The following is a 99009-nucleotide window of genomic DNA, read 5'->3' as shown; positions in this document are numbered from 1 at the left end:
ACCACGTCAGCCGAAACACCAACCCAGCCAAATCCGCCCCAATCAAAAGGCAAATCTAACCAAACCAATACTTCCAGAAAAACCCGATGCAATTGTCAATCAGCATTAAGAGCTTCACTAAGGCCATGCCTAAGTTTATGCTCTGATCCTTCTCGATGCTGCCGTTCAGGCCGGCTGGCATCTCGTCGGGAGGCGGCTTTTACGGCCGCCTCCACAGCTTGTCAAACGGATTTCATGATTTTTCTAGGCTGACGCGCAACCCTTCCTTGTCCGTCGACACCCGAACTTGGTCGCCGTCGGAAACGGTGCCCGCCAGAAGCATCTCGGCCAGCTTATCCTGAAGATTGCGCTGGATGACCCGCCGGAGGGGGCGCGCACCATATACCGGGTCGTAACCGGCCTCAGCCAGCCAACTCAGAGCGCCGTCGTCAAAGGTCAAGCTGACCTTCCGTTCCTCCAACAAGCGTTCAAGCCTGGAAATCTGTATCTTTACGATGCTGTCCATGTCCTTGCGCGCAAGGCGGCGGAACAGAACAATCTCGTCAAGGCGGTTCAGGAACTCTGGCCGGAAGCGCCCTCGTACCACGTTCATCACCTGGCCGCGCACCAGATCCACGTCATCGCCCTCGCTTTGAGCTGCGAGGATTTCCGAGCCGAGATTGCTGGTCAGGATAATCAGAGTATTCCGAAAATCCACTGTGCGGCCTTGGCCGTCGGTAAGTCGGCCATCGTCGAGGACCTGCAGAAGAATGTTGAAAACATCCTCGTGCGCCTTCTCCACTTCGTCGAACAGGATCACCTGATATGGACGACGGCGGACCGCCTCGGTAAGGGCCCCGCCCTCTTCATATCCAACGTAGCCGGGAGGCGCGCCAATCAACCGTGCAACAGCGTGCTTCTCCATGTACTCGGACATGTCGATACGAAGCAGTGCTTTCTCATCATCGAAAAGAAACGCCGCCAGCGCCTTGGTCAACTCCGTCTTTCCGACGCCCGTCGGCCCCAGGAACATGAAGGAGCCTATCGGACGCTGGGGGTCCTGCAACCCCGCGCGGGCACGTCGAACTGCCTTCGATACCACCTCGAGCGCCTCTTCTTGTCCGACCACTCGGCCTCGCAGCGTCTGCTCCATATGCAGCAGCTTCACGCGCTCGCCTTCGAGCATCTTGTCGACCGGAATGCCTGTCCAGCGGCTTACAACGGCGGCAATCCCTTCTTCGGTAACGGCCTCGTTCACAAGGCGCCCGCCTTCTCCGTTGCTGACCAAGGCGCGCTCAAGATTCGGGATGACGCCATAAAGCAGCTCCGACGCCCGGCCTAGATCGCCCTTCCGCTGAGCGACCTCCACCTCTGTCCGAGCCCGATCAAGCTCCTCCTTGGCCTTCTGCGCCGCTGAAAGCTTCCCCTTCTCTTCCTGCCAAGCTGTTGCCAACGCATCGGACCGCTCCTCAAGATCTGAGATTTCGCGCTCGAGCCGAACCAGTCGATCGCGGCTCCCCGCGTCTTCCTCCTTCTTCAAGGCTTCGCGTTCGATCTTCAGCATCAGCAGCCGGCGATCAATCTCATCAAGCTCCTCAGGTTTGCTGTCCACCTGCATCCGCAAACGGCTAGCCGCTTCGTCCACCAGGTCGATCGCCTTGTCGGGCAGGAAGCGGTCGGTGATGTAGCGGTTCGAAAGCGTGGCCGCCGCTACCAGCGCCCCATCCGAAATCCTGACACCATGATGAAGCTCGTACTTCTCCTTGATCCCTCGCAGGATCGAGATGGTATCTCCGACACTAGGTTCGCCCACGAAGACAGGCTGGAACCGACGCGCCAGCGCTGCGTCCTTCTCCACATGCTTGCGGTATTCGTCGAGCGTTGTCGCTCCAACGCAATGCAGCTCGCCACGGGCCAAAGCCGGCTTCAGCAGGTTGGAGGCGTCCATTGCGCCATCCGCCTTGCCCGCCCCTACCAGAGTATGCATCTCGTCAATGAACAGGATGATTTCGCCGGCGGCTTGCTCGACCTCGGTCAGAACACCTTTCAGGCGTTCCTCGAACTCACCGCGGTATTTTGCGCCAGCCACCATTGAGCCCAGGTCCAGAGCCAGTACCCTCTTGTTCCGAAGAGCTTCAGGCACGTCTCCATTCACGATGCGCAGGCTGAGGCCCTCCGCGATGGCAGTCTTGCCGACACCCGGTTCGCCGATCAGCACTGGATTGTTCTTTGTGCGCCGGGCCAGCACCTGAATAGCCCGCCGAATCTCCTCGTCCCGCCCAATGACCGGGTCGAGCTTACCATCCCGGGCCGCGGCTGTTAGATCGCGCGCATACTTCTTGAGCGCGTCGAAGCTCTGCTCCGCAGTGGCATTATCCACCTTCCTGCCTTTGCGGATGGCGGCCACACTGGCCTCCAGCTTCTGCGCCGTTGCACCCGCCGCGACGAGTGCCTTGCCGGCTGGCGTGTCGCTGCTGGCCAATGCAATCAGGAGCCGATCCTGAGCCACATAGGCGTCGCCGGCCTTGGCAGCTTGCTGTTGCGCGGCATCCAGCACCCGAACGATGTCGGGGACAAACTGCGGCTGTCCGGCACCCCCGCCCTGAACGTGCGGAAGACGCGCCAGTTCAGCCTCCACTGCGGCCGCCGCAGTTACAGGATCACCACCAGCCGTACGTATCAGCCCCGCTGCCGCACCTTGCTCATCGTCAAGCAAGGCCTTCAGCAGGTGCTCAGCCGTGATCCTTTGATGATACTCGCGTATTGCGATGGTCTGCGCCGCCTGAAGAAAGCCGCGCGCCCGGTCGGTAAACTTCTCAATATCCATTTGGTCCCTCCAATGAGGCAACCGGTGCTGGCACCCCATTTGGCAATGCCCGCCTCCGTTACTGGCGAGAATGTGGTAGGATCAGTAACGTGGCTTCAAGAGGGATTGGCAAAAAAGCAGGAGCGCAACCAATGCAGGTGGAACATCTCTATCGCTACCCGGTCAAAGGCTTGTCCGCTGAGGCTCTTGATCAGGCCCGGCTACTACCCGGCCGCTGCATTGAGCATGATCGCAGGTTCGCCCTTGTTCAGGGAGATGCACCTTTCGACGTTGAAGCTCCCCGTTTCCTCCCTAAGCAGAATTTTGCCTGCCTGATGGCCAATGAGGGGCTTGCCCTGATCACCTCCGCCTTCGATGCGCATGACGAGGTGTTGCTGTTGCGCTTTCCAGATCAAACCATCGTCCGGGAGAAAATTTCTTTGCCTGACGGTCGGGAAAGGATCGCTCATGCGCTGACAAAATACCTGGGATCCCAAGCCAGAGGTACGCCCTTCTTTACCGAAGCGCCCGGTCACGCCTTCACGGACCAGAAACGACCAGGTATTTCGCTGATCAACCTTGCAAGCCTGGAGGCCTTGGAGAAAGCATCGGGCCATCGGCTCGATCCCCTGCGCTTCCGGGCCAATGTCTATTTCACCGGCGCACCTGCCTGGGCCGAATTTGATTGGGTAGGCCAGGAGATCATGCTGGGGTCAGCACGCCTGTCCGTCTTCAAGCGAACAGTTCGGTGTCCCGCCACGCAGGTTAACCTACAGACCGGCGAGCGGGATGCCGACGTGCCTCAATTGCTGCGCCAGCACTTTGGACATGCGGATCTCGGGGTACATGCGGAGATCATTGAGGAAGGTGCCGTAGAATCAGGAGATGCCCTCGAGACGCTGACCCGGCAATAACCGGATCAGGCGTCCATTGGAGGGCGCAGCTTACTGCACCGTCTCGCGCTGCTCAGCACCTTCCGCCGAATCCGAATCGGCGGCAGTGTGCGCTTGTCCGTTCATTTCGGATGCCTCACCGCCCTCGCCATCCGCATCCATACCGCCCTGAGCCCTACGTGGCTGCTGCGCCTGCGCTGCCTGGGCCATGGCATTCAAGATGCGGAAGTAGTGCTCGGCGTGCTGAAAATAGCTTTCCGCCATGACGCGGTCGCCGCCACTTGTCGCATCCCGGCCAAGCTGCAGGTACTTCTCGAAGAGTTGCTGCGCCGTGCCGCGAAGCCGCATGTCCGGACCGTTGGAGTCGAACACATGGTTGCGGTTCATAGGCTGGTGGCCGCTCTGGCGGAACTGTCCGCCGCCGCCGCCACCGCCGCCGCCATGGCGATGATTGCCGCGGCCGCGCATGCGTTTCATGTTCATTGGTATTGCGTTCGCCGTCTCATGCTGACGCCGCTCAGCGTACAGGAGGCTGAAGCTTCCGGAACGGCTGATTGGCTGACTGATCATGTTGCATCGTCACGGAGCCGGTGGCACGGCTTCAGCCGTCTGCCCATCCGACCGGTCCAAACGGAATGACTCATTCCGTGGCCGCAGTCACACCCTAGCCTTGAGGGCTTCCGGCGCCAAACGGTTTTTTCAGGATCAGTGCGCGTTCATGGCCCCCTAAGTCTGCATGGCAGCCTTGAACATGCAGCCCCGCCCCTGTGGCGAGCGCTTCAACAGCGGAACGCTGTCCCTGCCCAAGCTCCAGAATGGCAAAGCCACCGCTTCGCAGGAGCCGCAGCAAGTGTTCCATGATCCGTCTGTAGGCATTCAGGCCATCTCTACCGCCGTCCAAGGCTGACCACGGCTCATGCTGCACAACTTCCGGCATCAATGCCGGAATCGAGGCCGTTTCAATGTAAGGAGGGTTGGAGATCACAAGGTCGAACAAGCCGGCCAGTGCATCGCCCCAGTTCCCGGAAAAGAAAGCTGACCGTGCCTCCAGGTCATGAGCCTTAGCGTTTCGCCTCGCACAGGCCGCTGCCCCCCTTGCCAGGTCAACGCCGACGCCGAAAGCGCCGGGATACTCGGACAGTACAGCCAGCAGAAGGCAACCCGTTCCGGTCCCGAGGTCCAGCACCCTTGGATGAGGACCGAGCTCAAGGACACATGCGGCTTCTATCAAGGCTTCCGAATCGGCTCGGGGAATCAGGGTTTCGCGACTGACCTCCAGATCCAGCGTCCAGAAACCCTGTCGCCCCTGGATAAAGGCCAAGGGCTCTCGGTGTTCACGCCGAGATACCAGGGTTTCAAGGTGTTGCTCCGCGTCCGGAGGCATTATCTCCTTGGAAGATCCGATCAGTTCGCCAGGTTCACGCCCCAGCACATGCGCCAGCAACCGTCGCGCCTCCAGCCGAGGTTGTTCGATGCCGGACGCCCCCAATCGCCTACTGACGTCAGAGAGAACCGCTGCGATATCGCTGGCGGAGCCAGCAGGGCGCCGTTCAGACACCCTCGGCAGCCAGCCGGGCGGCCTCATCATCTGCAATCAGGGCATTGATGATGTCATCAAGATCCCCCTGCATGATCCGGTCGATCTTGTGCAAAGTCAGGCCGATCCGATGATCGGTCACACGGCCCTGTGGGAAGTTGTAGGTCCTGATGCGTTCGGATCGGTCACCCGTACCCACCTGGGCACGCCGATCTGCGGAGCGGCTGGCGTCCACCTGGGACCGCTGCTGCTCATAGAGGCGGGCACGCAAAACCTTCATGGCCTTGGCACGGTTCTTATGCTGGCTACGCTCCTCCTGCATTGCCACCACGGTGCCAGTAGGAAGATGGGTGATCCGCACGGCACTATCCGTCTTGTTGACGTGCTGGCCTCCGGCACCACTGGCCCGATAGGTGTCAATACGAAGGTCGGATTCGCTAATCTGGATGTCGACCTCCTCAGCCTCCGGCAAAACCGCCACCGTAACCGTTGAGGTGTGGATACGCCCCTGTGTCTCGGTCGCAGGCACGCGCTGGACCCGATGCACGCCGACCTCGAACTTCAGCCGCGCGAAGACGCCCTGCCCTTCAACCTCGGCAACAGCGCCCTTGATCCCCCCGAGCTCAGACTGATCATAATTCAGCACACCGAACCGCCAGCCCTGTGCCGCAGCGTAACGCTGATAGGCCGTAAACAACTCGCCGGCGAAAAGTCCAGCCTCGTCGCCGCCGGCAGCAGGCCGCACCTCCAGGATGGCACTGCCGGCATCCGCGGCATCCTTGGGGAGCAAGGCCAGCTGTAGGTCGCGCTCGAGCCGTGGGATCGCCTCGCGAAGCGCATGATATTCCTCCTGCGCCAGGTCACGCATTTCCGGATCCGCCAGCATTGTCTCGGCGTCGTTACGGGCCTGCTCGGCGGCACGCAGCGCCTTCACCTTGCCTACCAGCGGGTCAAGTTCGGCTAGTTCCCGTGCAAGAGCGCCAATCTGTGGACCATTTGCGGATTCCAGCAGCGCCCGGACCTCGTCGGCGCGGTAAAGCAGACGATCAAGTTTCTCGGCCAGACTCATTCTTCGCCGGACCCGTCCTCTTCCGCAGCGATCTCCATCTCCTCGATCATTTGCTCCAACATGGCGTCTACAACACCGGCGGAAGCAAGCGCGGGCAGAAGTCCCGCTAGCGGGACGCGTTGCTGACTGCCGTCTGAGAGATTGCGCACCACCACAACCTCATCCGCGATTTCGCTTTCACCGAGGATAATGGCTGCTGGACTGCCAACGCGGTTCGCACGTTCCATCCGCTTCTTCAGGTTGCCTCGGTAGGCAATTTCGGCCGGAACACCGGACACACGAAGCATCTGCAAAACGTCCAGTGCCGCGCCTTCTTCGGCCGGACTGACAGGCACAATGGCAACCGGCTGTGTGGCGTCGGGCACTTCCTCCAGCAACTCGGCAAGTCGCTCCACGCCTGCTGCCCACCCGACTGAGGGCGTCGGCGGTCCACCCATCTCGCCGACCAGGCCTTCATAGCGCCCACCGCCAAGCACCGTGCCCTGGGCACCCAGCCGATCGGTGATGAACTCAAAGGCTGTATGGCTGTAATAATCCAGGCCCCGGACGATGCGGGGATTCTCTCGGTAGGGAACCCCAAAGCGCTCAAGATAAGTCTTTACCGAGCCGTAGAACTCAGCAGCCGCTGGGGTAAGATGCTGATGAATGGTCGGAGCGTCGGCGACGATCTTGCGATCGCCCTCATCCTTGCTGTCCAGGATCCGTAGCGGGTTGGCCCGAAGCCGCTTCTGACTTTCCTCAGAGAGCGCCGCCTCATGGCCAGAGAGATATTCAACCAAGGCATCGCGATAGGAGCGTCGGGATTCCTGGTCTCCCAGCGTGTTGATCTCCAGCACCACGCCGTCATCGACGCCCAGTTGCTGGATGATCTGCCAGCCCATCGCGATGACTTCAGCGTCCGCCAGCGGCTCCGCGGCGCCAAGGATTTCAGCCCCGATCTGATGGAACTGACGGAAGCGACCCTTCTGAGGCCTTTCATAGCGGAACATGGGGCCAGCGTAGAACACCTTACGCGGTAACCCGCCCTGGGTCAGACCGTTGGAAACCAGAGCGCGACAGACGCCTGCTGTGCCCTCCGGCCGCAAGGTCAGGCTGTCTCCGCCCCGGTCTTCGAAACTGTACATCTCCTTGGATACGACGTCGGACGTTTCGCCAAGGGACCGAGCGAAGACACGGGTATCCTCGAAGATTGGCGTGGCCCATTCCTCCAGACCGTAGAGGCTGGCCACATGCCTGGCCGTCTCAACGACATGGTGGTGACGACGGAACGTGTCGCCAATCAGGTCCTTGGTGCCCCGCGCAGGCTGCATTGCACTCAAAGACGTCACTCCGCCGCTTGCACGGCAGAGTTGGCAGGCGGCGTTGCCTTGGCAATCTCCTCCGCCTTCTTCTCTACCAGATCAATGATGTGCTCAACCATGTCCTCGCCCGAAACCGTGTGATCGGTGCGGCCGGCATGGTAGACCATGTGGCGTCCGGCGCCGCCGCCGGTGACGCCAAGATCCGTCATCAACGCCTCCCCGGGTCCATTCACCACACACCCAATGATGGACAGCGTGAGCGGCGTCTCAATATGCGCCAGTCGCTCCTCCAGCGTCGCCACCGTCTCGATGACGTTGAACCCTTGGCGTGCACAGGACGGGCAGGAAATGATCTTCACGCCGCGGTGCCGCAAGCCGAGTGACTTCAGCATGTCCCACCCGACATGCACCTCTTCCTCGGGCTCTGCCGACAAAGATACCCGGAGCGTGTCACCAACCCCTGACCAAAGCAGCATGCCCAAGCCGATGGAGGACTTCACCGTGCCGGTCCGCTTACCGCCGGCCTCCGTAATGCCGATATGAAGGGGATGGTCACAGGCCTCCGCCAGTTGCTGATAGGCTGCCACGGCCAGAAACACGTCGGACGCCTTCACGCTGATCTTGAACTCGTGAAAATCAAGTTCCTGCAGATGTGCGGCATGCCACAACGCGCTTTCCACCAGCGCTTCAGGGTTCGGCTCTCCATATTTTTCAAGGAGATGCCTCTCCAGCGAACCTGCGTTTACACCGATCCGGATGGAGCAACCGTAATCCCGCGCTGCCTTAACGACCTCCTTGACCCGCTCCTTGCTGCCGATGTTACCGGGGTTGATTCGGAGACAGGCCGCGCCCGCCGCGGCGGCCTCCAGAGCACGCCGATAATGGAAGTGGATATCGGCAACGACTGGCACATTTACCTCGTGGACGATTTCCTTGAGGGCGGCCGTTGAAGCTTCGTCTGGGCATGAGACACGCACAATATCAACCCCGGCCATCTCAGCGCGCCGGATCTGGGCAATCGTCGCTGCCGCGTCCTCGGTGGGCGTATTGGTCATCGTTTGGACGGAGATCGGTGCATCTCCACCCACAAGAACGTGGCCGACACGAATCTGTCGCGACTTCCGGCGCTCAATCTGTTGGTAAGGGCGATAAGACATTGGCGGTCAGGCCTCCCGCTTCGGCATGTGGCCGATATGGCAGCAGAGCCGACAGTGGCCAAGCACCTATCGCGCGGCTCCTGCCGCCGGCGCGGCGGCCGCGAAGCGCTCGGGATCCAGAACAATGTCGCGCCGCACCCCGGTTTGTTCAGCAAAGGCACGACTCGGCGTACCCCCAACCTCCACAACGAGTGCTTCGATTCTCCCGGTAGTCAGCAGCAATCCCGGGATCGCGGGGACGTCGTAACTTTCTCCTGCTCTCAGCAGGCGGCTCAGAACGATCTGATTATTCCTCGGATCACGGATCTGCACCCAGCATTCCTGGATGGCACGGAGGATCAAGGGGGATGGCACTCCGGGCCCACCACTCACCTCGGACACATTCCTGTTGATCGGTGGAGGCGGCGGGGCCACAGGAGCCAGTGGCTGAGGCTCTACGTTGGCCAGACGTTCCGTAGGCGGTGATGCTGCTGGAGCGCCCGCTGCCGGCAGTCCTGGCTCACGTTGCACAACCGATGCTTCTGGCCTGCCGCGATCCAAGGAGGAGGGTACTGAGGCTGGCACCTCCTGCCGCTGAAAAGTAGGTGGCGCCGGCAAGGGCGGCTGGCCGGCATTGCGGGCAGCCTCCTCCAGAACGGGTGGCAGGGACTCGATCGCGTCGACCCTGCGCTCCTCCGTGCCGCCCCACTGATGCCAGGCAGCATAGCCAGCGGCGGCAACAAGCAGGCCAATCAGAAGAAGCGTTCCCGTCGGAACGCCGCGGTCAGGTACAGGCTCGGGGAAGACCAGATCCCGGCCACGGCTGGGCGAGCCTGCAACGTCACGGTACCGCCCGACCATCTGCACTGGATCGATGCCGACGGCCTGCGCGTAGGACCGGATAAACCCTGCACCGTAGGCTGTTCCGGGCAATTCCCGCCACCGGCCGTCTTCAAGAGCCTCCAGATAGCGCCGATTGATGCGAAGCTGCTGGGCCAGAGCTTCCAAGTCAACGCCGAGCCCTAGTCTGGCTTGACGCAGATCATCTCCAATGCGGGCGGCCTCACTGGACAGAACTTCACCCGGAGAAGCGCGCTTTGCATCATACGCCACGGCATCAAACCCATCGATGCGCCGGGCCAAGGTTGATGCAGAGCTGTCCCTGCAAGCCCGACAAACCGAGAATGGACGCCTTCCGGCCCGGAATCAAACCCTGGCTTGCATTTCCATCAAAGCGACTCGCGCCTGCTGCAAAAGTTCCTCGATAATTTCCGCTGCCGGTTGTTCTCGCGTAACGAGGCCGACACTTTGGCCCGCCATGACACTGCCATTCTCGACATCGCCATCGATCACGGCCCGACGAAGTGCCCCTGCCCAAAAATGCTCAATGTCCAGCTGAGCCGATTCCTTGGTTAGTTCACCCGCTCGGAAGCGGCGGATCACGTCCGCCTGGTGCTCGATGAACCTTCGACCACCAGCATTCTGCAACGCCCTGACAGGGATCACGGGAAACTCCGGATCCAGCTGAGTGGTCGGAAGTGCATCGCGGGCAGCGCCGCGGATGAAGGCCTTTTTGAAGTTGGGATGTGCGATGCTTTCAACAGCGCAAACAAAGCGGGTGCCAAGCTGAGCCCCGGCCGCTCCCATCCGCAGATAGGAAAGAAGCATCTCGCCCCGTCCTATGCCGCCGGCAACAAAGACCGGCACATCGCGCATGTATGGCAGGATCTCTTGGGCCAAGACCGTCAGGCTGACGGGGCCAATATGGCCCCCGGCCTCCGAGCCCTCGATCACCAGCGCATCGGCCCCCGATCGCACCAGCTTCTTAGCGAGTGCAAGCGCTGGCGCGAAGCAGATGACTTTGGCACCTCCCTCCTTGGCAGCCTTGATCGCAGCGCCTGGGGGGATGCCGCCGGCAAAAACAATGTGACCTACCCCAGCGTCCAGCGAGACCCGCACCAGCTCGAGCAGGCGCGGGTGCATGGTGATCAGGTTGACGCCGAAAGGTTGTGAGGTCAGGCGCTTTGTGGCCTCGATCTCTTCAGCCAGTCGCTCCGGCATCATGGCGCCGCAGGCGATCACCCCGAACGCGCCGGCATTAGATAGAGCTGCCACGAGGTTGCGTTCGCTAACCCAGCTCATGGCTCCGCCGAGAATGGCATAGCGGGAGCCCAGAAAGGCAGCGCCGCGTGCCATCAAGGCCTCGACCGTTTCCGCTCCTGCTCCGGAAGAGGCCATATGATCCATGCCGGTCAGCCCTCGGAATCCAGCCCGTAGGCAGAGTGCAGAGCCCGTACCGCCAGCTCAGTGTATTCCGCGCCGACCAGAACGCTGGTCTTGATCTCGGACGTGGAAATAACCTGGATGTTGATGCCCTTTTCAGCCAGCGACTTGAACATGGTTGCAGCCACACCGGCGTGGCTGCGCATGCCAATGCCAACAATGGAGATTTTGGCCACATCTGGGTCCGCCAGCAGCGCTTCAAATCCGATCTCGCTGTGGGATTTTTCCAGCACGTCCTTGGCCCGCGGAAGATCCGTCCTGCTGACGGTGAAGGTCATGTCCGTGGTTCCATCGGCGCCGAGATTTTGAACGATCATGTCGACGTTCACATTGGCGGCGGACAGTGGGCCGAAGACCAGTGCCGCGATGCCCGGCTTGTCGGGCACACGGCGCAGCGTGACCTTGGCCTCGTCCCTCGAATAGGCAACGCCAGTAACCAGAGGCTGTTCCACGATCTCATCCTCATCGACAACCAGCGATCCCGGCTTATCCTCAAAGGAGGACAGAACCTGGACCCTCACCCGCTGCTTCATGGCCAGCTCGACCGAGCGGGTTTGCAGCACCTTCGCACCAACCGATGCGAGTTCCAGCATCTCTTCATACGCCACGGCCTGCAATTTACGGGCCCGGGGTACGATCCGTGGATCGGTCGTGTAGATCCCGTCCACATCTGTATAGATGTCGCAACGATCCGCCTTCACGGCGGCCGCCAGAGCAACCGCGGAAAGGTCCGAACCTCCACGACCCAGCGTAGTGACCCGATTGTCCGGTCCGACACCCTGGAAGCCCGCCACAACAGGAACCTGTCCGGCAGTCATCCGGGCGATCAGGGTATCACCCTCGATCTCCTCGACCCTCGCCTTGCCGTGGGCGTTGTCTGTGCGGATCGGGATCTGCCAGCCCTGCCAGGAGCGTGCATCAACACCAATGGTCTGCAGGGCGATGGCCAGAAGCCCGATCGTGACCTGCTCCCCTGTCGCGACGACCGTGTCGTATTCCCGTGCATCGTGCAGCGGCGACAGGTCTTGGCACCATTTCACCAGCTGGTTAGTCACGCCCGACATGGCGGAGACGACCACGGCCACCTGGTTGCCGGCCTCAACCTCCCGTTTGACCCGGTTGGCGACGTTGCGGATTCGATCCAGGTCGGCGACGGAGGTGCCACCGAACTTCATCACGATGCGGGCCATTGGTTCGAAGCTAAGTCCAGATGGTTACACGGGCACCATTGCAAGGCGCAAAGGGCTGCGACAGATAACGAAGGCGACGACAGGCCGCAACCTGCATCACGCCAGCGCCAGGATCCGCCCATGAACTCCTCCACAGCCAGTCCCCAGGAAATCGCGAAATTCAATGCGTTGGCCGCGGAATGGTGGGACCCAGCGGGGCCGATGGCCCCCCTTCACCAGATGAACCCATTGAGATGCGCCTGGATCGCGACCCGGCTGGCCGAACGCCATGGGCGATCATCCCTGGACCTCCAAGGGCTTCGTCTTCTCGACGTTGGCTGCGGGGCCGGATTGGCCAGCGAAGGTTTGGCCAGGTTTGGCGCCGACGTCACTGGCTTGGATGCAGCGGAGGAAGCCATCACGGCAGCTCGTCTTCATGCCCAAGACCAAGGCTTAGCCATTGATTACCGACAAGGTGCCCCGGAAGAATTGGCGAACGAAGGAGCCATGTTCGACGCTGTCGTTGCACTAGAAGTTATCGAGCATGTCCAGGATCGCGCCCAATTTATGACGGCCTTGGCTACTCTTGTTCGGCCCGGCGGCTTCCTGTTCATGTCCACCATCAACCGCACTGCCAGATCCTACCTCACCGCGAAGATCGGCGCTGAGTACGTGCTTCGCTGGCTTCCAAAGGGAACGCATGACTGGAACCAGTTCGTTTCTCCTGGTGAACTAGGGACAGTCGCACGAGCACATGGCTTCTTTATGAGCGACTTGACGGGCATGACCTTTGATGGTCGCGCCTGGACGGCTTCTGGCGACGTTTCCGTCAATTACATTGCTGCGCTTCAGCGCTGCTGACCTGAAACCTCAGCCGTCAGCGCGCGGAACCCATGGTAGCCTGGCTACGTCGATCCCCTCATCCTTGAGCGCTTCGGCATCGGAATCACTGGCCTCGCCATAGATTCCACGAGGCTCCCTCTCGCCCCGATGCATCCTCCGGGCCTCATCCGCAAAGCTGTTCCCGACGTAGTCGCAGCTCTTCTCTACCTCAGCCCGCATCTTCTGAAGCAGCGCTACCATCTGTGCCGGCATCGGACCGGCAGCCAAGGGCTGAGCCGTGTCGGACCCTGCCCTGTTAGGCGGCGGTTCCGGTGACGCATTGTCACGGCCCTTTCCAATGGCGGGCGACATCAGGGCGCGGCGAACCTTGCTGCTGGAGCAGACCGGGCAATCCACCAGCCCTGCCTTCACCAATTTATCGAAGGCAGCACTATCCTTGTACCAGCCATCAAACTGGTGATCCTGCTCACAAAGAAGATGGTAATGGATCATATCATAACGAGCCTCATGGGCCTGTTCCTCGTCCGGCGCCCAGCTCAGCCGGATGCCAGCATTTCATCGAGCTTGCCTGCCCGGTCGAGTGCAAACAGATCATCACACCCTCCGATGGCCTCGCCATCGATGAAGATCTGCGGCACAGTGGTGCGACCACCCGACCGGCTGATGGCATCCTTCCGCTCTTCGGATCCATGCGGCGAGTCGTACTCGATGAAGTCGGCTCCCTTGCGCCCAAGTAGAAGCTTGGCCCGAGAGCAATAAGGACAAAACGCGGTGGTGTAGATTTCAACCTTGGCCATAGCGAAGAGATTGTGGAGGCAGGCAGGCCGGTCAAGCCCTCAATCGTCAAAGCCGCCTTCCACCAGGCTCCTATTGGCCACACGTGCAGCCGCCAGCACGTCAACCCCCGCAGCGCCATGCGACAGCAGCACCGTCGCGCATGCTCCCACGGTGGCGCCTGAGGTTAAAACGTCATCCACCAGGACAACGCGCCGCCCTTGAACAACAGAACGCTGCTGGCCCAGGTGGAACGCATCGGCCAGTGCTTCCCGTCGTTCGAAAGCACCCAGTGGCCCTAGTGGCGGCGTTCGTTTGTGCCGCCGCAGCAGGTTCGGCGCCCAAGGCACGGCAGACTGGCGCGACAGTTCGGCGGCGAGCAATGAGGCCTGATTGTAGCGTCGCTTCAGGAGCCGGCGATGGTGGAGCGGGACCGGAATGAGCAGATCGGCGTCCTGGAGGATCCGTCGCCCCGCGATCGCCATGCGCCGTGCCAGCGGCCGGCTGAGGTCCGTACGGTCGCCATGCTTGAGCGGAAGCAGCAGGCGCTTGGAGCCATCATTGTAAAGGTAGGCCGCGCGAGCCCGCCCGTAGACCGGCGGCTTCTCGGAGCAAGAGTTGCATAGAAAACCCTCCCCCAAAGAACCTTCTCCCGTGGACGCCTGCCCTTCATGCACAAAGGGCGAACCACATCGGAAGCACTGCGGATCGCCAATCGCCTCCAGCCCGGCGAAGCAGCCGGAGCAAAGTGTTCCATGGCTCACGACAGGCTCACCGCAGGCGAGACATCGGGGTGGAAGAACAGCGTCCAGCACGCCTTCGCCGAGCCTCCGCAGGGCAGCACGACCCGCTGCGATGTCCATCACCAGCGACATCCATTCTCACTAAAGCGTGATCTTTACGCTTAATCGCAAGCGCATGGCAAGGAGCTTGCCACTACGCCTGATCCGGCGCATCAGCACCGCATGAGCCACTCCATCTCTGTCTTCGACCGAAAGCTGGTTCGGCACCGGCGCGACCGGGCAGCCAAGACAGCCCACCGTGTCGTCGACGTTCTGGACGCTGCGGCAGCCACACTGCTTGACCGGTTGGACGATACGACACGCACGTTCACGCGGGCCCTGGATCTGGGTGGCCGAGGCAGCATCGCACCTGCGCTGCGGGCCCGGGGCATTGGACAAGTGGTGTCCATGGACCTTTCGGCGCAGATGGCCCGTCGGGCTGGCGGAATTCCGGTCCAGGCGGACGAGGAATGGCTCCCATTCGCGACCGGCAGCTTCGACTTGGTTGTCGCGAGCCTGTCGCTTCACTGGGTGAACGACCTTCCGGGAGCCTTGCTGCAGATCCGTCGTGTGCTTGCACCGGATGGCCTTTTCCTGGCCAGCCTGCCAACTCTGGGCACGTTGCAGCCTTTGCGCCGCGCACTGGACCATGCGGAGAATGCGGTTCGAGGAGGTATCAGCCCCCGGGTTTCGCCGTTTCCCGAGCTGAGCGATGCCGCCTCGCTGCTCCAGAGAGCCGGTTTTGCCATGCCGGTCGCCGACCACGCTGTCCTTGATCTGCGTTACCGTACGGCATTAGCCCTGATCCGCGACCTGCAAAATGCCGGCGAAAGCAACGCTGTTCTGGCCCGAGACAGCCGTACTCCTCCCCGCGCGTTGTTCGCTCTCGCGTTAAGCAAATTACAGGATGCGGGTGAGATGATCCCGATGCCCTTGCACATGGCCGTGTTGACCGGCTGGGGTCCTGCTCCAGGCCAGCCCAAGCCGGCGCCGCGCGGCAGCGGCCAAGTCAGCCTGGCACAAGCGCTGGATGCTCCGGAGAACCAGCAGCCAAACTGAAAGCCTGAAGCCATGAACCGTGCGAATAGGGGAAGCGCGGCGCTTGCAACAGGATCGGCAGACGCGCATCTTCCGCGGCATGGAACATACGGGTGCTGAGGCGCGGCGGATCACTCTGTACGCGCCGGAGGATTTTGGCGGGCTCCGCCGGGCCGGGCAATTGGCAGCGGCAACGCTGGATATGATTGCAGCCTATGTGCAGCCCGGCGTGAGCACGGATGAGCTGGACCGCCGCTGCGCAGAGTACATCCGGGATAATGGTGCGGTCTCTGCGTGCCTGGGCTATCGCGGCTTTCCGAAATCCGTATGCATCTCGATCAACCATGTTGTCTGCCATGGCATACCTGGGCCGAAGGCACTACAGCATGGCGACATCCTCAATATCGACATCACCGTGATCCTGGATGGCTGGTACGGCGACACCAGCCGGATGTTCGTGGCCGGGCAGCCGAGCACCAAAGCCAAGCTCCTGCTGGATGTTACCCACGAGAGCATGATGCTTGGCATCGCCGCGGCAAAGCCAGGCGCCAAGCTCGGCGACATCGGCCATGCCATCCAAGCCTATGTGGAAAAGCACCGCTTCAGCGTTGTGCGTGATTTCTGCGGTCATGGCATCGGGCGCACCTTCCACGCTCCCCCCAACATCCTCCATTTCGGACGTCCTGGTGAAGGCCCCGAGATCAAGCCAGGAATGGTCTTCACGATCGAGCCGATGGTGAATATCGGCCGCTACGACGTGAAGATCCTGGAAGATGGATGGACAGCCGTAACCCGCGATCGCAGCCTATCTGCGCAGTTCGAGCATATGGTGGGCGTGACCGAGACTGGCTGCGAGGTTTTCACCTTCTCGCCTGCCGGGATGCACAAGCCGCCCTACGGCTCCTGAGGCAGGAAGCGGCCGGCTTGGATGCCGGCCTTCTTTCCAAGAAGCTACGGGTCAGACCCTGACCGGCGGAACCTTTGCTTCCACCAAAGCTTGTTGCTGGCGTGCCGCCAGGGCGTCCTCATCGAAATCAGCGATCAACTCGTTGAACATCCGGTGCCAGTTCAACCTCGCCCCGAGGCGCAGGAAAGCGCTCCCCAATCCAACCGCCCCCCGATCCACCAACACGAACTCCCGTGGCGGGCGCACACCACCTGTGCGCTTCAGGCCGGCATGGACTTCTCCCGCGACCTTGCGGCCAAAGTCGGGATCGTCCACTTCCTGGATCGGCCGCACCCGGTCATCGAGAAGCGGGTCGTGCAGGAACTTAGCCCATAGCCCGAGGACCTCCATCTTCTCCTTTGTGAGGTCAGTGAAGCCCCAGCTCCGGTAAGCTGCCTCAGCTTTCTCGTCGTCCTGATCCCTGATGGCCTCGTAGAGCATGATGACACCACGGAGAAACGACGCCGGGAAAATCCGGATGGCCCCGAAGTCCATGAGATTGATGCCCGCCGGGCTGTCGGCGGTAGGCTGTCGGATCTGGTAATTGCCAAGATGCGGATCGCCATGAATGACGCCGTAGCGATAGAACGGCAGATACCAAGCCCGAAACAGAGCGGTGGCATAGGCGTTTCGCTCTTCCAGCGACGGCTCCTCCGCTAGTCTGTCGAGGATGGGCCGCCCCTCGAGCCAGTTCATCGTCAGGAGTCGGTGGGTACAATAGCCGTCGATCGGCTGGGGCGTTTTGATGCTGGCCTCCCCCGCCAGCATGCTGCCGTACAGCTTCATCTGCGCGGCCTCGCGCGAATAGTCCAGCTCCTCCCGCAGACGGTCGCACAGCTCCAGGTAGACATCATCATGCTGGATGGCATCGTCCATCCTGGCAAAGATCCCCATGGCGATCTTAAGCTGTCTCAGATCCGCCTCAACGACACTGGGCATGTCGGGGTACTGCAGCTTACAGGCCACATCCGTTCCATCAGGGAGCATGGCGCGATGCACCTGTCCCAGGCTCGCGGCCGCGGCGGCAGATCTCCCGAACTGGGCAAAACGGGCTTCCCAGTCTGCACCGAGTTCTGTGGACATACGCCGACGCACAAAGGCCCACCCCATTGGTGGTGCGTTGGCCTGCAAGGCAGCGAGTTCCTTGGCGTATTCTGGTGGAAGCGCATTCGGAACAGTGGTGAGGAACTGGGCAACCTTCATCAGCGGCCCCTTCAATCCGCCAAGCAAGGCTTTCAGTTCGTTGGCGTGGTTGGCCTTGTTCGTCTTGATCCCGAGATACCGCTCACCAGCCAGCCTGGCCGCGATGCCGCCGACGGCGCCTGAGGTGCGCGCCATGCGGCGGATTTCGCCGAACAGCGTGCTGCTCTCCCTGTTATCAGCCATCCTCACCTTCCAATTCGTCAATGAAGCCGGAAATGACCGCCAGCCCCTTATGCCAGAAGGCAGGATCGGAGGCGTCGAGGCCAAAGGGGGCCAGCAGCTCGCGGTGCCGAAGCGTGCCCCCAGCCTTCAAAAGGTCGAGGTACTTCTCTTCGAAGCCCTCAACCGATCTCTCCTGGTACACCTTGTACAATGCATTCACAAGGCAATCACCAAAAGCGTAGGCATAGACATAAAAAGGCGAGTGGATGAAATGTGGAATATACGCCCAGTAGATCGCATAATCCTCCGTAAAATCGAAGGCATTCCCCAGGCTTTCGGCTTGCACTTGCATCCACAATGCACCGATTTCTTCCTGTGAAAGCTCGCTTTTTCTTCGAGCGTCATGAAGCAAGGTTTCGAAGCGGTAAAAAGCAACTTGCCGCACGACTGTGTTGAGCATGTCCTCAACCTTGGCCGCAAGCATTGCGCGTCGTCGACGGGGATCCACCTCGGCGTCGAGAAGTGCGCGGAATGTCAACATCTCGCCAAAGACGCTGGCTGTTTCCGCCAGGGTTAGAGGCGTGTTGGACATCAGGTACCCCCGTTCCGCGGCAAGGACCTGATGGACTCCATGACCCAGTTCGTGGGCCAGCGTCATCACGTCACGCGACTTGCCGTGGTAGTTCAGGAGAAGATACGGGTGGGCGGAGGGCACCGTCGGATGGGCAAAGGCGCCTGAAGCCTTGCCAGGCCGCAGCGTGGCATCGATCCAGGGATGCTCGAAGAACTGCTGGCCAATTCGGCCAAGCTCCGGGCTGAAGCCGGCATAAGCCTTGAGCACCTGATCACGGGCCTGATCCCATGGGATCTGTGCATCATTCTCGTCAGGAAGAGGCGCGTTGCGGTCCCAATGCTGCAGCTTCGGCAGTCCCAACCACTTCGCCTTCAAAGCATAGTAGCGATGGGACAGGCTCGGGAAGCTGGCTACAACCGCCGTCACCAGCGCGTCGACCACCTCATCCTCGACCATGTTCGCACGGTTGCGGCTGCTGCCTGGCCGCGGATAGCGGCGCCAGCCGTCGACGATTTCCTTGTCCTTGGCCAGCGTATTCGTCACCAAAGTGAAAAGCCGGCCATTCCCTGCGAAGGCGGCTGAGATTCCTTTGGCCGCCACTTCGCGGACCCGGCGATCCCGGTCGGATAGCTTGTTGAGAGCGGCGGAAACGTTCAGCGTCTCGTCCGCGACTTGCACCGTCATGTTCGCAACTGTTTCATCGAACAGGCGGTTCCAAGCGGCACGGCCGGTGACTTCCTTTTCGTGCAGCAGCTTCTCGAGTTCGTCCGACAGCTGATGCTCCCGGAAAACGCGCAGGTCACGAAGAAACGGCCGGTATGCCGACAACGCTGCCGATGCCATGAGCTTTTCCAGCGCGGCATCATCGATCTTGTTAAGTTCCAGGGTGAAGAACAGGAGCCGGGACGATATGGAGGTCACCCGCTCCTGCATTGTCTGATAAAAGCGACCGCTCGCTGGATCCTGCGCATCCCCCGAGAATACAAGGGAGGCATAGGACATGATCTTGCCCAATACCTCCTCGATGCTTTCATAGCTCTTGATGGCGCTGGCGAGGGCGTCTCCTGTCAGGGAAGACAGCCGCCCCGAATGGGCCTCCTCGAACCGTTCGGCTTCAGCGCCAGCCCGCGTCAGGTCTGCTTCCAGCGCGGGATCACCCTCACCCGTGTAAAGATCCGAAAGATCCCAACTGGGTAAGGCGTCCCCGGGTTCGCCATCTGTGGATCGAGCCGCCGGGTCGAGGGAGGCTGAGCGGTGCATCAATGGCTTCACGACTGACCTTACGGTTGTTGGCTGTCGCTACCCGATATAAGCCGTTGAAGGCGCGGGCCAAGCGCATCTCCGGTGTTGCATGGATCTGACGCCATACTGCCGCTCTTGCCGAAAGGGGACCGAGACGCTGAATACGCATGGCATCGAGGATTGCACCAGCCTGCCGGCCGTAATGCTGAGGCTGGCCGTCGCTTCTCCAAACCGCACAATGCTTCGCTTCTGGCGGGGCGGAAGCTGGCAAACCCTGTCCTGCCGGCAGTTCGCATTGCAAGTGGCGAGCCTTGCGGCCTCCTTGCGGACCCGCGGCGTTGCTCCCGGGGACCGCGTGTTGATCGTTATGGAGAACCGGCCCGAGTTCCTCGTCGCAGATATGGCCATCATGTCCATCGGCGCAATTACGGTTCCAGCCTATGTCACCAACACCGTCGAAGATCATCGCTTCCTTCTGCAGGATTCAGGCGCTCGCGCTGCACTCGTTTCAAACGCGAAGCTGGCAGGAATCCTGAACGAAGCGGCGCAGCCTTCGGCGCTGGAGCTACTGGTCAGCATTGAAGACGTTCCGGAGGGCCCAGCACTATCCTGGCAGAGCCTGGTGCAGGGTGAAGGCGATCTTCCCATGTTGGTGGCAGAGGTGGAGCAGATTCCTGCAGGGCGCCTTGCCTGCATCATCTACACCTCAGGAACCGGCGGTCCGCCGAAAGGCGTCATGCTCCCGCATCGGGCCATGCTCGCTAACCGGCATGGGATCACCGAGCTCGTGCGCCGCCTTCATCTTCCGGCGGACGCGCGCTACCTTTCCTTCTTGCCCCTCTCGCACGCTTACGAGCACACGGTGGCGTACCTCCTGAGCTCGTTCGGCCTGGAGATCGTTTTTAGCCGCGGCGCCGAGCGTCTGGCGGCCGAGTTGATCGAGCTTCGTCCACATGTTCTGACGGCAGTGCCCCGGCTTTTCGAGGTGCTGCGAGGAAAGATCCTGGCGGGTCTTGAGACTGCGTCTGGGCTCCAGAAGAAGCTGTTCTGGCGTACGATCGAACTGGGATTGAAGCGCCTTGACGGGCACCGATTGACCTTGACCGAGCGGCTGCAGGATCGCTTGCTGGACCGAATAGTGCGTCAGCGGATCCGGGCACGGTTCGGAGGTCAAATTGCCGCTCTTGTTTCGGGCGGGGCGCGGCTGGATCCGGGATTGTCAGGCTTCTTCCTGGCACTGGGATTGCCTGTCCTGCAAGGTTACGGCCAAACCGAGGCGGGGCCCGTGGTCAGCGTCAACCTGCCATGGAACAATGATCGGCGGAGCGTAGGCCCGCCTCTGCCTGGAGTGAGCATCAGGATTGCCGAGGACGGCGAGGTGCTTGTCCGGGGCGATCTGACCATGGTTGGATACTGGAACAACCCGGAAGCCACTTCCCAGACACTCAGGGAGGATCCGGCCGGTGGCGCGCCGTGGCTCCACACGGGTGACGTCGGGATGATGAAGGATGGCCGCCTGCACATCACTGATCGCAAGCGTGACTTCATCAAGACGTTGGGCGGAGAAATGGTCAGCCCCGCACGGATCGAGGCTCTCCTGATGGCGGAAACCGAGATCGTGCACGCAGTTGTGGCAGGGGAAGGCCAGCCTCATCTGGTGGCCCTGATTGTTCCGGCATCGGATGCGCAGGACCGCGACGGGATTGCGGCCGCGGTAGCGCGGGTCAACAAAACCTTGCCTACTACGCACCGGGTTCGCCAGTTCGCACTGGTTCCCGCTTTCACGCAGGAGACAGGGGAACTGACGCCCACCCAGAAGGTCAAGCGCCGCATTGTGCTGCAACGGCACCAGGAGGCCGTTCTGCACATGTACCGATGAGCTATAAGGCGGCAGTGCCTTCGCGGCTCTCGGCGTTGCGCTCCCGGACAGCCTCTTCCGTGACAGCCACCAATTCCACACCGACGGGCTGTACCGGCATGACCAGGAAGTCTTCCTTGGCCTCCGGTGCGGCGCGCTGGCTCATGCGGTAGAAGCCCCACGCAGCAATCCCGAGCTGTGCGGTGAGGATCAACCAGCCGAGGCCGCGATTACCAATGCTGGACATCGCCGCGCCACCGATCAGAGGACCCAAGGCAGCCCCTGCCCCCCATAGGATCAACATCCCGCCCGAGGCCGCTGCGAACTCGCCGGGAGGCACATGATCGTTCACGTGAGCCAGAACGAGGCTATAGGCCGGAATCACCAACGCGCCGAACAGGGCCACCATGGCGTAGATGATGCCGGGCGATGGATGCTCCGGAATGAAAGTCAGCATCCATGTCAATGAGATTGCCGCCAGCGAAGCAAGGCCAGACACCAGCAACCGCCGGTCCATGCGATCCGACAGCCAACCCATCGGCCAAGTCGCCAGGAAGCCCCCCAGGGACCCGGTGGCCATGAAGGCCGCTACGGCGCTGGCATCCAAGCCCAGTCGCTGAGCGAAAAGCGGGCCGAGCGCATAATACGATCCAGTACTCATGCCCACGAGGGCTGCCGCCACCACGCCAAAGGGCGACTGCCGGTATAGGCGGCGCAAATCCAGACTGGCCCCGCCTGCCATCTCATCCGGAGCCTGAACCGGAGCCTGCGCCCGCGAGAGGACCACGGGCACCAGAGCGCAGGAAATGATGATGGACACCAGGCAGAAGAGCACGAAGCTTGTCGGCGCCGCCAGCGTCAGCAGCATTTGCCCGCCGACACCTGCCAGCATCCCCGTCATGCCATAGATGCTGAGGATCTGACCCCGAACAGCGCTGGTGGAAGCGCCGTTCAGCCAGCTCTCTACCACGATGAACAGGCCGGCGAAGCAAAATCCCGTCATGATCCGACCCACCGGCCAGAGCCACGGATCCACGACCATCAAGTGAAGCAGCGGCACGGTCGAGGCTATGGCGGCGAGGGCCGCGAAAGCGCGTGTATGGCCAACCGCGCGGATCAGATGGCCTCCTCGAAGGGAGCCCGCCATCAACCCGATATAGAAGCCGGAACCTGTAAGGCCGATCGCGAGGGCCGGAAAGCCTTCCCGGCCTCCCCGCAACGTCAGCAACGACCCTTGAAGGGTGTTGCCCATCTGCAGCAATGCATAGCCCAGCAACAAGGCGAAGACGGTTGCCAGCGTTGGCAACAGAGGGGATCGCACCATGGCTCCTCAGAATCGCGAAGACAGACCAACGCATCCCCTGTCCCGCCAGCACGAGCCAAGGCATGCAAAGGGCACGATCACATTCCAAGGGCGCGGCGGTAGAGATCGAGAAGGGTTTCCTGCTCTTCGACTTCGGCCGGCTCTTGCTTGCGGATGCGGATGATCTGCCGGATCACCTTGACCTCGAACCCGGCCGACTTCGCTTCCGCAAAGATGTCCTTGATGTCGTCCGCCAGCCCCTTGCGCTCTTCCTCCAGCCGCTCGACGCGCTCAATGATGGAGCGAAGCCGATCCGCGGCAATGCCGCCGACATCCGCGTCCTGCTCCTGAGTATCCACCGCGTCGGACATGATGCCCCTCCAGTTCCAGAGGCCGGTCGGACATGCCGCGCCGGCTGAGGCGGGCGGGTATAGCCCGGTCCGCAGGTGGATCAAAGGCTCGGCATCATCCCTGATGACGCGACAATGAGGCCTTGAAGCTTGCCTTCTGCTCCTCTGTGGCTTCTGTCTGGTGAAGAGCCTGCCACTCCTTGTAGGGCATCCCGTAAATGGTCTCGCGCGCCTCGGGGTCGGACATTGGCATCCCCTCGGCGTTCGCAGCCTCCCTGTACCAACGGCTCAGGCAGTTCCGGCAGAAACCAGCGAGGTTCATCAAGTCGATGTTCTGCACATCCGGCCGTTGACGCAAATGCTCGACCAGTCTGCGGAAGGCGGCAGCCTCCAGCCTGACGCGTGTATCCTCATCCATGACACCATCTCCCTTCCATATGGTAGCGCGTCGCCGATCATCCGGCGACGCCTTGTCACCCTGTGTTCGGTCCTATCCATTCCCATATTGCCGCCAAGGATTGGAAAGTTGACTCGATGCGACATTTTTCTGTTCTGGACCTGGCTCCGATCCCAGAAGGGTCCGATGCCACGGTGGCGTTCCGGAACTCTCTGGATCTGGCTCAACACGCGGAGCGCTGGCGTTATCACCGCTTCTGGCTGGCGGAGCACCACAACATGCCTGGCATCGCGAGCGCCGCGACGGCTGTGGTCATTGGGCATGTGGCAGCGGGTACCACCAGCATACGGGTTGGATCCGGCGGCGTCATGCTGCCAAACCATGCCCCACTGGTGATTGCCGAACAATTCGGCACGTTGAACGCCCTGTTCCCTGGACGTATCGACCTCGGCCTCGGCCGTGCTCCCGGAACCGATATGCGTACGGCTCAGGCACTCCGGCGAAACTTGCAAAGCGACGGCGACACTTTTCCGCAGGATGTTCTAGAACTCCAGGGCTGGTTCAACCCCGTCAAGCCTGGGCAGCCGGTGCAGGCCGTTCCAGGCGGTGGGATGCAGATCCCAATCTGGCTGCTGGGTTCCAGCCTCTTCAGTGCCCAGCTCGCCGCAGCGCTTGGATTGCCTTTCGCCTTCGCTTCCCATTTCGCGCCCGACATGCTGATGGATGCTCTTTCCATCTACCGCCGGGATTTCCGGCCAAGCGCGACGCTGGAGCGCCCCTACGCCATGGCAGGCTGCAACGTTGTCGCCGCGGAAACCGATCAGGAAGCCGAACGTCTCTTCACATCGCTGCAGCAGCAATTCCTGAACCTGCGCCGCGGCGCTCCAGGAAAGTTCCCCCCGCCCGCAGCTGACCCCGAAAGCATCAAGCAGGCGGTGAGGCTGAGTGGGGTCCATCGTGCCCTTGCCTGCTCGGCTGTTGGTTCCCCGGATACCGTACGCGCAAGGATCCAGGACTTCATCAAGCGCACGGAAATTGACGAGCTCATGATCAGTGGGCCGGTTTTTGACCATGCGGCCCGGCTTCGTTCCTTTGAAGTGGCCGGTCAGATTTGTGCCGATCTCATCCATCAGAATTCAAACTCTGGAAACTGAACGATGACGCCAGCCGACATCATTTCCTTCTGGTTCGCCGATGGCTTAGACCAATGGCGCAGCGCATGGTTCGTGCGCTCCGAAAGCTTCGATCAGGAGATCGCCGATCGCTTCTCCGCCGGGTTGGACCCAGCTGGCCGCGGTGAATTCGATGACTGGGCAAACGAGCCGGACGGTGCCCTTGCCCTCTGCATCCTGCTTGATCAGTTTCCGCGCAATCTCTTCCGCGGAACTGCCAAGGCCTTCACCTTTGATCAAAAGGCACGAGAAATCGCTTCTCTGGCCATATCTGCCAAGCTGGATCAGTCTTTGCCCCCAACAGCGCGAGTCTTCCTTTATCTCCCGTTCGAACATTCCGAGAGCTTGGCGGATCAGGACCGGTCGGTTGCCTTGTTCGAAACGCTTCGCGAGCACCCTCCACACGGCGAGCCGGGAGGCAGCGTCGACTACGCTTGGCGCCATCACGACGTTATCCGCAGATTCGGCCGCTTCCCTCACAGGAACATTGTCCTGGGACGGCACAATACCGCAGAGGAAGAAGCCTACCTGGCGGGGCCAGGCGCCGGGTTTTAGCCGCTTATCATGGTCTGATGCATCCGCATGGGCGGTGTCCCCGGCGGATCGCCGATCGGCGGTATGTCGGGGGCGTCCGGACTAGGCATATCGGGTCCCGGCGGATCCTCAATAGGAGCGTCCGGTACGTCCGGCGTTGGATCATGATCCGGCTGCGGTGGCATCGGTGCTGGCGGATTATCGGGAGGCAAAGGAAGTTGAGCATGCCAGATCCCAACAGCTGCATCGTTAGAATAATTCACTGAAATCATTGTCATACAAGAAGATCCTCCTCCATGCCGTGATAACGTGGCGGCCATCCAAGCGTTGCGTCTGCCAAGCCGCTCAACCAACCGCAAGTTATGTTGCGGCGCACAAAGCGACGACGTTATAACTCGGTCGGGAAACTGGCTGGGCACGGCCCAACTTTCATAGAGGGTCGTATGCGACGTCGTGAATTTGGTCGGCTCCTTTCCGGAGGATTGCTGGCAACTCCTGCTGTCCTTTCATCCATCCGGTCTGCGCGCGCCAATGAACCGGTGGATGTTGAACTCGTTCTGGCAGTCGATGTCAGCCGGTCGGTGGATCCCGAGGAGCAAGAGCTGCAGTTCAGTGGCTACGCCACTGCTTTTCGGGACCCCCGCCTCGTGGATGGCATTCGCAACGGAGCACTGGGCGCTATCGCCGTCACCTTCTTCACGTGGTCGGATTGGAACATCCAGGAACTCCTTGTTCCCTGGACCCGGATCGACGGTCCTGCCAGCGCGGAAGCCTTTTCCTCAGCGATCGACGCAGCACCGCGCCGCACCCACCTCTACACGTCCATCTCGGGCGCCATCGATTTTGCCTCCAGCCTCTTTGGACATGGCTTTCAAGGAACCCGGCAAGTTATTGATATTTCCGGAGATGGCGTGAACAACTCCGGTCGACTTTTGGCCGAGGCCCGGCGCCAGGCCATTGATCGGGGCATCATTCTGAACGGCCTTGCAGTGCTGGACCGCTCTCCGCCACCGGCTCAGCTTGCGGCGCTTTATCAGCCTCTTGATGAGTATTACCGCGATGAGGTGATTGGGGGCGCAGGAGCCTTTCTGATGGTGGCTGAAGGCTTCGAGGCTTTCGAAGGGGCCGTGCGTCGAAAGATCATCCGCGAGATCGCTGTGAATGGCGGCGATGGACCCAGGGTGGAGCGAGCCTATAGCTGAACCCGTAGAAGCGGCTGAGGAGGATGAAGCTGCACCCCTCCTACTCTTGAAGCCAAGCGGGACGAGGCGCATTGCTGGCTGGCTCCGGCCACCATGCCGGAGTCCAGCTCGAGAGAAATGACACGGCATGGAGCTTCAAGCAGCAGATGGACTGCCCGATAGGAAGCGGCGTGGCGCTGTTCTGGCCATTGCAGCTTCCATCGCATTGGCTGTTCTCGACAGCTCTATTGCCAATGTGGCGCTACCATCCATTGGGGCTGACCTGAAGATCGCTCCATCCACGTCCATTTTGATCGTCAACGCGTACCAAATCGCCATCATCATGTCGCTCCTGCCTCTGGCATCTCTGGGCGAGAAACTCGGCTATGAGCGCGTCTACTGTGGCGGTTTGTTGCTTTTCATCATCAGCTCCTTCTTTTGCGCCACGGCACAGTCGCTGGAGGGTTTAACACTGGCCCGCGTAGCACAGGGCCTGGGCGCCGCGGGGTTGATGAGCGTCAACACGGCTCTTGTCAGGATCATCTACCCTCAGGCGCTTCTGGGCCGAGGAATGGGCATCAATGCCCTGGTCGTCGCCAGTTCCACCGTTCTTGGGCCTGGCATCGCGTCCGGCATCCTGAGTGTCGCGCATTGGCCATGGATCTTTGCCATCAACATCCCGATCGGCATCGCGGCCTTGCTGCTGGCCCTGCGATACCTGCCACGCACACCGCGACGATCCGGCAGCTTCGATGCCATCAGCGCAGTTCTGAGCGCCGCCACTTTCGGCATGCTGATGACAGGCGTGCAGCAATTGACCAGCGGCGCTGCGAGCGCGCTTCCTGTACTGCTGCTGTTGGGAGGGCTGAGTAGCGGCTTTGCGCTGTGGAGGAGGCAGGCAGGACGCGCTGCGCCTCTGCTGCCCGTCGATCTGCTGCGGATTCCGATCTTCGCTTTGTCTATCGCGACATCAGTCGGGTCGTTCGCGGCGCAGATGATGACCTTCGTGACCTTGCCCTTCTTCCTGCAGCACGATCTCGGGCGTAGCCAAGTGGAGACCGGGCTGCTCATGATGCCCTGGCCTCTGGCCCTGATCCTTGTGTCGCCTCTGGCCGGGCGGCTCTCGGACCGCGTGCCGGCCGGTCTGCTGGGTGGTCTTGGCCTCCTCCTCATGGCCATCGGCCTTGCTTTACTGGCTTTCCTTCCGGTCGATCCGAGCGCGTTCGAGATCGGGTGGAGAATGGCGATGTGTGGCGTTGGCTTCGGGCTATTTCAGACACCGAACAACCGCACGCTTCTGAGTGCTGCCCCGCGGGAGCGAAGCGGGGGCGCCAGCGGCATGCTTTCCACCGCTCGGCTCACCGGTCAGACGCTGGGGGCAGCCCTTTCCGCCTTGGCGCTACGAGCCGGAGACGGTAGTCAAAGCCACCTTGGAATTCTGACAGCCGCTGTTATTGCTGCTGCCGCTGCTCTGATCAGCATAACCCGCTTGCGGGCATCGCCAGCATGATCCGCGCAGCACGTCCAGAAGGCCTCATTCCATGAGTGTGCCGACAAGCGCTCCGACACGGCAGCAGATCCTTGACGAAATTGTCAGCCAGACAAGGGCAGCGGGCCATGAGAAATCCGTCTGTCCCAGCGAGGTGGCACGCGCCCTGGTTCAGGACGGCGAGTGGCGTCTGCTGCTTGGGGAAGTTCGCCGAGCGGCCCTGGTTCTGCAAGCAGCTGGTGACCTTGAAATTCTACGTAAGGGCAAACCGGTTCCTGCCGCTGAAGTTCGTGGTGTGATTCGCCTGCGCAGACCCCGTCCTTCGTAGAGCACATCGAGCCAGCCTCTCGCCTTCATGGCACACAGTCCTTGTGGCTTGTCTGACAAGATGACGTGCTGTAGGCGTTGCTCAACAAGAGCCTTGAGAGGGTGGGAATGATGAAGGCAGTTCTTCTGCACAAACATACCCCTACCCGCCACGTGGCGCAGGAGACGCAGATGGGAACCACCAAGCCCCGGGTTTTAGTGACACGGCGCCTGACGGCCAACGCCGCGGCAGTGGCGAAGAAAAGCTTCGACGCCCATATGGCCACCGAGGACCTGGATGTTGCAGGCGTCCTGGACATCATGGGTCGGTGGGAAGCAGAGGCGATCCTGATTGGGCCGAAAGTTAAGCTCGACGCAGATGCTGTCGCGGCCCTTCCCCGTTCGGTTCGGATCATCGCGAATTCCAGTGTCGGCTATGACCACATGGACGCGGCAGCTGCGAAAGCGCGCGGCATCATTGTCACCAACACGCCGGATGTTCTAACAGACTGCACCGCGGATCTGGCCTTTCTACTGCTGCTTGCCGCCAGTCGCCGTGCCTACGAATACGAGGCATTGATGCGGCAGGGCTGGCGGCAAAGCCTGGGCCTTCCGGACATGCTCGGTCTCCGGCCCAGCGGAAAGACACTCGGAATTGTCGGCATGGGCCGGATCGGACGGGCCATGGCGTCACGGGCACGCGGCTTCGGCATGCGGATCCTCTACCACAATCGGCATCGCCTGCCGCCCGAACTGGAGCAGGGCGCGGAGTACTTCCCTGACCTGACAGCCATGCTGCCCCACAGCCAGATCCTCTCGCTGCATCTTCCAGGGGGAGAGGCCGGCACCCTGATGGATGCAGAGGCCTTCGCCGCCCTCCCCAGAGGCGCCGTCTTTGTGAATACCGCTCGTGGCTCGCTGGTTGATGAGGATGCCCTGTTGGCTGCGCTGAGGTCTGGGCACCTGTTCGCCGCCGGACTGGATGTTTTCCGGAGCGAACCTGCCTACGACCGGCGCTTCGCGGAACTGCCCAACGTTTTCCTGACGCCTCATGTGGCCAGTGCCACGGTTGAGACACGCGATGCCATGGCCATGCGGGCGCTCAGCAACATCGACGCGGTGATGGCGGGCGGAGCGGCCCTCGACCCGGTTTGACAAGCCGCCTCACCAGAGAAGGGCCGCGAAAGCAGGGCAGTGCGGCAGTTCATGCTCGTCCCCTAGTGCCAGGAGTCACAACAATCATGCACCGTCGTATTCTCCTGAAGACCGCTGCCCTGGCCGCCCCATCCCTTCTCTTGAGCCGTGAGGCCGCCGCGCAGAGTTGGCCGGAGCGTCCGGTGACCATGATTGTTCCCTTTGCTGCCGGTGGTTCCGCCGACATCGTGGGTCGTGCGGTGGCGCAGCGCATGAGTGCTGAACTCCCCCGTCCGGTAGTGGTCGAGAACCGCGCTGGAGCGGCAGGCGAGATCGGGGCACGCGTTTTGGCCCGCGCACTGCCGGATGGGCATACGCTGATGACGGCGCCCATCAGCACCTTCGCAATCAACAAGGCTTTAAGGCCAAAGCTCGGCTACGATCCCGAAGCAGACTTCACCAACCTGACCCTGGCCGTCACATCGCCCAACGTGCTCGTTGTGCATCCTGGGCAGGTCTCGGCGAACACGCTTGACGAGTTTGTGGCCTGGATGAAGCGGTCTGGTGCGAGGGATGCCTACTCGACCAGTGGTGTCGGCGCCTCGGACCACTTGACGATGGAATTGCTGAAGCAGCGAACGGGAAGCACCATTGCCCACATTCCTTATGGTGGTGGAGCACCGGCGACAACCGACCTCATCGCCGGCAACGTTCAGGCATCCTTTCAGAACCTGGGCTTCATCACCCCTTTCATCCGGGAGAAGCAGGTGAAGCCGATCTTGGTGACGTCTGAGCAGCGTCACCCTCTCTTGCCGGATGTGCCGACTGCCGCTGAAGCGGGGCTGAACGATTTCGTTGTTTACTCGTGGCAGGCGATCGCAGCGCCCCCGAAGATGGACCCTGCACTCCTCAGCACGGTGCATGCATCCATTACCAAGGCTCTGCGCCATCCGGAAACCATCAAACAGATGGAGATGATCGGCTTCACCGTCGTTGCGAACTCGCCCGAAGAGTTCCAGGCGTTTCAGAAAGCGGAGATCGCGCGCTGGAGCCAGGTGGTGCGAGCCGGGAACATCCAGGCCGATTGACCGGAGATAGATGACCGGGGCATCGCACCCCGGCCTCTCTCGCTCTAGTCGAAGCTCAAGAAATTCGGCATTTGGTTGATCGCGGAGGCCGATCGAAGCTTTCCGAGATCGGGCACTGGCCGGGCCAAAGAAGCATCGCCCGCCGTTGCAGCTTCAATTGCACTGGCCACCGCGAGCACCAAAGCATCCCCACCGCGTGGGCCCACGATCTGAAGCCCGAACGGCATTCCGGCACGATCAACCCCTAGAGGCAGGCTGATGGCAGGGTGGCCCGCCAGCGTCACGGCATAGGCCAGGGCCAGCCAATGATAGTAGCTTCGGGTGGGCCTTCCATCGATCTCGGCAGGGTAGAGTTCACTCCACGGCCTGGGTGAAATGGTGATGGCGGGCGTCAGGATGACGTCGACACCTGACTCGAAGAAGGCCTGCCAGCGCCGATACAATTGTGTTTGGATCACGGAAGCACGCGCCACATCCGCAGCCGTGTAGCCGAGACCCTCCTCCACATTGGCGCGAACATTGGGACCAACGGAGTCTGCTTGCTTGCGGACCTTCTCCTCGTGCGCCGCCAGGAAGTTGACAGCACGCAGCACTGCGAAGGCCTCATCGGCTCCGGCGCAATCCGGATGCGCCTCGTCCAGTCCAGCAAAGAGCGACTGAAGGACCCTGATCCGGTCCTGGAAGACGTCACGGATGTGCGCCTCTGTCGGCGCAAATCCAAAGTCCGGCGTCGCCGCCACCCGCAGGGTAGAGAGATCGATACTCTCGTTGAAGGCCAAGCCCCGCCGGACATCAACATCGGGCATGGTGTAGGCAAGAGGATCGAGCGCATGGTCAGCGGCCATGGCTGACATCATCAGCGAAAGATCCGCCATGTCGCGGGCCATGGGGCCAAGGACTGGCAGACTGGACCAGCCAAGCAGACGCCGTTCGGCAGGTACCAGGCCAGGGCTCGGGCGAAACCCGACAATGCCGTTGAAGGCTGCCGGGTTCCGCAGGGAGCCGCCGGTGTCCGAGCCGCTTGCCAATGGAACCATGCCCGTGGCCAAAACGACAGCCGATCCTCCGGAGGATCCCGCCGCCGATCGGGTCGGGTCGAAGGGGTTCCCGGTGGCACCATAGACCGCATTGCGGGTATTCGCTCCGGCGCCGAACTCCGGCGTATTGGTCTTGCCGAGGATCACGCCGCCGGCGGCGCGCAGGTCGGCCACCATCTGACTATCCTGCTCAGGCACATGGTCCCTGAACAACGGACTACCGTAGGTGGTGACCAGGCCGGCCGTGTTGTCGAGGTCTTTGATGCCGAGAGGAAGCCCGTGCAGAAGCCCCAGCGTTTCGCCAGCCATCACCTCGGACTCGGCCTGACGAGCCACCTGAAGGGCGGCCTCCTCATCCATGGCGACCATGGCATTGACGGCGTGGTTCACCTCGCCGATCCGCTTCAGGCAGGATTGCAGCAATTCCACCGGGGAAAGCTTCTTGGTGCCGATGAGGCGACGCGCCTCGACGGCGGAAAGGTCACATGCTTCGGTCATGGTCGGCCTCCTCAATAGCCCAGCGCGCAGCCATCCTTGCGTGGATCGGAGCCGCCGATGAGCACCCCGCGCTCATGATCGATAAAGATGGCTTGGCCGCCGCCATGTGGCTTGTCGATCAGGGTGCATTCATGACCAAGTCGGCTGAGGCGATCCAGCACATCGGTTGGAATGCCACGCTCCACCTGTACCTTGCCGGCGTATGGGAACAGCCGTGGGAAATCGAGCGCCGCCTGGACGTCCATGCCGAACTCGAAATGGTTGGAAAGGAACAAGGTCTGCCCCATCGGCTGGAAGTGCCCGCCCATAACCCCGTAGGGCATGATGGCACGGCCGTTCTTCATGACCATGCCGGGGATGATGGTGTGCATCGGACGCTTATTGGGCGCGATGCAGTTTGGATGACCTTCCTGAAGGCGGAACCCGAAGCCGCGATTCTGCAGCATCACACCGGATTGCTCGGCCAGGATTCCGGAGCCGAAGCTCTCGAAAAGGGAGTTGATGAAGGAGCAGGCGTTGCCGTCCGCATCGACGACGCAGAGATATACGGTGTCGCGGTGCTTCGGCAGCCATTCGGCACTTCCCGCCTCCGGCAATTCACGCATAGCTGCGCCGTCATCGATAAGGGCCCGAAGTGCGGCAGTGTAGTCCGGGCTGGTAAGGTGGGCCACAGGCACTTCCGCCATGGCAGGATCGGCCAGGAAGGCGTCCCGATCACGATAAGCAAGGCGCCCTGCCTCCACATGGCGGTGAAGGCGCTCCACTGACAGAGGTCCCGCTTCAGGCGTCTCAAAGCCGCCGAGAATGCCGAGCATGGACAGGACCAGGAGCCCCGAACCGTTCGGCGGGCATTGGAAAACATCCATGCCCCGCCAGCTCGATTGGATAGGCTTTACGAATTCGGCGGCACTGAGACCTTTGGCGAAATCTTCCTCCGTGTGGCTGCCGCCGGCGGCCCGAAGGGTCGCCACCATGTCGGCGGCCACCTCTCCCTCATAAAAGGCCTTCGCGCCCTTCTCGCCAATCGCGCGAAGGGTCCGGGCCAGCGCGGGTTGCGCGAAAACGTCTCCGACGCCGTAGGCCTTGCCATCTTTCAAGAAATGCCGCGCGGTCGCGGTCTGCCGCGAGAGTTTGCCAACGCTCGCGCTCCAATCGCTCGCAACTCGTGCATGAACCGGATGCCCATTCTCCGCCAGCCGGATGGCGGGCAGCAGGATCTGGCTCAAAGGAAGCTTGCCATGGGCTGCATTCAGCTTCTCCCAGGCGGAGATGGCGCCGGGCACCGTCACGGAATGTGCCGACGTGCTGACCATGGCGGTGAGACCATCGGAGCGAAGCCGCTCCGGCGTCGCTCCTGCAGGCGCCCTGCCCGATCCGTTCAGGGCAACGACTTCTCCGCTACCGGCCGGCGCATAAAGGCAGAAGCAGTCGCCACCGATGCCGGTGGATTGCGGTTCAACTACAGCCAGCACCGCGCAAGCTGCAATGGCCGCATCCATGGCATTGCCGCCCTGCCGCAGGATGTCCAACGCCGTCAGCGTAGCCACAGGCATAGAGGTCGCTGCCATGGCCTGGGTGGAAAGAACGGCGCTTCGGCCTGGAACGTGGAAATCGCGCATGTTGCTGTCCGAGTATCTTCTTGGGGCGCAGACGCTGACACGTAAGGAGCCTGGCATCAATCCGCCTACTTCCTCAGCAGGACAGCCTGCGCTATCGGGACGGAATGGAAGCCACAGCATCGATGGAAGATTTCGGGCGGCTCGATATCCGTGTGGGCACGGTGCTCGATGCCGAATTGCTGGCCGGCGCACAGAAGCCCGCCGTGAAGCTCACGGTGGACCTGGGATCTGAGATCGGGCTGAAGCAGTCATCGGCGCAGATTACGGTCCACTATGTGCCAGACCGACTGATCGGACGGCAGGTTCTTTGCGTCGTCAATTTTCCGCCCCGCCGCATCGCCGGGTTTCAGAGCGAAGTCCTGGTGCTCGGGCTGCCCGATGCTGATGGTGCGGTGGTTCTTCTCAGGCCCGATTTCCCCGTCCCTAATGGCGGCAGGATGTTCTGACCCATGGCTCATCGCTACTATACCGTCAGCTGGGACCAGCTCCATCGTGACAGCAAGGCGCTTGCCTGGCGGCTGATCGAGAAAGGTCCGTGGACCGGCATCGTGGCCATCACCCGCGGTGGCCTCATCCCGGCCGCGATCGTGGCCCGTGAATTGGACTGCCGCCTGATCGAGAGCGTCTCCGTGATCACCTATGAAGAGGAGACGCGTCGTGAGCCGAGGGTCGCCAAACTGCCGGCCGCAGCAGGCGACGGCTCAGGATGGCTGGTGGTGGATGACCTCGTCGACACAGGTACGACTTTGAAGGTCGTACGATCTCTGCTGCCCAAGGCGCATTTCGCGACCGTCTATGCCAAGCCGGCCGGCAATCCGCTGGTTGATACCTTCATCACGGAAGTCAGCCAGGACACCTGGATCCTCTTCCCGTGGGATACGGAGCCACAATTCGTGGCTCCGATCGCGAGGTCTGCCCAGCCGAAGTGAAGCTGGACGGTCGCACTCAGTAGCCGAGATCCGGCCTGATGCGGTTGGGCAGGGGGCGGCCGGCACGCTGCGCCCTGATGTTCTCCATGAGAATATCCAGGCTGCTATCATTGTAGGTGATGGGATCATCGGCCGACATGTGCGGTGTGATGAACAGTCCCGGCGTGCGCCACATGCGATGGTTGGCCGGCAGGGGTTCGGGAACGGCCACATCCGTTATTGCACCGCCGAGCTGACCACTGTCCAACAAATCGCACAGGGCGTCCTGATCCCAGAGGGGGCCTCTGCCAATGTTGAAGAGCTTTGCACCCTTTGGCAGCAGCGTCAGGCGCCGCCGATCCATGAGCCCATGAGTTTCCGGGGTCAATGGACATGCCAGAACGAGGAATTCCGATTCCGGCAGCACAGCATCCAGCATGTCCTGCGGAACGATGCGATCGCAGGCAGCATGTGGATCGGTGCCTCGCCTGACACCAGTGACCCGCATACCGAAGCGGCGGGCATGCTCGGCGATCGCGCCGCCCAAGGAACCTAGGCCGATCACGGTGACATTCCGTCCGGCAAGGGTACGGGCGAAGCGGGGTTTCCAAATCCCTTCCCGCTGCTGATCGGCAAAGTGCGGCATATGGTTGGCCAGCATCAGCAGAGCCATGATGCCAAACTCTCCGGCCTTGGCCGCGTGAGTGCCGCGGTTGTTCAGCAACGATGTCTGCGGTGGCAGCCATGTCAGTGGCAGCAGACGATCAATGCCGGCGGAGGTACAGAAAACCATGCGCAACTTGGGAGCAAGATTTGTCAGGTCTTGCGAGACAAGGTGCTCGTGAAGGATCTTGGTCCAGGTGACCAGGATCTCGGCATCCGCGAGCGCCGGAAGCAGAGCCTCCGGATCGTTCGAGAACCGAGCCTCGAGATCCTGAACGTCAGGATGCCTTTGGCAGGCGGCTTGCCACTGTTCGGGCGTGATGGGGAAGAGGGTTTCGCCGGGCGGGTTCTGGATATGGATCAGCATGAGCGAACCCTCTCACGACGCCGGCCAACGTCAAGACTGGTCGTCGCGAGTGGACGTCAAAGCTGCTGCCGTTCCCCGTTCCGCTGCAGTAGGAACTCCCGGCCCAGCTTGACCCTGGCGATGCCATCATAGGAAACAATGTCTGCAGTGGCGTAAGTCTCGCTCCAGGTGTTCGGAATAAAGCTGCCCGTCCCGACCACATCGATCGGCGCCCTTGCTTCAGACATGACGCGGCATTTGCTGACGCCAAAGCCTGAGGATGCCACGATGCGCACTTTGGAGAAGCCTGCCGCGTCCAGTGCTTCCCGCATGCGCCAGATCGCCGCCGCGGACACACCAGTGCCCACCAAGTGGCGAAGCTCCGTATCAGAACGATACCGCCGGATCGCTCCCGGTACATGCCGCTCAAGGACGGCATAGGATTCCGCTGGATCCAATCCCTGCAGGAAGCGGCCTCCATGGGTGTCCAGGCGAATCGCCATCCTCCCCGATGCGGCCAGGGAGTCGAACCGTTCGCATACGGCGAGACTGTCCGTGACTTCGCGTCCGAAATAGTCAACAAGGACGGTCAGGGCTTCATCCGGGTAGGTCTCGTGGAACATCTCCGCAGCCCGGACAGTGCTCCCTGCGTAACCGATCAACGCATGAGGCATGGTGCCATAGCCGCGGGACTTGCCGAACCAATGCGCCGTGGCGTCATTGGCGCCGCCGATGAACCCTTTGGCGCCTTCCGCACGTGCCGCCGCCCCTCCTACAGAAGCCGCGTACGCCATCATCTCCTGCATCTCGGAGCCTGCACAATGCCGCGCATCCATCGCCAGGAAGGATGAATTCGGCAGTTCCAGGCACATCTGGAAAGCGTTATGCGCAGCCACGCAGGGTGGACCAAGCTTTTGCAGGTAAAGCGTTTCCAGATCGGACAGGTGCCGGAACGAACCGGTTAGATATAGCAGCGGGTCACCAGCACCGACCCACTCGCCTTCCTTATGCATCAGGTCGATCTGGATATCCGTTTGCCGCGCTGCCGCGACCCGCGTGAGCCATTCCACCAGTAGCCGCGGCGCTGCCACTACTGGCCTGCGCATGAACACGGCGTAAGTCACCCTGGCATCGCCGAAGCGGCTGACGATGGCCTTGGTTCGGTTAAAATAGGCATCCGTCCACCCGGCAATGGTGGCGTCTTCGGTTGACGACGGTTCCGCCGGCCGGGTCATTGTGCCGCCAAGGCAGGCGCGGCACCCGTTTCGCGCCGGGTTTTCAATTCCTCCGCCACCAGAAATGCCAATTCGAGAGCCTGTTCGGCATTCAATCGCGGATCGCAGCTCGTCGCGTAATTTGCAGAAAGATCAGCTTCAGTCAGCTGATGCGCACCGCCGACACACTCCGTCACGTCGCTGCCTGTCATCTCCACATGCACCCCGCCTGGCCAAGTGCCTTCAGCGGCATGAACATCAAAAAAGTCACGTATCTCAGTGAGGATGGCATCGAAGGACCGGGTTTTGTAACTGCCCGCCGTGTGCGTGTTACCGTGCATAGGATCGCTGATCCAGACCACTTCCCGCCCAGCCCGCTTCACGGCCCGCAGGAGGGGCGGAAGCTTGTCCGGCAGCTTCTGCGCACCCATTCGGGTGATCAGCGTCAGCCTACCAGGGACATTGGCTGGATTGAGGATCTCGGTTAGCCGGACGAGTTCGTCGGGATCGGTGGTGGGACCAACCTTGAGACCGAGGGGGTTATGAACTCCCCGGAGGAATTCCACATGCGCTCCATCAGGCTGGCGCGTGCGGTCTCCAATCCAGAGGAAGTGCGCAGAGCACGCATACCAGTTGCCTGTCGTCGAGTCGATGCGCGTCAGGGCCTGTTCATAAGGCAGAAGCAGGGCTTCGTGGCTGGTGTAGAAGTCCGTTTCCCGGACCTGCGGCGCCCCGGCCATGCCGCAGGCTCCCATAAAGCGCAGGGTTTCATCGATGCGTGCAGCCAGATCGCGGTAACGGTCGGCAAGTGGAGACCGCTCCACGAAGCCGAGGTTCCAACGGTGAACCTCATGAAGATCGGCGTAGCCACCAGTCGCAAAGGCCCGTAGCAGGTTGAGCGTCCCCGCCGACTGCATGTAGGCGAACTCCATCCGCGCTGGATCAGGCAGCCGGGCGGAGGCATCGAATTCCGGACCGTTGATGATGTCGCCCCGGTATGAAGGGAGGGTCACGCCCCCCTGGGTTTCCGTATCCGAGGAGCGTGGCTTGGCAAACTGCCCGGCCATCCGTCCCAGCTTGACCACGGGCATCGAGCTGCCGAAGGTCAGAACCACCGCCATTTGAAGCAGCACACGGAAGGTATCGCGGATCGGGTTCGGGCGGAAATCGGCAAAGCTTTCGGCGCAATCGCCACCCTGCAAAACAAAGCCCTGACCCTGCCCCGCTTTGGCCAAGGCCGCCTGCAGCCGCCGTGCTTCGCCTGCGAAAACAAGCGGAGGATACCCGGCGAGGCGCGCTTCCATGGCCTCAAGACGCGCCGGGTCGGGGTACTCTGGAACTTGCCGGACGGGCATTTCCCGCCAGCTTCCGGGCTGCCAACTGCGCACCGTCATGACACTCAGCGTCCTCAAAATCCTTCTTAGCCGGTGATCATAACCCCTTCGGCGGCCCGTCGGCTATGGCGGCAGGCATTCGTTGCGCAATCCCACCGCCGCCAGCCGGCCCTGGCCTCAGCGATTGCGGGTGATCAGCCGTCCCGGCCGTTCGCCGGTTGCCTTGCCCTTCGCGAAGGATGCCACGCCATTCGCCCACACCTCCTCGATGCCCACGCTCATCTGTACCGGGTCCTCAAAGGTGGCATTGTCGATGATGGTAGCCGGATCGAAGAGCACCAAGTCAGCGAAGGCCCCTTCGCGCACCACTCCACGATCCACCATGCCGAAAAGGCTCGCGCTGCGCCCGGTCATCTTGTGGATCGCCGTTTCCATGTCGAACAGGCCGAGCTGCCGGGAGTAAAAGCCGAGAACCCGCGGGAAGGTACCCCAGAGACGGGGATGCGGCTTTTCGTCATGGGGGATGCCATCCGAGCCGATGACCGAGAGCGGATGCCGCATGATGCGGCGGACATCCTCCTCATCCATCTGGAACATGACGCATCCGGCAGGAAGCAGCCGTTCTGCAGCCGCCCGAAGGTCCGTGTTCCAGCCGCGGGCAATCTCTGCCAGATCCCGGCCGGCCATCTCTGGATAGGGCAGCGACCAAGTCACAACGGTGCGGATATCGTCCCGCATCCGATCCGGCATCAGCACCGTTGAGCCCGCAGGGTATGGATACATGTCGAAGGCCACCTCCTGCATGCTGGCAGCCGCCTGGATCAATGCCAGGGTTTGCACGCTGCGGCCGTAATTTTCCGGCATGGAGCATTTGTGGTGGCTGATATGTGCCGGCACCCCGATCTGCTTTGCGATCTGGAGCGTCTCCTCGATGGAGGCCAGAACATGGTCTGCCTCGTCGCGCATATGCGTAGCGTAGAGGCCGTCGGTCGTCCGCAGGGCTTCGCCCACGGCAATCACTTCCTCCGTCGTTGCCGCACGGTTGAGGGGATAGAAGAGCCCGGTGGAGAAGCCGGAAGCGCCCTCCAGCAAGGACTGCTTCAGCCGGGAATGCATGCGGTGAATTTCGGCTTCCTTTGCCACCCGGTGCACATCGCCCTGCATGGCTTCCACACGCAGGGTCTGATGCCCGATCAAGGCGTAGGTGTTGACCTCGCTGCCTTGGGATTTCAGCGCGTGGGCGTAATCGCCAAAGCTGTCGAAGGTCCACCAGCTTTCTTCGCCGAGCAAGTCCAGAGGCGCTGGTGGACGCATCTCTGTATGGCGCATGGGCGAAAGGCTGACACCGCAATTACCAACCACAACGGTGGTGACGCCCTGGCTGATCTTGCAAAGCGTACAGGCAGGCCCGCACAAGACGGCCCGATCGTCATGGGTGTGGGCATCGATAAAGCCCGGCGCCACTGCCTTGCCAGTGCCGATAACTTCCCGGGTCGCGGAGGCTCCGCCCAGATCGCCGACGCCTACGATGCGATCGCCGCTGACCCCCACGTCGCCGATCTGCCGTGGCCCCCCGGTTCCGTCAAAAATGGTTGCATCCCGGATAATCAGATCGCAGCGTAAGGCCATGATGGACGGCTCCTTCTAGGCAGCAGGATGTCCCGATCATGCGCCTTCATGACGCTATGATCTAGTCATGCTCGACCGCCCGGGGAGCTCAGGGCCGGGCAGGCACTTAGATCATCTCGAAAAGCAGGCAGCGTCCTCGCACCGCACAGCCTTGTCGTGACAGGAAGGAACAGCAGCATGGCCAATCCCCGATTTGTTCCCCCAGGACCACTGGGCTTCGGAGGTGCCCCGCTTGGAGACATGTTCGCCAAGATCAGCGACGCGGAAGCGATCGCCACACTGGATGCAGCCTGGGACGCCGGGATCCGCTACTTCGACACCGCGCCGCATTACGGCGCCGGCCTTTCGGAGCATCGCTTCGGTGTTGCACTGCGCCAGCGGCCTCGTGACGAGTACGTGCTGTCCACAAAGGTCGGCAGAATGCTCGTTCCGACCTTGCCAGGGGAACTGGCGCACCCCTTTCTTAGCGCCCTGCCCTTCCGCCGGCGACAGGATTACAGCGCCGAAGCCACCCGCCGTTCTATCGAGGACAGTCTGCAGCGAATGGCGATCGGCCAGATCGACATCGCCTTTGTTCATGATTTGGCACCTGATCATCTGGGCGACGGCTACGAAGACGCATACCGCGTGGCCTGCCAGGGTGCGTTCCCCGAGTTAACTCGCATGCGGGAGGAGGGTCTGATCCGCGCCTGGGGCCTTGGGGTCAATCTGACCGAGCCCTGCGTGAGGACTTTGCGGGATGCGGACCCAGATGTTTTCCTGCTGGCTGGCCGGTACAGCCTCCTCGACCTTAATGGCCTGGCGGAACTCTTCCCGCTCTGTTCGGAACGAGGAGCGCATGTGGTGATTGGAGGACCCTACAATTCGGGGCTGCTTGCGGGGGGAACCACCTTTGACTACCAGGAGGCTCCACCGGAGCAGGTTGCCGCACGCGACAAGTTTCTCGACGTTGCCGATAGGCACGGTGTCGATCTCAGGGCTGCGGCCCTACAGTTCTGTGCTGCCCATCCTGTGGTCGCATCCGTCATTCCGGGCGCCAAGCACCCCAACCGCGTTCGGCAGAACGCGGCCCTGATGACAAAGGCTATCCCGGCTGAATTCTGGAAAACGTTGAAGGCGGAAGGCCTTTTGCCGCCGCAAGCGCCCACACCTGCCTGAGGAGGCATGAGAGGGAGCTTGCTCCAAGCTCCCTCCTCTCTCACGCTATCCCGGTCTTGCCGGACTGGCCTGAGGCGATATTGGCGACCCAATGCCCCAAGACCTCGCATCCTGCGGCAAAATCCTCGATCCGCATGGCTTCATGCGGGTTGTGGCTACCGTTCTGGTTGCGCACGAAGATCATCGCGGCAGGTATGCCAGCGGCGGCAAAAGCTGCCGCGTCGTGGCCACCGCCAGATGCCATCTCAAGATGAGAGATCTGAAGCGATCCCGCGGACGCTATCAGCCCGGCACGGATCGCCGCATCCATCGGTGAAGCCTTTGAGCCGGTTTCCTCGCCAAGCTCGAAGCGCACGCCTCGCCGGACCTCGATCTCCGGAACTTTGCGGTGAAGTTCCGAGAAGATCGCGTCCACGCTGGCAGGGTCCACGCTCCTGACGTCCAGCATGAAGGTGGCTTCGCCCGGGATCTTGGTGAAGCCCGCTTCCTCGGTGGTGGCCAGCGTGCAGAAGGTACAAACGAGGCGATGGCCTTGCGCCTCCAGACCAGCCCACTTCTCGTCCAGCGCCATGGCCAGTTCCGCCAAGGCTATGGCGGCATCCCGCCGGTACCGGCGCGGGGTTCCTCCGGAGTGGTTATACTCACCCAGAACCCGACCCTGTCGGAGGCGGCGGCTCCCCGGGATGCCTGACACGATGGCAACCGGGATTCGCTCGCTGTCCAACACCGGCCCCTGCTCAATGTGAAGTTCCACAAAGGCCGCAGTGTTCAAAGGAGTCACGACGGCTTCGCCGGCCGCAGCAAAATCGGGGTCGAAGCCTTCCTGCCGCATATGGTCCGCCAGGCTCTTCCCCGTGTCCTGACGCTTGATCAACAACTCCTCGGCCTTCAGGCGTCCGAGAGCTCCGCGACTGCCAGGGTAGGAGGTCGCGAACCAAGCCCCCGCCTCCTCGGCCCGAGTGGCCATGACCGTGACGTCACAGCCCGGGGTGAAGCCGGCCTGCCGGAAGCCCGCCAGGACGGCGAGGCCGGCCAGAACCCCTGCAGCGCCGTCGAAGTTACCGCCATTGGGAACCGAATCCAGATGGCTGCCGAGCAGGATGCGTGGTGCATTCGGATCCTGCCCGGGCAAGGTCATGTATAAATTGCCCACAGGGTCGGTCGATACCCGGAGGCCCAGGACCTCGGCTTCCCGACGAACCACCGAATGAGCCATGCGCTCACCCGCCCCATAGGCGTCGCGCGTCACGCCCTCTCCATCCAGGCTCTTCTCTCTCAGCTCGTCAAACAGGCGAGCGGCCAACGCCACATCGGGGCGGAGATTCCGGCGTGGACGATCGAGTTCAGACGCCACGCACCACCCCGCCATCAATCAAGTGGACACGGCCAGTGATATAGGCGGCCTTGTCAGAGGCCAGGAAGGCAGCCATGGGACCGAACTCGCGAGGCTCGCCATAACGCCCAACCGGAATCAGCGCTGACCGCTCGGCGACCAGAGCCTCGATACTCTTGCCGGTTTTCTGTGAAGCGGTGGCCAGTGTTTCCTGTGTCCGATCCGTCGCGAAGGCACCCGGCCCCAGAATGTTGCAGGTCACGCCTTCGCCCGCGATTTCTGTGGCGAGAGTTTTGTTCCAGCCGACGATGGCAGCCCGCAGGGTGTTCGACAATGCCAGCCCGGGCAGAGGCTGTACGACGCCCGTGGAGGCAATGGTTAGCAAGCGGCCCCATCCCTGGTCACGCATTGCAGGCAAAAGGCGATTGGCAACCCGGATCGGCGACAGGACGATTCGCTGGAACCAGGTGACCAGATCCTCCTGCTTCATCTCCAATGCGGTGCAGGTCGGAGGCCCACCATGGTTCAGAACAAGGATGTCGATCCCTCCCAGTGCTTCAACCGCGGCGTCGGCCAACCGGTCCATCTGCGCGCCTTCCGCGACGTCGGCGACAATCCCAACTGCCCGGGGAGCTCCCAGCTGTGTTAGCTCGGCAGCTACCTGATCCAGGCTGTCCTGGTTGCGTCCGGAAATCGCGATGGCAACGCCTTCCTCCGCCAATGCATCCGCAACGGACCTTCCGAGCCCCTTGGAAGCACCCATGACCAGGGCGCGCCGCCCCCTCAATTGCAGATCCATGCGGATCATCCTTTACTGTTTGCTTGGGTCGGAAGTTGAGCCCACGGCCGGCCGCTGGCAAGACAGCAATACCACCCGGCGGATTCACTGCGGCACGAGGTGCAATGCTGCAAGAAGGCCAGGGAATGGCCAGGCCCTACCCTCCGGTCTTCAAGGCCCGATGAGCGTACACCAATCTGGAGAGCCGTCCGCATGTCCAAGCCCACCCTGCTCCTGACCCGCCGCTTTCCGGACGCCGTTGAGGCCCGAGCTCAGCGGGACTACATCACCATTCCCAATCCTGCCGACACGCCCTTCAGCGGAGAAGCTCTGGCAGCCGCGGCGAATGACGGCGAGGTTGAAGGGATCCTCTGCGCCGCAGGGGACGCCCTGTCGGCTTCAACCATCGCCAGCTTGCCCAGCAGCGTGAAGATCATAGCAACGTTCAGCGTCGGCACAGACCACATCGACCTGGCAGCCGCACGGGACCGCGGCGTGATGGTGACCAACACGCCGGATGTGCTGAGCGTGGCGACGGCCGAGATTGCGATGTTGCTGATCCTGACCGCGGCGCGCCGTGGCGGGGAAGCAGAGCGACTTGTCCGGGGCCGTCAGTGGTCTGGCTGGGCACCAACGCAGCTCATGGGCGTCACGCTGGAAAACAAGAAGCTCGGCATTCTCGGGATGGGGCGGATCGGGCAAGCCTTGGCCCGCATGGCGCGCGGCTTCGGAATGGAGGTGCACTACCACAACCGGCGTCCCTTGCCGCAGGCAGAAGAGGCAGGCGCCATGTTTCACGCCGACGATGCCGGTTTTCTGGCCGCGATCGACGTCCTTTCCATGCACATCCCGGGTGGCGAAGCCACTCGAAATTGGCTGAATGCCGACCGCATACAGCAGTTGCGGCAAGGCGCCATCGTCGTCAACACTGGGCGCGGGACCACTGTTGATGATGCCGCGCTTTGCAAGGCCCTAACGGACGGGCATCTGAGGGCTGCGGGGCTGGACGTATTCGCTGGCGAGCCCGACATCTATCCGGGCTATCATTCAACCCCGAACCTTGTCCTTTTCCCGCACCTCGGAAGCGCAACCATTGAAACGCGCGATGCCATGGGCTTCCGCTGCCTCGATAATCTGGATGCGGTCCTCCTGCGCCACGAAGCGCCATTGCACGCTGTCACCTGATCGACTGCCTCTTTCCTGTCTGAACAGGAGAGCCGACTGGGTCTATGATGTCGGCTCTCTTCCGCAGGTCAGCCACGTATAACGGCTGACCTTCTAAGCCCAGGAGGCTGCCCGCTGCCTTGACGGCGGGTCTTGACGTTGTTGCAGAGCCGTACATAGGCTCCAGCAAACCTGCCGGTCGTTCCTTTATGTCACCATGGGTCAGGCCACTTGGCCAAAGGTACGCATTCGTCGTTGTTGCGGCCGTTTTCATGGCCCTGCTGGCAGCGGCCGGCACGCGATCTGCACCCGGTGTCCTTCTTGTTCCGTTGGAAGAAGCATTTGGATGGGGGCGGAGCATCACGGCGCTGGCCGCCGGCATCGGAATCTTCCTTTATGGCCTTGTGGGACCTTTTGCCGCTGCGCTGATGGCCAGCTTTGGTCTGCGGCGTACGGTGCTCAGCGCCTTAATCCTGATGTCGGCCGCCACTGGCGCAAGCGCCTTCATGACGCAGCCATGGCACCTGATCATGACCTGGGGTGTATTCTCCGGAATTGGATCAGGTGCGGTCGCGATGGTCCTCGGCGCGACCATCGTCAACCGCTGGTTTGTGTCGCATCGTGGCCTTGTCATGGGGCTGCTGACAGCCAGCACCGCAACTGGAACCCTGGTGTTCCTTCCACTGCTCGCTGTTCTGGCAGATTCCGGCGGCTGGAGGTCGGTTGTTATGGCGGCTTCTGCCGCCACGGCACTGATGGTGCCGATCGTCTGGTTCTTTGTGCCTGAAAAGCCTGGGGCCGTGGGCCTTCTGCCCTACGGTGCCCTCCGTCCACCGCCAGACACTCCACGCCGCGGAATACTGGCAGCTGCTTTTGGAAGTCTGCAGCGTGCCGCCGCAACACGCACATTCTGGTATCTCGCCGGTACATTTTTCATCTGCGGCTTCACCACCAATGGACTGGTCGGAACTCACCTCATTGCCTTCTGCAGTGACATGGGCATTCCCCAGGTACAGGCGGCCGGCCTCCTCGCCATCATGGGCATATTCGACTTGATCGGCACGACCGCATCGGGCTGGCTCACCGACCGGTATGATCCACGTAAGTTATTGTTCTTCTATTATGGGGTCAGGGGGCTGTCGCTGATGTACCTCCCCTTCTCTGACTTCTCCTACTACAGCCTGGCCCTCTTCGCCGTCTTCTATGGTCTGGACTGGATTGCTACGGTGCCGCCTACCCTGCGCCTTGCGACGGAAGCCTTCGGTGAACAGGATGCGCCTGTCGTGTTCGGCTGGATTGCTGCAGGCCATCAACTTGGCGCCGCCTCGGCCGCTTTCCTGGGAGGTTTGCTGCGGGATACGCAGGGAGACTACCTTACTATGTTCCTGCTAGCCGGCTCGACCGGTCTTCTCGCAGCCGGGCTTTCCGTAATGATCCACCGGAAAGCGGCACCGGCTGTCGCCTAGGGCAGCTGCCGAGGACTACCTCGCCGATTCAAGCCATGAAGTTGCCGGTATGATCCGGCACGAGGAGGGAAGAGCACGTCCCTCCTCGTGCATGTTCACGCACCGACCGCCCGGAGTTGTGTCTTACCTCCCATGGCGAGCATCTCATAAATCCCCACGTAATCCTCAGCCATACGCCGGGCCGTGAAGCGCTCATCGAACCGTGCCCGGACCTGCTGCCGATCAAGGCTCGGGATACGGCTTACAGCCGCCACCGCCTCATCCTCATTGTCCACAATGAACCCGGTAAGGCCGTCATCCATCACTTCAGGCACAGACCCTCTGCGGAAAGCGATGACCGGAGTGCCACATGCCATCGCCTCGATCATCACCAAGCCGAATGGTTCCGGCCAATCGATGGGAAACAGAAGCGCATGCGCCTGCGACAGGAAATCCGGCTTCTGCGAATCACTGATCTCGCCGACAAACTCCACATGCCCCTGGCTTAGCAGCGGCTCGATCTCCCGCTCAAAGTAGGCACGGTCCGCGGAGTCGACCTTTGCGGCGACCTTCAGCTTCACTCCGGCACGCGCGGCGATGCGGATCGCCTTGTCCAAACCCTTCTCTGGCGACACTCGCCCGAGAAAGGCGAAGTAATGCTGATCAACAGCTTGTGGCTTCAGGCGGTCCTTCGGCATCCCGTGCAAGACGGTGCCTACCCAATTCAGGCTGGGAATGGGCAAACGCTGATGATCCGAGATGGACACAAACGGCGTATCACCATAGGTCTCGTAGATCATCTTGAACTCGGGAAGATCAAGACGCCCATGGAGGGTGGTAAGGAACGGCGTTCCTTGGCGCTGCAGCAACCCGAGAGGAAAATAATCGATGTGCGAATGGATCACATCGAACTCGGCTGCTCGCTGTGCAACCTGCTCCACCATCTTGTAGTAATGGGCGACCCAGTCCTTAACTGATGGGTCAAGCCGAAGAGCCTGCGCGCGCATCGCAGCCAGTTTCGCGCCTGTGACCGAGTCTCCACTGGCAAACAGTGTGACATCATGGCCCATGGCAACAAGCTCCTCCGTCAAGGAGGAAACCACCCGTTCGGTGCCGCCATAAAGCTTCGGTGGGACCGCTTCAAACAAGGGCGCAATCTGCGCGATACGCATCCGTAGATCCCTCTTCACAAACAGGCGGTCGCCACTACCTGCTTTCGACTGAAAGCTGCATGCACCGAGACGTTCTCACCTGCTCAATGAAAACGTAGATTTTGAATATGGCGAAAGAGAGGCTGTAAGCATGAGTGCCGAGCTGCCCCGGACGCCCTTTCCTTTCCTGATGACCTATGTGCGCCGGCATTCCTGGCGCTACGGCATCCTGATGACAGCCATCACATTGGCAGTTTTGTGCTCCGTATCCACACAGTACGGGCTGAAGTATCTGATCGATGTTGTAGCTACACCCGCATCGGATGAGGCCCTGCGGCAGGCATGGCAGGCTCTCTTCATTCTAGCCGGTCTGATCGTTGCGGATATTATACTTTGGCGCGGCGGAGGATATTTGGCAGCAGGCAGCCTGACACTCAGTGCGGGCTGCATCCGCAATGATCTTTTTGCTCACCTGTCGCAACACAGCCCGGCCTACTTCGCAGATCGGCTGCCTGGTGCGCTATCGGCCCGCATTTCTTCCTCCGCGATCAGTGCCCAAACCATCGGAAACACGGTGGCTTGGAACGTCGTGCCACCTGCCATGTCTGCCTTCACGGCTCTGCTGTTCATCTCCCTGGTGGATGGCTGGCTGGCCCTGGTGCTTTTTGCCTGCGCTCTGGCAATCGCCGTGGTCTTGCACCTTCTAGCTCGGAAGAAGTCCCACCTGCACGAGACGCACGCCGGGCATGTCGCTGCACTCGATGGAGAGATCGTGGACATCGTCGGCAACATCGGGGTCGTCCGCTCATTCGGAGCAGGACGGCGTGAAAGGGGCCGGATCGCCGAGTTGAGCCGCGTCGAAGTACAGGCACATCGCCGCAGCCTCTACTCCATGGAGCATCTTCGTTTTCTGCACGCCGGCCTCACTGTGGTGCTGACCATCGGTGTCATGATAGCCGGCATCCGACTGTGGCACGCGGGGCGCGCGACAACCGGCGATGTGGCACTGTTGGCCACCCTCTCGCTAACGATCCTGAACGCAACCCGGGACCTCGCCATCGCCCTTGTGGAAGTTGCTCAGCAACGGGCGAGGCTGGCTGAGGCCTTGAAGGTCATCCTGGTGCCTCACGCAATGACGGATGCCGCACATGCCCGGCCGGCACGGAGAGGGTGCGGAGAGATCAGAATCGAAGATGTCAGCTTCTCGTATGACGGTCGCCGACCAGTATTGAGGCATATCAACCTCGTAATTCCACCCGGCCAGAAGGTGGGGCTTGTGGGTCGATCGGGGTCGGGGAAATCAACTCTCTTCGCCTTGTTGCAACGTGTGCACGATCCCGGAGCTGGAAGGATCCTCCTCGATGGACAGGATCTTCGGCATGTAACCCAGGAAAGTCTGGCCACTGCCATGGCCGTGGTTCCGCAGGATACCAGCCTGTTCAACCGGACAATTCGCGAGAACATGAGCTATGGGACACCCGACTTGGCCTTCGAGGAACTTGTCGCTGCGGCCGCAAAGACCCGCTGCGAGGAAGTGGTCGAGGCTCTGCCGGCACGATACGACACAATGGTCGGCAACCGGGGTGTCAAGCTTTCCGGGGGCCAGCGGCAGAGGATTGCCATTGCACGGGCCTTGTTGACGCCCACACCGATCTTGCTCCTCGATGAGGCGACCAGTGCCCTGGATAGCGAGAACGAGCATGCCATCGCTGAAGCACTGAAGGAAGCGCTTCACCGGCGCACCGTGGTGGCAGTGGCCCATCGTTTGTCCACTCTCCAAAATTTCGACAGAATCATCGTTCTTGATGAAGGTCGGATCGTGGAGGATGGCTCTCCCGCTGAACTGGTCAGGCGCCAGGGTCCGTATCTGGCATTGCTGCGTCAGCAGCGGGCTGGCCTGTCGCCGGTCCGCCCGGAAGCAGCCTAGAAAGGTGAGGCATATGTCGCGGCTGGTCGTTGTTTCCAATCGCGTCGCTCCAATCCATGAAGGCGAAGCGACGGCCGGAGGCTTGGCGGCTGGGGTCATGGACGCCTTAAGGCAATCCGGTGGTCTCTGGTTCGGCTGGTCGGGGCGCACCTTACCCCAGTCGGTAGTTCCGCCGGACAGCTTGACACCCGGAAGTCCCCCCGCTGTCGCCTGCAGTGGACCAGTTACACTTTACACCACGGACCTAACCCAGCGCGATTACGATGAATACTACAAGGGGTTTTCCAACAGCACGCTCTGGCCCACAATGCATTACCAGATCTCGCTGGCCCGGTTCGAGCATCAGGATTATCTCGGCTATCAGCGCGTCAATCGGCATTTTGCTGTCAGCTTGGCTGCCCTTCTCAAAGAAGACGATGTTATCTGGGTGCACGACTATCACCTGATGCTGCTTGCAACGGCGCTTCGGGAAATCGGCGTCCGGAACAGGATCGGCTTCTTTCTCCATGTGCCATTCCCAGCATCCAGTGTCTTCAGCACGATCCCTGTTCATGCAGAATTGGGGCGAGGACTGGCCACGTTCGACCTGATCGGCTTCCAGACAGAAGGCGACCAGCGGGCATTCTCGAACTACATGAGAGAAGAACTCCAGGCTGAAACATGCCCGGAGGGGCATCTGCAGCTTGGCCATCGCGTGGTCCGTACCGGCGTCTATCCCATCGGTGTTGAGGCCGACCCTCTACGGGCCGAGGCGATCCGGGGCCGGGATGATCCGGCCATTTGTGACTATAAAGGCAGGCTGGATCAGCGTGCCTTGATCATGAGCGTGGAACGGCTGGACTATTCCAAGGGGTTGCGGCAGCGTTTTTCAGCTTTTGAACGGTTCTTGGTTCAATGTCCGGAATGGCGCCGGCAGGTGGAGTACCTGCAGATTGCTCCCCCTTCGCGGTCGGACGTGGAAGCTTATCAGACAATCCGGCGCGAGCTGGAAGGCGAGGCCGGGCGCATCAATGGCCGCTTCGCTGAACTCGACTGGACGCCACTCCGCTACCTCAATCGCAGCTTCCCCCGGGATCAGTTGATGCCCCTCTATGCGCTGGCTGCTGTGGGCTTGGTCACGCCGCTGCGTGACGGCATGAACCTGGTAGCCAAGGAATATGTGGCCGCTCAGGATCCTGAGGATCCAGGAGTGCTGATCCTGTCACAATTCGCAGGTGCTGCGCGTGAACTCGACGGGGCCGTCCGGGTCAATCCGCATGATGAGGCGGGGATGGCCTACGCGATGAAGATCGCGTTGCAAATGCCTGTGGCGGAGAAGCGGGACCGCCACGCTTCTATGATGCGGTCCTTGCGCACCAACAGCCTTGACGCCTGGCGGGACCGATTCCTGTTCGATCTTCGCCTAGCGGAAGCGGGGCTCTCGGCCGCTGCTTAGGAAGATGCTTCTTCAACCCGTCCGCATCACCGCTTGCCCGTTCTATAGACCAGACAGGCCCGTCCAACCGCAAGCCGAGCCATTCTTACGCCGGTTCCATGAAACCGGCGGCCGTCATACGGACTTCAAGTGCTGCTTCTCACCCTTTGGCAGAGAACTTAACTGAACCTCCGGCGAGCCAGAATAGGAGAATTGCCATGGCGCTGCATGCCACTCGTAATGACCTCGGCGAGAACGCGAAGAAGGTCTCCGTCACCGTCCTCAATGGGACGCTCGTTGACCTGATCGACCTGACCAATGCTGTACGCATGGCACACTGGACCATGAAAGGACCGAACTTCATCGGCCTGCACGAGATGCTGGAAAGGTTCTACAATGAGCTTTTCGCGGTTGGAGATGAAGTCGCCGAACGGCTTGTCCAGCTTGGTGGAACTCCAGACGGAACAAGCCAGCTCGTTAGCGAAAGGTCGCGGCTGACGCCCTACTCGCAAGCGACGACCTACACTCTTGATCACGTCAAGGAACTCGCAGACCGATTTGCGTCCTTGGCGAAGTCCGTACGGGAAGGTATCGATTCGACCGATGACGCGGGTGATGCCGACACCGCCGATCTGCTGACCGGCCTGTCGCGTGATCTGGATAAGAAGGTGTGGATGCTGGAAGCACACCTCCAGAAGTAGTCCCACAAGCCGGCGCGCTGCTTTGGCGCGCCGGACTTGCGACACACACCCTGGCTTCGCTAGCTTGAGCCACGAGGTGTGAACAAGGCATGAACGATCTATTTGGCAGCCGCGACAACAAGGCGCAGGGAGCTCCCTCCTACTCCGCTAAAGATATCGAGGTTCTGGAGGGCCTGGAGCCCGTCCGACGTCGACCCGGCATGTATATTGGCGGTACGGATGAGAACGCTTTGCATCATCTTGCCGCAGAAATCCTCGACAATGCGATGGACGAGGCGGTAGCGGGACATGCCGACCGCATTGAGATGGTCCTCGACAGCGGCAACTGGCTCACTGTTCGCGACAATGGCCGCGGCATCCCGACAGACCCACATCCAAAGTTCCCTAAGCTGTCCGCTTTGGAGGTTATTTTCACCACCCTGCATTCCGGGGGTAAGTTTTCCGGAAAAGCCTATGCCACCTCAGGTGGCTTGCATGGCGTTGGCAGTTCAGTCGTCAACGCGCTAGCAGACCGGATGGAGGTGGAAGTTGCGCGTGACAAGACTCTGTTCAGCCAAGCTTATGCCCGCGGCAAGCCGCTAGGACCTTTGAAGAATGCTGGCGCGGTGCACAACCGACGCGGAACAACCATCCGGTTTAGGCCTGACGAACAGATTTTCGGGTCGCTTCAATTCTCCCCTCTTCGCTTGTTCCGGCTTTGCCGCTCAAAAGCTTACCTATACAGGGGCGTGGAGATCCGATGGTCTTGCGACCCAGCCCTTCTAGCGAGGGATGGCAAGTCGGACATCCCGTCGCAGGCGACTTTGCACTTTCCAGGCGGCCTCTCGGACTTCCTGGCGGCAGCGGTGGACCAGCAAAGCACCGTTATTCCGGCGCCCTGGGCGGGCGAGAACGCCTTCCCACAGGATGCCGGGCGGGCTGAATGGGCCATCACCTGGCTAGAAAAAGGCGATGGCTTTCTTAACACCTATGCCAACACCATCCCTACCGGCCTTGGCGGAACCCATGAAGCTGGCCTCCGCAACGCGCTCGTCAAAGGACTTCGGGCTTACGGTGAGCTAAGGAAAGAGCGGCGGGCATCCAGCATCACTGCTGAGGACCTTCTTGGCGGAATGGCCGGGATGCTTTCCGTTTTCATCCGCGAACCGCAGTTTCAAGGTCAGACAAAGGATCGTCTGACTAGTCCAGAGGCGACCCGCCTGGTTGAAGCTAGCCTCAGGGATCACTTCGATCACTGGCTTGCTGGAGATCCGGCGACAGCCAGTAACCTTCTGACCTATGCCATTGAACGGGCGGAAGAACGACTTCGTCGCCGTGAGCAGAAGGACACACCTCGTAAGAGCGCGACTCGCCGACTACGGCTACCTGGTAAGCTTGCGGACTGCTCCCGTGAGGCTGCGAATGGCACCGAACTTTTCCTTGTGGAAGGTGACTCCGCGGGCGGCTCCGCGAAGCAGGCCCGAAACAGAGAGACGCAGGCTGTTCTTCCTCTTCGTGGCAAGATCCTCAACGTTGCCTCTGCTTCTGCGGACAAGCTTCGCCAGAACCAGGAACTTAAGGATCTTGTCGAAGCGCTAGGTTGCGGCGCGGGAGAACGCTTCGACATCGCAAAGCTTCGCTACGACCGTGTCGTCATCATGACTGATGCAGACGTGGATGGAGCCCATATCGCAGCTCTTCTGATGACCTTCTTCTACAAGGAATTGCCGGAACTTGTACGGCAGGGGCGCGTGTATCTGGCACAACCCCCGCTGTACAGATTGGCGACTCCAGGAAAGACGATCTACGCCATGGATGACCAGGAGCGGGAAAAGCTCCTGAAATCTGCTTTCAAATCAACCCAGCGGGTTGAAGTGAGTCGCTTCAAAGGGCTGGGCGAAATGCCTCCGTCGTCTTTGAAGGAGACGACGATGGATCCGGCACGGCGCACGTTGCTGAAGGTTGTTCTACCGGCTGAGGAGCGAGCAGCAACATCCGAACTGATCGAGGCTTTGATGGGCCGTAAGGCTGAATTGCGCTTCCGGTTCATCCAAGAAAATGCGTCTCAGATTGAAGTTGAGGCCGTGGATGCATAGGCAGAGACCTTGCCACCATCTAAAACGCTTAGCTTACAGGCCTTTGTTTTTTCAGTACTGATTTTAGCCCGTGGTGTTGCTGCCGCGTCGCAAGTTGATGCCAGCCTAGGACGCGGTGCCATCTGATCGGTTAGCACAATGCGGCCAAAGTAGCCGCTCAAAGAATGAGCCAAATACCGGCCCGGGGCCCCAATGCCTGGAAGGCCACGCATCTGGATGCGCGCGTCGGGCGCAAGTGACTGTGCCAAACGTTGCATTTGAGCCGCCTGCGGCGCAAGCGATGTGGCTTCCAGAATGGTCTGGCCCAGCACCAGGAAGCCGGCGCTTCCATGACCTATCAGAACCAGTCCAGCGACCGGCATGTAGCTCTCGGCGACCTCGGCGATCTGAACCAAGCCATCACGATGCACATCGAGGATCAGCACGGCAGCATCTGGTCCAGCTGAGATGAGATAAGAAGGCCAGCCTGTGAGCCGGGGGTCGAGAACAAGGATCTGGTCAGGCTTGTGAACTGCTGGGCGCATGAGGCGTGTCCTTCTGGAGCCACACCATCATTGCCGTATTAGTTGAAAATAAGGTTTACATCATCGTCTTCTAGAGCGGCGGAACGTTCAGGACGAGCTCGGATCATGAGCGCTGATAGATAGCGTGCTAGAGGAATTCTACCATCGGCGCTTTCTCATGGCACTGAGCTGTACTCATTCTGCTGGGCACCACGTTACGTTTGGCTCAGCGAGATTATTTTGCTCGCTTGTCAACAAGGAGCGAACCCGCGCCTTCAGCTCGTCGAGATGGAACGGCTTAACCAGAAGCTGCTGGTCCTCGATGGAATTAGACGCCGTCTTGGCCGCTTCCTCGGCATAGCCAGTCGTCAGTAATATATGAGGCTTTGGCTCACGATGACGCACCAAATCGGCCAACTCATAGCCGTTCATCCCAGGTAGCCCGATGTCAGTAATCAGGAGATCCAGCCGAGACAGTTTGTGGATCAGTCGTTGCGCCGCCGCACCGTCTTCAGCTTGGAGCACGGCGTAGCCCTGCTCAACAAGCACTTCCACCATTACGTGCCGAACGACCGGGTCGTCCTCCACCACGACAACCACTTGCCCCAGCGCATCTGCTGGCGCAGCAGCTTCAGAGCTTGGCTTGACCGGCAATGGGTCAACAGGGGCATCGTGGCGCGGCAAATAGAGCTCCACCGTTGTGCCCCGCCCTTTCCGTGACAGGATCTGCACTCCACCACCAGCCTGCCGGGCGAAACCATAGATCATCGACAGACCGAGACCAGTTCCCTGCCCTGCCGGCTTGGTTGTGAAGAATGGTTCGAACGCCTTCGCAACTGTGCGTTCGTCCATTCCGCAGCCCGTATCGGCGACACTGATGCACACATAGTCGCCCGGGGTCAGTTCAGGCAGCAGGTGTTCTCTGGAAGCGGAATACCGTGTGCGCTTGCTCGTGACGGTCAGGTGTCCGCCGTCCTGCATGGCATCACGCGCGTTGATCGCCAAGTTCAAGATAGCGTTCTCGAACTGGCTCCCGTCGCACAAGGTGTTCCAAAGCTCGTCATCCAGGCACAGCTCAAGGCGAATGGCCTCGCCGCAACTACGGCGAAGAAAGCTCTTAAGATCTTTGATCAAGTCGTTCGGCTGAATAGATCTTGGATCGATGGGCTGCTTCCGGGCGAACGCCAGCAGGCGGTTTGTCAAAGCCTTAGCTCTGGAAGCGGAAGCGGCGGCGCTCTTGATGAAAGGTTCCACCGCCCCGAGCCGACCCTGCGCGATACGGGTCTGAATAAGGTCCAGGGATCCGCTAATACCTTGCAGCAGGTTATTGAAATCGTGTGCAATTCCGCCAGTCAACTGGCCAATAGCGTCCATCTTCTGAGACTGCCGCAAAGCAGCCTCCGCTTGCTCCAGCTCAGCCGTTCTTGCTGCTATGCGGGCTTCCAGCAATTCGGCGGCGTGGACCGCTTCTGTTACGTCAACGCCGCAGCACACATGCCCAAGATACCGCAGCCCCTGAAAGCTTGGAGATCCCTCACACCGGATCCGCCGTGCAACCCCGTCACGTGTAAGGACGCGAATGTCAGCCCGAAAGCTGGCTCGTTGCTGATGCGCCGCAAGCCAGCGGGACTTCAGTGTCGGTAGATCATCTGGATGGACTGTGGACGCCCAAGGCTCGCCTGCGACTGTTTGTCCGACGCTGCCGAACTGCGCCAAGAAGCGCCGGTTTGCAAAGGTGACGGCACCGGCCGGATCGGTTTGCCAGATCAGGATCGGAGCAGCATCTGCCAAGTTCCGAAAGCTCGTTTCGCCTTCGTCTGGAGTTATGTTCGGAAGCGCAGCCCACTGCACCTCTTTATGTCGCGCAGTTTTCTCCGCTGCAGGGGAATGAAGTCTGTTGGGCCCGGCAATTCTCCCCTGAAGCATGTCTTGCCCGTCAACGGCGCAGATAACAGCCACAACTTCATCGGGCCCTGAGAAGATGGGCGTCAGGACCGCGCCACAGCTTAGGGAGCCAAGGGCTTTTTGCGGAGGTTCAGACAGGAACCGCACGATCCTGCCTTCGAAGGCTTGTTCAACGCTTTCGGCCAACATGGCCAGGATCAGGCTGCGGGATGCCTGCAATGGCTCCCCTGCCTCTACGCTCGCCGTACCACCGTGAAGATGATCGAAGGCGGCATTGAAGAAGGCAAAGCGCTGCTGCCCCCAAAAGACACATGCTGGGCCTGGAGACGCAACAATGGTCTGGACAGAGTTCCGCAGGCACCAGGGCCAAGACGAGGGTCGCCCCAGTGGATGTAGGGTCCAATCCTCGTGTTGCAGACTCGGCGAAGCCTCGTTCTTGGCCGCATGCGAGCCGCGGCGAAAACGGGGCCATGCCGATAGTTCAAAGGCGACAGCCTGACCCATTCCGAAGCTCATTTCTCAAAATGCAGGCGCATGATCCCGGAAGGGCAAGGGATGATCTGCCGCGACGATCATCGGCACCAGACCAGCCACAATAACCACGACCTCACGGTAATGTGCCTTGAAATCCTACAAAACGGAAGAGGAAAGCTTAGCGATTCGCCTTCTTCTTGTGAGCATCCGCCCTCGTTGGAAAGCCGACCTCTGCCAACGCCGACAAACGACCCGGCAGCGAATGGTGGATCGCGGGTTGGAACACCGGCTGTTTCTTCCACACCTTCTTCTCGGCCTTCGTCATCCCACAGCCGAGACACCAGCCCGTCTGTTCGTCATAACGGCACACTTTGATGCAAGGTCTTTCCATCCTTGCGATGTGGGCCGCTTAGGCCTGATGAAAAGCCTTTCGTCGAAGCCATCGCGCAAGGCTGGACGATGCAACCACAAGCCGCCAAGCATGGCCCATGCATCACCTTATTCCTTCCACCATACCCCGGACGGCATTGGTCACAGGCAGCGCCAAGCGCATCGGGCGAGCCATCTGTTTGCAACTGGCCGAAGCAGGCTTTGACTTGGCGCTTCATTACTCGACCAGCCAGCGGGAAGCGGAGGAGTTAAAGGATCTGGTTGAGAGCCTTGGTAGACGTGCCGTGATCGTCCAGGCGGCCCTGGACGTGGAAGCGGAGGCTCATTCCCTGGTCCCGGCGGCGACGGACGTGCTGGGGCCGCTCGGCTTGCTCGTGAACAATGCTTCGACCTTTATTCGAGACGAATGGTTCGATGCCGACAGGGCTCTCTGGGATCATCACCTTGAGCCGAATCTCAGGGCCCCGTTTGTTCTGACCCAGGCTATGGCGCGGACCCTCCCGCAGGCGGCCGAGGGTGTAGTCATCAATATGCTTGATCAGAGGGTTTTGGCTCTCACGCCGCACTTCATGACGTACACCTTATCGAAAGCAGGACTTTGGGCTCTGACACAGAGCCTCGCCCTGGCCCTCGCTCCCCGCATCCGCGTCAATGGCATTGGTCCTGGTCCAACATTGCCTAGCCCAGGTCAAAGTGAGGAGCAATTTGAACGTCAGGCGGCCTCGACGCCTCTCGGCCGCGGCGCCTCTCCAGAGGAAGTGGCGCAGGCTGTTATCATGATCCTCGCCCTGCCCGCCATGACAGGCCAGATCATTACTCTGGATGGCGGGCAGCATCTCCAATGGTCACCTTCTACGCGCCGGAACGATTCCCGATGACCCTTCAACCGGACGCGCGGCGCCAACTGAGGCGTGTTTTTGTACGTGGTCTGACGATCTCCATGTACCTAGGGGTCTATCCGCATGAAATAAGCGGGCAACAAAGGGTCACCGTGGGCATCGACATGCTTGTTCGGGAGCAACCCAGCGAGAATGGCGTCGGGGAGGATCATCTGAGCCGCGTGGTCGACTACGACATGGCGGTCAAGGCAGTCCATGACATCGCAAATGCCGGACATATCAATCTGGCAGAAACGTTCGCCGAGAAGATAGCTGCGCAGCTACTGGCGCAGGATGCGCGCATTGTTCAAGTGCAGGTTCGCGTCGAGAAGCCGGATGCGATCGGCAATGGAGCAGTTCTGGGCGTCGCGGTGGAGCGTGTCCGTTCATGCGGTGAGACAACGCGAACCTAGCAGCTTCGACAATCATGCAACCGCGAAACGCGACCACCAATGTTGACCTTGCACTCGGCTTGATGAATCCCGAGCTTCTTGTTGCCCAAGAAAGCGGCACATCTTTGCAGCGCCTTTGTGGCGGCGGTTTACCGACCTTAAACCACTCACTGACCCACAGGCTTATCCACAGCAACGGTGGAAAACCGATCAGTGGTCGTGTCACAGCTTGAGCCTCATGCAAGGTCATGGTTCACCTCACCTATGGAGCAGGCTTCCTTCAACGTGCAGGAACATCAGTCACTTGAGGGTGTGGCGGTCATCGAGGCCGCCTTGACCACCATGCCATCCTCGCCCGGAGTGTACCGGATGCTGGATGCAGGTGGAGAAGCGCTCTATGTGGGCAAGGCGCGCCACCTGAAGCGGCGCGTTACAACGTACACGCAAATCGCCCGCCTTCCGGAGCGGTTGCGCCGCATGGTTCATGCGACGCGACAGATGGAGATCATCACCACAGGCAGCGAAGCCGAGGCTCTGCTGCTTGAAGCCAATCTCATCAAGAAGCTCAGGCCACGGTTCAACATCGTGCTCCGGGATGACAAGTCCTATCCATGGCTTGTCCTGACCGAGGATCACTCCTTTCCTCAAATTGCCAAGCATCGGGGCGAGCGGCGAAAGGGCGCCAGCTACTGGGGCCCTTTCGCCAGTGCCTGGGCGGTGAACCAGACCATCACCGCCCTGGAGAAGGTTTTTCTTCTGCGGTCCTGCAGAGACACGGTTTTCGAAAGTCGCGATCGACCTTGCCTGCTACACCAGATTAAGCGCTGTTCTGCACCTTGCGTCGGGCGCGTGTCCCCTGAGGGCTATGCCGCATTGGTGCGGGACGCCAAGCAATTTTTGTCTGGCGAGACACCCTCCATTCAAAAGCGGCTCGCGGCAGACATGGAAGCTGCCGCAGCCTCCTTGGAGTTCGAGCGTGCAGCGGCCCTCCGGGATCGCATCAGAGGCCTGACCCACATTCAGGGGCAGAACAGCATCAATTTGGATGGTGTTGGCAACGCTGATGTTGTTGCCCTTCAGCAGGTGGCCGGCCAATCCTGTGTCCAGGTCTTCTTCTTCAGAGGCGGCCGCAACAATGGCAATCGCCCGTTCTTTCCCAGCCACCCCAAGGATGATGCTTCACCTGAAGAGGTGCTTTCCGCGTTTCTGGCACAGCTTTACGATGATCTTCCGCCGCCTCCCTTGATCCTCCTGTCGCATGATCTGGCAGATGCCGGCCTGTTGGCCGAGGCTTTGTCATTGAAGGCGGGGCGCAAGGTCGAGCTTCATCGTCCTCAGAGAGGCGAGAAGCGATCTGCAGTCGAACATGCGGCCACCAACGCCCGGGAAGCTCTCGAAAGGCGACTGGCGGAAGGCGCCGCTCAAGCAACGCTTCTGGATGGTGTGGGGCGGCTCTTCGAGTTGCCTGAACCCCCACGGCGCATCGAGATCTACGACAACAGCCACATCCAAGGCAGCCATGCCTACGGGGTCATGGTGGTTGCCGGACCCGAAGGCTTCATGAAGGGCGCGTATCGCAAATATGCGATGGACCGCGGTGTCCGTGCTCCCGCCCTTTTACTTCCCGGCACGGCGGATATGGATAAAGCGCCCATGGCTGCAGGCGATGATTTCGCCATGATGCGACAGATGCTGGAGCGCCGATTCGGCCGGGCCCTGAAGGAGGATTCCGAGCGGCTCGGCGACTCTTGGCCAGACCTGGTGCTGATTGATGGAGGAGCAGGACAACTGAGTGTTGCCCGCGAGGTGATGGCCGAACTTGGTCTTGACGACATTCCTCTTGTGGCAATCGCAAAGGGTGTTGACCGCGATGCTGGCCGCGAGTGGTTCCACCGCACAGGTGTAGCGCCGTTCCAATTGGCGCCCCGTGATCCCGTGCTCTACTATTTGCAGCGCCTTCGCGATGAAGCGCATCGTTTCGCCATCACCACACATCGGGCCGGACGATCAAAAGCCATCAGCAAATCGGAGCTGGATGAGATTCCAGGCGTAGGTAGTGCTCTAAAGCGGCGGCTTCTGAATCATTTTGGTTCGGCTCGCGGTGTGCGGCAGGCTGGGCTCGATGATCTGCGGAACTGCCCCGGTGTGGGTCCATCGATGGCTGCACGCATCCATGATCATTTCCACCCTGGCGCCACCGGAGCTAATTTGGGTAAGGGCTGATGGTCCCACCGGGAAGGGAATGTCTTGCCAACCGATCTGCCCAATCTTCTGACCCTCTCCCGCATCGCCGCGGTGCCACTGCTGGTGATGTTTGCGGTCTTGCAATCGCCATGGGGGGATGTCGGAGCCTGCGCCGTGTTCTCCGTCGCGGCCATCACCGACTATTTTGATGGCAAGATCGCCCGGAGCCGTCAGCAAACCTCGGCGTTCGGCCGCATGCTGGATCCCATCGCCGACAAGTTGCTGGTCGGTGCGGCGCTGATGCTTTTGGCCGGGCTGTCGCACCTCTCGCTCTGGGGTTTGTTGCCGGCCATCGTCATTATGCTCCGCGAGATCCTGGTTTCCGGCATGAGGGAATACCTAGCCGGGCTCGCTGTTGGTCTGCCGGTGACCCGTCTCGCTAAATGGAAGACAGGCGTCCAGATGACGGCACTGGGCGTTCTGCTCGCCGGCGACCGAGGAGCGGCGGCTCTTGGCGTCGGTATTCTGCCGATCGGGCTACTAGGTGAGGTACTGCTTTGGCTGGCTGCGGCCCTGACCCTTTTTACCGGGTGGGATTACCTATCGGCCGGGCTGCGCCACGCCGAAGCGGAAGACACGGACCGCACGCCGCAATCCGGCAAGGAAGTCCCAAGCCCTTGAGCAATCTGAGGCCACGCAACATGTATGGCTCTCGATGATGGAACATCCGGTCATGACAAGAAAATCGGTTTCCTCGCTGAGCCGTTTCTGTTCCGCAAGCGCCTGTATTACGGCCCTGATCGCTCTAAGCGGATGTGCCTCAGCCCTGACTGGGCCCAGAACCGAGGCACCGCCAGAGAGCCTGACCGTTCAGCGGATCCAGGGACGGGACATGGCGGTTGAACCGCTGCTCCCGACGCCAGGCAATGTCTGGCCTGCCGCGGATTTGGAGTCGCCACGCGCAACGCTGGGTAGCCCTGATCTGATGAACCGGCCTGAAGGCGAGCCTCCTCCTAGAATGTCACCTCGGGGCAGTTCAACCTCGCCCGATCTGCTTCAGCAGAATACCTATCCCACCGGGGCTTCGCCGGCCTTCGAGGCTCGACCCGGCCAGGATGTTGGCGAAAGGAGCCGCTACCAGCCCGGTCGTACGATCCCCACGCCGGATGGCGGCGTGACCATCAGCGGAGGAGGTGACTCGCAGCTTCGCTATGTAGGACCCAACGGGCAAACCGGGGTCGCCGTTCCGAATGGGGCCAGCGTGGTCTTGATGGGCAGCGATGGCACGGTTCGTCAGGTGCCAGCACCTCGCCCATGACAATCAAGGTCATGTACTTCGCCTGGGTGAAGCAGAAGATCGGCATGGCTGAGGAGGTCGTTTCGCCGCCGGAGGATGTGCGGGATGTCGGCGCTCTGATGACATGGTTGTCGACCCGGTCATCCGCTCATGCGGAAGCCTTGAACAGATCTGGTCAGGTGCGAGCCGCTGTGAACCACGAGTTCCGCCGTTCCGACTTTCCCGTAAAGGGCGGCGACGAGGTTGCGTTCTTCCCGCCAGTGACAGGCGGTTGACCGTGGGCGTCGTGAGGATCCAGCCGGAACTCTTTGACCCAGGAGCCGAGAGCGCAGCGGTTGGACACGGGCGCCCGGAGGTTGGAGCGGTGGCCAGCTTCACCGGGCTCTGCCGCGCGGATGACAACCTCAACGCGCTTGTGCTGGAGCACTATCCCGGCATGACAGAGCGTGCGATGCGCGACATCGTAGCTGAAGCAGAGCGACGCTGGCCGATCTTGGATTGCCTCGTCATTCACCGCTATGGCCGCATCCTTCCAGGTGAGCCCATTGTTCTGGTAACAATGGCAAGCGGTCATCGTTCCGACGCCTTCGACGCATGTAGCTTCGTTATGGACTGGCTCAAGACACGAGCACCCTTCTGGAAGCTGGAAGAGTTTCCGGACGGTCAGACTCGGTGGGTTGAGGCTAAACAGGCCGATGACGATGCCGCAGATCGGTGGCAGGGAACGGCCTGAGCTATTCAGGCGGCATTGTCGACAAAGGTCCGGCGTAGACCCTCGCTCAAGCTGCAGCCTCGGATGCCGAGGCACTTCTCCATGTCCTCGACCGCAAAAGCCTTGTCCTCGGTTAGGCGCCGAAGTTCATCCACGCCTACTTTGGGAAGGCCAGGAAGCATCTTCATCAACGAAGCGGCCGCAAGAAGGGCGGCAATAGGCACTTTCATGACCGGTGGCATCCTCACGCCGGCATGTCGGGCCACTTCAGCCATGAATGATCGGTACGGCAGCGCCTGAGGTCCAGCGACAATCAGTACATGCTGGCCAGTCCACGGACGCTTCAGGGCAGCCATCAGGCACGCTGTGACATCCGCCTGGTAGATCGGCTGAACCAAAGCGTGGCCTCCTCCGGGCAGCGGTGCCACCGGAAGCCGCCTCATCAGCGCGGCGAGGCGCTGAACATTGTTCTCGCCCTCTGCTCCGTAAATCATCGTGGGATGCAGCATGACGCCGGGCCTGTCTCCACCCAGGAAGGCGGCCTCGCCAGCCCGAACCCCGTCACCATGCTCATCCGGCCATTGCGAATAGCGCCGCGTCGATCCCATGAGGATCAGGGTCGCATTCTGTGGCGCTGCCTCCAAAATAGCCGGTGTCCAACGTGCATGCGCACAAGAGACGACCTTGTCGGCTCCTGCGAGCGCAGCCCTCAGAGCGGGCACATCCGACAGATCGGCAAGCATCGGCGACGTAGACGGCAGTCCGAGAGCACGCCAGGCCTCAGGCCTGCGGATAACCGGCCTGAACGCATGCTCCTCCGAGGCCAGCGCTCGGCAGAGCGCAGAACCAGACCGCCCTGAAGCCCCGATCACCGCGGTTAGCATCGTGACCCGGCGGCATGTGCCAAGCGATCTGCGGCCCTTCGATGCCCAATCAGAGGCAAGAAGAGGCGCATCTCAGGGCCGTGATCCTCTCCTGTTAAAGCGCGCCGGAGCGGAAGGAAAAGATCACGGCCCTTGCGCCCGGTTTCGGTACCAACACGCTTCACCCAATTTCCCCAGGTGGCTTCATCCCAAGGTTCAGCCGGAAGCGCTTCCAGGGCGACCTTCAGGAACTCCGTTTCGTGCGCTTGATCAGGCGGGTCAATCCGGCCTGTCGCAACCTCCCACCAGTTGCGTGCTTCGGCTAGCATGTCGAGGTTCCCTCGGACCGCCAGCCAGAACTCCTCTCCCGCCTGTGCCGGTAGGCGATCCTTCACGGCACTGTATCGCAGGCCATGGAGGTATCGGCGGTTCAGCGCCAGCAGCTGGCTGGGATCGAAGCGCGCCGGACTGCGAGAGATCTGGTCCAATTCGAAACGCTCGACAAGTTCAATGGGCGGGGCGGCGACTGGATCCCTCGACGAACCGAGTGCGGCAAGATACCCGGCGACAGCAGCCGGCTCGATACCATCACGGCGCAGCTGGCGCAGCCCCATGGAACCCAGGCGCTTCGAGAGCTGCCCGCCATCCGCATCGGTCAGCAAGGGCAGATGCGCGAAGCGGATGGTGTTGGCTGGCGGCCGCAAGGCTTCCAGGATATCGATCTGGACACCTGTATTCGTGACGTGGTCCTCGCCCCGAACAATATCGGTGATCCCTGTGTCAAGATCATCCACGACCGAGGTGAAGGTATAAAGAAACGAGCCATCGGCGCGAATGAGAACTGGATCGGAAATCGCCTGTAACTTGACTTGCCGCCTGCCGAGAACTCCGTCTGTCCAAGTGACGGTCCGTGGTTCCAGCTTGAAGCGCCAGTAGGGCGATTTTCCGTTGTCCAGGGCACGTTGAAGTTGCTCCTGGGTCATCTTCAAGGCGGCACGGTCATAAACAGGCGGCCTGCCTTGCTTCTGACGCTGCTCTCGCTTGAAGCGGAGTTCTTCCTCGCTCTCGAAGCAGGGGTAAAGCCGGCCGATCCTTTTCAGATGCTCAGCCGCGACGCCGTATCGGTCCAGCCTGTCGGATTGGCGAAAGCTGTCATCCCATTCGAGACCTAGCCAGCGGAGGTCTTCCTCGATGCCTGCGGCATATTCAGGCTTGCTCCGGCCAACGTCGGTGTCGTCGAACCGTAGCACGAAGCTGCCATGGCCCTGTCGCGCCAGTAACCAGTTGGCGACGGCTATTCTGGCATTGCCAACATGGAGATATCCGGTCGGACTAGGCGCGAACCTAAGCTTCATTCGCCGTCTCCTCCATCATCCGTATCCTCCTCCTCCACAGCACGAGGGTCGAGGATGCGCCAATTCCTGTCCTCTGGATCTTCAACAGGATTCTCTGAGAAGCTGCTGATCTCGTCGGAACTTCTCCAGCCTTGATCGACAGGAACGCCTTCTCGGTTCACAACCTCGGCGTCCTCGCCAAAGGTGTGCCAGGCCTGCAAAACATCCTCTGCGCTCATTCCCCGCATCCGGCAGCGCTCGAGGCTATCCCTGACATAGCGGCGTGCAAAGGCGTTCGCGAGGGTTAGAGTTGGAAAAGATCCCACAATTTCAACCGGGTCATCGTCGTTGCCGCCCGACAGGTCCAGGATCCGCACACCGTATCCGCCTTCCGGTGCGAAGAGGGTGCCGCCGCTGTTTTCGTTCATGACCATCCGATAAGGCGCCTGCTGCTGGCTGCGCGCGTCCTACAGCCAGGATGTTGAAGTGGCCGATGGACGCAGTGATTGATAGGCAAGCACCATAGAGGCGGCCATCGCAGCACCTCTTCGCGCTCGGAAGGCGGTCGTAGCGTCTACCTCCACGTCCGTCCACCCAGCGCTCCCCCTGCAAGTTGCTGCACCGCAACGAGAAAGTCGCCCTATGCCGGTCCGACTCGTCTCTTGACCCTTGCGGGGAGATTTGCCGCCGCGATATGCCACAAGAAGTGGTGTGGGCATCTGGCTTCACCCAAGATCTGGGTAGCCCTGCCCCATCTAAGGGAAGGAGGTGCCGCGATGTCCGGCTTGCAAACCGTCGATCGCGAGCGTTCCGTCAATCCGCTCGACGTGCTGGAACAGATCGTCGCCGCCAATGAGTGGGTGTTCGATCGCCGCTCTGATGGCGAGATGGCAGTCGAGGCGCCTGGCAAATGGTGTGACTATGGCCTGTTCTTCTCCTGGTCGCAGGAGATCAGCGCGATGCACTTCACCTGCGCCTTTGACCTCAAGGTGCCTGCCGGGAAGCGGCAGCCTCTCTACGAGCTGCTGGCATTGGCGAACGAGAAACTCTGGATCGGCCACTTCGGCATCGATAGCGAAGATGGCGCTCCGGTCTATCGTCATTCCGTTTTGCTGCGCGGAGCGCGCGGCGCCAGTTCCGAGAGCCTTGAGGACATGGTGGATATCGCCATCACCGAGTGTGAGCGCTTCTTCCCGGCCTTCCAGTTCGTGCTTTGGGGGGGGAAGAACCCCGTGGATGCACTGGCGGCCGCCATGCTGGACTGTGTGGGGGAAGCGTGACCGGGGCAGTTTTGCCCCCTCTCCTGCTGATCGGTTCCGGAAAAATGGGCGGAGCCATGATGCAAGGCTGGCTGGAGCGCGGCATCAGCGAGGTGGTGGTTGTCGAGCCCGGTGAGATCAGCCTGTGCAAGGCTGACGGTCGGATCCGGCACGTCCGCACCCTGAGCGAAGTTCCCGCTGAGTTCCACCCGGTCGCCATCATTCTGGCGGTGAAGCCGCAGCAGGCTGGAGAGGTTCTGCCCTACCTCAGTGCTTATGCGACTGCGGGCGTCCTGCTGCTCTCGATCATGGCTGGAAAAACGCTATCGAGGATGGCGGCCGAGGTAGGTGTGGCTCAAGCTAGCCTGGTACGTGCCATGCCCAACACACCCGCAGCAGTTCGCCAGGGCTTCACCTGTGCTGTTGCATCGGGCTCAGTCGATCAAACTCAACGAGAATTGTCGGACGAGCTACTGAGCGCAGTCGGTGACGTGGCGTGGGTGGACGACGAAGCCCTTCTGGACCCTGTCACCGCTATCTCCGGCGGTGGACCCGCCTATGTCTTTCTTCTTGTTGAATTGCTGGAGAAAGCGGGGATTGAGCATGGTCTGCCGCCTGAATTGGCCCGGCGGTTGGCACGAAAGACGATTATCGGCTCGGGCAGCTTGCTAGCCGCCACCGATCTGGATGCAGAGATCCTGCGCCGCAATGTCACCAGCCCCAAAGGGACAACCGAGCGCGCTTTGCAAGTTCTTATGGCACCTGATGCATGGCCCTCAGCAGTTCCGCAGGCCATTGAGGCGGCAACGAGCCGCTCTAGGCAACTGGGCCAGTCATAAGACTGTTTCCTTCATCTGACGGAAGGCCTGACCCTGACCATGAGCGACGCCCTGCCTAGTCCCACGAACGAGACGCCGATAAAGAATGAAGCGGCCGTGATGGATGCGCTCTGGCCTCTTGTTGCCGAACGCGGCTGGCACGGCTTCTCCTTCAGCGATCTCGCTACGCGATCGGGACTGGACTTGGCGGAATTGCGCCAAAGCTTCCCCGCCAAGTTCGAACTGCTCCGCCTGCATGCCCGCCTGGTGGATCAAGCTGTTCTGGAAAACTCGCCAGTCACCAGCACTGGTTCCGCGCGGGACCGGCTCTTCGACACACTGATGCGGCGGCTGGATGCTCTGCAGCCGCATAGGCTTGGCCTTCTGCGCTTCTACCGCGATCTGCGAAGTGATCCCCTGCTGACCCTGGCCATGACGCCCATCATCGCTGCATCGATGGCATGGATGCTGGAAGCCTCGAACATCAATGCGTGCGGTCCAGCCGGGCTGCTCCGTGTCAATGGACTTTCGGTTGTGTGGTTGAGTACTCTGCGCGAATGGGAGCAGGACGATAGCGTGGACCTCGGCTCCACGATGGCTGCCCTCGACCGCGCCTTGGACAAGGCGGAGCGCGTGGCGAACACCTTCCGGATGGGCGAGGAGGATGCCGCGGGAGTAGAACAGCGTCTCTGAGATGCAACAAGGCGCGGCCTTCCTGAAACCGTGCCTGCCGCCTAGACTTGAATCCCGAAATCACGCTGGAGGATTTGCCATGTCGGACGGTCCGAAGTTCCCGCCGGAAATGGACATCATGCGCATGCTGTCGGATTTCAGGTTCCCGGCAATGCCGGACATGGAAGCCCTGGCTTCCGCACAACGCCGTAATTTCGAAGCTTTGTCGGCGGCGAACAAGGTGGCTTTGGAAGGTGCCCAGGCGGTGGCCCGGCGGCATATGGAAATCCTTCAGCAGTCCATGAGTGAGATGACTCAGGCGCTGCAAAGCGTCTCCACGGAGACCTCCCCACAGGACAAGGCCACGCAGCAGGCGGAAATGCTGAAAGCCAGCTATGGCCGCGCCGTTTCCAACATCCAGGAACTGGCGGACCTGATCCAGAAGTCGAACGCGGAAGCAATCAGCCTTCTCAACCGTCGCTTCGCGGAAGCGATGGATGAGGTGAAGGGCATGGTCAACAAGCCGACGGGTGGCGCTGCCTAGGCAGGGAGCCTGACACGGGCGCGCAGACCGCCGAGAGGACTGCTTTCCAGCGCGATATCGCCGCCATGGGCACGAGCGATATCGCGCGCGATTGCCAAGCCCAGCCCGGTCCCTCCTGCCGAGAAGCTCGTAAATGGTTTGAACGCTTCCTCACGGGAAACTTCCGGTATGCCTGGTCCATCATCGTCAACTGTGATCAGCACCCAGTGACCGCTTTGACGCGTGCTGTCCTCCCGCGGCGTTTCCGAGATAGCAACCGCGATGCGTCGTGCATGCCGCCGAGCATTGTCCAGCAGGTTGCCGACGCAACGCCGTAGAGCGTCGGCGCGTACCGGAAGGATAAGGGGTCCTGGGCTCGACACGGACACCATAGCTCCGTCCTGCCTCGCCCGGTGGGCCAGTTCGCTGACCAGTTCAGATACATCGGCCGGTTCGGCCTGTTCCGTGCTTTCTCCTCTCGCGAAAGCCAGATAGGCCGCGATCATCCGCTCCATTTCGGCCACATCCTCGGTCATGGCTGCGGCATCGTCTTCGGTGCCAGGAGGCAGCATGGCAAGTCCGAGGCGCAGCCGGGTTAGCGGCGTACGGAGATCATGGCTGATGCCAGCCAGAACCTCCGTCCTTTGCGACACGAACCGCCGGATCCTGCCCTGCATCTGGTTGAAGGCTGCGGCTGCCTGCCTGACTTCACTGGCGCCTTCTGGCTTGATAGCACCGACTTCACGCCCCATCCCGAAGGCCTCGGCCGCGCTGGCCAGTCGCCGGATGGCGCGGACCTGATTCTTCATGAAAAGGGCCGCGATCACAAAGAGCAGCAAGGATGACCCGACGAGCCAGATGAAGAAGAGATACAGGGTGCCGAAGAACAGCCGCTTTCGAGGCGCCTCCACATGCAGCACGCCGTCTTGCAGCTGCACCCGGATGATGACGCTGCGCGGATCACTGGCCCAATCGGTGTCGAAGGGAAGCCGGACCCTTTCCTGAAGTGCCTGGGCCAGATCGTCTTCCAAGGGTAGGATAGGAAGCCAGCCGCTGCGCATCGCTGGCGGCCCCATCGCTGCGCCGGGCTCGAACGCCAAGGACAGGTCCTGACGCCAGGCCGCTTCGCGAAAGATCCAGGCCCGGTCAGCCTCTGCCGGATGACGGCCCAATAACTCGACAACCATGCCGATGTCGCCGGCCACCCCACCTGCAAGGCGCCGGGAGATGACGTCCAGATGTCCGCCGTAGAAGAGCTGCAACGCAACGCCTTGCAGGATCAACAATGGCAGCAAGATGATCAGCAGGGCTCGTCCCAGCAGTCCCCGTGGAAGGATGCCACGAACAGGAGAACCGAGCGATCGCACGAGCGGGCGTACCGGGCTGGGCATCGGTTTCATGTTCCAGGTCTCAGCACATAACCTCGATGGCGAACGGTTTGCAGAAAGCGTGGCTCCCGTGGATCGGGCTCGATCTTCCGTCTCAGTCGCGTCACCTGGACATCGATGGCCCGTTCGCCCGCATCCGGTGTTCCGAGGGCCGCCGCGATTTCCTCCCGCGTCAAGACCTCACCCGCACGACGGGATAAGGCAACTAACAAGGCCGCCTCACCACCGGTGAGGCGATGTGTGCCGTGCTGCCCACGCAATTCGCCCCGTTCCGGATCGAACCAATGCGGTCCCAGCTGAACAGGCGCCAAAGGCTGGCTCGCGGGGATGGGCGGAGCCACTCGCCTCAAGATGGTCCGGATCCTCAGCGCCAGTTCGCGTGGATCGAACGGTTTTGCCAAGTAATCGTCCGCGCCATGCTCGAAGCCCGCGATCCTGTCGTCGGGTGCTCCTGCGGCTGTCAGCATGAGGATCGGTACTTCATGGCCCGAGCGACGGAGGCCTTCCGCAAGTTCCAGGCCGGATTCGCCGGGCATCATCACATCAAGAACTAGCAGGTCGAAAGCCATAGATTGCATGGCTTGGCGGGCCGTGGCTGCATCTGCAGCAGCGGAGACACGAAAGCCTTGCTCGGAAAGGAAGCGGTGCAACAGGTTCCTGAGACGTGCGTCGTCGTCTACGACCAGGAGATGGGGCTCTGTGCCAGTCACGGCGTCCCTCAAACGGATTTGAGGGAATTGGCGGAAGCGGCTCGATCCAGCTGCGCCCGCGCTTCCTGGCCCATCAGTCCCCGCATCACCCTGCGGAAGCCTTCAACCGCCGCAGGCCCGGCCTCGCGGTACGCTCGCATGACCCACTCGCGCTGCTTCTCGAACAGTTGCCGCTCCAATGCCTCACCCTTTCCGGTCAGGCTGAGCAGGCGCTGTCGGCGGTCGGCGCGGCCAGGGGCCTGCGTGATGTATCCATTGTCCATCAGCGGCGTGAGAACGCGGCCCAGGGACTGCTTAGTGATCCCGAGAATCGCGAGGAGATCACCCACGGTGATGCCGGGGTGGCGACCGACAAAATGCAGCACGCGATGATGCGCACGCCCCATCCCGATCTGTTCAAGTAAAGCATCTGGCCCAGCGGTGAAGTCACGATAGCCGAAGAACAGTAGATCCTGTGCCAGCCTGAGTTCTTCTTCCCGCAGGAACAGGAGCTGCCGACCTGCCAGCGGAGGACGTACCTCCCTGGCAATCGGGGCGTCTGTTGCATCTGGCATAACCACGTTCCGCCTCTGCTACCTATTGTTGTTCTGCCAGGAGATCTGTTCCACGGCCTCTCCATGTCTCATTCTTGCCGGAAATGCAGCAGGACGATAGGACGTAGCTCCACATCGGCCGCACAAGCACGCCATCAACCAGCAGGGCAGAACCTACGAGGGGTGGTGATGAAACGGCCATATCAATGGCTTGTGACAAGGAGCCGCAGATGGCTTGGGATGATACCACTGCACGCGGCGCCCTGGAGCAGCTTTTCCAGGCTGCCATTCAGGCCGCTGATCCCAGAACCATTTTGAAGGCGCATCTTCCCGAACTTCCCAGAGGCAAGATCATCGTTGTCGGTGCGGGCAAGTCGGCCGCCGTCATGGCATCCGCTGTTGAAGAGGCGTGGCCCGCCGTTCCTCTGACCGGACTCGTCGTGACACGGTACGGACACAAGGTACCCACTAGCAGGATCGAGGTGGTCGAGGCTTCCCATCCGGTTCCCGATCAGGCGGGCGCAGACGCGGCCGCAAGGATCCTCCAACTGGTGAAAGGCCTTACGGCCGACGATCTAGTTCTGGCATTGATTTCGGGTGGCGGATCGTCCTTGCTCGCCCTTCCGGCGCCTGGTTTGTCCCTTCAGGACAAGCAGGATGTGAATCGTTCATTGCTCGCCTGTGGCGCCACGATCCACGAGATGAACTGTGTCAGGCGGCATCTTTCCGCCATCAAGGGTGGGCGGCTTGCTGCGGCTGCTTATCCAGCGCGAACAGTGACCCTGGCGATCTCGGACGTGCCGGGTGACGATGCCACAGTCATTGCTTCTGGCCCAACCGTGGCTGACCCGACGACCTTTGCCGAGGCGCGGGCGATCGTGTCCCGCTACGGCATCACCGTTCCTGAAAAGGTTCGCCTGCATCTCGAGCGCGGTGTGGACGAGACGCCGAAGCCCGGCGAAGAGGTGATCGGGGCAGCTGAATTCCGCCTTATCGCAACGCCGCAGATGGCGCTGGAGGCCGCAGCTCAAGAGGCCCGGCGACTAGGCTTGACGCCGCTCCTCCTGGGCGATGCGCTCGAAGGTGAGGCAGCGATCCTTGGCACGGTGCTGTCAGGTATGGCCCGAAGCGCACGGATTCATGGACACCCTGTTCATGGTCCTGCCGTGCTACTTTCGGGTGGCGAGACGACGGTGACCATTCGGCCCGACACGCCCCGAGGCGGACGGGGAGGCCGCAACACTGAATGCCTGCTGAGCTTCGCTCTGGCCATGCAAGGCATGAAGGGCGTCTGGGCACTGATGGGCGATACCGACGGCATCGATGGCTCGGAGGACAACGCCGGCGCCATTGCAATGCCCGACACCCTGAAGCGGGCGCACCAGCTTGGGCTCGATCCACGCCAACTCATGACGTCACACAACAGCCATGCCTTGTTCCACCGTTTGGGCGATACCATCGTGACGGGACCGACACTGACCAATGTGAACGACTTCCGCGTCATTCTGATCGCCTGACGAAGCACTGGGTTCTTCCGTCCATCTGTTCCGCGGGCCGCATCGCCCGAGCTTGAAGGATCACGCCTTGCCGCCCCGCATCCCGATTCGCCGTCGCCGCCGCACCAAGATCGTCGCAACTCTCGGACCGGCAAGCTCCACACCAGAGGTCATCGAGCGCCTGTACCGGGGCGGTGCCGATGTCTTCCGCCTGAACTTCAGCCATGGCAGCCACGAGGATCACGCCGCCCGAATCAGCATGATCCGCGCCCTGGAGAAAAAGGTTGGTCGCCCCATCGGAATCCTTGCCGACGTGCAGGGGCCTAAACTTCGTGTCGGGCGCTTTCAAGGCGGCCGCGTGCAGCTTCAGACGGGCCAAAGCTTTCGGCTGGACATGAGTGCTACGCCGGGCGATGTACGCCGCGTGCAACTCCCGCATCCTGAGATCATGGCGGCGGCCCGCATCGGCACGACCTTGCTGCTGGATGACGGCAAATTACGACTAAGAGTGGTCCACAAGCGGGATGACCATTTGGAGACGGAGATTCTGGTCGGGGGTCCGCTTTCGGACCGGAAGGGCGTCAACGTACCGGACGTGGCCCTGCCTATCCCGGCCCTGACCGAGAAGGACCGGGCTGACCTGGATTTCGTTCTACCGCTCGGCATCGAATACATCGGCCTGTCTTTTGTGCAGCGGCCCGAGGATGTTGCCGAAACGAAGGCGATCGCCGACGGACGGGCCTGGGTCATGGTGAAGATGGAGAAGCCTCAGGCCGTCGAGAACCTGGAAGGTATTCTGGATTTGACGGACTGTGTCATGGTCGCCCGCGGCGATCTGGGTGTGGAATGTCCTCCGGAGGAGGTTCCTTTGATCCAGAAGCGCATTGTCCGGGAAGCACGCGCCCGCGGTCTTCCGGTTGTGGTGGCCACCCAGATGCTCGAAAGCATGATTTCCGCACCAGCCCCGACCCGCGCTGAGGCCTCCGACGTGGCGACAGCCGTTTTCGATGGCGCCGACGCCGTCATGCTGTCCGCCGAAAGTGCGGCCGGACAGTTCCCATTCGAAGCCGTCAACATGATGGACCGGATCCTGTCCCGTGTGGAGCAGGATGGTGGATGGCGCCAGATCACTGATGCCGCGAGGCCGGCGCCAGAAAAGAACTCGGCCGGAGCCATCGCCGCCGCCGCACGTCAGGTAGCTGAAACGATCGACGCCGAGGCCATCGCCACGTTCACTGCCACAGGCTCAACCACTCTGCGGGTTGCACGAGAGCGGCCTTCAAGCCCCATTCTTGGTCTGACAAGCAGCGAGGCGACAGCACGACGCATGGCAGTGGTGTGGGGCGTTCACCCCCTGCCCTCTGCCGAGCCGCACTCCATGACGGACATGGTAGCGAAAGCTGTTCGGGCTGCGCAGCTGGAAGGCTTCGCGCAATCTGGCGACGAAGTTGTGGTTACCGCCGGCGTTCCGTTTGGAACACCTGGCACTACGAATGCCTTGCGGGTGGCTGTGGTCAAATAAAGCATAGCAAGAATGCTCGTGGTCAGATGGCTTGGCCGCGAGCCGCTTGCGTGAGGCGGCGAAGGCGCTCCTGCCCGCCACTCATTCGCGGGTGAATGGCGAGCGCTTCCCTCATGGACCGCAGCGCGCCCTCGGCATCACCCGCTTGTTCCTGAACATTCGACAGAACAACCAGCGCCCCGAAATGGCGTGGCTCTTGGGCCAATGCCTGACGAAGATCCTTCAAGGCAGCGCCATGGTCACCCACCGCGATCTGCGCTTGCGCTCGCAGGAGCCAAGCTTCTGCGAATGCAGGATCAAGCGTTAAAGCCGCATCAAGGTCCTCAAGCGCGTCTGCCGGCGCTTCTGCTTGCAGGTTGCGTTGCGCCCGGCTCAGCAACAAGCCGACCGCAGGAGACGCTGCCTGTGCCCAGAGAGCCCGGATGCGGCTCTCCAATGCAAAGGCGGCGACTTCATCGGGCGCTGTTGGCAGAGCATCAAGCAGGCGGCCCACCTCCGCCCTTTCCGAGAGCCGCGATGGGGGCGTCTGAGCATGCGCTGTCGGCAGCAAGCTCGCCACCGCCAGGGTAATGCAGACTGTGAGAGCCTGGAAACTGGGCGTTCTCAGCATGGCTGCAGGTTTGGCGCCGAAGGCCGACAGCGCAAGAAAAAAGGGGTTGCGATTAAGAGAATGTCGACCAACGCTGCGGAAGCGGTGCCTACCCAGCATATCCCTGTCACCGGTCGAGCTTAAGAACGTTGTTCCGGATGTCGCGTTGTCGGGGATTCGCTTGCTGGCCCGAAGCGAGGCTGCATCGAGATGGAGAAAAGAGGCATGATGCATCTGACGCGCCGCGCTGGCCTTCTGGGTCTGTGCACGGCCTTTCTGCCTGTTAACAAGCCCAATGCACAGGGTCAGGCCGTCCGCATTGGATCGAAGCTGGACACCGAGGGCGCTCTGCTCGGCGAGATGATGGCGCAGATCCTGGAGGCGAAAGGAGTGCAGGTACAGAGGCGGCTGCAACTCGGCCCGACCCGGATTGTCCGGCAGGCGCTGCTGAATGGCGAAATCGATCTTTATCCGGAGTATACTGGCAACGGTGCCTTCTTCTTCCAGATGGAGGACGACTCTGCCTGGCATGATGCACAACAGGCGCTAGCCAAGGTCAGGGCTCTTGATGCTGAGCGCAACGGCATCGTCTGGCTGGATCCGGCCGCCGCCAACAACACCTGGGCGATCGCCATCCGCGCCGACGTCGCCCGCTCGGCCAAGCTCGGCTCCCTGGCTGACCTGCCGCAGCATCTTGCCACCGGAGGTGCCTTCAAGCTTGCCGCCTCTGCCGAATTCGTCGAGAGCCCAGCGGCCTTGCCGGCATTCCAAAAAGCCTATGGCTTCGCTCTCCAGGCCGATCGGCTTCTTGTGCTCTCTGGTGGCGATACAGCTGTGACGATGCGTGCCGCTGCTGAAGGACTGAACAACGTCAACGCCGCCATGGTTTACGGCACGGACGGTGCTATCTCTGCCTTGGATCTTGTGGTTCTCGATGATCCAAAGGGCGCTCAAATCGTTTACCAGCCCGCACCTGTGCTGCGGAAAAACGTGCTGGATCGCCATCCGGACATGCAATCCTGGCTTCGACCGGCGTTCGCGTCGCTGGATCTCCGCACACTCCAGACGCTGAACGCAAAGATCGTAGTCGAGGGACAGGCTGTGGGAGCAGTCGCGACAGCGCATCTTCGCCAGAACGGCCTTTCAGGGTAGGCCTTGGTGGGCCCTTCATCAGCGGCGCCGCATCAGGCAGGCTCTAAACGCCGCTGGCCGATCGAAGCGTCGGTAAGCTTGGTTCTGGTTACACTTGCCATCGCTCTGCCGAACGTCGTTGGCTGGCTTTCGCTGGCGCCCAATAGGCTGCTTAGTCCCCGCATTGTGCCGTTGCCTACCTCCTCGGCCCTGTTATCAGGCTTAGGCGCTTTCATGGTTCTCAGTGTCGCGGCATTGATCGCTGCAACCCGGCCCAAGAGGCTCCTGCACGCCGAAGCACTGATTGCGGCAGCCGCAATCAGTGCTCTTGCCCTTCTAGGCGGAGGAGCTACAGAACTGTTGAGCAGTGCGGGACCCAATGCTCGCGTTTCGCCTAGTTGGGCAAGCTGGACAGCTCTTCTGTGTCTCCTGCTGGCTGCATGGTGCTGTGCCATCGCTCGTGGAGGTAGCCCGGGCCTGTTTGTTCTTGTTCTTCTCCTTGGCACAGCAATCCTGCTTGCGTCGGGGCTGTTGAGCAACCTGTCCTTGGTGCGGGAGGCGGCTGCCAGGAGGTCCGAGCTACAGGCGGCAACCTGGCAGCATCTTGCCCTGTCCGGAGGGGCATTGATGCTGTCGCTCGTCATTGTTGTGCCTTTGAGTCTCCTTGCATTGCGATACCGACGCTTCGAGGTTTTGCTCACGACGTTCTCGCGCGGCATTCAAGTTGTCCCGTCGATTGCCCTTTTCGGCCTGCTCATGGGTCCGCTCGCCATTCTTGCAAATTTAACCCCTCATCTGCGCCAATGGGGCATCAGTGGTATCGGTCCGGCCCCGGCGATGATCGGAATTGCGGCCTATCTCCTGCTACCGCTGGCAAGTGCGGTTTTGACGGGGATCAGAGTAGCCCCGGCTACGCTGGTCGAAGCTGCCAAAGGGCAAGGCCTCTCACCTGTTGCGATCCTCTGCAAACTTCAGCTTCCGCTCGGTCTCGGCGTCCTGGCAGGTGGATTGCGCGTTGCCGCCGTGCAGGCGGTTGGCCTTGCGGCGCTCGCGGCGTTGATCGGGGGTGGCGGATATGGAACCCTTATTTTCCAGGGTATCGGTCAGCTGGCGACCGACCTCATCCTGCTTGGAGTGCTCCCGGTGGTTGCACTTTCCCTGATGGTCGATGGCCTCCTCAGTTCCGCGCAGACCGCCTTGGAAGGATCAGCATGATTACCTTCGACAAGGTTTCACGGCGCTACGGAGATCGGGTTGCCGTGGATCACGTGGAGTTAGAGGTCCCGGACGGAGAGATCTGTGTTCTGCTGGGGGAAAGCGGCTCCGGCAAGTCAACGCTCCTCCGCATGGTCAATCGCCTTGTGGAGCCAAGCAGCGGCTTGGTCCTCGTTCAGGGGCAAGATGCCCGGAGTGTTCACCCGCAACAACTCAGGCTGAAGATTGGGTATGTTATCCAGTCGGTCGGGCTGTTCCCGCACTGGAGGGTCGAGGACAACGTCGCCACCGTTCCCCGGCTGTTGAAGTGGCCACCCAGAAAGATCTCAGAGCGCACAGATGCGCTTCTGGACCTGGTGGGCTTGCCGCCGAAGCTTTTCCGCACCCGTTTCCCCCATGAGCTATCGGGCGGGCAGGCCCAACGGGTCGGCTTGGCCCGGGCACTGGCTGCGGATCCACCGCTGCTCCTGATGGATGAACCGTTTTCTGCCCTGGATCCGGCCACCCGCCGAGGTCTCCAAACATCACTCCGGCAGATCCACCAAGAAACAGGGAAAACGATCCTATTCGTCACGCATGACGTGGAAGAAGCAATCGTCCTGGCGGATAAGCTTGCTGTCCTGGATGATGGCAAACTGGTCGCGCAGGGCCGTTCCCGCGACCTTCTTCGCCCTGATGCGCCATATCCGGTTCGTCAGTTATTTGGTCAGGAAGCCATCGCTTTCCACCGGCTTGCAACAATTCCGGCGCAGATGCTGGCTGAACCCGGCGACTACGGCATGGCTCCGGTTCTTGAGCCGAATGCTTCGCTGAAGCAGGCCTTGATGATGATGCTGGCTCAAGGCGCTCCTGCCGTAAAGGTCGCAGAAACAGCATCGACGCCGGGCGGCACTGTGCAGTGGAGCAGTCTTCTGGAGCGGCTTTGATCAGGCTCATGCTGAGCGGCGCTGGGCTCGCAGCAATGCTCTGGCTGCTTCCGCGCTCAGGTCCCTTGTGGCTGACCGTTATGCCGGAGGTCAGCCGACCCGTCTGGACCAGTCAGGAATGGTTCAGTCTTCTGCTCCAGCACGTCATGCTTGCCGTTGGCGCCGCGAGCATCGCAGCTGGGATAGGCTTCACCATTGGCGTTATTGCAACCGGGAGGTTGGGAAAGCCCCTCCGGCCATTGCTCGACTCCCTGTTCTCACTGGCTCAGGCCATTCCACCGGTGGCCGTGATTGCCCTGGCGCTGCCTTCGCTCGGCTTCGGCGTCCCGCCAACGCTGCTGGCATTGGTTCTGTATTCCACCCTGCCCGTCATGCGCAGCGTGACTGCCGGGCTGGAGGCTGTTCCTTCCCACATCATTGATGCAGCCACCGGTGCTGGGATGAGCAATCGGCAAGTTTTCATAAAGGTTCAGCTGCCACTGGCCATGCCCGTCATCCAATCCGGGCTGAGGGTCTCGGTGACGTTGGCCATCGCGACGACGGCGGTTGGAGCAGTGGCGGGCGTGAACTGCCTTGGGACTCCTATCGTGACCGGGCTTGCCAATGGCAATCCGGCCTGGGTTCTGCAAGGTGCGCTCGTTACCGCCTGGTTGGCCCTTCTGGTTGATCAATGCTTGGCGATCCTGCTGAACCGTCCAGGCCAAGCCGGTTGACGCACGCTGCGCTAGATGGCGAAGTTCAGCGCTTCCGGGGTCGGCCTGCGCAGCCCATGCGCTGCCGCTTTGCGCAACATTTCGGCGACTGTGCGCTGACCCAGGGTTTCCAGCATTCCAGCCTCCAGTTCATCCCAGAGAGGACGAACCACAAGCGCCTGCAGAGGCGAAGCGCTCTCGACCGGATCCTCGCTCTCGCCGTCTCCTCCGTTGATCGCTGCAACCACCTCCGCAAGGGTGATATCTCGCGCAGCCCGCCCTAAACGGTAGCCTCCCTTCGGACCGCGCGTACTCCCAAGAATGCCAGCGCGCGACAAGGATTGTAGGACGGGCTCGATACCGCGCCGAGCTTCACCCAAGCGGTCAGCGATATCGCCGGCCGGAACGGTTGAGCCGCGGCCCGCATGGAATGCCACGTCCAGGACGATCGATACCGCCGTCATGGCCCGGTCCCGGCGAAGCAACATCGTCATTCACCCTCTGAACTACGCATCACGGACGTGATATAGCCTCAGAATGCCCGAAGGAAACACCTCTCCCGCCTCTTGCTCTGGCCGGATGCATGAAAGCATCCTCTCCACTGTCGGCAACACGCCGCTGGTAAGGTTGCCACGCCTCGAGACAACGCATGGTCTCCAAGCGCACCTTGCCTTGAAGCTGGAGTTCTTCAATCCGCTTGGCTCCGTGAAGGACCGGATCGGTCTGGCCATGATCGAAGCCGCTGAGCGGGAGGGCTTGATTGAACCAGGCCGGTCGATCCTGGTGGAGCCGACATCCGGCAATACTGGGATTGCCCTCGGTTTCGTCGCAGCTGCCAAGGGCTACCGGTTGATTGTCACCATGCCCGATGGAGCAAGCATCGAGCGGCGGAAGATGCTGCGGTTGTTGGGCGTTGAGGTCGAATTGACGCCGGCCCGGGAAGGCATGAGTGGTGCCATCTCACGGGCAGAAGCCATCATCAGATCCACTCCTCATGCCTGGATGCCCCGCCAGTTCGACAACATCGCCAATCCCGCCGTTCACGAAACCCAAACGGCTGAGGAAATCTGGCGGGACACAGGAGGCAAAGTTGATGCTGTTGTTGCCGGCATCGGCACTGGCGGAACACTGACCGGGATTGCACGAGCGCTGAAGCCGAGGCTCCCTAACCTCCAGATCGTCGGGGTGGAGCCTGCAGAGTCGGCTGTCCTGTCCGGCGACGATCCAGGGCCGCATGACATCCAGGGGATTGGTGCCGGCTTCCGGCCCAGCATACTTGAGCTGGACAGAATCGACATACTCAAGCGTGTGACGGAGAGAGAGAGCTTTGCCGCTGCACGACTCTGCGCTCGCAGTGAAGGCCTACCGATCGGGATTTCTTCGGGAGCGGTGCTGCATGCAATGATGGAACTTGCGGCAGATCCTTGCATGAAGGGCAAAATAATCGTCGGCATCGCTGCCTCTTTTGCCGAGCGGTATCTGTCTACAGATCTCTTCGCTGGTTTGTAGCGTAGCCAGCACCTTCATGGGCGGACAAGATTCGCCCAGATATCTTAGCCAGATGTGAGATGATCTGGATTGATGGTCGGAGCGGCGGGATTTGAACCCACGACCCCTTGTCCCCCAGACAAGTGCGCTACCAGGCTGCGCTACGCTCCGTCGCGAGCGGGAATAGCACCGGCTCCGCCCACCCTCAAGCCCTTCATTCCAGGGATTCTGGTGCTACCTCATCGGGTAGATGCCAGCTTTCGAAGGTCAGCCGCGATAGACTCGAGGTCGGTGATGATGCGTCGCAGCGGCGTGAGGTCAGTGTCTGTCGGGCTAGCGACGTCAAAGTCGGCCTCAGTCCCTTCGTGGACGTCTGGGTCACCGTCGCGCAGTAGGCGCTGAACACCCTTGATCGTGTAGCCCTGCGTGTAGAGGAGGTCGCCGATGCGGCGGAGAAGTGCAATGTCCTCAGGGCGGTAATATCGTCGTCCGCCGCCCCGCTTCAGCGGCTTCAATTGTGCGAATTTGGTTTCCCAAAATCGCAGAACATGCTGGGGGATCTGAAGGTCCTCAGCCACTTCGGAAATGGTCCTGAAAGCGGTGGGAGCCTTCCGGACGCGCCCACCCGTCTCAGCGGCCTCAACGTCATGCTGCATCGGCTGCACCCCGTCATTCATGCTGGCAGTCCTTGAGGGTGACGAAGACCATCAATCGTCATGATCCGGCACCACAGCTTCGCCGTTGAGGCGAGCCTTGAGGACCTGGCTGGGACGAAAGGAAAGAACACGGCGAGGCATGATCGGCACCTCGACTCCGGTTTTCGGGTTACGGCCGACTCGCATCCCCTTCTGGCGAACGGAGAAAGTTCCGAAGGCTGAGATCTTCACGGGGCGGCCGGCTTCCAACGCGGCAGACATCCGCTCCAGTACATCTTCCAGCAATGCGGCGCTCTCGTTACGGGAAAGCCCGACCTGGGCGTAAATGGCCTCGGCCAGTTGCGCACGGGTGATGGTGTTCATGACCGAACCCGGCCCATTCGGCTTACTCCTCGCAACCCCTTCTTCTAACAACAAAACCGGTATGGTTGCCGGAGGTCAATCGCGAGCATAACTGTGGCTGAAAGGCTTCAGCCACATGATGCATTTTTGCCACAAGCTGAAGCAGGACCCGCAACTCAGTGGCCGTTGGCAGACGCCGTGGCCCTCAGCAATTTCTCGATTGGGTCCCAGCAAAATGCGGTCTGGGGAACTCCTTTATCATCAACTCGAACCTTCCCCGACGCCACGGTTCGACCTTCCAGTCTTTGATAAAACCAACGCGAAGGATTGTCGCTCAAGACCCAAAGCATGGCTGAACTGCATCCAATTGCCGCCAGATGCGCGGCCGTGGCGCGCATCAGCCTGCGACCGATCCCTAGGTCGCGCCAATCTTCCTGGACGTAGAGCGTCTGGATCTCACCTTCAGCATCGAGCCCTGACCAGCGCTGGCGGCACCTGGCTCCTGAGGCAAAGCCGACAATCCGGGAACCGGTCTGAGCTGGTCCATCGGGGGCGACCGCGACGAACAGGGCCTCACCGTTCCGCCGCTCGATCATGCCACGCTGATAACCTGCGGCGATTCGCATAATGGACAGGCCGGACAGGTAGGTCCCCGGCAGGATGCCTGCATAGGTATTGCGCCAACAGTCAACATGAACTTCGGCAATCGCAGTGGCATCGGCCGGACGGGCTCTGCGGATGCGGATCATCAGCCCGTCTCCTCTGAAGGCGCTTCACTACAGCGCTCGTTCAAGCCCTTCGTTTCAGCACCCCGGCAAAGAAGCCGTCGGTATTATGGCGGTGCGGAGCCAGTTCCAGCCAAGGCCCCGGGCACGGGGGAGATGGAGCATTGCTTCCACTCCATGCGCCGGCCCAGACTTCCTCCAATGGAAGTGGCGCAAAGTCAGGCCTACGCTCCAAAAAGCCTTCAACCTGCATGCTATCTTCTTCGGGAAGAACTGAACAGGTCGCATAAACGAGCCTCCCGCCAGGACGCACGAGGGCTCCTGCAGTATCCAGGATGGCCTTCTGCTTGCTGACCAGTTCCTCCAGATCACGATTCTCAGTGCGGGTCCGTGCATCCGGATTGCGACGCCAAGTGCCTGATCCCGTGCAGGGCGCATCCACAAGGACAACATCGAACTGCTCCCGGCGCCGCTTAGTCCAGCGGTCTCCAGGCGTAAGGAGATGGCATTCTGCATTATTCACCCCGGCACGGCGGAGACGGGCCGAAGCACCTTCCAATCGGATGGCTGAAACGTCGCAGGCGATGATACGACCACGATTCTGCATCATCGACGCCATAGCCAAGGTTTTGCCCGCCGCACCTGCGCAGTAATCTGCCACGCGCATGCCGGGCGACGCTCCGGTCAACAGAGCGATCAGCTGGCTTCCTTCATCCTGGATCTCCACCCAGCCTTCCTTGAAGGCCTTGGAGTTCAGGATCGGACGCCGATCCGGAATGCGCAGGCCCCAGGGCGAGTACTGCATGGGTTCGCAGGCGATCCCTTCCGCCGCCAGAGCCTTCGCCGCCTCGTCCCTGGTACAACGAAGCAGATTGGCACGCAGGTCGAGCGGGGCTGGCCATTCCATAGCAGCCGCGGCCTCAGCCAGTTCCTCACCAAATCTCTGCCGATATCCAGGCAATGCCCATTCAGGAACGTTGAGCACGACGGATTCCGGCATCTCCGGCTGGATAAGCCTACCCTGCGCCAGGGCACGCAAGACGGAGACCTCCTCCACAGCCAGGGGATCCGGATTGAAACGGCCACCGGAGAAACCCTGCTGTACCTCCTGTTCCGACCAATGCTCCGCGAGGAGAAGATGGGCCACAACCAAGAGCCTGGAGGTCGCCTGTGTTCCCCTTTTCTCTATATGCCAGTCGAGCCGGAGCTTTTGTCGCAGAATGCTCCAGCTACGTTCCGCGATAGCTCGGCGATCGCCGCCACCGATGTACCGGCGCGCACGGAAAAACGCATTGGCGGTTGCGTCGGCAGGACGACGCGGCGCCCGCGCCACTTCGTCCAGCAGCGTAATGGTTGCCGCGATGCGGGCAGCAGGCGTCATGGGCGGCTAGGCATCCGTGTCTCTGGAGGCCTAACCATCTTGCCGGTAATTGGGAGCTTCGCGCGTGATAGCGACGTCATGCACATGCGATTCCCGCAGTCCCGCCCCCGTAATCCGCCTAAAAGTGCAGCCCTGCTGCATTTCAGCGATGGTCGCGTTGCCGGTATAGCCCATGGCGGAGCGCAACCCGCCAACAAGCTGGTGGATGACGTTGCCGACCGCACCCTTGTAGCCCACCCGACCTTCAATGCCTTCCGGCACAAATTTCAGGCTGTCCTGCACCTCGGCCTGGAAGTAGCGATCGGCTGAGCCGCGTGCCATGGCGCCCAGGCTGCCCATGCCACGGTAGGATTTGTAGGAGCGCCCCTGGTACAGGAAGACCTCGCCCGGAGCCTCGTCCGTGCCCGCAAACATGCTGCCGAGCATCACGGTATCTGCACCGGCAGCGATTGCCTTGGCGATATCGCCAGAGGAGCGGATGCCGCCATCGGCGATGGCCGGCACACCCTTTTCATGCGCAGCGGCCGAAGCCTCCATCACGGCGGTGAGCTGCGGCACGCCCACGCCAGCAACGATTCGCGTGGTGCAGATAGAACCCGGACCAATACCAATCTTCACTGCATCTGCCCCGGCTTCAACAAGCGCCGCAGCGGCCTGCGGCGTAGCGACGTTGCCTGCAATGACCTGAACACTGTTGGACATGCGCTTGATGCGCTCAACCGAGTGCAGCACTCCTGCTGAATGCCCATGTGCCGTATCGACTACGATCACATCAACTTCGGCGTCGATCAGCGCCTGTGCTCGGCGAAGACCTTCTTCTCCGGTGCCCGTCGCTGCGGCGGCACGAAGCCTTCCAAGGGCATCCTTGGCGGCATTCGGATTGGCCTGGGCCTTGTCCATGTCCTTCACGGTGATCAACCCGACGCATCGGTATTGATCATCGACCACCAGCAGCTTCTCGATGCGATGCTTGTGAAGCAGAGCCCTTGCCTGATCCGCGGACACATCCGTTGTTGCGGTGACGAGGTTCTCACGCGTCATCAGCTCGTAGACGCGTGTGCCAGGGTCAGTGGCAAAACGAACATCGCGATACGTCAGAATGCCCACCAGACGCTTATTGTCGCGCTCGACCACCGGGATACCGCTGATCCGGTGCGCAGCCATGAGCGCGCGTGCATCGGCAAGTGTCTGATCCGGGTGAATGGTCAACGGGTTGACCACCATTCCGCTTTCGAACTTCTTCACCTGCCTGACGGCGGCGGCCTGCTCTTCCGGCGAAAGATTCTTATGAATCACGCCGATCCCGCCAGCCTGGGCCATGGCGATGGCCATCGGCCCTTCCGTCACGGTGTCCATCGCTGCCGAGAGGACCGGCATGTTCAGGGTGATCTCGCGGGTCAGCCGAGTACGGATGTCCGTCTGGTTCGGCAGAACGGTAGAGTATCCTGGGACAAGCAGGACATCATCGAATGCATATGCTTCGGCGATCAAGATGCGAGGTAATCCCGCACCATCAGCCGCACCGTTGGTCTGGGAATCTTCGGAAGCCATGGCGGGAGCCTTTCGCGGAAACTCTTGGCGGGCAGTCCGCTGCCTTGGCGCTCCCCCCTACTCCACAACGGCCATTCGCCGCAAGGACTCAGGGGAGCTCACGCTGGGGGTCAGCCTTGCGCACCTGAATAGCGGTGGGCGTTATCGCCCCTGAAGCCGGTCGCGACGACATACATCTCAGCACTGTCCTTACGGCTCGCCGGAGGCTTTGCATGCCGAACCACTTGGAAATCGTGCTTCATCTGGTTCAGCAGGTCCTTTTCGGTGCCACCTTGGAAAACCTTGGCAACGAAGCTTCCTCCAGGCACAAGGACCTTGGCGGCGAAATGCAGCGCCAGTTCCACCAGGCCCAGGATCCTGAGATGATCGGTCGCGTTGTGCCCGGTCGTATTCGGCGCCATGTCCGACATCACCAGATCCGCAGGGCCGGACAGAGCTTCCAGAACAGCGCGTTCCGTATCTTCCTCCTGGAAGTCTCCTTGCAGCAGCGTTGCGCCGGCGATCACATCCATGGGCAGGAGGTCCAGGCCTACCACCCGACCATTCTCACCTGCGCGTTGAACGGCAACCTGCGTCCAACCTCCAGGAGCAGCACCCAGATCGACGATGCGCTGACCTGGACAAAACAAGCCGAATCGTTCGTCGAGTTCCAGGATCTTGAAAGCAGCCCGGGAGCGCCAGCCGGCCGCTTTGGCAGCCCTGACATATGGATCATTCAGCTGACGTTCCAGCCACCGCTGACTTGCCGTGGTACGGCCTTTGGCGGTTCGCAAACGGGTCGTCAGACCCCGGCTGGCATCCTTGGGTGGCTTCACGACGCTACTAAACTCCCGAGTCTCAATAGACGATCCAGCACACGCCGCCCCCGGACACCTTAGAATGGCGGCGAGGAATGGAGACGTGTTAAGGAACCGCGTTCCCGAATCAGACGCAGCAACATGCCTTCGCGTAGTCCACGGTCTGCCACCGTGATATCCACCGATGGCCAGATGCGTCGAATGGCCGCGTAGATGGCGCAGCCAGGCAACACGAAGTCGGCACGTTCCGGACCGACACACGGGTGCTCCCGCAAACCGTCCCGTCCAAGGCTGAAAAGGTCCCGCAGCGCTTGGTCGGCCATATCCGTCCGCAGAACACGACCATCTATAAGGTGGCGCGAGTATCGCGGCAAAGCCAGCGCCACACCGGCGAGGGTCGTGACCGTGCCGCTGGTCCCCATCAGGCGGACACCTCCGTTCCGGATCTCACGGCCAATGCTATGCACGGCATCGAAACGTGCCAGTTCGTTCGCCACCTCATCGACCACTTGGCCAAATCCGTCAGAAGTGTAGCAACAGAGGCCAACCCGTTCAGCAAGGGTGACCACTCCCAGGGGCAATGAGATGTAGCCTATGAGGTCAGCCTCTCCCCCGCCGCGATGCCGAACCCAGGCAACCTCAGTGCTGCCTCCGCCGATATCAAAGAGCAGGGCCCTTCGGTCCTGCTTGCGCAGAAGGGACGCGCAAGACTCTACCGCAAGCTCGGCTTCTTCTCTTGGCGAGATAATGCGGATCGGCAACCCGGTTGCATGGCGGGCTTCCGCAATGAAGGCTGCACCGTTGGCGGCCTGCCGGCAGGCCTCGGTCGCCACAGCCAGCAGCCGCTCCAAGGGACGCCTCATCAGCTTTTGCGCACAAACCTCCAGCGCGGCAATTGCGCGGTCCATGGCATCGCCCGACAAGCGGCCATGCTGGGCCAGCCCCTGCCCTAATCGAACCACACGGCTATAGCTGTCGATTACCCGGACGCCACCGCCGGATGCCCGTACTCCAACCAGAAGTCGGCAGTTATTTGTACCCAGGTCGATTGCCGCGAAAACACCGGACTGCCGCGCTTGAGAAGAACGTGAAGCGCAGCGGGCAGGCAGACTAGGCTGTGGTTCTTGCATCAGGATTAATACCGCCCCGCTCAACAGCGTAGAACGTTCCGGGACAGGCGTCACCAGGAAGCAGAAGCCGTGATGCATCGCCAACAGTCAACGGGACGCCTAAAAAGCTGCCATCACCATCTTGCGGCAACGAAGTTCGAATGCTAAACGCCGGCCGCGCCGTTGGGGAATAGTTTAACGGTAGAACTCCCGACTCTGACTCGGGCAGTCTTGGTTCGAATCCAGGTTCCCCAGCCATCTGCTTTCTACAATCATTCGCTGAAGCGTCGCCAACTCGGCAACATTTTGCCGGGCTCCAGCTATGGCGACATGTCGTGTTGCGAAGAGGATGTTCCTTGCAAGCGCCAGCTTTGAGCTGCCGCGTCCATCCCCTTCTCCGCACCAAGTCTTCCCTCACCAGCACGCCAAAGTTTTTCCTCGCCGCATTGTGGCAGTAGTGACCTGTCGATGAGCGTGGCGAAATGCGGTCTCCCATCATTTTCCCTCGCTGGAACAGAAGCATTGTTTTCAGAAGGCGTCTGTCTGCCGGCCTTCGTGTGGTCACGCCTGATTGAGGCAGAAAAATGGTGCCTTAACCCACATTGGGGCTGAAATGTGGCGTGGCATGCCTTAAGTAAGGCGGTGAAGAGACGTTAGTCGGAGGGATTCATGTTCAAGCGGAAGAACGCTGCTCGGGACAATGTTGCTGACCAGCCGTCGAAGTCGGGCATCAAAGACGTGCCGAAGGCTGAGACCATCAGGGTCGAAGGTTCCGACGTTAATCTGTCGTGGAATTCCTGGGGTGACCGCAACCCTCTGAGCTTCGGATCATTCGGTCGCTGGTGAGCGTCATCTCGGCTTTATGGTCATCGCCTCAGCACAGGGGTCCGGCTCTCGAACCTGCATAAGAACTGTGGCGCCTGGGTAGCTACGGCCTCGGTTGGGTTTCTGGCGCGCTCGCGCTACCTTCCCCAGAACCTGAATCGCCGACCGTAGGCCCATGAGATGACCGCATTGAACTTTCATAACAGCGCCACCCGCGGTCGCGAGGAATTCGTACCGCTGGATCCGCAACATGTGCGGCTCTATGTCTGTGGTCCCACGGTGTATGACTACGCGCATCTGGGAAATGCCCGGCCCGTCGTTGTGTTCGACGTTCTGGTGAGAGTGCTGCGGACGTTGTTTCCCCAGGTCACCTATGTCCGGAACATCACAGACGTTGAGGATAAGATCAACGCTCGTGCTCGGGAGAATGGCGAAGAGATCGGCGCCTTAACGGCCCGTACCACAGCAGATTTCCACCACGATATCGCTGCGCTGAATTGTCTGCCGCCCGACGAGGAGCCCCGGGCCACAGAAAACGTCGATTCGATGCTGACATTGATCGGGCGTTTGATCGAGAACGGGCACGCCTATGTGGCCGAGGGCCATGTCCTATTCGCCGTCAACAGCTTTGAGGCTTACGGGTCCCTTTCCGGCAGATCAACTGATGAGATGCTGGCCGGAGCAAGAGTGGAAGTTGCTCCTTATAAAAAAGAGGCGGGTGATTTCGTCCTCTGGAAACCCTCGGCTGGTGATGAGCCTGGCTGGGCCAGTCCCTGGGGTCGCGGGCGTCCAGGCTGGCATATTGAGTGCTCTGCCATGTCGTGGCGCTACCTTGGAGTTGACTTTGATATCCATGGTGGCGGTCATGATCTGCTTTTCCCCCACCATGAGAATGAAGTGGCGCAGTCAGTCTGCGCCTTTCCCGGAAGCCGGTTCGCCAAAGTCTGGCTGCACAACGGCATGATCCTCGTGAATGGCGAGAAGATGTCCAAGTCTTTGGGCAATTTCGTCACGATTCGTGACCTGCTGTCGCATGGTCCGTGGGCCGGAGAAGCTTTCCGCCTGCTTCTTCTTAAAACACATTATCGGAGCTCTTTGGACTTTACTTTGGAGCGGCTCCAAGAGGCTCGGGTCGAACTGGACGATTTCTACAACCTCCTGGCGCGTGACCTGCCGGATCCTGACCAGGATGATCCCGTGGTGGAAGCCATGGTCAACTGGGCATCCGAGCCCCTGAGAGACGACCTGAATACCCCTCTCGCCATCGCTCGCCTTCGTGATCTACGCACTTTGGAAAATGTAGCGACGGTGGGCGGATCGGCTGCTGCGGTCTTGTCCCGCATCGGGAAGGACTGGCAGCCCCAATCTGGCCAGGCTGGTGAGGCTCTGAAGAGAGCCGCCAAGCTGCTAGGTCTCCTCTACACTGACCCGCAGATCTGGCGCAAAGGTGCAGCCTCGGATGACGCAGTTATCGAGCAGGCTATTGCAGCAAGGCTTGCCGCACGAGCTGCGAAAGACTGGATCGAGGCTGATCGTATCCGAGCTGAACTTTTGACAAAGGGTGTCGTGCTGGAAGATGGCTCGACCGGAACCTCATGGCGACGAGTGTCAGGAGGCCCCTTATCCTAAGGACCGTAAGACCGGTTCTGCCTCTGCGCAGGCCGCAGCCGCAAAGCAGCCACTCTTAGGGTCACGAGGGCAGCACCGGCGCACGCTACCCATAGAGCCGGTCGCCAGCCGAAGGCTGGCTCTACATTCGCCCGCAAGACTAGCAGGAATGGAGCGCCGCTTGCCAAGCCATACCATGCCGCTTCAATTATCGCGGTGGCGAAGCACGCCATAAGAGAAAGCAGGGCAAGTTTTCCGATTCCAAGCGAGCCAGCGTTGCGGCTTAAGACACGATAGCCCATGAGCCAAATAAAAAACCCAGTCATAAGCATCGCTTGAGACACATCAATCTTTGACTGCAGAGTAAAGTGGATCAGCGCCAGTATACCGATCCCGTATGAAAGACGATGTACTCTGCGCCAATTCTGGCCGCCGAGCCGTCTGATCCATCCGTTCGTGGAGGTAACACCAAGAAGAAGAAGTCCGGAAAGCGCAATCGCACCGACGGTCAAATAAACTCGTGTCCCGATTTCCCAGGCCACAACCAGGAGGCGCCAATTCTGGTCTGCGGCATACAAAAGAAGATGCAGCATCGCATAAACGGCAGCTGCTACTCCAACCATCCTCCGCACCAGCATCAAACGCGGCCAATGCAAGATCTGGCGCAGTGGAGTTACCAACAGGGACAAGAGAAGGCAGCGCAAGGACCACACGCCGGTGGAGTGTATGGCCTCTACAACAGGTCTACTGCCCAAAGCTCCTTGCGCCGCCTGCAAGCCAAGCAAAAGCGCAGGCAGGCAGAGTGCTATGAGCACGCCGATCTTCAACGGCGATACAACACCACCATGGTCCCGAAAGATGGATGTCCAACCGCTCTTCTTCAGCGCCATGCTCTTTTTAATTCCGCTCTTTGGAAGGCGGCCGATCATGGCGCCGCGGGACAATCCATATCTTTCCAGCGATCCTGCCACCCCTTTCTTTGCATGGCCATGACCGCTATCCGACGCTTCAACTTCAGCGCGCTCAGGAACAGCATCATGACAGGTCGTGACACTGGTGCCGATTTGAAACCGATGCCAGGGGAGAGCCCCGTGGTCGTCCTGGTCCGCCCCCAGCTTGCCGAAAACATCGGGACCGCCGCCCGCGCCATGGCCAACGGAGGATTGTTTCATTTGCGGCTTGTTGCGCCGCGGGATGGATGGCCCCTGGAGCGTGCCTGGAACGCCTCGTCAGGTGCAGGCCGTATCCTGGACTCTGCCACCGTTCATGCAACCGTGGCTGATGCGGTCGCGGATTGCCACCGGGTCTTCGCGACCTGTCCGCGCCCTCGCCACATCATCACGCAGATCAGAACCGCTCGTGCGGCTGCCGAGGAGCTGGTGGAAGTCTGCCAAGGACGTGGGCTCCGTAGTGCCGTCCTCTTTGGACCTGAGCGAACAGGGCTCGACAATGACGACATGGCTCATGCCGATACATGGGTGCGGTATCCGTTGAACCCCGACCATATGTCCCTCAACCTTGCGCAAGCCGTGATGATCCTGGCCTATGAATGGTGGAACAGCGCGGAAGATCGTACACCTCCCCGCCAGTTCCTGACCCACGAAACCCGTGTGGCCACGAAAGGCGAGTTGGAAGGCTTCCTATCTCGCCTCACCAATGAGCTTGATGCTTGCGGATTCCTGGACAATCTCGCCAAAAGGCCGGGGATGGTGCGCAATTTGCGCCACTGGTTCCAGCGGGGCGAAGTGACCGAACAGGAACTTCGTACCCTTCATGGTGTGGTAACCGAGCTTTCCCGCGGCCGTATGCTTCGCGGTCGTCCCGTGTAGAAGCCTAGCGGCATTCAGCCATCGGCACCCACTCGCCGTGTCATAGTCCTGAGCGTTACGAACTCCTCCGCAGCAGTCGGATGAATGCCGATCGTGCGATCGAAATCCTCCTTCGTGGCACCGGCTACGATGGCAACAGCGATTCCCTGCATGATTTCCGCAGCGTCGTCGCCCAGCATGTGGGCACCCACCACACGTCGGCTCGGCACAGAAACAATGAGCTTCATCAACGTTTTGCGCGGTTGCTTGGAGATGGTGTGACGCATCGGTGTGAAACGCGCGACGTAGACCTCGATCGGGCCATCCGCCGCAGCAGCTTCTTCCGTCAGCCCCACCATCGCGGCTGGAGGTGAGGTAAACACCGCCGTCGGAACATTCTGAAAGTTCGCCCTTCGAGGCTTTCCGCCGAACAGAGTGTCCGCCAGTGCATGTCCAACTGCTGTAGCAACCGGCGTCAGGTTCAATTGGTCGGTCACATCGCCGATGGCAAAGATATGGGCCTGCTCGCTGGCTTGCTGAATTGTCACCGGGATGCAGCCGGATCGGCCGAGGTTGATACCTGCGTTCTCGAGCCCAAGCCCCCGGGTATTAGGTTGGCGACCAGTAGCAAAGATCACCGTGCCTCCCGCCAGCGTGACGCCGTTTTTGGTGGTGACGATTACACCCCCCTGGTCGTCGCGATCCAAGCGTGAAGGAGCATCGCCAGGATGGAGGCGGATCCCCTGAAGCTGAAGTGCCTCGGCCATTGCTTCGCGAAGCTCCAGGTCAAAACCGCGAAGTGGCAGGGACTGCCGGTACAAGAGGTCGACCTCTGCACCAAGGCCGCGAAGGAGGCTGGCGAACTCCAGTGCGATGTAGCCTCCACCGATCACCGTAACCTGGCGCGGCAACTCCTTCAGTTCGAAGAGATCATCCGATACCAGCCCCAGCTCTGCACCGGGAATCTCTGGACGCATCGGGCATCCGCCTGTTGCCACAACAATCCGCTCGGCAGTGATACGTTTCCCACCGACATCAAGCGTGTTGGAATCTAGGAAGCGGGCCCTGGCATCATAAGTGGTTACGCCCGCCCCCTTGAGAAGACGATCGTAGATTCCGGATAGGCGCATCACTTCATGGTCGCGTGCAGCAGCCAGCCCAACCCAGTCGTGGCGGCCGATCTCTGCTTTGGGCCAGCCAAAGGCAGGTGCCTCCCTGGCCCACTGTCCATACTCAGCAGCATGGACCATAATTTTCTTCGGCACGCACCCAACATTGACGCAGGTGCCGCCCCAGAAGCGTTCTTCCGCTATGCCGACCCGGGCCCCATAGCCGGCCGAGATCCGGGCGCAGCGAACGCCTCCCGATCCGCCCCCGATGACGAAGAGGTCGAAATCATAGTGGTTCATTCGCTACGAGCCCCTTATTGCCCATCGAGAGCAGGCAAGAAGGGGCGTCCCGCACCTATCGTCAAGTGAGCGCCGTGACGAGCCTTGACGCGCTACGCTCCGATCCCACCAAGCGCCAAGTACTTCGTTTCGAGGTATTCTTCAATGCCGTGAGAACTGCCCTCTCGCCCGAGGCCGGATTGCTTAAACCCACCAAATGGTGCCTCGGCGGTTGAGATAATACCCTCATTGATACCGATGATCCCGTACTCAAGTGCTTCGGCAACACGGAAGATCCGCCCAACATCGCGTGAATAGAAGTAGGCGGCCAACCCGAACTCCGTATCGTTGGCCAGCGCAATGGCTTCAGCTTCCGACTCAAACTTGAACAGGGGAGCCACTGGACCAAAAGTTTCTTCCCGGAAGATCACAGCATTGGCCGGCACATTGGCCAAAACGGTTGGCTGGAAGAAGTTGCCGCCACGGTCATGCGGCTTGCCACCGGTGACAATCTTCGCGCCTTTGGCGACGGCATCCGCGATATGGCTCTCTACCTTCTTCACCGCATCTGCGTTGATAAGGGGGCCCTGTGTTACGCCTTCTTCCATCCCGTTGCCGACCTTCAGGCCCTCCACCGCTGCCTTCAGCTTGGCCGAAAACGCATCGTACACGCCTGCCTGAACCAGGAGACGGTTAGCGCACACGCAGGTCTGTCCCGTGTTGCGGTACTTGGATGCCATCGCGCCTTTCACGGCTTCATCCAGATCGGCATCATCGAAAACAATGAAGGGCGCGTTGCCGCCGAGCTCCATCGAGGTCTTCTTGATGGTCTCGGCGCATTGCGCAAGAAGGATCCGGCCCACTTCCGTGGATCCGGTGAAGGAGAGCTTACGCACCAGCGGATTGGATGTGAGTTCCTTGCCCGTTCCAGAGGACGGCCCGGTGATGACGTTGCAGACGCCCTTTGGCATTCCCGCACGCTCAGCCAAAACAGCAATGGCAAGAGCGGAAAAGGGAGTCTGGGTGGCGGGACGGATCACGCCCGTGCATCCGGCCGCCCAGCCCGGGCCCGCCTTCCGGGTGATCATGGCTGCGGGGAAGTTCCATGGCGTGATGGCCGCAAAGACGCCAATCGGCTCTTTTGTAACAAGGATCCTGCGGCCCTTGGCGTTCTGCGGAATCGTTTCGCCATTCACACGACGCGCTTCTTCCGCAAACCACTCGATAAAGCTGGCGGCATAAGCCACTTCGCCTTTGGCTTCGGACAACGGCTTGCCTTGCTCAGCCGTCATGATGGCCGCCAGATCGTCAGTATTGGCAAGCATCAGCGCAGCCAGCTTTTTGAGGATGGCGGCACGCTCACCGGCCAGCATGGCACGCCACTGGGGCCAGGCAGCGTGAGCGGCCTCGATGGCGCGACGTGTTTCCTTCGCCCCCATGGCCGGAACTCTTCCAACCAGCTCATTCGTTGCCGGGTTTCGAACCTCCAACTCATCGCCACTATCGGCGCCTACCCAGGCTCCATCGATGAAGTTGGCTTGACGAAAAAGCTCGGCATCCTTGAGAGGAAGCTTTGAAACCATATCAAGCATAATCAACGTTCCCCTGCTCAGCTGCGCTTCAAGGCGCCCTGTTTGCACGGTCTGGAACTCTAATCACATGGAAGACGGTTGTCAGGTGCCGGCAGGAGGCACAGCAACGGCCTTGCAGGTCGAACGTTGAGGAGCGGAAGAAGAAGAAGCCGGTGCTGATGGTCCGCTCGGCAAGGAGATTGCCATGAACATTATCCTTCTGGTTGTCATTATCCTGCTGCTGGTGGGTGCCTTGCCGCGGTGGGGCTACAGTTCGGGATGGGGCTACGGCCCGTCTGGCATCCTCGGGCTGATCCTGATCGTGCTACTGATCATGATGCTGATGGGCCGTGTCTAGGTTCGCCGATCAGTCACGTCCTCTGATCGCTGGCGCATAAGTCAGCCTGGAGCCAGGCGCTGTCGAGCCGCTGCTTTCGCTGCTTGGGCGTAGGTGGCGGCTCGGCCAGTACGGCTTCGGCGGGTCACTCCACCGTGACAGCCTTGGCCAGATTGCGAGGCTGATCCACGTCCGTCCCTTTCAAGACCGCCACATGGTAGGCCAGCATCTGAACCGGAATGGCGTGCAGGATCGGCGCCACAAATGGATCAACGGTAGGCAGTACAACGACGGCCTCTGCAAACCTTCGGAGCGATGAAGCTCCTTCCTGGTCGGTGAACGCCATCACTCGCCCACCTCGCGCTGCCGCTTCCTGTAGATTGGATGCCGTCTTCTCGAACAACGGCCCAGAAGGACATAGGGCAATCACGGGAACGTCCTGATCGATCAGGGCGATAGGCCCGTGCTTCATCTCGCCTGCTGCATAGCCTTCGGCATGGATATAGCTCAGTTCCTTGAGCTTGAGGGCCCCCTCCAACGCAATGGGGTAGAGGCTGCCACGTCCCAGAAAGAGCACGTCCTTGGCCATTGCAACCTGCCTGGCCAATGCCTGAACTTCTTCCGTATGCTCCAGCAAGGTGGCGGCATGGGCCGGAACTTCCAGCAAAGCTGCCGTCAGGCGTGCTTCCTCCTGCACCGAGAGAACGCCGCGCGATCGTCCGAACCCAAGCGCCATTGTCGCCAGAACCGCAAGCTGGGCGGTGAAAGCCTTTGTTGAAGCCACGCCGATCTCCGGCCCGGCAATGGTGAGCAGCGTACCATGGCTTTCACGATCCATGGTGCTTTCAGCAACATTGACCACGGACAGGACGTGTTGCCGCCTCTGTTTAAGAAGCCGGAGAACAGCCAAGGTATCGGCAGTTTCACCGGACTGGCTGACGAGCAGCGCCGCACCACCTTCCGGCAATGGCGGGTCTCTGTAGCGAAGCTCGCTTGCCACGTCCGAATCGACCGGAATCCGGGCGACCTGTTCCATCCAGTAGCGCCCGACCTGAGCGGCCAGGAAAGCGGAGCCGCAGGCACTAAGGGTTATCTTGGGAACTACGGCCGGATCGAACGGCAAGGGTGGAAGCGCTACGGCCCGGCTTGCGGGATCGATGTGCTGCCGCAGCGTGTCACCAAGGACGATCGGATGTTCATGGAGTTCCTTTTCCATGAAGTGCCGGTAGTTGCCTTTCCCGACAGCCGCTCCCGAGTAGGCTGTTAGCTTCACCTCCCGCTGTACCGGTTGGTCCTGAGCGTCAAAGAACTCAACGCCAACATCCGAAAGAATCGCCCAGTCGCCTTCCTCAAGATAGGCAATCCGTCGGGTCATGGGGGACAAGGCCAACGCGTCCGAGCCCACGTACATCTCGCCCTCGCCAAAGCCCACGGCCAGAGGACTGCCCTGGCGAGCAGCAATCAGCTTGGTCGGGTGTCCGGCGAAGATCATCGCCAAACCGAAGGCTCCCTGGAGCCTCTTCAGGGTCGCCGCCACCGCCTCTTCCGGCGAGGCACCTTGCGCCAGGTGATGATCGAGCAAGCGGGCAACGGTCTCGGTGTCCGTTTCCGTCTCGAACTGGATACCCTGCCCTTCCAATTCGGCGCGTAACTCGGCGTAGTTCTCGATGATGCCGTTGTGCACAACCGAAACACGGGCGGTGCCGTGGGGATGCGCGTTCCGTTCCGTGGGAGCGCCGTGCGTTGCCCACCGCGTATGACCAATGCCCGTGGTTCCCGCGAGCGGCTTGCGAGCAAGCTCAGTGCCGAGATTGATCAGCTTCCCCTCAGCCCTTCGCCGCTCAACATGGCCATCCACCAAGGTGGCGATGCCCGCGCTGTCATAACCACGATACTCGAGACGCCGAAGCGCCTCCAGCAGTCGCGGAGCAGCGGCATCCCGTCCGACGAGCCCGACAATCCCGCACATCAACTATTTCTCCTTGCTGCGCCCGGTCCGGAACAGGGCGGCGGCACCAGCTCGCTCGCTCATGCGGGCGCGGCCAAAAGCCATGGCATCGGGGGCGACGTCCCGCGTGATGGTGGAGCCGGCCGCGACAAACGAGCCGTCACCGACCCGCAGCGGCGCCACCAAGGTGCTGTTCGAGCCAACAAATGCTCCGGATCCGATTTCAGTTCTGTGCTTACTGAAACCATCATAATTGCAGGTGATGGTGCCGGCACCGATATTGCTCCGGATACCGATGGTCACGTCGCCTAAGTAGGCCAGGTGATTGGCCTTAGAGCCTTCACCCAAGACCGCATTCTTCAATTCCACAAAATTACCCACATGCGCATCCGGCCCGACCTGCGTGCCAGGCCGCAAACGCGCAAAGGGGCCGATGACCGCTCCCACCTTGACGGTGCAGCCCTCAAGATGGGTGAACGCCCTGATCTCAACATTGTCCTCGATCGTTACGCCGGGTCCAAAGACAACGTTCGGGCCCACCACCACATCCTGGCCGAGCTTCGTGTCGAAGCTCAGGACAACGCTTTCAGGCTGGATCAAAGTTACGCCCCGCTGCATGGCTTGTTTGCGGAGGCGAGATTGAAGTTCCGCCTCGGCCTCCGCCAGTTCCATGCGGCTGTTGATGCCGCGCAGTTCGGCTTCCGGTGCTTCCACTGCAACGACCCGATGACCTTCTCGCCGGGCAGTGAGGATCACATCCGGCAGATAATACTCGCCGGCCGCATTGTTGTTGCGAACCCCCAGCAGCCAGTTGAAAAGATCTGCCGCTCCCGCGCAAAGCACCCCGGCATTGCAAAGGCTGATGGACCGCTCCTGCTCATTCGCCTCGGCGAACTCAACGATCCTTTCCACCTGACCTGTGGCATCCTGCACCACCCGCCCGTACTGGGCGGGATCGGCAGGGCGCATGGCAAGAAGTGCAAGGCCGGCTTCCGCTCTGGCAGAAAGAAGGCGCTGCATGGTTGCCGGTTCGATCAGGGGATTGTCTGCATAGAGAACGGCGACATCGCCATCAAAATCTTTGAGCAAGGGCGCTGCCTGTAGCGCTGCATGGCCGGTTCCAAGCCTTTCAGCCTGAACAACGGTGGCATGGGGCAAAGCGGCGGCCTCCAGATCCTCCATATCCGGACCGACAACAACCACGAGACGGTCGAAGATCCCTTCGCATGAAGCGATGAGGTGCTTCAGCATAGGGCGGCCGGCGAGAGGATGCAGCGCCTTCGGCAGGCGGCTTTTCATCCGGGTTCCAAGGCCTGCGGCGAGCAGAATAGCGGCGGCTGACATAGGGCGCTTGTGCCGATGCCGGAAGCACTCGGCAAGATGCATGGTGCTCCTGCACCGTCACATCGCATTGCCGACGGAAACATGGCATGCATGTCGGATGCGTCCGACCGTGATCTTCGATCTTGATGGCACCCTTGTGGATAGCCGTCTCGACATCTGCGATGCGCTGAACAGACTGATGGCCTCGCGCCTCCAGCCGTCTTTCACCTTGGCCGAGGTGACCAGCTTTATCGGTGACGGTGTGCCGGTTTTGCTGCAACGCGCCTTCAGCGCCCGGCAGTTGGAGCAGGACCCTGCTGCCTTGTCCGATTTCCTGACGGAGTACGAAGCCAAGGCCGCAGAAAGAACCCGCCCCTTCCCCGGCATCATCCCAGTCCTTGATGAGCTTCGCGCAAGGGACTGGCAGATGATGGTGTGCACGAACAAGCCGGAACGTGCCGCGCGGTTGCTGTTGGAAGCCTTGGGATTGTGCCCTTACTTCTCAGCCCTGGGTGGCGGCGATAGCTTCCCCATCCGCAAGCCGGACCCACGCCATCTGCTGCTGACCCTGGCGAAGACAGGAACCTCCGCTAACCACGCCGTGATGGTGGGAGACCACCATAACGACGTTGCCGCGGGTCTGGCTGCAGGGTGCCAAACAATCTTTTGCCGATGGGGCTATGGGGAACCCTCGGATGCGCCGGGTGTGCGGATCGCTGGCGCCCCGGCGGAGCTTCCCAAATTGCTGGAGGACGCACTGGCCGGAATGGTGCCTGTTTCAAGCAAGTAGCCTGTCAGGGGTCCGAGCCAACGGCCGGGCATGGTAAACCGCACCGGCAGAAACGGCATGCCGGAAGCTGGCCGCGCCATCCAGAGGGCAATTTCCTGCGGCTCCCTTGTCGCCTCGCGGTCATCTCGCCTGAAGCCGCCGGTCTGAGTGGCCGTAATCGTGCAACGTAAAGCTTGCCCGGACCAAGTTCCGCGCCATTGAGGCAGCATCTCAAATCGATCGGTGCGCGACACTATGCGAGCGCTCCGACGACCGTCGAACAAGGCTGCCTCCCCTTCGCAGCGTCCGGTGGCCCCGAGACCGTGGGACAGCTCAAGCAGGGCACTAAGGGCATCTACAGATGCATGTTGGAAACTAGTTGGTACCGGCTCTCGATCAGGATCCGTTGCGGGCAACTGCTTCTGGATGCGGGGCTGTCCGCCCTGGTACTCGATCGCCATGGTACGGGGCTCGCCGCGCCAATGCCCATATGACGAGAAATGCCTAGGCTGAGCCTTTCCCTGTCGCAGCACACCCGTGGCCTGGGCCGTGGAGCCGTTTCCCGCAAACCATGACGCAAGGCCCGTGAACCGGAACCTGGAATCGATGCTGTAAGCCGAAGGGGTCAGCTCAAGCATTACCTCAATCTGGGCGATCTGCATGCCGCCGCCATGCACACCATAGACTGCCCGCACAGGTTCACCCGCCATGGGGCGCGGAAGCAAGCCGACAAGTACGAAAGTTGCACAGATCAAGCCTAGTCGCAGAATCATGCCTTTCTGGCTCCTGGGAAAGATCCATCTGCCCTGGCTAAGATGGTGTGCTCGGTCGGCTTGACAGCCCCAACCGTGCCCGTTATCTCCCGGCCACCTCGATGGGTGCGTAGCTCAGCGGTAGAGCATCGCCTTCACACGGCGGGGGTCACAGGTTCAATCCCTGTCGCACCCACCATCGGGGATCCCAAAGTTTGGTTTTGATCGCTTCTCTTCTCTGGAACAGATGCTGGTCACATCGCTCTCCACGTAATGTTGGAGGGTTGACCGAAATGACGTGGTGCCGGTCCTTTGAGCACCGCCTGCGGACACCGGAAAGCCGATCCGGTGGCAGGCACCGGGCCGGTGCACTACCCGCCTCGCTTCCTTTCTCCCCTTCTCACCACTGCAGGTGGGGACGAGGAACGCCGGTCGTTGCTGGACTGCTGGCGTCGCTCGGACGAAAGTGGCCGCGGAGATAAATTGCGGAGAGCTGTAGCTTGGCCTTTACTCGGTCGAGCGACTGGAGCGGCAGCACGGGCCATTATTGGAGACGCGACAGCAGAAGCAAGCAGAAGCGGCGGTTGCCCTACGCCGATGCTGGCGAAACCCTGCTCCAGAAGCACCGCTGCATGACGATCGCGCTCGTGCCACGATCGGCCGCCAAAGACCACTGCGATGATCCGCCTGTTCCGGCGAACTGCGCTGGTCACGATATTGAAGCCGCTGGCATCGACATAGCCCGTCTTGATCCCGTCGACTCCTTCGAAGGAATCCAGCATCCGGTTATGGTTCCGCAGAGTAATGCCGCCCATGGCGTGGGTTCTGGTTCGAAAGAAGTGATAATACTCGGGAAAGTCTGTGAAGAGGCGGTATCCTAGTTGCGCCATATCCCGCGCTGTCGAGACTTGATCGATATCAGGAAGACCGGAAGCGTTCCGAAAGGTCGTGCCGCTCATCCCGATGGCGCGGGCCCGGAGCGTCATCAATTGGGCGAATCGTGCCTCACTGCCCTCACCCAGCGCCTCGCCCAACAGTGACGCCACGTCATTGGCCGACTTGGTGACCACCGCATAGATGGCATTCTCGAGCGTGATTGTACGGCCTGCCGGTAGTCCAAGCTTCGAAGCCGGCTTCGACGATGCTGTTTCCGTCATGGCAAGACGCTGATCGAGCCTCATTTCACCACGCCGAAGCGCATCGAAGACCATGTACAGGGTCATCATCTTCGTCAGCGAAGCCGGATGCCTGGGTTCATCCGCATTGCTGCTGAACAACAGGC

At 61.0% G+C, this 99009-nt stretch carries 93 protein-coding genes, 3 tRNA genes and 2 pseudogenes (1 of these 98 only partly in view); 45 read left to right on the top strand and 53 right to left on the bottom strand.

Annotation, left to right across the window (positions count from 1 at the left end; genetic code table 11):
* Nucleotides 1-232 precede the first annotated feature (232 nt).
* On the bottom strand, nucleotides 233-2806 hold the full coding sequence (gene clpB / locus ACFOD4_RS12800) for an ATP-dependent chaperone ClpB (RefSeq protein ID WP_379596959.1): 2574 nt from the start codon (nucleotides 2804-2806) through the stop codon (nucleotides 233-235).
* 131 nt (nucleotides 2807-2937) lie between these two features.
* On the opposite strand from clpB, the gene ACFOD4_RS12795 reads away from it, so the two are divergent.
* On the top strand, nucleotides 2938-3699 hold the full coding sequence (locus tag ACFOD4_RS12795; protein WP_379596958.1) for an MOSC domain-containing protein: 762 nt from the start codon (nucleotides 2938-2940) through the stop codon (nucleotides 3697-3699).
* A 30-nt stretch (nucleotides 3700-3729) separates the two neighbouring features.
* On the opposite strand, the gene ACFOD4_RS12790 is transcribed toward ACFOD4_RS12795, so the two are convergent.
* The 9 genes and pseudogenes from ACFOD4_RS12790 to ACFOD4_RS12750 form a co-directional block, all read right to left on the bottom strand.
* Nucleotides 3730-4161, bottom strand: coding sequence for a DUF4167 domain-containing protein (locus ACFOD4_RS12790; protein ID WP_379596957.1), 432 nt, complete (start codon nucleotides 4159-4161; stop codon nucleotides 3730-3732).
* Between the two features lie 181 nt (nucleotides 4162-4342).
* Nucleotides 4343-5263, bottom strand: coding sequence for a peptide chain release factor N(5)-glutamine methyltransferase (prmC, locus tag ACFOD4_RS12785; protein ID WP_379596988.1), 921 nt, complete (start codon nucleotides 5261-5263; stop codon nucleotides 4343-4345).
* Nucleotides 5229-6284, bottom strand: coding sequence for a peptide chain release factor 1 (prfA, locus tag ACFOD4_RS12780; protein WP_379596955.1), 1056 nt, complete (start codon nucleotides 6282-6284; stop codon nucleotides 5229-5231). The genes prmC and prfA overlap by 35 nt, the downstream gene beginning before the upstream one ends.
* Complete coding sequence (gene hisS / locus ACFOD4_RS12775) at nucleotides 6281-7603, bottom strand: histidine--tRNA ligase (RefSeq protein WP_379596954.1); 1323 nt, start codon at nucleotides 7601-7603, stop codon at nucleotides 6281-6283. Before hisS ends, prfA begins: the two co-directional genes overlap by 4 nt.
* 5 nt (nucleotides 7604-7608) lie before the next feature.
* Nucleotides 7609-8742, bottom strand: coding sequence for a flavodoxin-dependent (E)-4-hydroxy-3-methylbut-2-enyl-diphosphate synthase (gene ispG, locus ACFOD4_RS12770; RefSeq protein ID WP_379596953.1), 1134 nt, complete (start codon nucleotides 8740-8742; stop codon nucleotides 7609-7611).
* A gap of 66 nt (nucleotides 8743-8808) precedes the next feature.
* Nucleotides 8809-9084: a DUF4115 domain-containing protein gene (locus tag ACFOD4_RS12765; RefSeq protein WP_379596987.1), complete on the bottom strand. Its 276-nt coding sequence runs from the start codon at nucleotides 9082-9084 to the stop codon at nucleotides 8809-8811.
* 510 nt (nucleotides 9085-9594) lie between these two features.
* Nucleotides 9595-9834: pseudogene (locus ACFOD4_RS12760) on the bottom strand (helix-turn-helix domain-containing protein); the annotation flags it as partial.
* 93 nt (nucleotides 9835-9927) lie between these two features.
* Nucleotides 9928-10968 carry an NAD(P)H-dependent flavin oxidoreductase gene (locus ACFOD4_RS12755; protein WP_379596951.1) on the bottom strand — a complete coding sequence of 347 codons (1041 nt, stop codon included), beginning with the start codon at nucleotides 10966-10968 and terminating at the stop codon, nucleotides 9928-9930.
* Between the two features lie 5 nt (nucleotides 10969-10973).
* Entirely contained in the window at nucleotides 10974-12194 is a 1221-nt protein-coding gene (locus tag ACFOD4_RS12750; RefSeq protein WP_379596949.1) for an aspartate kinase, read from the bottom strand.
* Between the two features lie 120 nt (nucleotides 12195-12314).
* Between ACFOD4_RS12750 and ubiG the strand changes: the two genes are divergently transcribed.
* Nucleotides 12315-13034, top strand: coding sequence for a bifunctional 2-polyprenyl-6-hydroxyphenol methylase/3-demethylubiquinol 3-O-methyltransferase UbiG (gene ubiG / locus ACFOD4_RS12745; protein WP_379596947.1), 720 nt, complete (start codon nucleotides 12315-12317; stop codon nucleotides 13032-13034).
* Nucleotides 13035-13043: 9 nt separating this feature from the next.
* Here ubiG and ACFOD4_RS12740 read toward each other — a convergent pair whose 3' ends face one another.
* Genes ACFOD4_RS12740 through ACFOD4_RS12730 form a run of 3 tightly spaced genes read right to left on the bottom strand, consistent with a single transcriptional unit; the run spans nucleotide 13044 to nucleotide 14665 of the window.
* Nucleotides 13044-13508: a DUF1178 family protein gene (locus ACFOD4_RS12740; protein WP_379596945.1), complete on the bottom strand. Its 465-nt coding sequence runs from the start codon at nucleotides 13506-13508 to the stop codon at nucleotides 13044-13046.
* A gap of 44 nt (nucleotides 13509-13552) precedes the next feature.
* Complete coding sequence (gene grxC / locus ACFOD4_RS12735; RefSeq protein ID WP_379596943.1) at nucleotides 13553-13813, bottom strand: glutaredoxin 3; 261 nt, start codon at nucleotides 13811-13813, stop codon at nucleotides 13553-13555.
* 39 nt (nucleotides 13814-13852) lie between these two features.
* A complete protein-coding gene (locus ACFOD4_RS12730) occupies nucleotides 13853-14665 on the bottom strand; it encodes a ComF family protein (protein ID WP_379596941.1) in 813 nt (270 codons plus the stop codon).
* Between the two features lie 90 nt (nucleotides 14666-14755).
* Between ACFOD4_RS12730 and ACFOD4_RS12725 the strand changes: the two genes are divergently transcribed.
* Nucleotides 14756-15631 (top strand): methyltransferase domain-containing protein, encoded by an 876-nt coding sequence (locus ACFOD4_RS12725; RefSeq protein ID WP_379596939.1) that lies wholly within the window; start codon nucleotides 14756-14758, stop codon nucleotides 15629-15631.
* A gap of 79 nt (nucleotides 15632-15710) precedes the next feature.
* On the top strand, nucleotides 15711-16517 hold the full coding sequence (gene map, locus ACFOD4_RS12720) for a type I methionyl aminopeptidase (RefSeq protein ID WP_379596986.1): 807 nt from the start codon (nucleotides 15711-15713) through the stop codon (nucleotides 16515-16517).
* 51 nt (nucleotides 16518-16568) lie between these two features.
* Here the strand turns inward: map and ACFOD4_RS12715 are convergent, their stop codons facing one another.
* Together ACFOD4_RS12715 and ACFOD4_RS12710 are read right to left on the bottom strand one after the other, a co-directional pair.
* The gene (locus ACFOD4_RS12715) at nucleotides 16569-17942 is read right to left on the bottom strand and encodes an ABC1 kinase family protein (protein WP_379596937.1); all 1374 of its coding nucleotides are present in this window, start codon (nucleotides 17940-17942) and stop codon (nucleotides 16569-16571) included.
* Nucleotides 17935-19755 (bottom strand): M3 family oligoendopeptidase, encoded by a 1821-nt coding sequence (locus ACFOD4_RS12710; RefSeq protein ID WP_379596935.1) that lies wholly within the window; start codon nucleotides 19753-19755, stop codon nucleotides 17935-17937. Before ACFOD4_RS12710 ends, ACFOD4_RS12715 begins: the two co-directional genes overlap by 8 nt.
* A gap of 184 nt (nucleotides 19756-19939) precedes the next feature.
* Here ACFOD4_RS12710 and ACFOD4_RS12705 point away from each other — a divergent pair, with 184 nt between their 5' ends.
* Nucleotides 19940-21616, top strand: coding sequence for an AMP-dependent synthetase/ligase (locus ACFOD4_RS12705; protein WP_379596984.1), 1677 nt, complete (start codon nucleotides 19940-19942; stop codon nucleotides 21614-21616).
* A gap of 1 nt (nucleotide 21617) precedes the next feature.
* Here the strand turns inward: ACFOD4_RS12705 and ACFOD4_RS12700 are convergent, their stop codons facing one another.
* The 3 genes from ACFOD4_RS12700 to ACFOD4_RS12690 all read right to left on the bottom strand — a co-directional run bounded on the left by ACFOD4_RS12700 (nucleotide 21618) and on the right by ACFOD4_RS12690 (nucleotide 23666).
* Nucleotides 21618-22919, bottom strand: a complete 1302-nt coding sequence (locus tag ACFOD4_RS12700) for an MFS transporter (protein ID WP_379596934.1) — start codon at nucleotides 22917-22919, stop codon at nucleotides 21618-21620.
* Between the two features lie 77 nt (nucleotides 22920-22996).
* Nucleotides 22997-23269: a DUF2312 domain-containing protein gene (locus ACFOD4_RS12695; RefSeq protein WP_379596932.1), complete on the bottom strand. Its 273-nt coding sequence runs from the start codon at nucleotides 23267-23269 to the stop codon at nucleotides 22997-22999.
* Nucleotides 23270-23363: 94 nt separating this feature from the next.
* Nucleotides 23364-23666, bottom strand: a complete 303-nt coding sequence (locus ACFOD4_RS12690) for a DUF1244 domain-containing protein (protein ID WP_379596931.1) — start codon at nucleotides 23664-23666, stop codon at nucleotides 23364-23366.
* Between the two features lie 116 nt (nucleotides 23667-23782).
* Here ACFOD4_RS12690 and ACFOD4_RS12685 point away from each other — a divergent pair, with 116 nt between their 5' ends.
* The 7 genes from ACFOD4_RS12685 to ACFOD4_RS12655 all read left to right on the top strand — a co-directional run bounded on the left by ACFOD4_RS12685 (nucleotide 23783) and on the right by ACFOD4_RS12655 (nucleotide 30549).
* Nucleotides 23783-24799 (top strand): LLM class flavin-dependent oxidoreductase, encoded by a 1017-nt coding sequence (locus ACFOD4_RS12685; RefSeq protein ID WP_379596983.1) that lies wholly within the window; start codon nucleotides 23783-23785, stop codon nucleotides 24797-24799.
* 3 nt (nucleotides 24800-24802) lie between these two features.
* A complete protein-coding gene (locus ACFOD4_RS12680) occupies nucleotides 24803-25372 on the top strand; it encodes a DUF924 family protein (protein ID WP_379596930.1) in 570 nt (189 codons plus the stop codon).
* Nucleotides 25373-25716: 344 nt separating this feature from the next.
* Entirely contained in the window at nucleotides 25717-26553 is an 837-nt protein-coding gene (locus tag ACFOD4_RS12675; protein ID WP_379596929.1) for a DUF1194 domain-containing protein, read from the top strand.
* Nucleotides 26554-26680: 127 nt separating this feature from the next.
* Nucleotides 26681-28042: an MFS transporter gene (locus ACFOD4_RS12670; RefSeq protein ID WP_379596927.1), complete on the top strand. Its 1362-nt coding sequence runs from the start codon at nucleotides 26681-26683 to the stop codon at nucleotides 28040-28042.
* Between the two features lie 31 nt (nucleotides 28043-28073).
* A complete protein-coding gene (locus ACFOD4_RS12665) occupies nucleotides 28074-28349 on the top strand; it encodes a DUF3253 domain-containing protein (RefSeq protein WP_379596925.1) in 276 nt (91 codons plus the stop codon).
* A gap of 170 nt (nucleotides 28350-28519) precedes the next feature.
* A complete protein-coding gene (locus ACFOD4_RS12660; protein WP_379596924.1) occupies nucleotides 28520-29482 on the top strand; it encodes a 2-hydroxyacid dehydrogenase in 963 nt (320 codons plus the stop codon).
* A complete protein-coding gene (locus tag ACFOD4_RS12655; protein ID WP_379596922.1) occupies nucleotides 29479-30549 on the top strand; it encodes a Bug family tripartite tricarboxylate transporter substrate binding protein in 1071 nt (356 codons plus the stop codon). Before ACFOD4_RS12660 ends, ACFOD4_RS12655 begins: the two co-directional genes overlap by 4 nt.
* 44 nt (nucleotides 30550-30593) lie before the next feature.
* On the opposite strand, the gene ACFOD4_RS12650 is transcribed toward ACFOD4_RS12655, so the two are convergent.
* Both ACFOD4_RS12650 and ggt read right to left on the bottom strand, forming a co-directional pair.
* A complete protein-coding gene (locus ACFOD4_RS12650; RefSeq protein WP_379596920.1) occupies nucleotides 30594-32084 on the bottom strand; it encodes an amidase in 1491 nt (496 codons plus the stop codon).
* 11 nt (nucleotides 32085-32095) lie between these two features.
* Nucleotides 32096-33703, bottom strand: a complete 1608-nt coding sequence (ggt, locus tag ACFOD4_RS12645) for a gamma-glutamyltransferase (RefSeq protein WP_379596918.1) — start codon at nucleotides 33701-33703, stop codon at nucleotides 32096-32098.
* A 104-nt stretch (nucleotides 33704-33807) separates the two neighbouring features.
* Here ggt and ACFOD4_RS12640 point away from each other — a divergent pair, with 104 nt between their 5' ends.
* Both ACFOD4_RS12640 and gpt read left to right on the top strand, forming a co-directional pair.
* The gene (locus ACFOD4_RS12640; protein ID WP_379596916.1) at nucleotides 33808-34149 is read left to right on the top strand and encodes a tRNA-binding protein; all 342 of its coding nucleotides are present in this window, start codon (nucleotides 33808-33810) and stop codon (nucleotides 34147-34149) included.
* A gap of 3 nt (nucleotides 34150-34152) precedes the next feature.
* Nucleotides 34153-34632: a xanthine phosphoribosyltransferase gene (gene gpt / locus ACFOD4_RS12635; protein ID WP_379596914.1), complete on the top strand. Its 480-nt coding sequence runs from the start codon at nucleotides 34153-34155 to the stop codon at nucleotides 34630-34632.
* A gap of 16 nt (nucleotides 34633-34648) precedes the next feature.
* On the opposite strand, the gene ACFOD4_RS12630 is transcribed toward gpt, so the two are convergent.
* The 4 genes from ACFOD4_RS12630 to ACFOD4_RS12615 form a co-directional block, all read right to left on the bottom strand.
* Complete coding sequence (locus ACFOD4_RS12630) at nucleotides 34649-35641, bottom strand: D-2-hydroxyacid dehydrogenase (protein WP_379596912.1); 993 nt, start codon at nucleotides 35639-35641, stop codon at nucleotides 34649-34651.
* A gap of 56 nt (nucleotides 35642-35697) precedes the next feature.
* On the bottom strand, nucleotides 35698-36855 hold the full coding sequence (locus ACFOD4_RS12625; protein ID WP_379596910.1) for a nicotinate phosphoribosyltransferase: 1158 nt from the start codon (nucleotides 36853-36855) through the stop codon (nucleotides 35698-35700).
* Entirely contained in the window at nucleotides 36852-38228 is a 1377-nt protein-coding gene (locus ACFOD4_RS12620) for a class II 3-deoxy-7-phosphoheptulonate synthase (RefSeq protein ID WP_379596908.1), read from the bottom strand. Before ACFOD4_RS12620 ends, ACFOD4_RS12625 begins: the two co-directional genes overlap by 4 nt.
* A gap of 117 nt (nucleotides 38229-38345) precedes the next feature.
* The gene (locus ACFOD4_RS12615; protein ID WP_379596906.1) at nucleotides 38346-39797 is read right to left on the bottom strand and encodes an N-acyl-D-amino-acid deacylase family protein; all 1452 of its coding nucleotides are present in this window, start codon (nucleotides 39795-39797) and stop codon (nucleotides 38346-38348) included.
* 177 nt (nucleotides 39798-39974) lie between these two features.
* Here ACFOD4_RS12615 and ACFOD4_RS12610 point away from each other — a divergent pair, with 177 nt between their 5' ends.
* Nucleotides 39975-40955, top strand: a complete 981-nt coding sequence (locus ACFOD4_RS12610) for an aldo/keto reductase (protein WP_379596904.1) — start codon at nucleotides 39975-39977, stop codon at nucleotides 40953-40955.
* Between the two features lie 40 nt (nucleotides 40956-40995).
* Here the strand turns inward: ACFOD4_RS12610 and ACFOD4_RS12605 are convergent, their stop codons facing one another.
* Together ACFOD4_RS12605 and ACFOD4_RS12600 are read right to left on the bottom strand one after the other, a co-directional pair.
* The gene (locus ACFOD4_RS12605) at nucleotides 40996-42309 is read right to left on the bottom strand and encodes a Zn-dependent hydrolase (RefSeq protein ID WP_379596902.1); all 1314 of its coding nucleotides are present in this window, start codon (nucleotides 42307-42309) and stop codon (nucleotides 40996-40998) included.
* Nucleotides 42299-43087, bottom strand: a complete 789-nt coding sequence (locus ACFOD4_RS12600; RefSeq protein ID WP_379596900.1) for an SDR family oxidoreductase — start codon at nucleotides 43085-43087, stop codon at nucleotides 42299-42301. The genes ACFOD4_RS12605 and ACFOD4_RS12600 overlap by 11 nt, the downstream gene beginning before the upstream one ends.
* Nucleotides 43088-43279: 192 nt before the next feature.
* Between ACFOD4_RS12600 and ACFOD4_RS12595 the strand changes: the two genes are divergently transcribed.
* Nucleotides 43280-44251, top strand: a complete 972-nt coding sequence (locus tag ACFOD4_RS12595; RefSeq protein ID WP_379596898.1) for a 2-hydroxyacid dehydrogenase — start codon at nucleotides 43280-43282, stop codon at nucleotides 44249-44251.
* Between the two features lie 251 nt (nucleotides 44252-44502).
* Complete coding sequence (locus tag ACFOD4_RS12590; protein ID WP_379596896.1) at nucleotides 44503-45696, top strand: MFS transporter; 1194 nt, start codon at nucleotides 44503-44505, stop codon at nucleotides 45694-45696.
* A 95-nt stretch (nucleotides 45697-45791) separates the two neighbouring features.
* Here ACFOD4_RS12590 and ACFOD4_RS12585 read toward each other — a convergent pair whose 3' ends face one another.
* Entirely contained in the window at nucleotides 45792-46847 is a 1056-nt protein-coding gene (locus ACFOD4_RS12585) for a glycosyltransferase family 4 protein (RefSeq protein WP_379596894.1), read from the bottom strand.
* A gap of 130 nt (nucleotides 46848-46977) precedes the next feature.
* Between ACFOD4_RS12585 and ACFOD4_RS12580 the strand changes: the two genes are divergently transcribed.
* The 4 genes from ACFOD4_RS12580 (at nucleotide 46978) to parE (ending at nucleotide 52943) form a co-directional block, all read left to right on the top strand.
* Nucleotides 46978-48753, top strand: coding sequence for an ABC transporter ATP-binding protein (locus tag ACFOD4_RS12580; protein ID WP_379596892.1), 1776 nt, complete (start codon nucleotides 46978-46980; stop codon nucleotides 48751-48753).
* Nucleotides 48754-48766: 13 nt separating this feature from the next.
* Nucleotides 48767-50188, top strand: a complete 1422-nt coding sequence (locus ACFOD4_RS12575) for an alpha,alpha-trehalose-phosphate synthase (UDP-forming) (RefSeq protein ID WP_379596890.1) — start codon at nucleotides 48767-48769, stop codon at nucleotides 50186-50188.
* Nucleotides 50189-50385: 197 nt separating this feature from the next.
* Nucleotides 50386-50868, top strand: coding sequence for a DNA starvation/stationary phase protection protein Dps (dps, locus tag ACFOD4_RS12570; protein WP_379596888.1), 483 nt, complete (start codon nucleotides 50386-50388; stop codon nucleotides 50866-50868).
* Nucleotides 50869-50957: 89 nt separating this feature from the next.
* The gene (gene parE, locus ACFOD4_RS12565) at nucleotides 50958-52943 is read left to right on the top strand and encodes a DNA topoisomerase IV subunit B (protein WP_379596886.1); all 1986 of its coding nucleotides are present in this window, start codon (nucleotides 50958-50960) and stop codon (nucleotides 52941-52943) included.
* On the opposite strand, the gene ACFOD4_RS12560 is transcribed toward parE, so the two are convergent.
* From ACFOD4_RS12560 to ACFOD4_RS12550, 3 genes are all read right to left on the bottom strand, one after another.
* The gene (locus ACFOD4_RS12560) at nucleotides 52913-53467 is read right to left on the bottom strand and encodes a DUF4347 domain-containing protein (RefSeq protein ID WP_379596884.1); all 555 of its coding nucleotides are present in this window, start codon (nucleotides 53465-53467) and stop codon (nucleotides 52913-52915) included. The two genes, parE and ACFOD4_RS12560, sit on opposite strands and share 31 nt — an antisense overlap.
* Nucleotides 53468-53641: 174 nt before the next feature.
* Nucleotides 53642-55540: a response regulator gene (locus ACFOD4_RS12555; protein WP_379596882.1), complete on the bottom strand. Its 1899-nt coding sequence runs from the start codon at nucleotides 55538-55540 to the stop codon at nucleotides 53642-53644.
* Between the two features lie 463 nt (nucleotides 55541-56003).
* Nucleotides 56004-56216, bottom strand: a complete 213-nt coding sequence (locus ACFOD4_RS12550) for a DUF1289 domain-containing protein (protein ID WP_379596880.1) — start codon at nucleotides 56214-56216, stop codon at nucleotides 56004-56006.
* 97 nt (nucleotides 56217-56313) lie between these two features.
* Between ACFOD4_RS12550 and ACFOD4_RS12545 the strand changes: the two genes are divergently transcribed.
* From ACFOD4_RS12545 to ACFOD4_RS12520, 6 genes are all read left to right on the top strand, one after another.
* Complete coding sequence (locus tag ACFOD4_RS12545) at nucleotides 56314-57093, top strand: SDR family oxidoreductase (protein WP_379596878.1); 780 nt, start codon at nucleotides 56314-56316, stop codon at nucleotides 57091-57093.
* Entirely contained in the window at nucleotides 57090-57506 is a 417-nt protein-coding gene (locus tag ACFOD4_RS12540; RefSeq protein ID WP_379596876.1) for a dihydroneopterin aldolase, read from the top strand. Before ACFOD4_RS12545 ends, ACFOD4_RS12540 begins: the two co-directional genes overlap by 4 nt.
* A gap of 243 nt (nucleotides 57507-57749) precedes the next feature.
* Nucleotides 57750-59708: an excinuclease ABC subunit UvrC gene (gene uvrC, locus ACFOD4_RS12535; RefSeq protein WP_379596874.1), complete on the top strand. Its 1959-nt coding sequence runs from the start codon at nucleotides 57750-57752 to the stop codon at nucleotides 59706-59708.
* Nucleotides 59709-59732: 24 nt separating this feature from the next.
* Complete coding sequence (gene pgsA, locus ACFOD4_RS12530; RefSeq protein ID WP_379596872.1) at nucleotides 59733-60350, top strand: CDP-diacylglycerol--glycerol-3-phosphate 3-phosphatidyltransferase; 618 nt, start codon at nucleotides 59733-59735, stop codon at nucleotides 60348-60350.
* Nucleotides 60351-60983: 633 nt separating this feature from the next.
* A complete protein-coding gene (gene moaD / locus ACFOD4_RS12525; RefSeq protein ID WP_379596870.1) occupies nucleotides 60984-61241 on the top strand; it encodes a molybdopterin converting factor subunit 1 in 258 nt (85 codons plus the stop codon).
* Nucleotides 61242-61243: 2 nt separating this feature from the next.
* Complete coding sequence (locus ACFOD4_RS12520) at nucleotides 61244-61699, top strand: molybdenum cofactor biosynthesis protein MoaE (RefSeq protein WP_379596982.1); 456 nt, start codon at nucleotides 61244-61246, stop codon at nucleotides 61697-61699.
* A 5-nt stretch (nucleotides 61700-61704) separates the two neighbouring features.
* Here ACFOD4_RS12520 and ACFOD4_RS12515 read toward each other — a convergent pair whose 3' ends face one another.
* Genes ACFOD4_RS12515 through ACFOD4_RS12505 form a run of 3 tightly spaced genes read right to left on the bottom strand, consistent with a single transcriptional unit; the run spans nucleotide 61705 to nucleotide 64303 of the window.
* The gene (locus ACFOD4_RS12515; protein WP_379596868.1) at nucleotides 61705-62562 is read right to left on the bottom strand and encodes an SDR family oxidoreductase; all 858 of its coding nucleotides are present in this window, start codon (nucleotides 62560-62562) and stop codon (nucleotides 61705-61707) included.
* A complete protein-coding gene (gltX, locus tag ACFOD4_RS12510) occupies nucleotides 62556-63896 on the bottom strand; it encodes a glutamate--tRNA ligase (protein WP_379596866.1) in 1341 nt (446 codons plus the stop codon). Before gltX ends, ACFOD4_RS12515 begins: the two co-directional genes overlap by 7 nt.
* Complete coding sequence (locus tag ACFOD4_RS12505) at nucleotides 63893-64303, bottom strand: hypothetical protein (protein ID WP_379596864.1); 411 nt, start codon at nucleotides 64301-64303, stop codon at nucleotides 63893-63895. The genes gltX and ACFOD4_RS12505 overlap by 4 nt, the downstream gene beginning before the upstream one ends.
* Nucleotides 64304-64651: 348 nt before the next feature.
* Here ACFOD4_RS12505 and ACFOD4_RS12500 point away from each other — a divergent pair, with 348 nt between their 5' ends.
* From ACFOD4_RS12500 to ACFOD4_RS12485, 4 genes are read left to right on the top strand one after another with little or no spacing between them, the layout of a single operon-like run.
* Complete coding sequence (locus tag ACFOD4_RS12500; RefSeq protein ID WP_379596862.1) at nucleotides 64652-65155, top strand: type III secretion system chaperone family protein; 504 nt, start codon at nucleotides 64652-64654, stop codon at nucleotides 65153-65155.
* Nucleotides 65152-65973 carry a pyrroline-5-carboxylate reductase gene (proC, locus tag ACFOD4_RS12495; protein ID WP_379596860.1) on the top strand — a complete coding sequence of 274 codons (822 nt, stop codon included), beginning with the start codon at nucleotides 65152-65154 and terminating at the stop codon, nucleotides 65971-65973. Before ACFOD4_RS12500 ends, proC begins: the two co-directional genes overlap by 4 nt.
* A 39-nt stretch (nucleotides 65974-66012) precedes the next feature.
* Nucleotides 66013-66645 carry a TetR family transcriptional regulator gene (locus tag ACFOD4_RS12490; RefSeq protein WP_379596858.1) on the top strand — a complete coding sequence of 211 codons (633 nt, stop codon included), beginning with the start codon at nucleotides 66013-66015 and terminating at the stop codon, nucleotides 66643-66645.
* 1 nt (nucleotide 66646) lies between these two features.
* Nucleotides 66647-67168, top strand: a complete 522-nt coding sequence (locus ACFOD4_RS12485; RefSeq protein ID WP_379596856.1) for a phasin family protein — start codon at nucleotides 66647-66649, stop codon at nucleotides 67166-67168.
* On the opposite strand, the gene ACFOD4_RS12480 is transcribed toward ACFOD4_RS12485, so the two are convergent.
* From ACFOD4_RS12480 to ACFOD4_RS12470, 3 genes are read right to left on the bottom strand one after another with little or no spacing between them, the layout of a single operon-like run.
* Nucleotides 67165-68547: an ATP-binding protein gene (locus tag ACFOD4_RS12480; protein WP_379596854.1), complete on the bottom strand. Its 1383-nt coding sequence runs from the start codon at nucleotides 68545-68547 to the stop codon at nucleotides 67165-67167. The two genes, ACFOD4_RS12485 and ACFOD4_RS12480, sit on opposite strands and share 4 nt — an antisense overlap.
* Entirely contained in the window at nucleotides 68544-69245 is a 702-nt protein-coding gene (locus tag ACFOD4_RS12475) for a response regulator (RefSeq protein ID WP_379596852.1), read from the bottom strand. The genes ACFOD4_RS12480 and ACFOD4_RS12475 overlap by 4 nt, the downstream gene beginning before the upstream one ends.
* 8 nt (nucleotides 69246-69253) lie before the next feature.
* Nucleotides 69254-69799: a MarR family winged helix-turn-helix transcriptional regulator gene (locus tag ACFOD4_RS12470; RefSeq protein WP_379596850.1), complete on the bottom strand. Its 546-nt coding sequence runs from the start codon at nucleotides 69797-69799 to the stop codon at nucleotides 69254-69256.
* Nucleotides 69800-70008: 209 nt separating this feature from the next.
* Between ACFOD4_RS12470 and ACFOD4_RS12465 the strand changes: the two genes are divergently transcribed.
* Complete coding sequence (locus ACFOD4_RS12465; RefSeq protein WP_379596848.1) at nucleotides 70009-71295, top strand: glycerate kinase type-2 family protein; 1287 nt, start codon at nucleotides 70009-70011, stop codon at nucleotides 71293-71295.
* Between the two features lie 67 nt (nucleotides 71296-71362).
* Nucleotides 71363-72796, top strand: coding sequence for a pyruvate kinase (gene pyk, locus ACFOD4_RS12460; RefSeq protein WP_379596846.1), 1434 nt, complete (start codon nucleotides 71363-71365; stop codon nucleotides 72794-72796).
* 22 nt (nucleotides 72797-72818) lie between these two features.
* Here pyk and ACFOD4_RS12455 read toward each other — a convergent pair whose 3' ends face one another.
* Entirely contained in the window at nucleotides 72819-73619 is an 801-nt protein-coding gene (locus ACFOD4_RS12455; protein ID WP_379596844.1) for a tetratricopeptide repeat protein, read from the bottom strand.
* On the opposite strand from ACFOD4_RS12455, the gene osmF reads away from it, so the two are divergent.
* The 4 genes from osmF to ACFOD4_RS12435 all read left to right on the top strand — a co-directional run bounded on the left by osmF (nucleotide 73596) and on the right by ACFOD4_RS12435 (nucleotide 77370).
* Entirely contained in the window at nucleotides 73596-74537 is a 942-nt protein-coding gene (osmF, locus tag ACFOD4_RS12450; protein WP_379596843.1) for a glycine betaine ABC transporter substrate-binding protein OsmF, read from the top strand. The genes ACFOD4_RS12455 and osmF overlap by 24 nt on opposite strands.
* Nucleotides 74538-75143: 606 nt before the next feature.
* Entirely contained in the window at nucleotides 75144-75731 is a 588-nt protein-coding gene (locus ACFOD4_RS12445; RefSeq protein WP_379596841.1) for an ABC transporter permease subunit, read from the top strand.
* On the top strand, nucleotides 75728-76657 hold the full coding sequence (locus ACFOD4_RS12440) for an ABC transporter ATP-binding protein (RefSeq protein ID WP_379596839.1): 930 nt from the start codon (nucleotides 75728-75730) through the stop codon (nucleotides 76655-76657). Before ACFOD4_RS12445 ends, ACFOD4_RS12440 begins: the two co-directional genes overlap by 4 nt.
* Nucleotides 76658-76665: 8 nt before the next feature.
* On the top strand, nucleotides 76666-77370 hold the full coding sequence (locus tag ACFOD4_RS12435) for an ABC transporter permease (RefSeq protein ID WP_379596838.1): 705 nt from the start codon (nucleotides 76666-76668) through the stop codon (nucleotides 77368-77370).
* A gap of 11 nt (nucleotides 77371-77381) precedes the next feature.
* Here ACFOD4_RS12435 and ACFOD4_RS12430 read toward each other — a convergent pair whose 3' ends face one another.
* Nucleotides 77382-77837: an RrF2 family transcriptional regulator gene (locus ACFOD4_RS12430; RefSeq protein ID WP_379596836.1), complete on the bottom strand. Its 456-nt coding sequence runs from the start codon at nucleotides 77835-77837 to the stop codon at nucleotides 77382-77384.
* 49 nt (nucleotides 77838-77886) lie between these two features.
* On the opposite strand from ACFOD4_RS12430, the gene cysK reads away from it, so the two are divergent.
* Nucleotides 77887-78858, top strand: a complete 972-nt coding sequence (gene cysK, locus ACFOD4_RS12425) for a cysteine synthase A (protein WP_379596834.1) — start codon at nucleotides 77887-77889, stop codon at nucleotides 78856-78858.
* Nucleotides 78859-78931: 73 nt separating this feature from the next.
* Here cysK and ACFOD4_RS12420 read toward each other — a convergent pair.
* The 8 genes and pseudogenes from ACFOD4_RS12420 to ACFOD4_RS12385 form a co-directional block, all read right to left on the bottom strand.
* Nucleotides 78932-79008 (bottom strand) — tRNA-Pro (locus ACFOD4_RS12420).
* A gap of 209 nt (nucleotides 79009-79217) precedes the next feature.
* Nucleotides 79218-79493, bottom strand: a pseudogene (locus tag ACFOD4_RS22105) (MerR family transcriptional regulator); the annotation flags it as partial.
* 51 nt (nucleotides 79494-79544) lie between these two features.
* A complete protein-coding gene (locus ACFOD4_RS12410) occupies nucleotides 79545-79856 on the bottom strand; it encodes an integration host factor subunit alpha (protein ID WP_379596830.1) in 312 nt (103 codons plus the stop codon).
* Between the two features lie 155 nt (nucleotides 79857-80011).
* Nucleotides 80012-80584 carry a GNAT family N-acetyltransferase gene (locus tag ACFOD4_RS12405; RefSeq protein WP_379596828.1) on the bottom strand — a complete coding sequence of 191 codons (573 nt, stop codon included), beginning with the start codon at nucleotides 80582-80584 and terminating at the stop codon, nucleotides 80012-80014.
* A gap of 40 nt (nucleotides 80585-80624) precedes the next feature.
* Nucleotides 80625-81941 carry an RsmB/NOP family class I SAM-dependent RNA methyltransferase gene (locus ACFOD4_RS12400; RefSeq protein ID WP_379596826.1) on the bottom strand — a complete coding sequence of 439 codons (1317 nt, stop codon included), beginning with the start codon at nucleotides 81939-81941 and terminating at the stop codon, nucleotides 80625-80627.
* A gap of 30 nt (nucleotides 81942-81971) precedes the next feature.
* Complete coding sequence (guaB, locus tag ACFOD4_RS12395) at nucleotides 81972-83492, bottom strand: IMP dehydrogenase (RefSeq protein WP_379596824.1); 1521 nt, start codon at nucleotides 83490-83492, stop codon at nucleotides 81972-81974.
* A gap of 110 nt (nucleotides 83493-83602) precedes the next feature.
* Nucleotides 83603-84307: an RlmE family RNA methyltransferase gene (locus tag ACFOD4_RS12390; protein WP_379596822.1), complete on the bottom strand. Its 705-nt coding sequence runs from the start codon at nucleotides 84305-84307 to the stop codon at nucleotides 83603-83605.
* A 59-nt stretch (nucleotides 84308-84366) separates the two neighbouring features.
* Nucleotides 84367-85419: a Ppx/GppA phosphatase family protein gene (locus ACFOD4_RS12385; RefSeq protein WP_379596980.1), complete on the bottom strand. Its 1053-nt coding sequence runs from the start codon at nucleotides 85417-85419 to the stop codon at nucleotides 84367-84369.
* 163 nt (nucleotides 85420-85582) lie between these two features.
* On the opposite strand from ACFOD4_RS12385, the gene ACFOD4_RS12380 reads away from it, so the two are divergent.
* The 3 genes from ACFOD4_RS12380 to cysS all read left to right on the top strand — a co-directional run bounded on the left by ACFOD4_RS12380 (nucleotide 85583) and on the right by cysS (nucleotide 87852).
* A tRNA-Gln gene (locus ACFOD4_RS12380) sits at nucleotides 85583-85656 on the top strand.
* 411 nt (nucleotides 85657-86067) lie between these two features.
* On the top strand, nucleotides 86068-86244 hold the full coding sequence (locus tag ACFOD4_RS12375) for a hypothetical protein (RefSeq protein WP_379596821.1): 177 nt from the start codon (nucleotides 86068-86070) through the stop codon (nucleotides 86242-86244).
* 159 nt (nucleotides 86245-86403) lie between these two features.
* Nucleotides 86404-87852 carry a cysteine--tRNA ligase gene (cysS, locus tag ACFOD4_RS12370; RefSeq protein WP_379596819.1) on the top strand — a complete coding sequence of 483 codons (1449 nt, stop codon included), beginning with the start codon at nucleotides 86404-86406 and terminating at the stop codon, nucleotides 87850-87852.
* Here cysS and ACFOD4_RS12365 read toward each other — a convergent pair.
* Nucleotides 87849-88760 (bottom strand): protein-methionine-sulfoxide reductase heme-binding subunit MsrQ, encoded by a 912-nt coding sequence (locus ACFOD4_RS12365; protein WP_379596817.1) that lies wholly within the window; start codon nucleotides 88758-88760, stop codon nucleotides 87849-87851. The two genes, cysS and ACFOD4_RS12365, sit on opposite strands and share 4 nt — an antisense overlap.
* 108 nt (nucleotides 88761-88868) lie before the next feature.
* Between ACFOD4_RS12365 and ACFOD4_RS12360 the strand changes: the two genes are divergently transcribed.
* Nucleotides 88869-89660, top strand: a complete 792-nt coding sequence (locus ACFOD4_RS12360; protein ID WP_379596815.1) for an RNA methyltransferase — start codon at nucleotides 88869-88871, stop codon at nucleotides 89658-89660.
* A gap of 14 nt (nucleotides 89661-89674) precedes the next feature.
* On the opposite strand, the gene gorA is transcribed toward ACFOD4_RS12360, so the two are convergent.
* Both gorA and ACFOD4_RS12350 read right to left on the bottom strand, forming a co-directional pair.
* A complete protein-coding gene (gorA, locus tag ACFOD4_RS12355; protein WP_379596813.1) occupies nucleotides 89675-91048 on the bottom strand; it encodes a glutathione-disulfide reductase in 1374 nt (457 codons plus the stop codon).
* Between the two features lie 92 nt (nucleotides 91049-91140).
* Nucleotides 91141-92619 carry an NAD-dependent succinate-semialdehyde dehydrogenase gene (locus ACFOD4_RS12350; protein WP_379596811.1) on the bottom strand — a complete coding sequence of 493 codons (1479 nt, stop codon included), beginning with the start codon at nucleotides 92617-92619 and terminating at the stop codon, nucleotides 91141-91143.
* 184 nt (nucleotides 92620-92803) lie between these two features.
* Between ACFOD4_RS12350 and ACFOD4_RS12345 the strand changes: the two genes are divergently transcribed.
* Nucleotides 92804-92956 (top strand): DUF3309 family protein, encoded by a 153-nt coding sequence (locus ACFOD4_RS12345; protein ID WP_379596809.1) that lies wholly within the window; start codon nucleotides 92804-92806, stop codon nucleotides 92954-92956.
* A gap of 124 nt (nucleotides 92957-93080) precedes the next feature.
* Here ACFOD4_RS12345 and glmS read toward each other — a convergent pair whose 3' ends face one another.
* A complete protein-coding gene (gene glmS, locus ACFOD4_RS12340) occupies nucleotides 93081-94904 on the bottom strand; it encodes a glutamine--fructose-6-phosphate transaminase (isomerizing) (RefSeq protein ID WP_379596807.1) in 1824 nt (607 codons plus the stop codon).
* 3 nt (nucleotides 94905-94907) lie between these two features.
* Nucleotides 94908-96227 (bottom strand): bifunctional UDP-N-acetylglucosamine diphosphorylase/glucosamine-1-phosphate N-acetyltransferase GlmU, encoded by a 1320-nt coding sequence (gene glmU / locus ACFOD4_RS12335; RefSeq protein ID WP_379596978.1) that lies wholly within the window; start codon nucleotides 96225-96227, stop codon nucleotides 94908-94910.
* 97 nt (nucleotides 96228-96324) lie between these two features.
* Between glmU and gph the strand changes: the two genes are divergently transcribed.
* Entirely contained in the window at nucleotides 96325-96996 is a 672-nt protein-coding gene (gene gph / locus ACFOD4_RS12330; RefSeq protein WP_379596805.1) for a phosphoglycolate phosphatase, read from the top strand.
* Here the strand turns inward: gph and ACFOD4_RS12325 are convergent.
* Nucleotides 96885-97685, bottom strand: a complete 801-nt coding sequence (locus ACFOD4_RS12325) for a DUF3108 domain-containing protein (protein ID WP_379596977.1) — start codon at nucleotides 97683-97685, stop codon at nucleotides 96885-96887. The two genes, gph and ACFOD4_RS12325, sit on opposite strands and share 112 nt — an antisense overlap.
* Before the next feature lie 166 nt (nucleotides 97686-97851).
* Here ACFOD4_RS12325 and ACFOD4_RS12320 point away from each other — a divergent pair.
* Nucleotides 97852-97926, top strand: a tRNA-Val gene (locus tag ACFOD4_RS12320).
* A gap of 172 nt (nucleotides 97927-98098) precedes the next feature.
* On the opposite strand, the gene ACFOD4_RS12315 is transcribed toward ACFOD4_RS12320, so the two are convergent.
* On the bottom strand, nucleotides 98099-99009 hold the 3' portion of the coding sequence (locus ACFOD4_RS12315) for a D-alanyl-D-alanine carboxypeptidase family protein (protein ID WP_379596803.1). It continues 166 nt past the right edge of the window; only the last 911 of its 1077 coding nucleotides appear in the window; the start codon falls outside the window, past its right edge — the gene reads right to left on this strand; its stop codon occupies nucleotides 98099-98101.

The sequence above is a fragment of the Teichococcus globiformis genome (assembly GCF_042646265.1).
Classification (GTDB): domain Bacteria; phylum Pseudomonadota; class Alphaproteobacteria; order Acetobacterales; family Acetobacteraceae; genus Pseudoroseomonas; species Pseudoroseomonas globiformis.
Note: the sequence above shows the minus strand (reverse complement) of the source record. Positions and strands in the feature narration are given on the sequence as shown.

Excerpts from the sequence above, each read along its gene's own strand:
- cysS (WP_379596819.1), top strand. The coding sequence starts at position 86,404 with ATGACCGCATTGAACTTTCATAACAGCGCCACCCGCGGTCGCGAGGAA.
- ACFOD4_RS12405 (WP_379596828.1), bottom strand. The coding sequence starts at position 80,584 with ATGATCCGCATCCGCAGAGCCCGTCCGGCCGATGCCACTGCGATTGCC.
- ACFOD4_RS12690 (WP_379596931.1), bottom strand. The coding sequence starts at position 23,666 with ATGGATGAGGATACACGCGTCAGGCTGGAGGCTGCCGCCTTCCGCAGA.
- ACFOD4_RS12470 (WP_379596850.1), bottom strand. The coding sequence starts at position 69,799 with ATGCCAGATGCAACAGACGCCCCGATTGCCAGGGAGGTACGTCCTCCG.
- ACFOD4_RS12625 (WP_379596910.1), bottom strand. The coding sequence starts at position 36,855 with ATGACCCGGCCGGCGGAACCGTCGTCAACCGAAGACGCCACCATTGCC.
- ACFOD4_RS12685 (WP_379596983.1), top strand. The coding sequence starts at position 23,783 with ATGCGACATTTTTCTGTTCTGGACCTGGCTCCGATCCCAGAAGGGTCC.
- gpt (WP_379596914.1), top strand. The coding sequence starts at position 34,153 with ATGGCTCATCGCTACTATACCGTCAGCTGGGACCAGCTCCATCGTGAC.
- ispG (WP_379596953.1), bottom strand. The coding sequence starts at position 8,742 with ATGTCTTATCGCCCTTACCAACAGATTGAGCGCCGGAAGTCGCGACAG.
- ACFOD4_RS12665 (WP_379596925.1), top strand. The coding sequence starts at position 28,074 with ATGAGTGTGCCGACAAGCGCTCCGACACGGCAGCAGATCCTTGACGAA.
- ACFOD4_RS12480 (WP_379596854.1), bottom strand. The coding sequence starts at position 68,547 with ATGAAACCGATGCCCAGCCCGGTACGCCCGCTCGTGCGATCGCTCGGT.
- ACFOD4_RS12385 (WP_379596980.1), bottom strand. The coding sequence starts at position 85,419 with ATGCAAGAACCACAGCCTAGTCTGCCTGCCCGCTGCGCTTCACGTTCT.
- dps (WP_379596888.1), top strand. The coding sequence starts at position 50,386 with ATGGCGCTGCATGCCACTCGTAATGACCTCGGCGAGAACGCGAAGAAG.
- ACFOD4_RS12500 (WP_379596862.1), top strand. The coding sequence starts at position 64,652 with ATGTCCGGCTTGCAAACCGTCGATCGCGAGCGTTCCGTCAATCCGCTC.
- ACFOD4_RS12700 (WP_379596934.1), bottom strand. The coding sequence starts at position 22,919 with ATGGTGCGATCCCCTCTGTTGCCAACGCTGGCAACCGTCTTCGCCTTG.
- ACFOD4_RS12755 (WP_379596951.1), bottom strand. The coding sequence starts at position 10,968 with ATGGATCATATGGCCTCTTCCGGAGCAGGAGCGGAAACGGTCGAGGCC.
- ACFOD4_RS12455 (WP_379596844.1), bottom strand. The coding sequence starts at position 73,619 with ATGCATCATGCCTCTTTTCTCCATCTCGATGCAGCCTCGCTTCGGGCC.
- ACFOD4_RS12630 (WP_379596912.1), bottom strand. The coding sequence starts at position 35,641 with ATGCTGATCCATATCCAGAACCCGCCCGGCGAAACCCTCTTCCCCATC.
- ACFOD4_RS12325 (WP_379596977.1), bottom strand. The coding sequence starts at position 97,685 with ATGGCGGGTGAACCTGTGCGGGCAGTCTATGGTGTGCATGGCGGCGGC.
- ACFOD4_RS12555 (WP_379596882.1), bottom strand. The coding sequence starts at position 55,540 with ATGTTGGCCGAAAGCGTTGAACAAGCCTTCGAAGGCAGGATCGTGCGG.
- glmS (WP_379596807.1), bottom strand. The coding sequence starts at position 94,904 with ATGTGCGGGATTGTCGGGCTCGTCGGACGGGATGCCGCTGCTCCGCGA.
- ACFOD4_RS12490 (WP_379596858.1), top strand. The coding sequence starts at position 66,013 with ATGAGCGACGCCCTGCCTAGTCCCACGAACGAGACGCCGATAAAGAAT.
- ACFOD4_RS12375 (WP_379596821.1), top strand. The coding sequence starts at position 86,068 with ATGTTCAAGCGGAAGAACGCTGCTCGGGACAATGTTGCTGACCAGCCG.
- ACFOD4_RS12505 (WP_379596864.1), bottom strand. The coding sequence starts at position 64,303 with ATGAACGAAAACAGCGGCGGCACCCTCTTCGCACCGGAAGGCGGATAC.
- ACFOD4_RS12560 (WP_379596884.1), bottom strand. The coding sequence starts at position 53,467 with ATGCGCCCAGCAGTTCACAAGCCTGACCAGATCCTTGTTCTCGACCCC.
- cysK (WP_379596834.1), top strand. The coding sequence starts at position 77,887 with ATGCCCGAAGGAAACACCTCTCCCGCCTCTTGCTCTGGCCGGATGCAT.
- ACFOD4_RS12740 (WP_379596945.1), bottom strand. The coding sequence starts at position 13,508 with ATGATCCATTACCATCTTCTTTGTGAGCAGGATCACCAGTTTGATGGC.
- ACFOD4_RS12410 (WP_379596830.1), bottom strand. The coding sequence starts at position 79,856 with ATGAACACCATCACCCGTGCGCAACTGGCCGAGGCCATTTACGCCCAG.
- parE (WP_379596886.1), top strand. The coding sequence starts at position 50,958 with ATGAACGATCTATTTGGCAGCCGCGACAACAAGGCGCAGGGAGCTCCC.
- ACFOD4_RS12400 (WP_379596826.1), bottom strand. The coding sequence starts at position 81,941 with ATGACGCCTGCTGCCCGCATCGCGGCAACCATTACGCTGCTGGACGAA.
- ACFOD4_RS12730 (WP_379596941.1), bottom strand. The coding sequence starts at position 14,665 with ATGTCGCTGGTGATGGACATCGCAGCGGGTCGTGCTGCCCTGCGGAGG.
- uvrC (WP_379596874.1), top strand. The coding sequence starts at position 57,750 with ATGGAGCAGGCTTCCTTCAACGTGCAGGAACATCAGTCACTTGAGGGT.
- map (WP_379596986.1), top strand. The coding sequence starts at position 15,711 with ATGGAACATACGGGTGCTGAGGCGCGGCGGATCACTCTGTACGCGCCG.
- gltX (WP_379596866.1), bottom strand. The coding sequence starts at position 63,896 with ATGAAGCTTAGGTTCGCGCCTAGTCCGACCGGATATCTCCATGTTGGC.
- ACFOD4_RS12350 (WP_379596811.1), bottom strand. The coding sequence starts at position 92,619 with ATGCTTGATATGGTTTCAAAGCTTCCTCTCAAGGATGCCGAGCTTTTT.
- ACFOD4_RS12365 (WP_379596817.1), bottom strand. The coding sequence starts at position 88,760 with ATGATCGGCCGCCTTCCAAAGAGCGGAATTAAAAAGAGCATGGCGCTG.
- ACFOD4_RS12750 (WP_379596949.1), bottom strand. The coding sequence starts at position 12,194 with ATGGCCCGCATCGTGATGAAGTTCGGTGGCACCTCCGTCGCCGACCTG.
- ACFOD4_RS12515 (WP_379596868.1), bottom strand. The coding sequence starts at position 62,562 with ATGCTAACCGCGGTGATCGGGGCTTCAGGGCGGTCTGGTTCTGCGCTC.
- ACFOD4_RS12585 (WP_379596894.1), bottom strand. The coding sequence starts at position 46,847 with ATGCGTATCGCGCAGATTGCGCCCTTGTTTGAAGCGGTCCCACCGAAG.
- ACFOD4_RS12485 (WP_379596856.1), top strand. The coding sequence starts at position 66,647 with ATGCAACAAGGCGCGGCCTTCCTGAAACCGTGCCTGCCGCCTAGACTT.
- ACFOD4_RS12705 (WP_379596984.1), top strand. The coding sequence starts at position 19,940 with ATGCTGAGGCTGGCCGTCGCTTCTCCAAACCGCACAATGCTTCGCTTC.
- prfA (WP_379596955.1), bottom strand. The coding sequence starts at position 6,284 with ATGAGTCTGGCCGAGAAACTTGATCGTCTGCTTTACCGCGCCGACGAG.
- ACFOD4_RS12540 (WP_379596876.1), top strand. The coding sequence starts at position 57,090 with ATGACCCTTCAACCGGACGCGCGGCGCCAACTGAGGCGTGTTTTTGTA.
- ACFOD4_RS12440 (WP_379596839.1), top strand. The coding sequence starts at position 75,728 with ATGATTACCTTCGACAAGGTTTCACGGCGCTACGGAGATCGGGTTGCC.
- ACFOD4_RS12465 (WP_379596848.1), top strand. The coding sequence starts at position 70,009 with ATGGCTTGGGATGATACCACTGCACGCGGCGCCCTGGAGCAGCTTTTC.
- ACFOD4_RS12710 (WP_379596935.1), bottom strand. The coding sequence starts at position 19,755 with ATGCACCGCTCAGCCTCCCTCGACCCGGCGGCTCGATCCACAGATGGC.
- osmF (WP_379596843.1), top strand. The coding sequence starts at position 73,596 with ATGGAGAAAAGAGGCATGATGCATCTGACGCGCCGCGCTGGCCTTCTG.
- ACFOD4_RS12610 (WP_379596904.1), top strand. The coding sequence starts at position 39,975 with ATGGCCAATCCCCGATTTGTTCCCCCAGGACCACTGGGCTTCGGAGGT.
- ACFOD4_RS12680 (WP_379596930.1), top strand. The coding sequence starts at position 24,803 with ATGACGCCAGCCGACATCATTTCCTTCTGGTTCGCCGATGGCTTAGAC.
- ACFOD4_RS12360 (WP_379596815.1), top strand. The coding sequence starts at position 88,869 with ATGACAGGTCGTGACACTGGTGCCGATTTGAAACCGATGCCAGGGGAG.
- ACFOD4_RS12590 (WP_379596896.1), top strand. The coding sequence starts at position 44,503 with ATGGCCCTGCTGGCAGCGGCCGGCACGCGATCTGCACCCGGTGTCCTT.
- ACFOD4_RS12600 (WP_379596900.1), bottom strand. The coding sequence starts at position 43,087 with ATGGATCTGCAATTGAGGGGGCGGCGCGCCCTGGTCATGGGTGCTTCC.
- ACFOD4_RS12550 (WP_379596880.1), bottom strand. The coding sequence starts at position 56,216 with ATGGAAAGACCTTGCATCAAAGTGTGCCGTTATGACGAACAGACGGGC.
- ACFOD4_RS12715 (WP_379596937.1), bottom strand. The coding sequence starts at position 17,942 with ATGGCTGATAACAGGGAGAGCAGCACGCTGTTCGGCGAAATCCGCCGC.
- ACFOD4_RS12430 (WP_379596836.1), bottom strand. The coding sequence starts at position 77,837 with ATGTTGCTTCGCCGGGACCGGGCCATGACGGCGGTATCGATCGTCCTG.
- ACFOD4_RS12575 (WP_379596890.1), top strand. The coding sequence starts at position 48,767 with ATGTCGCGGCTGGTCGTTGTTTCCAATCGCGTCGCTCCAATCCATGAA.
- ACFOD4_RS12580 (WP_379596892.1), top strand. The coding sequence starts at position 46,978 with ATGAGTGCCGAGCTGCCCCGGACGCCCTTTCCTTTCCTGATGACCTAT.
- moaD (WP_379596870.1), top strand. The coding sequence starts at position 60,984 with ATGACAATCAAGGTCATGTACTTCGCCTGGGTGAAGCAGAAGATCGGC.
- ACFOD4_RS12615 (WP_379596906.1), bottom strand. The coding sequence starts at position 39,797 with ATGGCCTTACGCTGCGATCTGATTATCCGGGATGCAACCATTTTTGAC.
- ACFOD4_RS12545 (WP_379596878.1), top strand. The coding sequence starts at position 56,314 with ATGCATCACCTTATTCCTTCCACCATACCCCGGACGGCATTGGTCACA.
- gph (WP_379596805.1), top strand. The coding sequence starts at position 96,325 with ATGCGTCCGACCGTGATCTTCGATCTTGATGGCACCCTTGTGGATAGC.
- ACFOD4_RS12640 (WP_379596916.1), top strand. The coding sequence starts at position 33,808 with ATGGAAGCCACAGCATCGATGGAAGATTTCGGGCGGCTCGATATCCGT.
- prmC (WP_379596988.1), bottom strand. The coding sequence starts at position 5,263 with ATGAGGCCGCCCGGCTGGCTGCCGAGGGTGTCTGAACGGCGCCCTGCT.
- ACFOD4_RS12345 (WP_379596809.1), top strand. The coding sequence starts at position 92,804 with ATGAACATTATCCTTCTGGTTGTCATTATCCTGCTGCTGGTGGGTGCC.
- guaB (WP_379596824.1), bottom strand. The coding sequence starts at position 83,492 with ATGGCTTCCGAAGATTCCCAGACCAACGGTGCGGCTGATGGTGCGGGA.
- ACFOD4_RS12795 (WP_379596958.1), top strand. The coding sequence starts at position 2,938 with ATGCAGGTGGAACATCTCTATCGCTACCCGGTCAAAGGCTTGTCCGCT.
- ACFOD4_RS12725 (WP_379596939.1), top strand. The coding sequence starts at position 14,756 with ATGAGCCACTCCATCTCTGTCTTCGACCGAAAGCTGGTTCGGCACCGG.
- clpB (WP_379596959.1), bottom strand. The coding sequence starts at position 2,806 with ATGGATATTGAGAAGTTTACCGACCGGGCGCGCGGCTTTCTTCAGGCG.
- ACFOD4_RS12650 (WP_379596920.1), bottom strand. The coding sequence starts at position 32,084 with ATGACCGAAGCATGTGACCTTTCCGCCGTCGAGGCGCGTCGCCTCATC.
- ACFOD4_RS12790 (WP_379596957.1), bottom strand. The coding sequence starts at position 4,161 with ATGAACATGAAACGCATGCGCGGCCGCGGCAATCATCGCCATGGCGGC.
- ACFOD4_RS12435 (WP_379596838.1), top strand. The coding sequence starts at position 76,666 with ATGCTGAGCGGCGCTGGGCTCGCAGCAATGCTCTGGCTGCTTCCGCGC.
- gorA (WP_379596813.1), bottom strand. The coding sequence starts at position 91,048 with ATGAACCACTATGATTTCGACCTCTTCGTCATCGGGGGCGGATCGGGA.
- ggt (WP_379596918.1), bottom strand. The coding sequence starts at position 33,703 with ATGCGCGATTTCCACGTTCCAGGCCGAAGCGCCGTTCTTTCCACCCAG.
- ACFOD4_RS12620 (WP_379596908.1), bottom strand. The coding sequence starts at position 38,228 with ATGACGGTGCGCAGTTGGCAGCCCGGAAGCTGGCGGGAAATGCCCGTC.
- ubiG (WP_379596947.1), top strand. The coding sequence starts at position 12,315 with ATGAACTCCTCCACAGCCAGTCCCCAGGAAATCGCGAAATTCAATGCG.
- ACFOD4_RS12670 (WP_379596927.1), top strand. The coding sequence starts at position 26,681 with ATGGAGCTTCAAGCAGCAGATGGACTGCCCGATAGGAAGCGGCGTGGC.
- ACFOD4_RS12660 (WP_379596924.1), top strand. The coding sequence starts at position 28,520 with ATGGGAACCACCAAGCCCCGGGTTTTAGTGACACGGCGCCTGACGGCC.
- ACFOD4_RS12695 (WP_379596932.1), bottom strand. The coding sequence starts at position 23,269 with ATGTCCGACGCGGTGGATACTCAGGAGCAGGACGCGGATGTCGGCGGC.
- glmU (WP_379596978.1), bottom strand. The coding sequence starts at position 96,227 with ATGTCAGCCGCCGCTATTCTGCTCGCCGCAGGCCTTGGAACCCGGATG.
- ACFOD4_RS12445 (WP_379596841.1), top strand. The coding sequence starts at position 75,144 with ATGCTGTCGCTCGTCATTGTTGTGCCTTTGAGTCTCCTTGCATTGCGA.
- grxC (WP_379596943.1), bottom strand. The coding sequence starts at position 13,813 with ATGGCCAAGGTTGAAATCTACACCACCGCGTTTTGTCCTTATTGCTCT.
- ACFOD4_RS12595 (WP_379596898.1), top strand. The coding sequence starts at position 43,280 with ATGTCCAAGCCCACCCTGCTCCTGACCCGCCGCTTTCCGGACGCCGTT.